At 59.6% G+C, this 115,343-nt stretch carries 95 protein-coding genes, 5 pseudogenes and 1 riboswitch (2 of these 101 running past the window's edge); of the genes and pseudogenes, 51 read left to right on the top strand and 49 right to left on the bottom strand.

The genetic code is table 11. The features are described from left to right. Positions 1-1,012: the 5' portion of an adenosylmethionine--8-amino-7-oxononanoate transaminase gene (locus JFT87_RS02650; protein WP_201198531.1), read on the bottom strand. The gene continues 395 nt to the left of window position 1, outside the view; the window shows 1,012 of its 1,407 coding nt (coding positions 1-1,012); it begins with the start codon at positions 1,010-1,012; the stop codon falls past the left edge of the window. A 223-nt stretch (positions 1,013-1,235) separates the two neighbouring features. On the opposite strand from JFT87_RS02650, the gene JFT87_RS02645 reads away from it, so the two are divergent. After that, positions 1,236-2,999, top strand: a complete 1,764-nt coding sequence (locus tag JFT87_RS02645) for a flavin monoamine oxidase family protein (RefSeq protein ID WP_201198529.1) — start codon at positions 1,236-1,238, stop codon at positions 2,997-2,999. 376 nt (positions 3,000-3,375) lie between these two features. Here JFT87_RS02645 and JFT87_RS02640 read toward each other — a convergent pair whose 3' ends face one another. Then, positions 3,376-3,873 (bottom strand): hypothetical protein, encoded by a 498-nt coding sequence (locus JFT87_RS02640; protein ID WP_201198527.1) that lies wholly within the window; start codon positions 3,871-3,873, stop codon positions 3,376-3,378. Between the two features lie 337 nt (positions 3,874-4,210). Here JFT87_RS02640 and JFT87_RS02635 point away from each other — a divergent pair, with 337 nt between their 5' ends. Both JFT87_RS02635 and JFT87_RS02630 read left to right on the top strand, forming a co-directional pair. After that, on the top strand, positions 4,211-4,762 hold the full coding sequence (locus JFT87_RS02635; RefSeq protein ID WP_201198525.1) for a cytochrome b: 552 nt from the start codon (positions 4,211-4,213) through the stop codon (positions 4,760-4,762). A 31-nt stretch (positions 4,763-4,793) separates the two neighbouring features. Further along, positions 4,794-5,387, top strand: a complete 594-nt coding sequence (locus JFT87_RS02630) for a YceI family protein (RefSeq protein ID WP_201198523.1) — start codon at positions 4,794-4,796, stop codon at positions 5,385-5,387. Positions 5,388-5,442: 55 nt separating this feature from the next. Here JFT87_RS02630 and JFT87_RS28595 read toward each other — a convergent pair whose 3' ends face one another. Then, positions 5,443-5,670 carry a LysR substrate-binding domain-containing protein gene (locus tag JFT87_RS28595; RefSeq protein ID WP_274610057.1) on the bottom strand — a complete coding sequence of 76 codons (228 nt, stop codon included), beginning with the start codon at positions 5,668-5,670 and terminating at the stop codon, positions 5,443-5,445. Beyond that, on the bottom strand, positions 5,670-6,329 hold the full coding sequence (locus JFT87_RS02625; protein ID WP_274610056.1) for a LysR family transcriptional regulator: 660 nt from the start codon (positions 6,327-6,329) through the stop codon (positions 5,670-5,672). The genes JFT87_RS28595 and JFT87_RS02625 overlap by 1 nt, the downstream gene beginning before the upstream one ends. A gap of 128 nt (positions 6,330-6,457) precedes the next feature. On the opposite strand from JFT87_RS02625, the gene JFT87_RS02620 reads away from it, so the two are divergent. Then, complete coding sequence (locus tag JFT87_RS02620) at positions 6,458-6,829, top strand: nuclear transport factor 2 family protein (RefSeq protein ID WP_201198521.1); 372 nt, start codon at positions 6,458-6,460, stop codon at positions 6,827-6,829. Between the two features lie 87 nt (positions 6,830-6,916). On the opposite strand, the gene JFT87_RS02615 is transcribed toward JFT87_RS02620, so the two are convergent. The 4 genes from JFT87_RS02615 to ahcY all read right to left on the bottom strand — a co-directional run bounded on the left by JFT87_RS02615 (position 6,917) and on the right by ahcY (position 12,451). Beyond that, the gene (locus tag JFT87_RS02615; RefSeq protein ID WP_201198519.1) at positions 6,917-8,806 is read right to left on the bottom strand and encodes a DEAD/DEAH box helicase; all 1,890 of its coding nucleotides are present in this window, start codon (positions 8,804-8,806) and stop codon (positions 6,917-6,919) included. Between the two features lie 222 nt (positions 8,807-9,028). Next, positions 9,029-9,844 carry a substrate-binding periplasmic protein gene (locus tag JFT87_RS02610; protein ID WP_201198509.1) on the bottom strand — a complete coding sequence of 272 codons (816 nt, stop codon included), beginning with the start codon at positions 9,842-9,844 and terminating at the stop codon, positions 9,029-9,031. Positions 9,845-10,036: 192 nt separating this feature from the next. Continuing rightward, a complete protein-coding gene (gene metF / locus JFT87_RS02605; protein WP_201198507.1) occupies positions 10,037-10,882 on the bottom strand; it encodes a methylenetetrahydrofolate reductase [NAD(P)H] in 846 nt (281 codons plus the stop codon). A 159-nt stretch (positions 10,883-11,041) separates the two neighbouring features. Then, on the bottom strand, positions 11,042-12,451 hold the full coding sequence (ahcY, locus tag JFT87_RS02600) for an adenosylhomocysteinase (protein ID WP_133835625.1): 1,410 nt from the start codon (positions 12,449-12,451) through the stop codon (positions 11,042-11,044). Between the two features lie 23 nt (positions 12,452-12,474). Next, a riboswitch (S-adenosyl-L-homocysteine riboswitch) is annotated at positions 12,475-12,573 on the bottom strand. A gap of 198 nt (positions 12,574-12,771) precedes the next feature. Between ahcY and JFT87_RS02595 the strand changes: the two genes are divergently transcribed. Both JFT87_RS02595 and JFT87_RS02590 read left to right on the top strand, forming a co-directional pair. Then, on the top strand, positions 12,772-13,176 hold the full coding sequence (locus JFT87_RS02595) for an acyl-CoA thioesterase (RefSeq protein ID WP_201198499.1): 405 nt from the start codon (positions 12,772-12,774) through the stop codon (positions 13,174-13,176). A gap of 181 nt (positions 13,177-13,357) precedes the next feature. Beyond that, entirely contained in the window at positions 13,358-14,239 is an 882-nt protein-coding gene (locus JFT87_RS02590; RefSeq protein ID WP_201198497.1) for a formate/nitrite transporter family protein, read from the top strand. On the opposite strand, the gene JFT87_RS02585 is transcribed toward JFT87_RS02590, so the two are convergent. Then, entirely contained in the window at positions 14,154-15,110 is a 957-nt protein-coding gene (locus JFT87_RS02585; protein WP_201198495.1) for a LysR substrate-binding domain-containing protein, read from the bottom strand. The genes JFT87_RS02590 and JFT87_RS02585 overlap by 86 nt on opposite strands. Positions 15,111-15,212: 102 nt before the next feature. Between JFT87_RS02585 and JFT87_RS02580 the strand changes: the two genes are divergently transcribed. Together JFT87_RS02580 and JFT87_RS02575 are read left to right on the top strand one after the other, a co-directional pair. Further along, entirely contained in the window at positions 15,213-15,626 is a 414-nt protein-coding gene (locus JFT87_RS02580; protein WP_201198493.1) for a VOC family protein, read from the top strand. A gap of 37 nt (positions 15,627-15,663) precedes the next feature. Further along, positions 15,664-16,946 (top strand): annotated as a pseudogene (locus tag JFT87_RS02575) (amidase). A 58-nt stretch (positions 16,947-17,004) separates the two neighbouring features. Here JFT87_RS02575 and JFT87_RS02570 read toward each other — a convergent pair. After that, positions 17,005-18,267 (bottom strand): cation:proton antiporter, encoded by a 1,263-nt coding sequence (locus JFT87_RS02570; RefSeq protein WP_201198492.1) that lies wholly within the window; start codon positions 18,265-18,267, stop codon positions 17,005-17,007. Between the two features lie 155 nt (positions 18,268-18,422). Here JFT87_RS02570 and JFT87_RS02565 point away from each other — a divergent pair, with 155 nt between their 5' ends. Together JFT87_RS02565 and JFT87_RS02560 are read left to right on the top strand one after the other, a co-directional pair. After that, complete coding sequence (locus JFT87_RS02565; RefSeq protein WP_201198491.1) at positions 18,423-19,256, top strand: EamA family transporter; 834 nt, start codon at positions 18,423-18,425, stop codon at positions 19,254-19,256. A 41-nt stretch (positions 19,257-19,297) separates the two neighbouring features. After that, positions 19,298-19,681 (top strand): MAPEG family protein, encoded by a 384-nt coding sequence (locus JFT87_RS02560; RefSeq protein ID WP_201198490.1) that lies wholly within the window; start codon positions 19,298-19,300, stop codon positions 19,679-19,681. A gap of 128 nt (positions 19,682-19,809) precedes the next feature. Here the strand turns inward: JFT87_RS02560 and mltA are convergent, their stop codons facing one another. Continuing rightward, the gene (gene mltA / locus JFT87_RS02555) at positions 19,810-20,985 is read right to left on the bottom strand and encodes a murein transglycosylase A (protein ID WP_201198489.1); all 1,176 of its coding nucleotides are present in this window, start codon (positions 20,983-20,985) and stop codon (positions 19,810-19,812) included. Positions 20,986-21,113: 128 nt separating this feature from the next. On the opposite strand from mltA, the gene JFT87_RS02550 reads away from it, so the two are divergent. Continuing rightward, a complete protein-coding gene (locus JFT87_RS02550; protein WP_201198488.1) occupies positions 21,114-21,563 on the top strand; it encodes a c-type cytochrome in 450 nt (149 codons plus the stop codon). Between the two features lie 177 nt (positions 21,564-21,740). On the opposite strand, the gene JFT87_RS02545 is transcribed toward JFT87_RS02550, so the two are convergent. From JFT87_RS02545 to JFT87_RS02530, 4 genes and pseudogenes are all read right to left on the bottom strand, one after another. Then, complete coding sequence (locus tag JFT87_RS02545; RefSeq protein ID WP_201198486.1) at positions 21,741-22,136, bottom strand: DUF1090 domain-containing protein; 396 nt, start codon at positions 22,134-22,136, stop codon at positions 21,741-21,743. A gap of 99 nt (positions 22,137-22,235) precedes the next feature. Beyond that, positions 22,236-23,902 (bottom strand): annotated as a pseudogene (gene ligB, locus JFT87_RS02540) (NAD-dependent DNA ligase LigB). 166 nt (positions 23,903-24,068) lie between these two features. After that, complete coding sequence (gene metK, locus JFT87_RS02535; protein WP_123404278.1) at positions 24,069-25,259, bottom strand: methionine adenosyltransferase; 1,191 nt, start codon at positions 25,257-25,259, stop codon at positions 24,069-24,071. 18 nt (positions 25,260-25,277) lie between these two features. Then, positions 25,278-26,273 (bottom strand): ArsR/SmtB family transcription factor, encoded by a 996-nt coding sequence (locus tag JFT87_RS02530; protein ID WP_201198484.1) that lies wholly within the window; start codon positions 26,271-26,273, stop codon positions 25,278-25,280. 260 nt (positions 26,274-26,533) lie between these two features. Here JFT87_RS02530 and tkt point away from each other — a divergent pair, with 260 nt between their 5' ends. The 8 genes and pseudogenes from tkt to JFT87_RS28750 form a co-directional block, all read left to right on the top strand. Continuing rightward, a complete protein-coding gene (gene tkt / locus JFT87_RS02525) occupies positions 26,534-28,531 on the top strand; it encodes a transketolase (RefSeq protein ID WP_201198477.1) in 1,998 nt (665 codons plus the stop codon). A 151-nt stretch (positions 28,532-28,682) separates the two neighbouring features. After that, positions 28,683-29,747: an erythrose-4-phosphate dehydrogenase gene (gene epd, locus JFT87_RS02520; RefSeq protein ID WP_201198475.1), complete on the top strand. Its 1,065-nt coding sequence runs from the start codon at positions 28,683-28,685 to the stop codon at positions 29,745-29,747. A 17-nt stretch (positions 29,748-29,764) separates the two neighbouring features. Further along, the gene (locus JFT87_RS02515) at positions 29,765-30,928 is read left to right on the top strand and encodes a phosphoglycerate kinase (protein WP_201198473.1); all 1,164 of its coding nucleotides are present in this window, start codon (positions 29,765-29,767) and stop codon (positions 30,926-30,928) included. Positions 30,929-30,962: 34 nt separating this feature from the next. After that, positions 30,963-31,184 (top strand): hypothetical protein, encoded by a 222-nt coding sequence (locus tag JFT87_RS02510; RefSeq protein WP_201198471.1) that lies wholly within the window; start codon positions 30,963-30,965, stop codon positions 31,182-31,184. A gap of 56 nt (positions 31,185-31,240) precedes the next feature. Further along, positions 31,241-31,579, top strand: coding sequence for an MliC family protein (locus JFT87_RS02505; protein WP_201198469.1), 339 nt, complete (start codon positions 31,241-31,243; stop codon positions 31,577-31,579). Positions 31,580-31,841: 262 nt separating this feature from the next. Continuing rightward, positions 31,842-32,906 (top strand): class II fructose-bisphosphate aldolase, encoded by a 1,065-nt coding sequence (gene fba / locus JFT87_RS02500; RefSeq protein WP_054044249.1) that lies wholly within the window; start codon positions 31,842-31,844, stop codon positions 32,904-32,906. Positions 32,907-33,511: 605 nt separating this feature from the next. Then, positions 33,512-33,865 (top strand): hypothetical protein, encoded by a 354-nt coding sequence (locus JFT87_RS02495; protein ID WP_201198467.1) that lies wholly within the window; start codon positions 33,512-33,514, stop codon positions 33,863-33,865. Positions 33,866-34,403: 538 nt separating this feature from the next. Further along, positions 34,404-34,517 (top strand): annotated as a pseudogene (locus JFT87_RS28750) (DUF6124 family protein); the annotation flags it as partial. Between the two features lie 186 nt (positions 34,518-34,703). On the opposite strand, the gene JFT87_RS02490 reads toward JFT87_RS28750, so the two are convergent. Further along, positions 34,704-35,372, bottom strand: a complete 669-nt coding sequence (locus JFT87_RS02490) for a polysaccharide lyase family 7 protein (protein WP_201198465.1) — start codon at positions 35,370-35,372, stop codon at positions 34,704-34,706. A 322-nt stretch (positions 35,373-35,694) separates the two neighbouring features. On the opposite strand from JFT87_RS02490, the gene JFT87_RS02485 reads away from it, so the two are divergent. From JFT87_RS02485 to JFT87_RS02475, 3 genes are read left to right on the top strand one after another with little or no spacing between them, the layout of a single operon-like run. Next, a complete protein-coding gene (locus tag JFT87_RS02485; protein WP_201198463.1) occupies positions 35,695-37,818 on the top strand; it encodes a putative bifunctional diguanylate cyclase/phosphodiesterase in 2,124 nt (707 codons plus the stop codon). Between the two features lie 45 nt (positions 37,819-37,863). Continuing rightward, on the top strand, positions 37,864-38,355 hold the full coding sequence (locus JFT87_RS02480; protein WP_201205052.1) for a M48 metallopeptidase family protein: 492 nt from the start codon (positions 37,864-37,866) through the stop codon (positions 38,353-38,355). A 24-nt stretch (positions 38,356-38,379) separates the two neighbouring features. Continuing rightward, positions 38,380-38,676, top strand: coding sequence for a winged helix-turn-helix domain-containing protein (locus JFT87_RS02475; RefSeq protein WP_123369167.1), 297 nt, complete (start codon positions 38,380-38,382; stop codon positions 38,674-38,676). A 132-nt stretch (positions 38,677-38,808) separates the two neighbouring features. Here JFT87_RS02475 and JFT87_RS02470 read toward each other — a convergent pair whose 3' ends face one another. Next, positions 38,809-39,261, bottom strand: a complete 453-nt coding sequence (locus tag JFT87_RS02470) for a GNAT family N-acetyltransferase (RefSeq protein ID WP_201198461.1) — start codon at positions 39,259-39,261, stop codon at positions 38,809-38,811. A gap of 257 nt (positions 39,262-39,518) precedes the next feature. Here JFT87_RS02470 and JFT87_RS02465 point away from each other — a divergent pair, with 257 nt between their 5' ends. Continuing rightward, positions 39,519-40,256 carry a substrate-binding periplasmic protein gene (locus JFT87_RS02465; protein ID WP_201198459.1) on the top strand — a complete coding sequence of 246 codons (738 nt, stop codon included), beginning with the start codon at positions 39,519-39,521 and terminating at the stop codon, positions 40,254-40,256. Between the two features lie 85 nt (positions 40,257-40,341). Here the strand turns inward: JFT87_RS02465 and yccS are convergent, their stop codons facing one another. The 9 genes from yccS to betI all read right to left on the bottom strand — a co-directional run bounded on the left by yccS (position 40,342) and on the right by betI (position 54,549). After that, complete coding sequence (gene yccS, locus JFT87_RS02460) at positions 40,342-42,525, bottom strand: YccS family putative transporter (protein ID WP_201198457.1); 2,184 nt, start codon at positions 42,523-42,525, stop codon at positions 40,342-40,344. Positions 42,526-42,758: 233 nt separating this feature from the next. Further along, positions 42,759-43,937, bottom strand: a complete 1,179-nt coding sequence (locus JFT87_RS02455) for an NAD(P)/FAD-dependent oxidoreductase (protein WP_201198455.1) — start codon at positions 43,935-43,937, stop codon at positions 42,759-42,761. Positions 43,938-44,096: 159 nt separating this feature from the next. Beyond that, positions 44,097-45,482, bottom strand: coding sequence for an ATP-dependent RNA helicase DbpA (gene dbpA, locus JFT87_RS02450; RefSeq protein ID WP_201198453.1), 1,386 nt, complete (start codon positions 45,480-45,482; stop codon positions 44,097-44,099). 286 nt (positions 45,483-45,768) lie between these two features. Beyond that, on the bottom strand, positions 45,769-47,196 hold the full coding sequence (gene mdtD, locus JFT87_RS02445) for a multidrug transporter subunit MdtD (protein WP_201198451.1): 1,428 nt from the start codon (positions 47,194-47,196) through the stop codon (positions 45,769-45,771). A 189-nt stretch (positions 47,197-47,385) separates the two neighbouring features. Then, complete coding sequence (locus JFT87_RS02440) at positions 47,386-48,723, bottom strand: TldD/PmbA family protein (protein WP_201198450.1); 1,338 nt, start codon at positions 48,721-48,723, stop codon at positions 47,386-47,388. Beyond that, a complete protein-coding gene (locus tag JFT87_RS02435) occupies positions 48,723-50,165 on the bottom strand; it encodes a TldD/PmbA family protein (protein WP_201198448.1) in 1,443 nt (480 codons plus the stop codon). Before JFT87_RS02435 ends, JFT87_RS02440 begins: the two co-directional genes overlap by 1 nt. Before the next feature lie 287 nt (positions 50,166-50,452). Next, positions 50,453-52,156 carry a choline dehydrogenase gene (gene betA / locus JFT87_RS02430; RefSeq protein ID WP_201198446.1) on the bottom strand — a complete coding sequence of 568 codons (1,704 nt, stop codon included), beginning with the start codon at positions 52,154-52,156 and terminating at the stop codon, positions 50,453-50,455. Positions 52,157-52,373: 217 nt separating this feature from the next. After that, the gene (gene betB, locus JFT87_RS02425) at positions 52,374-53,846 is read right to left on the bottom strand and encodes a betaine-aldehyde dehydrogenase (protein WP_201198429.1); all 1,473 of its coding nucleotides are present in this window, start codon (positions 53,844-53,846) and stop codon (positions 52,374-52,376) included. 109 nt (positions 53,847-53,955) lie between these two features. Then, positions 53,956-54,549: a transcriptional regulator BetI gene (gene betI / locus JFT87_RS02420; protein WP_201198427.1), complete on the bottom strand. Its 594-nt coding sequence runs from the start codon at positions 54,547-54,549 to the stop codon at positions 53,956-53,958. Positions 54,550-55,034: 485 nt separating this feature from the next. Here betI and JFT87_RS02415 point away from each other — a divergent pair, with 485 nt between their 5' ends. Beyond that, positions 55,035-56,984, top strand: a complete 1,950-nt coding sequence (locus tag JFT87_RS02415) for a BCCT family transporter (protein WP_322270815.1) — start codon at positions 55,035-55,037, stop codon at positions 56,982-56,984. 267 nt (positions 56,985-57,251) lie between these two features. Here JFT87_RS02415 and choV read toward each other — a convergent pair whose 3' ends face one another. From choV to JFT87_RS02400, 3 genes are all read right to left on the bottom strand, one after another. Then, positions 57,252-58,430: a choline ABC transporter ATP-binding protein gene (choV, locus tag JFT87_RS02410; RefSeq protein WP_201198423.1), complete on the bottom strand. Its 1,179-nt coding sequence runs from the start codon at positions 58,428-58,430 to the stop codon at positions 57,252-57,254. Then, positions 58,427-59,272 carry a choline ABC transporter permease subunit gene (gene choW, locus JFT87_RS02405; RefSeq protein ID WP_201198421.1) on the bottom strand — a complete coding sequence of 282 codons (846 nt, stop codon included), beginning with the start codon at positions 59,270-59,272 and terminating at the stop codon, positions 58,427-58,429. The genes choV and choW overlap by 4 nt, the downstream gene beginning before the upstream one ends. A gap of 66 nt (positions 59,273-59,338) precedes the next feature. Continuing rightward, a complete protein-coding gene (locus tag JFT87_RS02400) occupies positions 59,339-60,286 on the bottom strand; it encodes a choline ABC transporter substrate-binding protein (RefSeq protein WP_201198419.1) in 948 nt (315 codons plus the stop codon). A gap of 435 nt (positions 60,287-60,721) precedes the next feature. On the opposite strand from JFT87_RS02400, the gene JFT87_RS02395 reads away from it, so the two are divergent. Together JFT87_RS02395 and gbdR are read left to right on the top strand one after the other, a co-directional pair. After that, entirely contained in the window at positions 60,722-62,098 is a 1,377-nt protein-coding gene (locus JFT87_RS02395; RefSeq protein WP_201198417.1) for an L-serine ammonia-lyase, read from the top strand. Between the two features lie 613 nt (positions 62,099-62,711). Beyond that, positions 62,712-63,815 (top strand): choline metabolism transcriptional regulator GbdR, encoded by a 1,104-nt coding sequence (gene gbdR / locus JFT87_RS02390; RefSeq protein WP_201198415.1) that lies wholly within the window; start codon positions 62,712-62,714, stop codon positions 63,813-63,815. Here the strand turns inward: gbdR and aac(6') are convergent, their stop codons facing one another. The 6 genes from aac(6') to choX all read right to left on the bottom strand — a co-directional run bounded on the left by aac(6') (position 63,816) and on the right by choX (position 68,564). Then, complete coding sequence (gene aac(6') / locus JFT87_RS02385) at positions 63,816-64,262, bottom strand: aminoglycoside 6'-N-acetyltransferase (protein ID WP_201198406.1); 447 nt, start codon at positions 64,260-64,262, stop codon at positions 63,816-63,818. Between the two features lie 55 nt (positions 64,263-64,317). Beyond that, on the bottom strand, positions 64,318-64,578 hold the full coding sequence (locus JFT87_RS02380) for a hypothetical protein (protein ID WP_201198404.1): 261 nt from the start codon (positions 64,576-64,578) through the stop codon (positions 64,318-64,320). A gap of 254 nt (positions 64,579-64,832) precedes the next feature. After that, entirely contained in the window at positions 64,833-65,309 is a 477-nt protein-coding gene (locus JFT87_RS02375) for a thioesterase family protein (RefSeq protein ID WP_201198402.1), read from the bottom strand. A gap of 125 nt (positions 65,310-65,434) precedes the next feature. Then, positions 65,435-66,400, bottom strand: coding sequence for an L-carnitine dehydrogenase (locus tag JFT87_RS02370; protein ID WP_201198400.1), 966 nt, complete (start codon positions 66,398-66,400; stop codon positions 65,435-65,437). A gap of 212 nt (positions 66,401-66,612) precedes the next feature. Next, the gene (locus tag JFT87_RS02365) at positions 66,613-67,500 is read right to left on the bottom strand and encodes a 3-keto-5-aminohexanoate cleavage protein (protein ID WP_201198398.1); all 888 of its coding nucleotides are present in this window, start codon (positions 67,498-67,500) and stop codon (positions 66,613-66,615) included. A gap of 119 nt (positions 67,501-67,619) precedes the next feature. Next, the gene (choX, locus tag JFT87_RS02360; RefSeq protein WP_201198396.1) at positions 67,620-68,564 is read right to left on the bottom strand and encodes a choline ABC transporter substrate-binding protein; all 945 of its coding nucleotides are present in this window, start codon (positions 68,562-68,564) and stop codon (positions 67,620-67,622) included. A gap of 209 nt (positions 68,565-68,773) precedes the next feature. Between choX and JFT87_RS02355 the strand changes: the two genes are divergently transcribed. Beyond that, on the top strand, positions 68,774-69,721 hold the full coding sequence (locus tag JFT87_RS02355) for a GlxA family transcriptional regulator (protein ID WP_201198392.1): 948 nt from the start codon (positions 68,774-68,776) through the stop codon (positions 69,719-69,721). A gap of 117 nt (positions 69,722-69,838) precedes the next feature. On the opposite strand, the gene JFT87_RS02350 is transcribed toward JFT87_RS02355, so the two are convergent. From JFT87_RS02350 to JFT87_RS02340, 3 genes and pseudogenes are all read right to left on the bottom strand, one after another. Beyond that, complete coding sequence (locus tag JFT87_RS02350) at positions 69,839-70,255, bottom strand: DUF3010 family protein (protein WP_201198391.1); 417 nt, start codon at positions 70,253-70,255, stop codon at positions 69,839-69,841. A gap of 89 nt (positions 70,256-70,344) precedes the next feature. Continuing rightward, a pseudogene (locus JFT87_RS02345) lies at positions 70,345-70,518 on the bottom strand (helix-turn-helix domain-containing protein); the annotation flags it as partial. Positions 70,519-70,525: 7 nt separating this feature from the next. Next, positions 70,526-70,927 (bottom strand): lysozyme inhibitor LprI family protein, encoded by a 402-nt coding sequence (locus tag JFT87_RS02340; RefSeq protein WP_201198387.1) that lies wholly within the window; start codon positions 70,925-70,927, stop codon positions 70,526-70,528. Positions 70,928-71,158: 231 nt separating this feature from the next. On the opposite strand from JFT87_RS02340, the gene JFT87_RS02335 reads away from it, so the two are divergent. The 9 genes from JFT87_RS02335 (at position 71,159) to JFT87_RS02295 (ending at position 86,972) form a co-directional block, all read left to right on the top strand. After that, on the top strand, positions 71,159-72,136 hold the full coding sequence (locus JFT87_RS02335; RefSeq protein ID WP_201198385.1) for a dipeptidase: 978 nt from the start codon (positions 71,159-71,161) through the stop codon (positions 72,134-72,136). A 79-nt stretch (positions 72,137-72,215) separates the two neighbouring features. Further along, positions 72,216-72,746, top strand: coding sequence for a DUF5943 domain-containing protein (locus tag JFT87_RS02330; protein ID WP_201198383.1), 531 nt, complete (start codon positions 72,216-72,218; stop codon positions 72,744-72,746). A 15-nt stretch (positions 72,747-72,761) separates the two neighbouring features. Continuing rightward, complete coding sequence (dgcA, locus tag JFT87_RS02325) at positions 72,762-74,822, top strand: dimethylglycine demethylation protein DgcA (RefSeq protein ID WP_129440520.1); 2,061 nt, start codon at positions 72,762-72,764, stop codon at positions 74,820-74,822. Between the two features lie 220 nt (positions 74,823-75,042). Next, positions 75,043-76,992 carry a dimethylglycine demethylation protein DgcB gene (gene dgcB / locus JFT87_RS02320; RefSeq protein ID WP_201198381.1) on the top strand — a complete coding sequence of 650 codons (1,950 nt, stop codon included), beginning with the start codon at positions 75,043-75,045 and terminating at the stop codon, positions 76,990-76,992. Beyond that, complete coding sequence (etfA, locus tag JFT87_RS02315) at positions 76,992-78,212, top strand: electron transfer flavoprotein subunit alpha (RefSeq protein WP_201198379.1); 1,221 nt, start codon at positions 76,992-76,994, stop codon at positions 78,210-78,212. The genes dgcB and etfA overlap by 1 nt, the downstream gene beginning before the upstream one ends. Positions 78,213-78,221: 9 nt before the next feature. After that, complete coding sequence (gene etfB / locus JFT87_RS02310) at positions 78,222-78,992, top strand: electron transfer flavoprotein subunit beta (RefSeq protein ID WP_201198377.1); 771 nt, start codon at positions 78,222-78,224, stop codon at positions 78,990-78,992. A gap of 1,190 nt (positions 78,993-80,182) precedes the next feature. Beyond that, positions 80,183-83,635 carry a GMC family oxidoreductase N-terminal domain-containing protein gene (locus JFT87_RS02305; protein WP_201198375.1) on the top strand — a complete coding sequence of 1,151 codons (3,453 nt, stop codon included), beginning with the start codon at positions 80,183-80,185 and terminating at the stop codon, positions 83,633-83,635. Between the two features lie 205 nt (positions 83,636-83,840). Next, complete coding sequence (locus tag JFT87_RS02300) at positions 83,841-85,700, top strand: c-type cytochrome (protein WP_201198373.1); 1,860 nt, start codon at positions 83,841-83,843, stop codon at positions 85,698-85,700. A gap of 27 nt (positions 85,701-85,727) precedes the next feature. Continuing rightward, the gene (locus JFT87_RS02295) at positions 85,728-86,972 is read left to right on the top strand and encodes a metallophosphoesterase family protein (protein ID WP_201198371.1); all 1,245 of its coding nucleotides are present in this window, start codon (positions 85,728-85,730) and stop codon (positions 86,970-86,972) included. Positions 86,973-87,095: 123 nt separating this feature from the next. Here JFT87_RS02295 and gbcA read toward each other — a convergent pair whose 3' ends face one another. Next, entirely contained in the window at positions 87,096-88,391 is a 1,296-nt protein-coding gene (gene gbcA / locus JFT87_RS02290; protein WP_201198370.1) for a glycine-betaine demethylase subunit GbcA, read from the bottom strand. A 296-nt stretch (positions 88,392-88,687) separates the two neighbouring features. Here gbcA and gbcB point away from each other — a divergent pair, with 296 nt between their 5' ends. Then, positions 88,688-89,788: a glycine-betaine demethylase subunit GbcB gene (gene gbcB / locus JFT87_RS02285; protein ID WP_201189876.1), complete on the top strand. Its 1,101-nt coding sequence runs from the start codon at positions 88,688-88,690 to the stop codon at positions 89,786-89,788. A gap of 208 nt (positions 89,789-89,996) precedes the next feature. On the opposite strand, the gene JFT87_RS02280 is transcribed toward gbcB, so the two are convergent. Together JFT87_RS02280 and JFT87_RS02275 are read right to left on the bottom strand one after the other, a co-directional pair. After that, a complete protein-coding gene (locus JFT87_RS02280) occupies positions 89,997-90,821 on the bottom strand; it encodes an SDR family oxidoreductase (protein ID WP_201198368.1) in 825 nt (274 codons plus the stop codon). A 249-nt stretch (positions 90,822-91,070) separates the two neighbouring features. Further along, positions 91,071-92,111, bottom strand: a complete 1,041-nt coding sequence (locus JFT87_RS02275; protein ID WP_201198366.1) for a threonine aldolase family protein — start codon at positions 92,109-92,111, stop codon at positions 91,071-91,073. A 131-nt stretch (positions 92,112-92,242) separates the two neighbouring features. On the opposite strand from JFT87_RS02275, the gene JFT87_RS02270 reads away from it, so the two are divergent. From JFT87_RS02270 to fdhA, 8 genes and pseudogenes are all read left to right on the top strand, one after another. Then, positions 92,243-92,959 (top strand): TraX family protein, encoded by a 717-nt coding sequence (locus tag JFT87_RS02270; protein ID WP_201198364.1) that lies wholly within the window; start codon positions 92,243-92,245, stop codon positions 92,957-92,959. Between the two features lie 285 nt (positions 92,960-93,244). Continuing rightward, entirely contained in the window at positions 93,245-94,498 is a 1,254-nt protein-coding gene (gene glyA / locus JFT87_RS02265; protein ID WP_201198363.1) for a serine hydroxymethyltransferase, read from the top strand. A 23-nt stretch (positions 94,499-94,521) separates the two neighbouring features. Beyond that, a pseudogene (locus JFT87_RS02260) lies at positions 94,522-95,771 on the top strand (sarcosine oxidase subunit beta family protein). Positions 95,772-95,785: 14 nt separating this feature from the next. Further along, on the top strand, positions 95,786-96,115 hold the full coding sequence (locus tag JFT87_RS02255) for a sarcosine oxidase subunit delta (protein WP_201198362.1): 330 nt from the start codon (positions 95,786-95,788) through the stop codon (positions 96,113-96,115). Beyond that, on the top strand, positions 96,112-99,129 hold the full coding sequence (locus JFT87_RS02250) for a sarcosine oxidase subunit alpha (protein WP_201198361.1): 3,018 nt from the start codon (positions 96,112-96,114) through the stop codon (positions 99,127-99,129). Before JFT87_RS02255 ends, JFT87_RS02250 begins: the two co-directional genes overlap by 4 nt. 168 nt (positions 99,130-99,297) lie before the next feature. After that, complete coding sequence (locus JFT87_RS02245; RefSeq protein WP_201198360.1) at positions 99,298-99,930, top strand: sarcosine oxidase subunit gamma; 633 nt, start codon at positions 99,298-99,300, stop codon at positions 99,928-99,930. Between the two features lie 216 nt (positions 99,931-100,146). After that, entirely contained in the window at positions 100,147-101,004 is an 858-nt protein-coding gene (gene purU, locus JFT87_RS02240) for a formyltetrahydrofolate deformylase (protein ID WP_201189863.1), read from the top strand. 207 nt (positions 101,005-101,211) lie between these two features. Continuing rightward, positions 101,212-102,411: a formaldehyde dehydrogenase, glutathione-independent gene (gene fdhA, locus JFT87_RS02235; protein WP_007947729.1), complete on the top strand. Its 1,200-nt coding sequence runs from the start codon at positions 101,212-101,214 to the stop codon at positions 102,409-102,411. Between the two features lie 283 nt (positions 102,412-102,694). Here fdhA and JFT87_RS02230 read toward each other — a convergent pair whose 3' ends face one another. After that, entirely contained in the window at positions 102,695-103,369 is a 675-nt protein-coding gene (locus tag JFT87_RS02230; protein WP_201198359.1) for an anti-sigma factor, read from the bottom strand. Beyond that, positions 103,366-104,001, bottom strand: coding sequence for a sigma-70 family RNA polymerase sigma factor (locus JFT87_RS02225; protein ID WP_201198358.1), 636 nt, complete (start codon positions 103,999-104,001; stop codon positions 103,366-103,368). Before JFT87_RS02225 ends, JFT87_RS02230 begins: the two co-directional genes overlap by 4 nt. Before the next feature lie 149 nt (positions 104,002-104,150). Between JFT87_RS02225 and JFT87_RS02220 the strand changes: the two genes are divergently transcribed. Next, complete coding sequence (locus tag JFT87_RS02220) at positions 104,151-104,702, top strand: DUF2780 domain-containing protein (protein WP_201198357.1); 552 nt, start codon at positions 104,151-104,153, stop codon at positions 104,700-104,702. Position 104,703: 1 nt separating this feature from the next. On the opposite strand, the gene JFT87_RS02215 is transcribed toward JFT87_RS02220, so the two are convergent. Then, a complete protein-coding gene (locus JFT87_RS02215; RefSeq protein ID WP_201198356.1) occupies positions 104,704-105,591 on the bottom strand; it encodes an acyltransferase in 888 nt (295 codons plus the stop codon). Positions 105,592-105,871: 280 nt separating this feature from the next. Between JFT87_RS02215 and rloA2 the strand changes: the two genes are divergently transcribed. The 5 genes from rloA2 (at position 105,872) to JFT87_RS02190 (ending at position 110,294) form a co-directional block, all read left to right on the top strand. Further along, a complete protein-coding gene (rloA2, locus tag JFT87_RS02210; RefSeq protein ID WP_201198355.1) occupies positions 105,872-106,378 on the top strand; it encodes a retropepsin-like aspartic peptidase RloA2 in 507 nt (168 codons plus the stop codon). Positions 106,379-106,437: 59 nt separating this feature from the next. Further along, the gene (gene creB, locus JFT87_RS02205; RefSeq protein WP_201198353.1) at positions 106,438-107,118 is read left to right on the top strand and encodes a two-component system response regulator CreB; all 681 of its coding nucleotides are present in this window, start codon (positions 106,438-106,440) and stop codon (positions 107,116-107,118) included. Beyond that, positions 107,118-108,536, top strand: a complete 1,419-nt coding sequence (gene creC / locus JFT87_RS02200; RefSeq protein ID WP_201198351.1) for a two-component system sensor histidine kinase CreC — start codon at positions 107,118-107,120, stop codon at positions 108,534-108,536. The genes creB and creC overlap by 1 nt, the downstream gene beginning before the upstream one ends. A gap of 175 nt (positions 108,537-108,711) precedes the next feature. Beyond that, positions 108,712-110,082: a cell envelope integrity protein CreD gene (gene creD / locus JFT87_RS02195; RefSeq protein ID WP_201198349.1), complete on the top strand. Its 1,371-nt coding sequence runs from the start codon at positions 108,712-108,714 to the stop codon at positions 110,080-110,082. Beyond that, the gene (locus tag JFT87_RS02190; protein WP_201198347.1) at positions 110,079-110,294 is read left to right on the top strand and encodes a hypothetical protein; all 216 of its coding nucleotides are present in this window, start codon (positions 110,079-110,081) and stop codon (positions 110,292-110,294) included. The genes creD and JFT87_RS02190 overlap by 4 nt, the downstream gene beginning before the upstream one ends. Here JFT87_RS02190 and JFT87_RS02185 read toward each other — a convergent pair. The 5 genes from JFT87_RS02185 to JFT87_RS02165 all read right to left on the bottom strand — a co-directional run. Further along, complete coding sequence (locus tag JFT87_RS02185) at positions 110,291-110,920, bottom strand: glutathione S-transferase (RefSeq protein WP_201198345.1); 630 nt, start codon at positions 110,918-110,920, stop codon at positions 110,291-110,293. The genes JFT87_RS02190 and JFT87_RS02185 overlap by 4 nt on opposite strands. 200 nt (positions 110,921-111,120) lie before the next feature. Continuing rightward, positions 111,121-111,300, bottom strand: a complete 180-nt coding sequence (locus JFT87_RS02180) for a hypothetical protein (protein WP_201198343.1) — start codon at positions 111,298-111,300, stop codon at positions 111,121-111,123. Further along, on the bottom strand, positions 111,297-112,427 hold the full coding sequence (locus JFT87_RS02175) for a PepSY-associated TM helix domain-containing protein (RefSeq protein WP_201198342.1): 1,131 nt from the start codon (positions 112,425-112,427) through the stop codon (positions 111,297-111,299). Before JFT87_RS02175 ends, JFT87_RS02180 begins: the two co-directional genes overlap by 4 nt. A 74-nt stretch (positions 112,428-112,501) precedes the next feature. Continuing rightward, a complete protein-coding gene (locus JFT87_RS02170) occupies positions 112,502-114,940 on the bottom strand; it encodes a TonB-dependent siderophore receptor (protein WP_201198340.1) in 2,439 nt (812 codons plus the stop codon). 234 nt (positions 114,941-115,174) lie between these two features. Then, on the bottom strand, positions 115,175-115,343 hold the end of the coding sequence (locus tag JFT87_RS02165) for a FecR domain-containing protein (protein ID WP_201198338.1). It continues 806 nt past the right edge of the window; only the last 169 of its 975 coding nucleotides appear in the window; its start codon lies off the right edge, out of view; it ends in the stop codon at positions 115,175-115,177.

Below are 115,343 nucleotides of genomic sequence, written 5' to 3'. Positions count from 1 at the left end.
TATCCAGCGTCGCCAATGCCGCCGCGCACGCCAGCGGATTGCCGGTGTAGCTGTGGGAATGCAGGAAGGCGCGCAGGGTCGGGTAGTCGTCGTAGAACGCGCTGTAGACATCATCGGTGGTCAACACGGCCGCCAACGGCAGGTAGCCGCCGGTCAGGGCCTTGGACAGGCAGAGGAAGTCCGGGCGGATGCCGGCCTGTTCGCAGGCGAACATCGTCCCGGTGCGGCCGAAGCCGACGGCGATTTCGTCGTGGATCAGGTGCACACCATAGCGGTCGCAAGCCTCGCGCAGCAGTTTCAGGTACACCGGGTGGTACATGCGCATGCCGCCCGCGCCTTGAATCAACGGCTCGAGGATCACCGCGGCGACGGTGTCATGGTTCTCGGCCAGGGTCTGTTCCATGGCGGCGAACATGTTGCGCGAGTGTTCTTCCCAGCTCATGCCTTCGGGGCGCAGGTAGCAATCCGGGCTCGGCACCTTAATGGTGTCCATCAGCAGGGCTTTGTAGGTTTCGGTGAACAGCGGCACGTCGCCCACCGCCATCGCTGCCATGGTTTCGCCGTGGTAGCCGTTGGTCAGGGTGACGAAGCGCTTCTTGTTCGGCTGGCCGCGGTTGAGCCAGTAGTGAAAGCTCATTTTCAGCGCGACTTCGATGCAGGACGAACCGTTATCGGCGTAGAAGCACCGGGTCAGGCCTTCCGGGGTCATCTTCACCAGGCGCTCGGACAACTCGATCACCGGCTGATGGCTGAAACCGGCGAGGATCACGTGCTCCAGTTGATCGACCTGGTCCTTGATGCGCTGGTTGATCCGCGGGTTGGCGTGGCCGAACACGTTGACCCACCAGGAACTGACGGCGTCGAGGTAGCGTTTACCTTCGAAGTCTTCCAGCCAGATGCCTTCACCGCGCTTGATCGGGATCAGCGGCAGCTGTTCGTGGTCTTTCATCTGGGTGCAGGGGTGCCACAACACGGCCAGGTCCCGTTGCATCCACTGATTATTCAGGCCCATTTACAGTCTCCTCGAGGCGGTCCGCGGCAGGCGCGGGCAAACAATCGCGCAAGCCTATGCAATGCTTCGCGCCGGGACAACCCATTGTGTCGATTGAGCTACTTTGTAGGGGGCGGTAGACGTCGCTGGCGGCGTTTTGATGGCTAACGTATTCTTCGCGGTTCTTTGGGCCGATTGGCCCGTAAAACTGCTTTTTTCTCGTGTATTTTCCGGAGTTCGCTGAATGTCTGCTGGTTGGCTGCGCGCCTGTGCGCTGGTGATGTTGGGGCTGTTCAGCGTTTCGGCGCTGGCCAAGGATAAAACCGCGATCGTGATCGGCGGCGGGCTTTCGGGCCTGACCGCCGCTTACGAACTGCAAAATAAAGGCTGGCAGGTCACCGTGCTGGAAGCCAAGCCAAGCCTGGGCGGTCGCTCCGGCATGGCCACCAGCGAGTGGATCGGCAACGACAAGACCCAACCGGTGCTGAACAAATACGTATCGACCTTCAAGCTCGGCACCTCGCCGGCGCCTGAGTTCGTGCGCACGCCGGGCTACTTGATCGACGGCGAATACTTCACCGCTGCCGACCTGGCCACCAAGCAGCCGGCCACCGCCGAAGCGATCAAGCGCTACGAAAAGACCCTGGATGATCTGGCGAGCTCGATCACTGACCCGCTAAACCCGGCGGCCAACAGCACACTGTTCGCCCTGGACCAGATCAACGTGTCCAACTGGCTCGATCGTCTGAACCTGCCGGCTACGGCTCGTCAGTTGGTGAATCAGCAGATTCGTAGCCGTTATGACGAACCCTCGCGCCTGTCGCTGCTGTATTTCGCACAACAGAGCCGTGTGTACCGTGGCGTTTCCGACCGTGACCTACGCGCTTCGCGCCTTATCGGTGGCAGCGCGGTGTTGGCCCAGGCCTTCGTCAAACAGCTGAAAACCATCAAGACCAACTCCCCGGTTTCTTCGATCACCCAGGACAAGGACGGCGTAACCGTCAAAGTCGGCAGCGTCGGCTACCAGGCTGATTATGTTGTGCTGGCGGTGCCATTGCGCGCACTGAGCAAGATCGACATGATCCCGGCGCTGGATGCGCAGCACATGGGCGCGATCAAAGGCACCAACTACGGCTGGCGCGACCAGATCATGCTGAAGTTCAAGACGCCGGTGTGGGAAAGCAAGGCGCGGATGTCCGGCGAGATCTACAGCAACGTCGGCTTGGGCCTGTTGTGGATAGAACCGGCCCTGAAGGGCGGCGCCAACGTTGTGATCAACATTTCCGGCGACAACGCACGGGTGATGCAGGCCTTCGGCGACAAGCAGATGGCTGATCAGGTGCTGATTCGTCTGCACGCTTTTTATCCACAGGCGCGCGGTTCGTTTACCGGTTATGAAATCCGCCGCTACAGCACCGACCCGTCGACGGGTGGCGCTTACCTGGCCTTCGGTCCGGGTCAGATCAGCAAATACTGGCGCCTGTGGGAGCGTCCGCTGCAACGCGTAGCCTTTGCGGGCGAACACACCGACACCTTGTACCCGGGCACTCTGGAAGGTGCGTTGCGTACCGGTGAGCGTGCGGCCAGTCAGGTTGAAGACCTCGCGGCAGGCAAGTCGTTTGAGCCGGTGAAAGTTGTCCCGGCGGCGGTAGCGACTGCTGCGGCAGGCGCGGTAGTGGCGAAGAAAGGTAATTTCTTCACCAATCTGTTCGGTGGTTCTGACGACAAACCAGCACCGACCAAGGCACCAGAGCCGGCGCCAGCACCCGTCGCTCCAGCGCCTGCGCCAACCCCGGCACCTGCGCCAGCGCCGGTGGAAGCACCGAAGCTAGCGACCCCGGTGAAAGCTGAACCGGCGAAGAAAGCGGCAGCCAAGCCAGCGGCGAAGAAGCCGGCGGCTAAAACCGACGCGAAAAAGCCTGCGGCCAAGCCAGCAGCGAAAAAGGCTGAGCCGGCGAAGAAGCCAGCGGCCAAGCCTGCGGCAACGACCGAGACCAAGGCGCAGTAAGCCTTCGCTCCAATAAAAAACGCGGCCATATGGGCCGCGTTTTTTTTGCAATTAAACTGACAGTTTTAGCCTTTCCTGTGCACTCCCAAGGCTTACCTCTGTACAGGATGTTTCCCACAAAATAATCAGAACGAAATGATAGCGGGTACGCGACTTCGAATTTTATGCTTGGATAAATTGGAGGTGACTCGTTATGAAGATATTTACGTTAATGCTCGTGTTGATGACGCTTTACGGCTGCGCAAATGGCCGTTTCTTTCCTGGAGGCTATGGCGCGGAGCTAGCCCATAAATGCAAGATAGATCCTTATCGCGCTGATTGTTTACAACCGCCGCCTGTTCTCAAGAACTAAGCGAAGACGAAAGTGCCCGGTCTGTTAAAAGTCCCATTTGTAGACTTGCGTACCGTCCGGTAATGTTCTCAGCCATCTTTGCTTCGGCTTTGACATTCGCCCCGGGACAAACCCAAAGCGTGCCCAGCGTGGATCGCCAGTGCGCTGATCATAAATGACCAGATTTCCATCCTCCTGGATAGTCATACAAGTGTTGTACCAGAGTGACTTGTCAATGCTGTGGGTGCTTTCGGCAATCCAAAGACGGCGTCTTGACGGATCATAGAGAAAGCCGCTATTGCTGATGACGAACTGCAGAGGTTCGCGCATGCGTTTCTGCTGCAAAGTTTTACTGTAAGGTTGATGTTCATTTGCAACCCAGATCAAAGCTTCACCCTCCTTGATTACCAAATTCCCATCGGCCTGTAGAATTAAGCGGAATCGACCGTTGTCGGACTGCAAATATTGAACCGGTGACATCGTTTGATTGGCGGGTAATGTGGATGAACCACTTGCTTGAAACGGAACATATGGAAGAGCCATATTTTCACCTGATAAATGAATGATTGAAAATTGATTTGATCAGGTTCGTACAGGCAATCTGCACTACATATATATATTCGGAAAAAGTTTTCGTTTGCCAATCTGTCATGAGTGCCATGGCAGGCCCACACCTCGGGTCGCGCCGCGCCGCAGTGAAAGGATGGATTCAGCTGGCTGGGTGCCCTGCACGCCATGAAAAAATCACCTTTAATCTCTCCTTAACTCGGCTATTTCAGACTCTTGATCGTATTTCTCGATATTTCAAAGCGAAATTTTCCGCTTTAAATCGATAGATAACTCGATAGTCTTGGTTCGCAGTTCTCACAGGATTTGGGCAATGCAGCTACGTAACTCTTCTTCGCGCTATGGTTGGGTCAGCATCTTCCTGCACTGGGGCATAGCGCTGGCAGTGTTCGGTATGTTCGCCCTGGGCCTGTGGATGGTCGATCTCGGCTACTACGACCCTTGGCGCAAGGCAGGCCCGGATATCCACAAGAGCATCGGTTTGCTGCTGCTGGGTTTCATGGTGTTGCGCGTGTTGTGGCGCTTCATCAGCCCACCGCCGCCAACCTTGACCAGCTACAGCCGCATGACGCGCCTCGGCGCCAAGCTTGGCCATGGTTTTCTGTACCTCTGTTTGTTCGCTGTGATGATTGCCGGTTACCTGATTTCCACCGCAGAAGGCGTCGGGATTCCGGTGTTTGACTGGTTTGAAGTACCTGCACTGGTTTCCGGACTACCGGACCAGGCAGATACCGCCGGTGCGATTCATCTGTATCTGGCGTGGGCACTGGTAATTTTTTCCGGTCTCCATGCGTTGGCAGCATTGAAGCACCACTTTATCGACCGTGATGTGACTCTGAAACGAATGCTCGGTCGCAAGGCCTGACATTCCACTTAGCCCCCTAGGAATACAAAACATGTTGAAAAAGACTCTCGCTGCTCTGGCAATTGGTTCTGCTCTGCTGTCCGCTAACGTAATGGCTGCTGACTATGTCGTCGACAAGACGGGTCAGCATGCTTTCGTCGACTTCAAGATCAGCCACCTGGGCTACAGCTACATCACCGGTACTTTCAAGGACATCGACGGCAAGTTCAGCTTTGACGCTGCCAAGCCAGAAGACAGCAAGATCGAGTTCAACGTGAACACCGCCAGCGTTTTCACCAACAATGCTGAGCGCGACAAGCACATCTCCAGCAAAGACTTCCTGGAAGTGAGCACCTTCGCCAAGGCCACGTTCGTCTCCACCAGCGTCAAATCCACCGGCAAAAACGCCGCTGGCAAAGATACTGCTGACGTAACCGGTGACTTGACCCTGCACGGCGTGACCAAGCCAATCGTGGTCAAAGCCACTTTCCTGGGTGAAGGCAAGGATCCATGGGGCGGCTACCGTGCCGGTTTCGAAGGCACCACCAGCATCAAACGCTCTGATTTCGGCAAGATGATGGACCTGGGTCCACAGTCGGACGCGGTTGATCTGTACATTACGTTTGAAGGTGTTAAAGCGAAGTAAGTAGATTGCGCCATCAGAACGCCGACCTTCGGGTCGGCGTTTTGCTGTCTGGCGTTCAGGCAATACTGTCTTGATACTCGATGATTTGCTGGCGCAGCCACGTCAGCAAGCTCGCCAGCTGTGCCGAACGTCTGGAATGAGTTGGCCACAGCATGAAATATCGGGATGCGTGCACGGGTTCGACGTCGGTCAGCCTGACCAGTTGCCCGCGCTGGATCATGGCGTGAGCAATGGATCGGCGCGTCAGTGCAACGCCGTAGCCCAGGCGCGCGGCTTCCAGCATCAACGTTGAATCAGTGAATTCGAGTGCCGCCGGGGGCGGGTTTGCTCGACGCCTCCCGCCATCAGCCATGTCGACCAGCTTTCACTGGCGTGAAGCAGCGGGTGCTCAAGGACGGAAGCGGCGTCAGTCGGCAAGCGCCCGTGATTGAATTGAGGGGCCGCGACGACGATCAATGAATCTGACATCAGCGGTTCGCAGTGTACATCTGGCCATTTTCCATGGCCGAACCGAATGGCGGCGTCGATGATTTCGCCCTCGAAACTGGACAGCTCCATGCTGGCCACCAGTTTCAGGCGCAAGCCAGGGTGAGCGTCGAGAAATCCTTGCAGGCGCGGCAGCAACCAGAACATGCCAAAGGACGGCAGCACCGAGAGGGACAGTTGTGGGTGTCGGGTTCTGTACAGGAATTTTTCTGTGACGCCGGCGATTTCACCGAGCGATTGGCGGATCTGATAAGCGTAAACACGCCCCTCTTCGGTCAGCGTTACGCCACGACCGTTGCGCTCAGTCAGGTTGATACCCAGGTATTCCTCCAGTGAGCGTATCTGGTGGCTGACGGCGCTGTGGGTGACGTGCAGTTCGGTGGCGGCGAGGTTGACCTTGCCCAGTCTTGCGAGGGCTTCGAACGCCCGAAGGGCGGCTAACGGAGGGAGTTTCAATAGTTGAATTCCATTCACTGAACCGGGCAAAAAACGCCGCTATACGAGGGTTGTCGAGGTTGCGAATAATCCACCGCACGCCCCGGTGGGCGTTAATGACTTCGTGCCCCTTCGACTAGGATCTGTCCATGCTAATCAATGAAATCAAGGCAATGCTGGAGAACTACTTCAGCGTGTTGCAAACCCAGGATTTACAGGGCTTCGACGAAGTTTTCCACCCCGGCTGTGTCCTCTACAGTGCTCAGGACGGGGAAGTGACCGTGCGGCCCTTCGCGCAATATCGCGCCATGGTGCAAGGACGCGAATCGCCGCAAGAGCGCGGATTTGCGAGCCTGGACGAGATTCTGATGATCGATGTGATGTCGCCGGAAATGGCGATGGTTAAGGTACGTCTGCGACTGTTCGACAATATTATGGTCGACTATCTGAACGTGATGAAAGTGCAAGGCAAATGGATGATTTTCGCCAAGCTCTTCCATAAACAAGGCAGCGTGGCGTGATTGTCAGGCTGTGAGAGAGGGCAATCGAATTGACCGCTCTAAACAAAAACGCCCCGAACCAGTCGGGGCGTTTTTGTGAGGGGTCACTTAGCGATTGCGGGTCAGCAACGCTGGTTTCTCGCCGCGCGGACGGCCGGGCAGTTGATCCAGTTGCTCAGGAGTCGGGAAACGATCGGTTTTCGACTCTTTATGGATAATCTTCGGCGCCGGGCCACGCGGGTTCTGCACGGCCGGTTCCGAACGAGGTTGGTCGTCGGTACGGGCCGGGCGGCGGTTGCGGGACTCTTCGCGACGGGCCTGACCGTCACGTGGAGCGCCGTTGCGTGGGCCACTGCGCTTGGCCGGCGGTGTGCCGGTGGTTGCGCCGTCGCTGCTGCGCGGACCGCTTTGACGACCTTGTGGCTTGCCGCCGGTGCGTGGAGCACCTGCGCCGGCGCCAGCAGCGGCCGTGCCTTGTGCCGGAGCACTCGGACGACGACCACGACCCTGAGCCGGTTTGGCTTGAGGCACGTAGTCAACGCGGTTACCGAAGTTATCTACGTCATCGTCCAGGAACTCGTCCGGAGCACGATCAGCGGCGGCAGCGCGTGGTGCTGGACGCTGTTGTTCGCGAGCCGGGGTGCCTTCGCGTGGCTTGTGTTCACGGGCTGGGCGATCGCCACGGCCAGTGGCAGCAGGTTTTTCCTTGCCGCCCTTGTCCTTGCCTTTGTCTTTACGACCGCCGCCACCGCCAGTGCCGTTCGGGCCATCGCCGCGCGGGCCACGTGGGTTGCGCGGGTTACGCACATCCGGACGCTCGCGAACTTCAGGCTTTTCAGCTTCTACAGCGCTGGAGTCGAAGCCCATCAGGTTGCCGTCGGCAATCTTCTGCTTGGTCATGCGCTCGATGCTTTTCAGCAGCTTTTCTTCGTCCGGGGCAACCAGCGAGATCGCCTCGCCCGAACGACCGGCACGGCCAGTACGGCCGATACGGTGCACGTAGTCTTCGTCGACGTTCGGCAGTTCGAAGTTGACCACGTGTGGCAACTGGTCAATGTCGAGGCCACGAGCGGCGATGTCGGTCGCTACCAGGATGCGCACTTCACCGGCCTTGAAGTCGGCCAGGGCTTTGGTGCGAGCGTTCTGGCTCTTGTTACCGTGGATGGCGACGGCGCTGAGGCCGTGTTTGTCCAGGTACTCGGCCAGGCGGTTGGCGCCGTGCTTGGTGCGGGTGAAGACCAGAACCTGTTCCCAGGCGCCAGCAGTAATCAGGTGCGCCAGCAGCGAACGCTTGTGGCTGGCAGCCAGGCGGAATACGCGCTGTTCGATTCGCTCGACCGTGGTGTTCGGCGGCGTGACTTCGATGCGTTCCGGGTTGTGCAGCAACTTGCCGGCGAGGTCGGTGATGTCTTTGGAGAAGGTCGCCGAGAACAGCAGGTTCTGGCGTTTGCTCGGCAGACGGGCAAGGACCTTTTTCACGTCATGGACAAAGCCCATGTCGAGCATGCGGTCGGCTTCGTCCAGCACGAGGATTTCCACGTGGGACAAATCGACGCTGCCTTGGCCGGCGAGGTCGAGCAGGCGGCCAGGACAGGCCACCAGCACGTCAACACCGCGGGACATGGCCTGAACCTGTGGGTTCATGCCGACGCCGCCGAAGATGCAGGCGCTGACGAACTTCAGGTCACGGGCATAGACCTTGAAGCTCTCGTGTACTTGAGCCGCGAGTTCGCGGGTAGGGGTCAGGACCAGTACGCGTGGTTGGCGCGGGCCGTGACGCTGGGATTTGTCCGGGTGACCGTTAGGGAACAACCGCTCCAGAATCGGAAGGGCGAAGCCGCCGGTTTTACCAGTACCTGTCTGTGCCGCGACCATCAGGTCGCGACCTTGCAACACGGCGGGAATGGCCCGCTGTTGCACCGGAGTAGGCTCGGTATAGCCCGCTGCCTCGATGGCGCGGACTAAAGCCTCGGAGAGACCGAGGGAAGCAAAGGACATGAGTAATCCTGTTTTAGTTAGGGCTTGGCCCAATGGGAGTCTTGCCTGGCGCGAATGGCGTTTAAGAGGACGCAATCCCGTCCGGTCCTGCTGGGGCTTGAAGGCTCGTCTGGAGCGCTCGCGCGGGCTGAAAAGCTGCGCTGTAGCGGGGTCGAGATGCCTTGAACAAGTCCGAGCGTCCGGGCGTGAGCCTGGCGGGAAGGCCGGAGTATAACAGAGCAATCACTGCGCGCCGCTTTCCTGCTGCTCAACGGTTTTTGCACGGGTGGCGCTGGCGCTTGTCGTTTGCACTTCGGGGGCCGGGCTGGCGCCATAGTGAGCGCTCAGCTCAGCGTAGGCGGGTTCGCGCTTGAAGCGCTTGAGCTCGGCACCGAAACGCTGCACCAGCAAATCCATGCCGGCGTTGCGTCGTACCGCCAGGTATTGGCTCTGGTGGCTGATGACCGTGGGGTTCTCGGTGATCTGATCGCGGATGTTCAGCTCATCCAGCAAATGCTGGCCGACCCGCCTATCAGTGATCAACAGGTCGATGCGTCCGCGTATCAGTTTGCCGAAGTTGGCTTCGTGGGTCGGCGCCGGCTCGCGGGTAAACAGCGTCGAACCGCTGAAGTCCGGGCTGTAGAGATAACCCGGCGAGGTGCCGATGGTCAGGCCTTTCAGGTCGTTGAGCGTGCTGAATGGGTGAGGATGCTCATTGGAGTAGAACATCACGAACTCGACTTCCGAGAGCGGTTCGCTGGGGTAGAGCAGGGTGGCGTCGCGTTCATCGCTGTGGAAGATGTCCAGCGCGCCGTCGGCCTGGCCGGTTTCGAGCATCGACAGGCAGCGCTTCCAGGGCAGGAACTGCCATTCCACTTCGATACCCAGGCGTTTGAAGACAATGGCGGTGGTTTCGTAGTCCAGGCCCAGGGATTTGCCGTTTTCCTCATACACGTACGGTGCCCACGGTTCCGTGACAATGCGCAATTTCTCGCCCCGAGCGGCAAAGCTCAGGCAAGTGAAAAGAAGCACGGTCATGAACTGCGCGATCAAAGGCATTGCTTGAGATTACGACGAGAAACCGGAAAGAGCCAGAAACTGGCCGCAGAAGCTCTAACTCAGTGTGTTGGCGCACAATAAAAGGGCGTTGAGAGCAAAAGATCGCAGCCTTCGGCAACCCCTAGATGGGATTGCGTTCATCCTGTAGGAGCTGCCGAAGGCTGCGATCTTTTGATCTTGCTTTAACGTCTTTTAACGCGGCAACTTCAGGTTATTCCACACCGCCAGGCTCGGTTCAGCCTGGTTCAGCGTGTAGAAATGCAACCCTGGAGCGCCGCCTTGCAGCAGGCGTTCGCACATCTCGGTGATGACTTGCTCACCAAAGCCTTGAATGCTCTGGGTGTCATCGCCGTAGGCTTCCAGTTGCTTGCGGATCCAGCGCGGGATTTCCGCACCGCAGGCATCGGAGAAGCGCGCGAGTTTGCTGTAGTTGGTGATCGGCATGATCCCCGGCACGATCGGGATGTTCACACCCGCTGCCCGTACACGCTCGACGAAGTAGAAGTAGCTGTCGGCGTTGAAGAAGTACTGGGTGATCGCACTGTCGGCGCCAGCGTTGGCCTTGCGCACGAAGTTGGCGATATCGTCTTCGAAATTGCGCGCTTGCGGATGCATTTCCGGGTAAGCGGCGACTTCGATATGGAAATGATCGCCGGTCTCTTCACGAATGAATTCAACCAGGTCGTTGGCGTGGCGCAGTTCACCGCTGGCCATGCCCATGCCCGAAGGCAGGTCACCGCGCAGGGCAACGATACGGGTGATGCCGGCTGCCTTGTATTGCGTCAGCAGGCCACGCAGGTCGTCCTTGCTGTCGCCAACGCAAGACAAATGCGGCGCGGCAGGGACTTTGACTTCGCTTTCAAGCTGCAACACGGTGTTGATGGTGCGATCACGGGTCGAACCGCCAGCGCCATAGGTGCAGGAAAAGAAATCGGGGTTATAGGTCGCCAGTTGACGGGCAGTGGCGAGCAGTTTTTCATGCCCAGCATCGGTCTTGGTCGGGAAGAACTCGAAGCTGAAGCGACGATCTTGGGACATGGTCATATCCTTGGTAACAGGAACCTTCGAGGCTGCACTTTCCCATGTGGGAGCGAGCTTGCTCGCGATGGCAGAGTGTCAGGCAACATTTACATCGACTGACACGCCCTCATCGCGAGCAAGCTCGCTCCCACAGGGAGAGCGAACAATCAGCGCCTGTTAGTAGCGGTAAGCGTGCGGCTTGAACGGGCCTTCGACGGTCACGCCGATGTAGTCGGCCTGGGTCTTGGTCAGTTGAGTCACAACGCCGCCGAAACCGCGGACCATTTCCAGGGCCACTTCTTCGTCGAGCTTCTTCGGCAGTACTTCAACGGTCAGGCGCTCGGCTTTCTGGGCTGGCGACAGGTCGGCGTACTTTTGACCGAACAGGAAGATCTGAGCCAGAACCTGGTTGGCGAACGAACCGTCCATGATGCGGCTTGGGTGACCGGTGGCGTTACCCAGGTTTACCAGACGGCCTTCGGCCAGCAGGATCAGGTAGTCGTCATTCTGGGCGTCGAACGCGCCAGGACCGGTACGGTGGATCTTGTGAACCTGTGGCTTCACTTCTTCCCATGCCCAGTTCTTGCGCATGAAAGCGGTGTCGATTTCGTTGTCGAAGTGGCCGATGTTGCAGACAACTGCACGCTTCTTCAGGGCTTTGAGCATGTTCGAGTCGCAAACATTGACGTTACCAGTGGTGGTCACGATCAGGTCGATCTTGCCCAGCAGTGCTTTGTCGATGCTTGCTTCGGTGCCGTTGTTGATACCGTCGATGAACGGCGAAACCAGCTCGTAGCCGTCCATGCAGGCTTGCATGGCGCAGATCGGGTCGACTTCGGAGACTTTAACGATCATGCCTTCCTGACGCAGGGACTGAGCCGAGCCCTTGCCCACGTCACCGTAACCGATGACCAGCGCTTGCTTGCCGGACAACAGGTGGTCGGTACCGCGCTTGATCGCGTCGTTCAGGCTGTGACGGCAGCCGTACTTGTTGTCGTTCTTGCTCTTGGTCACCGAGTCGTTGACGTTGATGGCCGGGATTTTCAGCTCGCCCTTGGCCAGCATGTCCAGCAGGCGGTGAACGCCAGTGGTGGTTTCTTCGGTAACGCCGTGGACGCGGTCCAGGATTGCCGGGTACTTCTTGTGCAGCAACTCGGTCAGGTCGCCGCCGTCGTCGAGGATCATGTTGGCATCCCAAGGCGCGCCATCTTTCAGGATGGTTTGCTCAAGGCACCACTCGTACTCTTCTTCGGTCTCGCCTTTCCAGGCGTAAACCGCGATGCCGGCAGCGGCGATAGCAGCAGCGGCCTGGTCTTGAGTCGAGAAAATGTTGCAGGACGACCAGCGTACTTCGGCACCCAGGGCAACCAGGGTTTCGATCAGCACGGCAGTCTGAATGGTCATGTGGATGCAGCCGAGAATCTTGGCGCCTTTGAGCGGCTGCTCACCGGCGTATTTGCGGCGCAGACCCATCAGGGCTGGCATTTCGGATTCGGCGATGATGGTTTCGCGACGACCCCAGGCAGCCAGGGACATGTCGGCCACTTTGTAATCGGTAAAATCTGCAGGCGTGATAACAGCGCTCATGATGAGCCTCCATTCGTAATGTATGCGAATGGGCGCCGTTGTGCGTTTAGTGTCTGGCCTGGGCCAGTCAACGCCCCATCCGAGCCTGACAGGTTTGACCTGCTGCAGCGCCCCTCGGACAGGTGGCGGGAAAACGGTATCAATGAAAAGTTACCGTTTTGAAACGGGGGCGATTATAGCGGGCTAATCTCATCTTCTAAAGCGTTTCTGTTGGTCAATGTCTGAACGGTAATCGGGACCATAGACGATGCTTGATAGAGCTCTAGGTCGGGCTCTGCCATGATGGCGCCCATCATTCGGCAAGACGCTCAGGAGTGAACATGAATTTCCACACCCGCAAATGGGTAAAACCCGAAGACCTTAACCCTAACGGCACGCTGTTCGGCGGTAGTCTGTTGCGCTGGATCGACGAAGAAGCGGCGATCTACGCCATCGTCCAGCTGAGCAATCAGCGCGTGGTCACCAAGTACATTTCCGAAATCAACTTTGTCAGCGCCTCACGCCAGGGCGACATCATCGAATTGGGCATCACCGCCACCGAGTTCGGCCGCACCTCGATCACGTTGACCTGCGAAGTGCGCAACAAGATCACTCGCAAAAGCATCCTGACGGTGGAGAAGATGGTCTTCGTGAATCTGGGCGAAGACGGCTTGCCAGCGCCGCATGGCCGCACCGAGATCATGTACGTCAAAGACCAGTTCAAGGGTGATGGCATCAGCGAGTAATGCGAGCCCCGTAGGAGCGAAGCTTGCTCGCGAAGGCGTCATTTGCGTCACCCCCAAAACCGAGGTGAACCCTTCGCGGGCGAGCCTCGCTCCTACAGAAACGGTTTCGTTTCGGTGGACACTGAACAGCTCCGAACCCCGCGTGTCGTACCTAAATGACACGCCACGGTTGCGGAGCTCCATGGACACTCAAAAAGACGGCAAGACCCCGAACCTCTCGGCTGAAGAACAACACGAAGCCGACCGCAACCAGCCGCCTCGCGCGGCGGTGCTGCACGAAATCATCCGCACCCAAGGTGATCAGGAACTCGAGCGCAGTGTCGCCGCACTCTGGTGGTCAGCCCTCGCTGCCGGCCTGACCATGGGCCTGTCGCTAATGGCCGTGGGGCTGCTCAACTCCCGCCTGCCGGACGGTGACGGCTTCAAGGTGATCGCCAGTTTCGGCTACTGCGCCGGTTTCCTCGCGGTCATTCTGGCGCGCCAGCAACTGTTCACCGAAAACACCCTGACGGCGGTGCTGCCGATCATGACCAAACCCACACTAAACAATGTCGGTCGACTGCTGCGCCTCTGGAGCGTGGTGCTGTTCGGCAACCTGTGCGGTACGTTGTTGGTGGCTTACGTAATGTTGCACCTGCCGATTTTCGACTCCAAGACCGACCTGGCCTTCCTCGATATCGGTCGCAAGATCATGGAAAACAGCGCCAGCCAGATGTTTTCCAAAGGCATCATTTCCGGCTGGATGATCGCCACTATGGTCTGGATGATTCCGTCCATGGAAAGCGCCAAGATGTGGATCATCATCCTCATCACCTACCTGATGGCGCTGGGGGATTTCACCCACATCGTCGTTGGTTCGGCAGAAGTGTCGTATCTGGTGTTTGCTGGCGAGTTGCCGTGGAAGGATTTCTGGCTGGTGTTTGCCGGGCCGACACTGGCGGGCAACATCATTGGCGGCAGCTTCATCTTTGCGCTGATCAGCCATGCGCAGATCCGCAGTGAAAGCGGCTCACTGAAAGCTGCCGGCCCTGAGGAGGTTCAGGGCAAGTCGAAGGAGGATTAGCGCGGTCAGGCTGCGCGGTTGCGAGTGCCTCGCACAAAGCGCTGATCATGTTCGGCCGGTCAGTCTGTGCAGGGCTGATCAGCGCAACCTCACGATCATACCGATCGTTGCCAATCTGGCTCACAGCACATTTATGGCCCCATTGTTCAAAGCCCGACCAATAGGGCACCAGACTGACGCCAAGCCCTCCAGTCACGAGCATGGCAATGGTCTCCAGCGCATCCAGATCTACCAGCGGCGTCGGCTTCAAGCCATGGTCGGCCAGATATTCCTCGGCATGCCGTCCGCCCCAGGCATCAGGATCGTAGCGGATGTAGGGTTGGCTCTGCAGTTGCGCGGGGATGCTGGCCGAGGACTTTTCCTGCGACAGAAACACCAGCGGCTCCTTGCGTAGCGATACGGCCCGCAGGGCTTTGGGCAATTCAAATGGGGGAGCGACGAGGATCGCAGCGTCGACGTCTCCCGAGAGCAGTGCTTGATACAACGACCGCGATGTTCCCGGCACGATAACCGGCTTCAGCCCCGGCGCCCGCTCGGTCAGTGCTCGTAATGCGCCAGGTAGAAGCCCCGTCAGAACGGTGGAAATAGCGCCTATTTTCAACTGCCCGGTCAGTCCTCCCACGTCAGCATCTCCCGCCAGTAATGCCGTTTCGCGAACGATGCGTTTGGCGCGGGGCAATAGACCAAGGCAGGCCTGACTTGGCCTGGCGGCGTGCCCGACGCGCGATAGCAACTCAAAACCGAGTTGTCGTTCGAGCGCGAGAATGCGCTGGCTGACCGCAGCCGCCGTCAACCCTTCGATACGCGCGGCATGGGCGATGGAGCCAGACTCCACGACGGCGATAAGGCTTTTCAAATAGCGCGTATCCATAAGAAATACTTTCGAAGGCGGAAAGAATTACAGGCTATCTCTTTTTCATGGAAACCGCACAGTCTGCAACCGTTCGGCTGTTTCCATCATCAGGAGTGGCTTATGCAATCGATTTTTCATCTCGCTTTTCACGTCCGTGATTTGCAGCTGTCCCGGCAGTTCTATGGTGATCTGCTGGGATGCGAGGAAGGGCGCAGCACCGATACCTGGGTCGATTTCAATTTTTTCGGGCATCAATTGTCGTTGCATCTGGGCGAACCCTTTTCGGTAAGCAACACGGGGAAAGTCGGTGAGCACAACGTGCCGATGCCGCATTTTGGCGTGATACTCGAGATGTCGGACTGGGTCGTTTTAAGAGACCGGCTACTCAAAGGCCAAGTGCAATTTGTTCTGCCACCCAGCATTCGTTTTCCCGGAGAACCCGGTGAGCAGGCAACGATGTTCTTTCTCGATTCTGCCTCAAACCCTATCGAGATCAAGGGCTTCACTGATCTGCGATCAGTGTATGCAACTTGAAATGTCGACACTTTCGAAGGCAAGCCCGGGGAGCGATATGCACGATTTCGATAAAGCAGACGCCACAGCCATTTCGCAATGGGTTCGTTCGCAGGTCGTGAGCGCAGAGGCAGTGACTGAGCACTTTCTTGACTGTGTCGAAGCGCAAGAGCAGAGCATAAAAGCCTTTGTTGCGTTCGACCCTGACGAGGTGCGCAAGCAAGCGCGCCAACGGATAAACAGCAGCGCGAAAGGCCTGCTCGCAGGTGTCCCCGTGGGGGTCAAAGACATCTACGACACCGTCGATCATCCCACGCGTTTTTACTCCCCATCTATGCGCATAACCATCCTTCGCGTGACGCTCATGTCGTCGCGCTGCTGCGCGAGGCCGGCGCGTTGATCATGGGCAAGACCCACACCACCGAATTTGCCTACATGCACACCGGCCCGACCCGCAACCCGCATGATCTGGACCGCACGCCGGGCAGCTCAAGCGCCGGCTCCGCGGCCGGGATGGCGGCGGATTTCTTTGCCGTGGCGCTGGGTACCCAGACTGCCGGTTCGCTGCTCAAACCGGCCTCTTACTGCGGGTTGTTCGCCTTTAAGCCTTCGACAGGAGTGGTCTCGCTGGAAGGCGTGAAACCGCTGGCGCCGAGCTTCGACACCGTGGGCTGGTACGGTCGCTCGGTGCGGGATCTGCGACTGATGGCTCAAGTCTTGATCCCCGGTTTACCGGCGCCTGCTGCTGAGCGGCATTTATGCTCATTCGGTTTCTGCCGTACGGCGCGTTGGGATCAGGTCGACGAGGACGTCGCCAGGTCATTGCAAGCTGCCGTTGAAGAGCTGCGTCTGGCGGGGCATCAAGTGAGCGAGGTGGCGTTGCCGGACGAATTTGCCGGTGTGTTCGATGATCATCAGCTAATCAACGATTGCGAGGGCGCCCGTTCGCTGGCGAAGGAGTTGCAAGCGCATCCTGACCTGCTCAGTGAAGAATTATTGGTCATGATCGAGCGCGCTCGTCTGACGACGTGGGCACAAGAATCAGCGGCAAAGCAGCGTTTGGCGAAGTTGGCGATGGTTTTGGAAGCCATCTTCAAACCGTTTGACGCCATGCTGGGTGCGAGCTGTGGCATCGTCGCTCCGTTGGGCCTTGGCGCGACCGGACCTTCCGATTTCAGCAAGTTCTGGATGGCGTTTGGCTTGCCTCAGATCAACCTTCCTCTCGTGCGCAATGCCGCGGCGTTACCCGTTGGGCTGCAAATGATCGGAGGTTTTAGAGAAGACAGCGTGCTTTTGCACGCTGCGGAGCAGGTTGATGCCGTGTTGAGAGCTGCCGGCTGATACCTGAACCGGGCACCGTCACAGCGCGAGTGCGCCGCGACGGTGCCCGGTTCAAGGGTCAGTGTGCAGAATCGGCAGTGCCGACGCTTTGCGGAGTGGTCACCCCGCGAACGACGCGGCCAATGGTCAGGCCTTGTATCAGGATCGATGACAGCACGACGATGTAGGTGATGCTCAGCAGCAAGTCACGCTCGATACCCAGCGGCAGCGACAGTGCCAGGGCAACCGACACGCCGCCGCGCAAACCGCCCCACGTCAACACACGAATGGTGCCGCGCGGCACCGTGCGCCAACGGCGTAGCAAGAGGATTGCGGGCGCCACGGTGAGCAGGCGCGACAGCAGAATCGCCACCGCCAGCAAACCCGCCGCCGCCAAGTGCAGCCAGTTGAACGGCAGCAGCAACAGCTCCATGCCGATCAAGGCGAAGAGCAGCGCGTTGAGCATGTCATCGAGCAACTCCCAGAAGCCGTCGAGGTATTTGCGGGTCATGTCGTTCATCGCCAGATTGCGCCCGAGGTTGCCGATGATCAGACCGGCGACCACCATCGCAATCGGTGCCGAGACGTGCAACTCCGAGGCCATTGCCGAGCCGCCGATTACCAGCGCCAGGGTCAGCATCACTTCGATCTGGTGCTGCTCGATGCTTTTGATCATCAGGTAGACCAGATAACCGATCAGCCCGCCGAACAGCACGCCGCCAATCGCTTCGTGAGCAAACAGCATGGCAGTGGCACCGATGGTCGGGGTCTCCCCGAGTTGGGCGATGCCCAGCAACACGGTAAACACCACAACCGCAGTGCCGTCGTTGAACAGCGATTCGCCGACGATGGTGGTTTTCAGTGGTTTCGAGGCGTTGGCGGTTCGTAGCACGCCGAGCACCGCGATCGGGTCGGTCGGGGAAATCAGCGCACCGAACAGCAGGCAGTAGAGGAAGCTCACGTGCCAGCCGAACAGGGCAAAAATGTAATAGGCGAGACTGCCGATTACCGCGGTAGCGATCAGTACACCGAACGTTGCCAAGAGGCCGATCGGCCAACGATAGCTGCGCAGGTCGTTCAGATTTACGTGCAAGGCGCCAGCGAACAGCAGGAACGAGAGCATCCAGTTCATCAGCAGATCGCCGAAGTCGATCTGGCCGATCAGTTGCTGCACACGCTCTTCCAGGCCGGGGTAGCCGAGCAGGCTCAGGCCTTGCAGCAGCAAGGAGAACATCAGCGCGGTGACCATTACACCAATGGTTGGCGGCAGGCCGATGAAGCGAAAGTTTACGAAGGTGAGGAGGGTGGTGAGGCAGATGAAAGCGGCGACGAGTTCAAGCATCCGGGGTCCTTTGGATGAGGGGTGGAAAGACAGCGCTCCGAATCTTCGGTGCAGAGGTTGGATGGGCTGATTCGGGGTGAGGACACAATCCGTCCTCTCCGTTGGTCAGCCGCACGCATTGGTGTAGGGTCAACAAAAAAATCAAGGAGTAAGCCGTGCTTGCGACGGCGTTGGTATTGGTGGCGGCGCTGTTACACGCGGCGTGGAATACCCTGATCAAATTCAGCGCCGAACGGTTGCTGGTAGTGGCTTGCATGGACTCGGTGGCGATGCTGTTTGTCGCGGTGATGTTGCCGTTCGTGAATCTGCCACCGATAGAAATCTGGCCGTGGATTCTGGCGTCGGCAGCGTTCGAGTTGCTCTATCGCTACTTGCTGATTCAGGCCTATCGGGTCGGTGACCTGGGGCTGGTCTATCCGCTGATGCGCGGTCTGTCACCACTGGTGGTGCTGGCGTTGACGCTGATCTTTGCCGGCGAAGTGCTGACGAATCAGCAGATCTTCGGCATTTTGCTGATCCCGTTCGGCATGCTGTGCCTGCTCTGGCAGGGTGGTGGCGGTGCGCGGCTGCCGTGGTCGATGCTGCCGGTGGTGGCGTTGATCGGCCTGTGTATCGGCTGCTACACCTTCATCGATGGCCAGGCGTTACGGCGCTGGTCTCATCCGCTGGACTATTTGGTCTGGGTCACGTTGCTCAGCGCCTGGCCGTTCCCGTTGCTGGCACTGGTGCGTAAGCGACGAGCGTTCATGCTGTTCTGGCGTGAACAGTGGCGACTGGGGTTGGCGGTCGGGTTCTGTGTGTTGTTCAGCTACGCTTTGGTGCTGTGGGCGATGCAACTGGGCTCGATTGCCGAAGCGGCGGCGCTGCGTGAGATCAGTGTGATTCTGGTGGTGCTGTTCGGCATGCGGTATCTGAAAGAACCTTTCGGCCGGCCACGGCTCTTAGCTTGCGGGTTGGTACTGATCGGCATGCTGGTGATGAAGTTTTGACTGGCCCCCGAATTTCTAAAAACTGAAGAAAGGACTGCTTTATGACGGTTGCTCTGTGGTGCGTGATGATTGCGATTTTCCTGCCCTATATCTGCACGGGCGTCGCCAAGGTCGTGGGTGGCTATCGGCTGAGTGACAACCATGATCCGCGCGACTTCATGGAAAGCCTCAACGGTCTGGCCCGACGGGCGCATGCGGCGCAGTTGAATAGCTTCGAAGTGACACCGGCGTTTGCGGCGGCGGTGATCGTGGCGCATTTGGTGGGGACGGCGCAGTTGGTGACGGTCAACGTGCTGGCGGTGATGTTTATCACCAGTCGCCTGCTGTACATCATTTGCTACCTGGCGGATTGGGCGATCTTGCGGTCGCTGGTGTGGTTTGTGGGGATGGGGTTGATTGCCAGTTTCTTTTTTGTGTCGATCTGAGGCGTTTTAGCCAGAATCATCGGTGTCTGTCCTGGCCTCATCGCGAGCAGGCTCGCTCCCACATTGGAATGCATTTCCCTGTGGGAGCGAGCTTGCTCGCGATAGCTATCTAACTGCCAATAGATGGCTCAAGGTTTCACCGCATCAGCCACCTGCGGCACTTGCGGTAATGCTGCGCCTTTTGGCCACAACATCCAGATCTGCCCTTGCTGTTTCATGTCCCCGGCCAGTTGCCCGGCCGCCTCGCCTGTGCCCCAGAACAAGTCCGCGCGAACCTCGCCAGCAATCGCACCGCCGGTATCTTGAGCTGCCACCGGGCGTACCAGTGCGGTGCCGTCCGGTTTAGTGGTCGATAACCACAACAGGCTGCCCAGCGGAATCACCTTGCGATCCACCGCTGCGCTGTAACCCGCAGTCAGTGGCACGTTCAGCGAGCCACGCGGGCCTTCATTGCTGTCTGGATTACGGGTGAAAAACACGTAGCTCGGGTTGCTGCCCAGCAGTTGCGGAATACGAGACGGGTTCGCTTTAGCCCAAGTGCTGATAGCGCCCATGGTCACGTCTTCTTTCTTCAGTTCACCCTGATCCACCAGCCAGCGGCCGATCGGTCGATAGGGGTGGCCGTTCTGGTCTGCATAGGCGATGCGCAATTGGCGGCCGTCGTCGAGCTGGATACGCCCGGAACCCTGGATTTGCAGGAATTGCAGGTTCATCGGGTCGGTCAGCCAGGCAACGACCGGTGCCTTGACCCCTTTGCTCTCGATGGTGGCGGCGTCGTCATACGGCTTGAGCACGCGACCTTCGAGCCGTCCGCGCAGGCGTTTGCCCTTGAGTTCCGGGTAAATGCTGTCCAGGGACACAATGATCATGTCGTCGGGCACGCCGTACACCGGGATGTTTGCCACTTCAGTCTGGGTCAGGCTGCCGGGGTACACGGGCTCGTAATAGCCGGTGATCAGGCCGTTGGGATTGTCATTGGCGGCACGCAGGCCGTAGACCTCCAGGTTCTGCTTGAGGAAGCCACGAATGTCATCGGCGGTTTGCGGCACGGTCGCGGATGCCGCGCAGGTCGAGCCCCAGACCGGGTCGGCCTTGAGTCGGGTGCAGGCGCTGCGCCAGGAGCCGAAGCCGGCCACCAGGTCGTTGTCTGACACGGCCGGTAGCGCATCCCAAGTGGCGCTGGTGTAAGTGGCCAGCGCGTGTGTTTTCGGCTTGTTGTCGCCCCCGGTGCAGCCTGCGAGCACGGCCACCATCGGAAGGGTCCAGGCCAGGCAATGTTGCCAGGCCTTGAAACGGCTGTTCATGGAGTAATTCCTTTGACGGTTGCCTGAGTGCTCCATGCGCTCAAACAACCCTTATTGATAATAGGGCTATTGGTCTTTAACGATGACGCGAGGATACTGGCCGCCGTTCCCCGTGACCTGAAGCCACCATGACTCTTAAAAGACTTTCTGTTGTATTGCTGGCCTGCCTGACCCTGTCCGCTTGCGGCGGTGTTGACCCGAACTCGCCGTTGGGTCAGCGCAAGGCGATTTTCAAGCAAATGCTCAAGACCGGCGAAGACCTGGGTGGCATGTTGCGTGGGCGCATTCCGTTCGACGGGCCGAAATTTGCCGATGGTGCGGTGAAACTTGATTCGCTGTCCCACGAACCGTGGAAGCATTTCCCGCAGGTGCGCGAAGAAGATCACACCAGCGCCAAGGACAATGTGTGGCAGCAGCAGGCACGCTTCCAGGAAATGGCCCGCAACCTTGAAGGCGCCACCGGTGAATTGGTGGTTGCCAGCAAGGTTCAGCCTTACCAGGCGAGCAATCTTGGGCCGGCAGTGCAGAAAGTCGAAGATGCCTGTAGTGCATGCCATAAACAGTTTCGGGATCATTGATCTAGCGGTGTGTATTCCCTGTGGTGAGGGGGCTTGCCCCCGTTCGGCTGCGAAGCAGTCGTCAATTCGGCCCGCGCGGTCTATCTGATTATCCGCGTCTGCTGATTTTGGGGCCGCTTCGCGACCCAGCGGGGGCAAGCCCCCTCGCCACAAAAGCTCCCTGGCGCAGCCGGAAACTTACTTATCCAATTCGTCCAACGCATCCTGCAATTCCTTGCGGGAATCGGCGAGTTTGTCTTTGCGTTTGTTGATCTTGTCGGCATCGCCTTTTTTCATGGCCTTGTCGAGATCAGCCTGACGCGTGCTGACTTCATGCTTGGCGTCGAGCACCTTGTTTTCGCGTTCCTTCTTCAGGGAGGCGTCGGTGCAGTGGGCGGTGACTTCGCTCAGGGCGGTCTCCAGGCCGGCTTGCTGATCGGCATTGCCGCGGCTTTTGGCCTGTTCGATCTGGTTGACGATGCCCTGTTTCTTGGCCGCGCAGCCGGTCAGTTCCGGGATTTCTTCAGCAGCCATCAGTGGAGCGGCCAGCACGCTGCAAAGGGTCAACAGGGCGAGCGGTGAAAGAAATTTCATAAAAGCTCCATGCGAAGAGGCAATCGGGTCGATGTGGCAATGGGCTGTTTGAGCGCAGCGCCACCATTGGGTTCCCAGGCTGACAGGCATTGTTGGTCGCTAAAAACCGTCAATCCCCGCAATGCGTAACGTTTCACTCAAGGCCAGGACCTGCGGATCGCGGAAAAACGCGCTCAATTTCGCTGCACGTCCCGGGCCGATGCCTGCCTCGGCCTGCCATTGTTCGTTGCTGCGTTGCGCCAGTGCCTGCCATGAATCGGCGAGCTGTGCCTGGCCCGTCGGTGGCAAGCCCAGGGCTTTGAGCCAGCGAGCGAAGGGCTGTTGCCGTGCACTTTCAAAACTGTTTAGAAGACGAGCACTGCTGCGTTCGCCGAAGCCGGCAATGTTAGCAAGCTCTTGAGCATCGAGGGTCAACCAATCCAGCAGGCTGTTGAGGCGGCCTGTTTCGAGAAGTTTCTCCCAGGTGCCGGGACCGACATGGGGCAGGGCCAGCCCCTGCTTGCCGCTGAGCCAGGTAAGCCGCGCGAGGAATTGACTCTCGCACCCTGGCGTCGGCTGCCAGCAACTCAGCGCGTGAAAGTCGTCTGCCCGGGGGATGTTGAGGTCTGTGCGTTCGGTGGCACGCAGCACCACACTGTCGAGCCGTGGAATGGTCAGGCCGGCGAGGCTGATTGCCACTTGATCACCGGGGCGAATATCCAGGTCTTGCCAGCGCTTGAAGGAGCCGGCGCTGACCCGTTTGATCTCACGGTCATCGAGCATGACGGATTTGAGCTCGAGTACTGGCGTGATGCGCCCGGTTCGACCGACTTTGAAGTTGACCCTGCGTACTTCAGCCAGCGCCTGGGCAAACGGATACTTCCAGGCAATCGCCCAATACGGCGCGCGAGCCTGCCAGCGCTCGGCAGGTGGACGCTGACTCTGACGCAACACCACGCCGTCTGTGGCGAAGTGCAGGGGGAGCGATACCAGTGATCACGCCATTTCTGTGCGGCAGCGAAGTCGGTGACGGGATGGCTGTAGGGTTCAATTGTGGCGAAACCCAGTTTTGTCAGCGCGGCGATTCGCTCGGGCAATTGCGCTGGGCCTTGGGGCCAGTCCCAAACGAACAGTCCAATCCCGGAGGCTTGCTCTGCATCCAACGATTTTCTCCCCATCAGGCCGGCGACGATGGCGCGAGCGTTAACGCTGCCGGATCGGGCTTGCACGTGCTCGCTCAGGTGCCAGTAGAGTTCGCCCTGCACCAGCAGATCCAGCGGTTGTGTCAGGCGTTGAGGGATGGCGTCGATCTTGCGCGCCGAAGCCGTCCAGTCCTGACCACTCACCCCATCCCCGCGACTGATTGCCTGCTGCAAAACGCCCTTGCGATAAATCAGCGTCACCGCGACGCCATCGATTTTGGGTTGTATCCAGACATCCTTGCGCTCGCGTAGCCAGGTTTCCACGGCCTCGGCTTTGTGAATTTTATCCAGACCGGTGTGGGCGATGGGGTGCGCGATTGAGCCTGAAGCTGTACGCAAAGGATCGGTTGGCGAGGACAGTTTGAAACACGCTCGCCATTCGTTCAGTTGCGCAAGGGATTGGTCGTAGAGTTCATCGGCAATCAGCGAGCGGCCTTCGCGGTGGTAGGCGTTGTCCCATTGGTTGATCTGGTTTTGCAGGGCGGTGATTTCGCGCTGGGCTTGGGTGGGCGTCCAGTCCGGGCATTGAGACGCGTAGCCAGTCAGGCATAGGAGGTGCAGCAAAACAAACAAAAACCAATGCATCGTGAGCGTCCTTGCTCATGGGGGTTTTTGAAGGTTAGTCAGGATTTTGAGCGAGGTCGGGCGGGTGTTTTTCGGGGTGTTTCAACGGCGGCGATCTGTTGATCTTCAAAGCAAAAAAGCCCCGCACGGCGAACCGTGCGGGGCTTTTGGTACCGCCAGGAAAGTCTTACAGGCCGGCAGCCAGACGCAAATCGTCGGCGCGGTCGGTTTTTTCCCAGGTGAAGGTTGTGAAAGTATCTTCGCCAACAGTCTTGGTTTGCGGAGTGCGACCGAAGTGGCCGTACGCTGCAGTTTCCTGGTACATCGGGTGCAGCAGGTCGAGCATGGTGGTGATTGCGTATGGACGCAGGTCGAACACTTCGCGAACCAGTTTGACGATTTTGTCGTCGCTGATTTTGCCGGTGCCGAAGGTGTTCAACGAGATCGACGTAGGCTGAGCAACACCGATTGCGTAGGAAACCTGAATCTCGCAACGCTCTGCCAGGCCGGCCGCAACGATGTTCTTGGCCACGTAACGACCGGCGTAGGCCGCCGAACGGTCAACCTTCGATGGATCTTTACCGGAGAACGCGCCGCCGCCGTGGCGAGCCATGCCGCCGTAGCTGTCGACGATGATCTTGCGACCGGTCAGACCGCAGTCGCCAACCGGGCCACCGATGATGAACTGGCCAGTCGGGTTGATGTGGAACTGGGTGTCCTTGGACAGCAATTCGGCAGGCAGCACGTGCTTGACGATCAGCTCCATCACGCCTTCGCGCAGGTCTTTGTACGACACTTCAGGGTTGTGCTGGGTCGACAGAACAACCGCGTCGATACCGACAACCTTGCCGCCTTCGTAACGGCAAGTCACTTGCGACTTGGCGTCCGGGCGCAGCCAAGGCAGCAGGCCGGATTTACGGGCTTCGGCCTGGCGCTGAACCAGCTGGTGCGAGAAAGTGATCGGTGCTGGCATCAGCACGTCGGTTTCGTTGCTGGCGTAGCCGAACATCAGGCCCTGGTCGCCGGCACCCTGATCTTCAGGCTTGGCACGGTCAACACCCTGGTTGATGTCAGGGGACTGCTTGCCGATGATGTTCATCACGCCGCAGGTCGCGCCGTCGAAGCCGACGTCGGAGCTGTTGTAGCCGATATCGAGAATCACGTTACGGACGATGTCTTCCAGGTCGACCCAGGCCGACGTGGTGACTTCACCTGCGATGATGGCAACGCCGGTTTTGACCATGGTTTCGCACGCAACGCGGGCGAACTTGTCTTCAGCAATGATGGCGTCCAGCACTGCATCGGAAATCTGGTCGGCGATTTTATCCGGATGCCCTTCAGACACGGACTCGGAGGTGAAGAGGGAGTATTCGCTCATCTCGATGTTTTCCTGAATTTACCGATGGTGAGTGTCGCCAGCCGGTCGCTGAAAATGGCGGACCTGGATCTGGAAACCATTGCGTAAGCCTACATAGAGGCTTTCCCCGGGAACGAGTCCCGCAGCGGTGGCCCAACGGGCCAAATCGTCCTGTTCAAACCCCAACCACAGATCACCGCAGGCCTCCCTGGCCCAACTCTGGTTGTGGCTACATAACTCTGTCACTAACAGGCTACCGCCTGGTTGCAGCAAACCGGCCATGTGCTTTAGTGCTTCGGCCGGTGCTGCGAAATGGTGAAGCACCATGTTCAGTACAACGCAATCGGCGGTAAGGCTTACACCGTTCAGTGCATCGGCCAATTGCAGGCTGACATTAGTCAGCGTTTCACGTTCGCAGACCTGGCGCGCCAGTTCGAGCATCGCCGCGCTGTTGTCCAGCGCGGTCACCTGGGTGAAGCGGCGCGCCAGTTCCGGCAGAAAACCGCCGTCGCCAGGGCCAACTTCAATGGCGGTGGCGCCTTCACTGAAACTCAGCTTGTCGAGCAACGCCACCACGCTTTCGCGGTACTGTGGCAGGCCGGCGATCAAGTCTTGCTGGGCGCGAAACTTCTCCGCTACCCGTGAGAAAAAGTCCTGGCTGGCCGCCGCCCGTTGCCCATGGACCTGACCGATCCGCGACTGCACATCGGCCGGCAGGGTCAGGTTATCCACTTCTTCCAGCAAGGCTGCGTGCAGCTTGCCGCCCAGCAGGTCGGTGTGGGGCAGGGCGCGACGGTAGAAAATCGCGTTGCCTTCACGGCGGGTCGCCACCAGTTCAGCCTGGGCCAACACCTTGAGGTGGTGACTCATGCCGGATTGCCCCATGCCGAAGATCTGCGCCAGCTCCAGCACGCCAAACGAATCGTTGGCCAGCGCGCGCAATACATTCAGCCGCAGAGGATCGCCGCCAGCCTTGCACAGGGCCGCCAGCTCATCGCAATCGTCATGTTGAATGGAAGGCACACGTAAATTCATAAGGCCAGCAGTCTAGTGACGGTCAGAAAACCCTGCAAGAGCAATATCAAAAAGTTTTGATATTGCTCGATAGATGGCACTTCTCGGGCAAAGGGGCCTCCTACAAAACGTGTGCGGAAAGGTTTCACCAGGCGAATGCGACTTTATCCACCGGAAAAACACCTCCAGATGACTATCTGTCATTGCCCCAAGGCGGGTGGGTGAGGGAAAATGCTCGCCTTTTTTCCGTTTCAATTTATTCAAACCCCAGGAGATCAGCGATGCCAAGCCGTCGTGAGCGTGCCAACGCCATTCGTGCCCTCAGCATGGATGCCGTGCAAAAAGCCAACAGCGGCCATCCCGGTGCCCCTATGGGTATGGCGGATATCGCCGAAGTACTTTGGCGTGACTACCTGAAGCACAACCCGAGCAATCCATCGTTCGCTGACCGTGACCGCTTCGTGATGTCCAACGGTCATGGTTCGATGCTGGTTTACTCGTTGCTGCACCTGACCGGCTACGACCTGTCGATCGATGACCTGAAAAACTTCCGCCAACTGCACAGCCGTACCCCGGGCCACCCGGAATTCGGCTACACCCCGGGCGTTGAAACCACCACCGGTCCACTGGGCCAAGGCCTGGCCAACGGCGTAGGTTTTGCCCTGGCAGAAAAAGTCATGGCGGCGCAGTTCAACCGTCCTGGCCACAACATCGTTGATCACCACACCTACGTGTTCCTGGGTGATGGCTGCATGATGGAAGGTATTTCCCACGAAGTCGGTTCCCTGGCCGGTACGTTGGGCCTGGGTAAACTGATTGCTTTCTACGATGACAACGGCATCTCCATCGACGGCGAAGTCGAAGGCTGGTTCACCGATGACACGCCGAAACGTTTCGAAGCCTACAACTGGCAGGTGATCCGCAACGTCGACGGTCACGACCCGGAAGAGATCAAGACTGCGATCGAAACCGCTCGTAAAAGCGCTCAGCCAACGCTGATCTGCTGCAAGACCACCATCGGCTTCGGTTCGCCGAACAAGCAAGGTAAAGAAGACTGCCACGGCGCCCCGTTGGGTGACGCGGAAATCGCTCTGACCCGCAAGGCGCTGAACTGGAACTACGCACCGTTCGAAATCCCGGCTGACATTTATGCCGAGTGGGACGCCAAGGAAGCTGGTCGCGCGACTGAAGCCGAGTGGGATCAGCGTTTCGCTGCTTACTCCGCTGCTTTCCCTGAGCTGGCCAACGAACTGGTTCGTCGTCTGAGCGGCGAACTGCCGGCTGACTTCGCTGAAAAAGCGTCTGCTTACATCGCTGAAGTCGCGGCCAAAGGCGAAACCATCGCCAGCCGTAAAGCCAGCCAGAACGCACTGAATGCCTACGGCCCGCTGTTGCCTGAACTGCTGGGCGGCTCCGCTGACCTGGCCGGTTCCAACCTGACCCTGTGGAAAGGTTGCAAAGGTGTCTCGGCTGAAGACGCCAGCGGCAACTACATGTACTACGGCGTTCGCGAGTTCGGCATGAGCGCGATCATGAACGGCGTGTCCCTGCACGGCGGTCTTGTGCCTTACGGCGCAACGTTCCTGATGTTCATGGAATACGCGCGCAACGCGGTACGCATGGCCTCGCTGATGAAGAAACGCGTGGTGTTCGTCTACACCCACGACTCCATCGGTCTGGGCGAAGACGGCCCGACTCACCAGCCAGTCGAGCAACTGACCAGCCTGCGCAGCACCCCGAACCTCGACACCTGGCGTCCAGCCGATGCCGTTGAATCGGCGGTTTGCTGGAAACTGGCTCTGGAACGCAAGGACGGCCCTTCGGCGCTGATCTTCTCGCGTCAGAACCTGCAGCACCAAACCCGTGATGCCGGCCAGATCGCCGACATCGCCCGTGGCGGTTATGTGTTGAAGGACTGTGCAGGCGAGCCTGAGCTGATCCTGATCTCCACCGGTTCCGAAGTGGGCCTGACGGTTCAGGCTTACGACAAGCTGACCGAGCAAGGTCGCAAGGTGCGGGTTGTTTCGATGCCGTGCACCAGCGTGTTCGATGCTCAGGATGCAGGCTACAAGCAAGCAGTCCTGCCGTTGCAAGTCAGCGCCCGTATCGCCATCGAAGCCGCTCACGCGGACTACTGGTACAAATACGTGGGCCTGGAAGGTCGCGTGATCGGCATGACCACCTACGGCGAGTCGGCGCCTGCGCCAGCCTTGTTCGAAGAGTTCGGCTTCACCCTGGAAAACATCCTGGGTCAGGCTGAAGAGCTGCTGGAAGACTAAGTCCGACAGTTGTGTTGTCCGGGCTGACGCCATCGCGAGCAGGCTCGCTCCCACATTGGAATACATTTCCCTGTGGGAGCGAGCTTGCTCGCGATGGCGTTGGTCCAATCACCACAACACTGACGGATTCACCACGGTAATCGAGAACCCCATGCCTCAACCGCGTCCTTACAAAGTTGCACTCAACGGCTACGGCCGGATTGGTCGTTGCGTCTTGCGTGCGTTGTTTGAGCGAGGCTCGACGGCTGGGTTTGAAATTGTCGCGATCAACGATCTGGCTGACATGGCCAGCATCGAATACCTGACACGCTTCGACTCTACTCACGGGCGTTTCCCCGGTGAAGTGCGGGTTGAGGGCGATTGTCTGCATATTCAAGGCAACTGCGTGAAGGTCCTGCGCAGTGCTATCCCCGAAGGCATCGATTGGGCGTCCCTGGGCGTCGATCTGGTGCTGGAGTGCTCCGGCGCTTACCACACCCGTGAAGACGGCCAGCGTTTCCTTGACGCCGGCGCCCCACGCGTGCTGTTTTCCCAGCCGATGGCCAGCGAAGCAGATGTCGACGCCACCATCGTCTACGGCGTGAACCAGGATTGCCTGACCGGCGACGAACTGCTGGTGTCCAACGCGTCCTGTACTACCAACTGCGGCGTGCCGCTGTTGCGCCTGCTGGATCAGGCCATTGGCCTGGAATACGTGTCGATCACCACCATCCACTCGGCGATGAACGATCAGCCGGTGATCGACGCCTATCACCACGAAGACCTGCGCCGGACCCGTTCGGCGTTCCAGTCGGTGATCCCGGTGTCCACTGGTCTGGCGCGCGGCATCGAACGCCTGCTGCCGGAACTTGCCGGGCGAATTCAGGCCAAAGCCGTACGGGTGCCGACGGTGAACGTGTCTTGCCTCGACATAACGATGCAGACCGTGAGCGACACCGATGCCACCGAGGTCAACCGGATTCTGCGTGAGGCCGCCACCAGCGGCCCGCTCAAAGGCCTGCTGGCCTACACCGAGTTGCCTCACGCCAGTTGTGATTTCAACCATGACCCACATTCGGCCATCGTCGATGCCAGTCAGACCCGTGTTTCCGGCCCACGGCTGGTGAACATCCTGGCCTGGTTCGACAACGAATGGGGGTTTGCCAACCGAATGCTGGACGTTGCAGAACACTATCTGCAAACAGCTACTTCAAAACCAGCTACTTCAAAACAGTAACTCAGGAATTGCGACCCATGACCGTGTTGAAGATGACCGACCTCGATCTGCAAGGTAAGCGCGTACTGATCCGCGAAGACCTCAACGTCCCAATCAAGGACGGTGTTGTCACCAGCGATGCGCGTATCCTGGCTTCGCTGCCGACCATCAAGCTGGCCCTGGAAAAAGGCGCGGCCGTGATGGTCTGTTCGCACCTTGGCCGTCCGACTGAAGGCGAGTTCTCGGCCGAGAACAGCCTCAAGCCAGTCGCCGACTACCTGAGCAAGGCCCTGGGCCGCGAAGTGCCGCTGGTGTCCGACTACCTGGGCGGCGTTGACGTGAAGGCCGGCGACATCGTGCTGTTCGAAAACGTACGCTTCAACAAAGGCGAGAAAAAGAACGCTGACGAACTGGCCCAGCAATACGCCGCCCTGTGCGACGTGTTCGTGATGGACGCCTTCGGCACCGCTCACCGTGCCGAGGGTTCGACCCACGGCGTGGCCAAGTTCGCCAAAGTCGCTGCTGCTGGTCCGTTGCTGGCCGCTGAACTGGACGCACTGGGCAAAGCCCTCGGCGCCCCGGCCCAGCCAATGGCAGCGATCGTTGCCGGTTCCAAGGTCTCGACCAAACTCGACGTGCTCAATAGCTTGAGCCAGATCTGCAACCAGTTGATCGTTGGCGGCGGCATTGCCAACACCTTCCTGGCTGCTGCCGGTCACCCGGTGGGCAAGTCGCTGTACGAGCCTGATTTACTGGACACCGCCCGAGCCATCGCTGCCAAAGTCAGCGTGCCGCTGCCAGTGGACGTTGTGGTTGCCAAGGAATTCGCTGAAAGCGCGACTGCGACCGTCAAGCTGATCGCTGACGTAGCCGCCGACGATATGATCCTGGACATCGGCCCACAGACCGCGGCGAATTTCGCTGAGCTGCTGAAGTCGTCCAAGACCATTTTGTGGAACGGCCCGGTGGGCGTATTCGAATTCGACCAGTTCGGTAACGGCACCAAAGTCCTGGCCCACGCCATCGCGGAAAGCTCGGCGTTCTCCATCGCGGGCGGCGGCGACACCCTGGCTGCCATCGATAAATATGGCGTTGCCGATCAGATCTCCTACATTTCTACCGGTGGTGGCGCCTTCCTCGAATTCGTCGAAGGCAAGGTTCTGCCAGCCGTTGAAGTCCTGGAAAGCCGGGCCAAGGCCTGAGGCCACCCAAATGACCAGGCAAAGGAGTGTTTACATGGTCAGGACGCTAGCGCTGTTGATCGTCGCAGGTTCCCTGGCGGCTTGCGGGAGTAACCCGAAAGCCACGCCGGAACCCGCGCCGTCTGCGTCGGATAAAGGTTGCTACCAGGCCGACTGGCAGGCAGAAACCAACCCGGTGCTCAACAAGCGCTCCGGGCCGGATGGCCTGGACAAATACGAGACACAGACTCCCGCCAAGGAACGTGGCTGCCCTTGACGGGTCTGACTCTTTACTCAAGGCCGGCGGCGTGCGCCGTCGGTCGAGGAACACGGATGAAAGGTTTTATCGCCGTCATGGCGTTGGCGTTGCTGGCAGGTTGCTCAAGTTTGAATTTGAACCTGTTCAACGCGTCGGCGTCTGCGGACAACTGGACCACCTGGACCTGCGACAGCCAGGCCAAAGTGCTCTGGCGCTACACTGACGACAGCCGCAAGGAAGTCGACGTGCGCCTCGGCGGAGCCGATCAGGTCTACCGCTTGAAGCTTGAGCCGGGCGCCGAAGGGTCGCTTTACAGCAATGACATGCTGGCGTTTCACGTAAAAGGTGAGGAAGGCCTGGTGTACTGGGTCGCCACCAACGATTTGATTGGCCGCGGTTGTAAAGCGCAGTAAGACGATTGATTTGATTCACGGAGAACCCAATGTGGGAGCGGGCTTGCTCGCGAAGGCGGCGGGTCAGCTTGCATCAATGTTGAATGTTGAACCGCATTCGCGAGCAAGCCCGCTCCCGCAAAGGTTCTGTGTAGGTTCTCAAGATTTTTGCAACACCGAATGAGCGGACCGGACCAACCCCCGATCTGCAATAACTTGAATAGCCGCCGCCGCTACGGCAGGCTGGCATGATTAACGACCCAAACCGGGAGAGACACACACAATGGCACTTATCAGCATGCGCCAGATGCTGGACCACGCAGCCGAGTTCGGCTACGGCGTTCCAGCCTTCAACGTCAACAACCTTGAACAGATGCGCGCCATCATGGAAGCCGCTGACAAGACTGACTCCCCGGTGATCGTCCAGGCTTCGGCCGGTGCCCGCAAATACGCAGGCGCCCCGTTCCTGCGTCACCTGATCCTGGCGGCAATCGAAGAATTCCCGCACATCCCGGTGTGCATGCACCAGGACCACGGCACCAGCCCTGACGTCTGCCAGCGCTCCATCCAACTGGGCTTCAGCTCGGTGATGATGGACGGTTCCCTGGGCGAAGACGGCAAGACCCCGACCGACTACGACTACAACATCCGCGTCACCCAACAAACCGTGGCCATGGCTCACGCCTGCGGCGTTTCGGTAGAAGGCGAGCTGGGCTGCCTGGGTTCGCTGGAAACCGGCATGGCCGGTGAAGAAGACGGCATCGGCGCCGAAGGCGTTCTGGATCACAGCCAAATGCTGACCGACCCGGAAGAAGCCGCTGACTTCGTCAAACGCACCCAAGTCGACGCCCTGGCCATCGCCATCGGCACCAGCCACGGCGCCTACAAGTTCACCAAGCCGCCTACCGGCGACGTGCTGGCCATCGACCGCATCAAAGAAATCCACAAACGCATCCCGAACACCCACCTGGTGATGCACGGTTCGTCTTCCGTGCCACAAGACTGGCTGGCGATCATCAACCAGTACGGCGGCGACATCAAAGAAACCTACGGCGTCCCGGTTGAAGAAATCGTCGAAGGCATCAAGCACGGCGTGCGCAAGGTCAACATCGACACCGACCTGCGTTTGGCATCCACCGGTGCGATGCGTCGCCTGATGGCCACCAACCCGAGCGAGTTTGATCCGCGTAAGTTCTTCGGCGCGACTGTGACGGCGATGCGTGATGTGTGTATCGCGCGTTATGAAGCGTTTGGTACGGCGGGTAATGCTTCGAAGATCAAGCCGATCTCGTTGGAAGCGATGTATCAGCGGTATTTGAAGGGTGAGTTGAACGCTAAGGTTAACTAAGCCTGATCGTTAAACAGCGTTGATAAGAAACCCGCCGAGAGGCGGGTTTTTTACTGGGATAAATAATTCTGTCGCCTTTAGCGCGGTTTGCGGCTTGGACCCCCACCAGGCTCTCTTGACCCATGGAGGCCGGTCAGGCCTACTTTGGCCGAAATCACGGGGTAGCTCGACTTTGTCGTGTAATAGTTAATCTCCTTAAAGCCTCCATCGGAAAGCTTGATACTAAGGGTGCCTAGCTGTTTTTCAATGGATGCGATCTCTCCCGCTTACGTTGTACCATCCTCGAGTTCGAAGTTGACTGACTCACCTATACTAAGCTCAGATATTTCTTTAATGGTCATTTCAAGTACTCCCTTACAAGTTAATGAGGCGTTTCCACTGTTCCAGTTTTTCCGGTTGCGTGGAGAAGAATATATGGTGTGTCTTGTTTGGGTAGCTGTAATAAAATGACAGTTTTTAATGACGTTTGGCGATACCTGTTATCGTAAATGGGCGACTCATCTCTTCAAGGAGTGAGCGTGCTCGGGATGGCGGTGGAACAGCCAGTTCAGATGTTGGATGTTGATTCGTAATCGCGAGCAGGCTCACTCCTACAATTGGATCGGATGTGGTCTGCAAAAAATGCGGTCGGCTTTCAGGCCATCAACAGTGGCAAGATTGACGTGCTTGGCGTACGTCAGTTGATGGCGCTAAGGGGCTGGGAAGCCCTTTTCGTCTGCTGTGAGCACAGAAGCAAACGCCCTGAACAAGTCGGGGCGTTTGCTGGAACTACCATCAATGCGTTTTCACGCAGGCTGGTCAGGCGGTTTTTTATTGTTTTACTCCTCTATTTTATTATTTTGGAGCCAAGCGAAATAGTCCTTTTCAAATTGCTGGTTGCTATATATGGAACCGTCTCGATTTGTGTACTCACCGTTTACGATTTTGCAAAGGATATTGCAGGCTTCTTCTTGTTCTGAATCGGGGGTTCCACCAGGCGGGATGTGAAAGCGCTGCCCGGGGTTGCTGTTACGATTTGAATAAATATAAACGGCCCTAGAAAAATTAACTTATTTGCGAGGTTCGCCTGGTTTTTCCGAAGTGGCTGATTCGAATATGCTTAGAGGGTCAAATCCGTTATCGGTTGCGACCTTCTTAAGCATTAACTTGTTTCCTAGAAAACTTCCGGATATATAATTTTTTGTTGACATGCTTATTTTCCTTGTTGATGTTTAGTGAAAGAAGACTTTCCTGCTAACAAGGGATGACCTTACGTCAGATGCTGCATGTCGTATCCTGTAATAAATGACAGTTTTTATAATGTTTCGCTATGTCTAGGTTGGCGAAGTGATCAGATGAATATAAATGTACGAGACTCAAGATTGCAGAGGAGTAAAGGACTTGTTTAATTCAAAGGCTGCGATTTTTGTATAAAAGGCAAGTTGTGCTGCCTGCGTTCAACGAAACAGGTATTTTTCGATGTGCTCGGTTATTTGATCGATTCAGCCTCCACCCATCGCGTCGCAGCGGCATACGATTCTGGCGATTCAGCAGATCATCATGCTGGCCGAACTCGCGATAAACCGCGTTCTTGGTAATGCGGAAATGGCGCAGTCTGTGGCGCACAGCTGAACCCCTGTAGGAGTGAGCCTGCTCGCGATGGCGGTGAATCAGATCATAAATATTGAATGACACACCGCTATCGCGAGCAGGCTCACTCCTACAATTGGATCGAGTGCGGTCTGCAAGATATGAGTTCTCTGTGAGGTCGTCATCGTTTGCAAGCCAACTCCCACAGGGTTCGGAGTATGGGCAACTTTACTTGTCGTGATCAATATCCAGCTTGCTGAATGTCACTTTCCCGCCTTCGCTGGTGTACCCGGTGTTGTCCTGCACATAGACCCCAGCCTTGAAGTACAGCGGCTTGTCGCGCCATGTCGCGCTGATGTCGGTGTCCCACTGATAACCCGCGGCACTGATGCCCAACTGACCGCCAGGGCTCAGGTGAATGAGGTAGTTAAACTCCTGATCCAGCTTCACGCCGCTAGCGATGGTGATGACCCGACCCTCGCCGTCATCAGGGTGCATGCGCACTTTGGCGACGATGTTGCCGGTCTGTGTGCTGGTCTTGAACTGGTACTCAAGCTTGATCAAGGGTTTCTGGCTTTCATAGGCGTGGATCTGGCCAATGACGATCTTGCCGGAACTCGGCACCTGATTGACCACAAGGGTGGCACGCAGCGAATTATCGGCTTCCGGGTAGAGCCAGTTACGCAGGGTGCCGTTGCTGTAGGTTTCGCGAAGTTCGGTGCGGGGGTATTTTGCGTTTTCGGTTTTGGAGCCTGTGACCGGTGACCAGAAAAACAGGGTGCCGGTATTGGAATGGAAGTATTGGTCCTTGAAACCGTCCACCAGTTTGGCTGTTTCAACGGTGTACGGCGGATTGCCGACAGGAACACTAAGGTTCCATGTTGCGAGATCGATCATAGACAAAGTTTCCACAAATTCATGCTGCACACCCGTGCCAATAGCTCTAGTACGGGGCTTGGAGGGGTGCCTTTATAAGCGTAGTCGGTAACTTTGTTAATGCCCATTTGGCAGATGATTGGCGTCAATATCCTGTCAAAACGCCATCTTTCCCGGTTTCAGGGGGCTGTAGAGCCGACCGTTAGTCGGCTTATGGACGCTTTGGTTAAATGATGGCGCGATGACACCTACTGCTTTTGCGCATCCGGGTCTAGAGTGAAGACTCAGTATTTGTCCGGTTTTCACGAGAAACCGGCCTGTCGCCCCGAACAAGAGAAGCAGCATGGAATGCGCGCAACCCACGCCAGGTGAAGGCAACTCTGTCCTTTTGATTGTTGATGATTACCCTGAAAACCTGATCAGCATGCGCGCGTTGTTGCAGCGCCAGGACTGGCAGGTCATGACCGCCGCCTCGGGCTTCGAGGCACTCAGTTTGCTCCTTGAACACGAAGTCGACCTGGTGCTGCTGGATGTGCAGATGCCGGGCATGGACGGCTTTGAAGTCGCGCGGTTGATGCGTGGCAGTCAGCGCACTCGCCTTACACCAATCATTTTCCTCACCGCCAACGAACAGTCCCAGGACGCCGTGATCAAGGGTTATGCCAGTGGTGCGGTGGATTACCTGTTCAAACCCTTCGACCCGCAAATCCTCAAGCCCAAGGTCCAGGCGTTGCTTGAGCATCAGCGCAACCGTCGGGCGTTGCAGCGCTTGAGCCATGATCTGGAAGTGGCTCGTGCCTTTAACGCCTCGGTGCTGGACAACGCCGCCGAAGGCATTCTGGTGGTGGGCGAGGACGGCCTCATTCGCTTTGCCAACCCGGCGATGTCGCGGCTGCTCAATGCCACGGTCAAGGATTTGCAGGGCCGGGAGTTTCTGGATTTTCTGCAAAAGCCGCATATTCCGATCTGGTCCGATTCCGACCTGTATATCGGCTACAAACGCGGTGAAACCCTGCGCCTGCACGACGCGCTGCTGCGCACGGCGCCGGGCCAGCAAGTACCGGTGGCGTTGTCCTGTGCGCCATTGCCCTCCGAGCAGCACGCGATGGTGGTAACGGTGCTGGACATGTCGGTGGTGCGGCACCTGCATCAGCAACTGGAGTTCCAGGCCGTCACCGATCCGCTGACCGGGCTGCTCAATCGGCGGGGCTTTTACCAGACCGTGGAAAACCTGCTGCTGCGCGGCGAACGTTCCGATAGCGCCTGGGTGTTGCTGTACCTCGACCTTGACGGTTTCAAACGGGTCAATGATTCCCTTGGTCACGATGCCGGTGATCGGGTGTTGCGCTGGGTGTCCGAGCAGTTGAAGTCTTGCCTGCGGCCCTTCGATATTCTGGCGCGCATGGGCGGCGATGAGTTCACGGCGCTGCTGGATCTGGAGTTCCCCGAACAAGCGGCGAAGATTGCCGAGAAGCTGATCGAGCGAGTGTCGATCTGTCAGCAGATCGAAGGGTTGGACATCGCCCTCGGCGCCAGCATCGGCATTGCCACGTACCCGGATTGCGGTTCGAATCTCGACGGTCTGTTGCGGGCGTCCGACATCGCGATGTACGAAGCCAAACGCGCCGGGCGTCAGCAATATCGCTTCTACGATCACGAAATGAATGGCCGGGCGCGCTCGCGTTTGATGCTTGAAGAAAGCGTGCGCACGGCCATTGAAAACCGTGATTTCAACTTGGTATATCAACCGCAAGTGGCAATCAATGGTGGACAGATTCGCGGCTTCGAGGCGTTGCTGCGCTGGCAGCATCCGAGTGTCGGCGATGTTCCACCGGGGTTGTTTTTGCCATTACTGGAAGAGGCGCGGTTGATCAGTCGACTGGGCAGCTGGATCTATCACCGCAGCGCCAAGCAGCGCAAAGCCTGGGAAACCTTGTTTGCCGAGGATCTGGTGGTAGGGGTGAGTTTGAGCAGTACGCAGTTCGGTATGCCTAACCTGGTCACAGAGTTACGCCAAGTGCTGGAGCGCCATGGCTTGCAGCCGCGCCAGATGGAGGTTGAGGTCACCGAGGAGGCGTTGACGATCAACCCGGATGAAACCCGCAAGCAGCTGCGTTTACTGCACAACCTCGGCGTGAGGGTAGCGCTGGACGACTTCGGCTCGGGGCCATGTTCGCTCTCCCATCTACGGGATCTGGAACTGGACACCCTCAAGCTCGACCGCCATCTGATTGCCCGGTTGCCAGAGTCGTCACGGGACGCGTCGCTGGTGCGCACGGTTATCGATCTGTGCAAGGAGTACGGTCTGCTGGTGATCGCCGAAGGGGTGGAAACGGTTGCGCAATATGAGTGGCTGCAGGCCAATGGCTGCGAGTACGTGCAGGGATTCCTGGTGGCGCGGCCGCTGACGGCCGAAGACGCGGGTGAGTTTGTGCAGCCCTTCGACTGGAGCGCGCTACCCAGCTGAATTCGCTACACTGGCGACCTTTTCGTGATTCGTGTTGCCTGCCCAATGACCGCGTTGAAATACCTCCAGGCCTACCCCGCAGCGTTGCAGGACCAGGTGCGCCAGCTGATCGCTGAAGGTCGGCTGAGCGACTACCTGAGCCAGCGTTACCCGCAGAAACACGGCGTGCAAAGCGACAAGGCGTTGTACACCTATGCCCTGGACCTGAAGCAGGAATACCTGCGTAACGCCCCGGCCATCGACAAGGTGTTATTCGATAACCGCCTGGACCTGACCCATCGCGCCCTCGGCCTGCACACCACGATATCCCGGGTGCAGGGCGGCAAGCTCAAGGCCAAGAAAGAGATTCGCGTTGCTTCGCTGTTCAAGGAAGCGCCGTCGGAGTTTTTGAAAATGATCGTGGTGCATGAACTCGCGCATTTCAAAGAGTCGGATCACAACAAGGCGTTCTACAAGCTGTGCGAACACATGTTGCCGGGGTATCACCAGGTCGAGTTTGATTTGCGGGTTTATCTGACTTGGCGGGATATGCAATAAAAGATCAAGATCAGGAGCATATGGATGGATGTCAGCAAGACCAAAAGCAGCTTCTACCGCCGGCTATACGTGGCGTACCTGATCGACAGCGGATTGGCCAGCAGTGTCCCGGCATTGACCGAAGTGACCGGCATGCCTCGGCGCACAGCCCAGGACACCATCGCGGCGCTGGCGGATCTGGATATTGTGTGTGAGTTCGAGCAGGAAGACGGCGCGCGTAACCATGCGGGGCGTTATCGGATTCGTGAGTGGGGAGCGATTGATCGGGGTTGGATTGAGCGCAATTTGCGGCAGATTAAAGCGGTGTTGGAATATCCCTGAGATTTCGTGGCGCCTGTTCTGACGCCTTCGCGGGCAAGCCTCGCTCCTACGGTATGTGCGCAAATCATGCGAGCAACCGAAATTCTGTAGGAGCGAGCGGTGCGGCGATCCGACTTGCCCGCGAAGAGGCCCTCAGGAACGACGCATCCCGATGTGCGGAATGCCATCCTCGACATACTCCTCTCCCGCCACCACAAACCCGTACCGCCCGTAATACCCCTGCAAATGCGCCTGGGCCGAGAGATAGATCGGCACCTCAGGCCAGCGCTTTTCAGCCTGCTTTAATGCCTGGTCCATCATTTCATGCCCCAGCCCCTGGCCACGACTTTCTGGCGCGGTCACCACCCGACCGATCACCACATCGCCACCCTGCAGCTCCGGGTCGAGCAAACGCAGATACGCCACCAGCCGTTCGCCATCCCACCCCATCAAATGGCAGGTGTCGCCTTCCAGATCCTGGCCATCGACATCCTGGTAGACACACTGCTGCTCGACGACGAATACCTCGGCACGCAGTTTCAAAAGGGCATACAGCTGTTCTTTACCCAGATCGCTGTGATGTTTGCAGACCCACTCAATTGTCATCTTCACATTCCTTGAACAACGTCCCTCAGATACTAAGCGCCCTGACGAAAGATGTCTTGATGGCAGAGCAATCTGTGACAAAGGCCAAAATGCCATCATTCATTTCGTGCGGTGTTGTCTTCTTTGTGTAATCTGCAAGTAAGCGCTGTGCAGTGGCTTCAATGAGCTAAGGTTTAGTACCGGCAAGTCGGTAACGAAGTCTTGGAGTTTTGGCTGAAAAACACGTCGGGCAGCCCGCCCGCTAAGGATTTTCTAGCATGCCGCGATTGCATCGAGCTTTTGCTTTGATTGGATTGCTGTTGCTGACTCAGTACGCGGCAGCGGAAAAGCTGCGTCTGGTGGCCGATGCCTGGCCGCCCTTTACCGATGCCACGCTGGTCAATGGTGGGTTGGCCACGGACATCGTCAGTACCGCGCTGGCCCGGGCCGGCTATGCCAGCGATTTCGAGCAGGTGCCCTGGGCGCGAGCCTTGCTGGGGGTGGGCGAGGGTCGTTACGACGTGCTGGTCAACGCCTGGTACAACGACGAGCGCACCAAGCTTGGCCAGTTTTCCGATGAGTACTTGCTCAACCGCGTGCGCTTCATCAAGCGCAAAGACGCGCCGATCGAATACAACAACCTTCAGCAACTGCACACCTACCCGATCGCGGTGGTGCGGGGTTACGCCTACTCATCGGAATTCGATGAGGATGCAGCGTTGCAGAAAGTCCCTGTACATAACTTCGCCATGGCCGTGCGCATGCTCGCGGCCGACCGGGTCAAGCTGACCCTGGAAGATGAGTACGTCGCCCGCTACTACCTGGCGCGTGAATCGGCCAAGGTGCGTAACTCGGTCGAATTTTTACCCAAGCCGCTGAGTGAAAACAGCCTGCATATTCTGGTCAGCCTGAAGAACCCGGAGCATGAGCAAATTGTGGCGGGTTTTGATCGGGAGATTGCGGCGATGAAGGCGGATGGGAGTTATGAGCGGTTGATGAAGCAGCATGGGATGTGAGGGGGCAGCGGCAAGCTTCAAGCTTCAGGCTGCAAGTTGATTGGCGGTGTGGCTGGCCTCATCGCGAGCCCAGTCACCGCAAGGCTTAACCCTCGCTCGTATCCTTGATCAAATGCGCCGCCAACGTCCGCAACGGCCCCAACTGCCGGCAGATCAACGCCAACTGCGTTTGCACCAAGCGCTGACCTTCATCAATCTCATCCGGCATCTGCTCCAGCGTATTAGCCAGCGCTTCTTCCTCATCGCTCTGAATCGCAATCGGCAGTTTGCTCGCCAGCCCTTGGGCGATCTCATCGATGCTCGCTGCCAGGCTCACCCCGGCGCCGTCGATCAACTGCTCACGGACATCCGGCGGCAGTTGGGTCTCGCGGTGCGCGCCCAGGCCTGACAAGTAGCTCAGCAACGTGTGGGACAACACCAGAAAACGGAAACCGACATCCGCTTCCTTCCGGAAATGCCCCGGCTCCATGAGCATGTTCGCCAGCGTGGTCGACAGCGCTGCGTCGGCGTTGTGCGCGTTGCGTCGGGCCAGGCGATAGGCCAAGTCATCGCTTTTACCGGCGGCGTATTGCTGCATGATCTGGCGTAGGTAAATGCTGTTGCAGGTCAGGGTGTTGGCCAGCACTTTATTCAGGCGTCGGCCCTGCCAGTCCGGCAGGAACAGGAACACCGCCAGCCCGGCGATCAGGCTGCCGAGCAAGGTATCGAACAGTCGCGGCAGGAACAGCCCGTAACCGTCGCCCACCTGGTTGAAGCAGAACAGCACCATCAAGGTGATCGCTGCGGTCGCCAGGGTGTAGCGGGTGGTGCGGTTGATAAAGAACACCACCCCGGCAGCGATGGCGAAGCACGACTGGATCAACGGGCTCGGGAACAGGTCGAACAACGCCCAGGCCAGGGTCAGGCCGATGGCGGTGCCGATGATCCGCTGGCCGAGTTTGCGGCGGGTTGCGCCGTAGTTCGGCTGACAGACAAACAGCGTGGTGAGGATGATCCAGTAACCTTGGGATGGGTGGATCAAATGCACCATGCCATAGCCGATGCTCAAGGCCAGGGGCAAGCGCAGGGCGTGGCGGAACAGCAACGAGGTCGGCGTCAGCTGTGTGCGCAAACGAATCCACACATCCTTGAGGTTGCGCGGCGAACGGTCGAGCAGGCTGCTGTCGGTGGCGTCGGCGAGGGCGTCGGGGTTGCTGGCGTCACTGAGCAAGCGGTCGAGGGTGCCGAGGTTGGCGGCGAGTGCGCGCAATGAGCGCAGCAAACCGCGCCAGGCCGGGTTGCTCTGGATGCGCAGGTGCTCGAGGGAGGCGTGCAGGTCGCTCAGGGCTTCGGCGAAACTGGCGTCATAAACAAAGGGCTGACGCATCTGGATCGATTCGGCCAGCGCCCGGCAGGCTTTGCCTTGCTGGCGCAGCAGACGCTGGCAGCGGAACATCACGTCGCTGTGGAAGAACGCGTCGGCCAGGGCGTTGTAAGGGTAGTGCGAAGAACTGGCGCGCTCGTGGATGTCTTGAGCAAGGAAGTACAGCTTGAGGTAACGGCTGACTTTCGAGCCCGGCCGACCGTTGCCGACCCGGTGCAGGATGATTTCCTTGGCGACGTTCAGCGCAGCGACCACTCGACCGTTTTGCTGCGCCAGTTCCAGGCGTCGTGCTTCCACGTCCATCTGCCGGATCGGTTCGAACAGCGACGATTTAAGCTTCAGGTAAAAACCCAATTCCCGGAACAACCGCGCCAGGCTCTGCTGCACCGGTTGGTTGGAAAACATCGCCTGCCACAACACCGAGAGCAAACCGTACCAGGCTGCGCCGGCCACCAACAGCACCGGCTCGTGCCAGAAATCAGTCACTGCGCCGCCGCGCTGATCCACACCGATCATGGTGTAGACCGACAGAATCAGCGTCGCCGAGGCAATTGCGCCATAGCGTTCGCCGAGGGCGCCGAGCATGGTCAGGCCGAAGGCGGCAAGCGCCAGGGCGATGATAAATATGATGGGGTAGGGGAAGAGCAATTCGACCGAGAACGCGGCGATGCTGAAACACACCAGCGTTACGGCCAGCGCGTTGAGGCGGCCCTGCCAACTGTCGTCGGTTTCGGCCAGGGCGCTGGCGATGATGCCCAGGAACAACGGGATCAACAGCCCCATTTCATCCTGATACCAACAAACGGCCATGCTGCCGGTCAGGGCGATGAACACCCGCACGCTGTAGCTGAATTTATCCAGCGCCCAGAGACGACGCAGAGACTGACTAAAAGGGGTCGATGACATGAAGTGCGAGGGCCTTCCGAGGCGATGACGCTAAATTGAGCCAGTAATGACGCCGACGCAATGGCGCCGATCACATCTGACAGCAATATTTGTTCCCTGCATTGTTTGTTGTCTGTCCGGGCGTCTTCGCGGGCAAGCCTCGCTCCTACAAGTTTTGCGTCGTATATAAAACTACGGCAAGCCTCGAACCTGTAGGAGCGAGGCTTGCCCGCGAAGAACGATAACGCGATAAATCAGACGAATTGTGCAGCCGCGTAACCCGAAGCCCAGGCCCACTGGAAGTTGAAACCGCCCAGATGCCCGGTGACGTCCAGCACTTCGCCGATGAAGTACAGGCCGGGGCTTTTCAGCGATTCCATGGTCTTGGACGACACCTCATTGGTATCGACCCCGCCCAAGGTCACTTCGGCAGTACGGTAGCCTTCGGTGCCGGCCGGCACCACTTTCCAGCTCGCCAGTTTTTCGGCGATGTCGGCAATTTCCGCATGGGTGTATTGCTTCATCGGTTTGGAAACGAACCAGTTGTCCGCCAGCAGGTTGGCCATCTTCTTGGTGAAGATTTCCCCCAGCAGGGTTTTCAATTCGCTATTCGGGCGTTCGGCCTGTTGCTGTTGCAGCCAGGTCGGCACGTCGTGGTCCGGCATCAGGTTGATTTCTACCGTGTCGCCGGATTCCCAGAACGAAGAAATCTGCAAAATCGCCGGGCCGCTAAGGCCACGATGAGTGAACAGGATGTTCTCGCGAAAGCTCTGCTCGTTGCAGCTCACCAGGCAATCCACCGAAGTCCCCGACAGCTCCGTGCACAGTTCCTTGAGCTGATCGGTGATGGTGAACGGCACCAGGCCAGCGCGGGTCGGCAGCAAGTCGTGGCCGAACTGCTTGGCCACTTGATAGCCGAAACCGGTCGCGCCCAGGGTCGGGATCGACAGGCCGCCAGTGGCAATCACCAGCGATTCGCAGGTCAGTTGACCGAGCGTGGTGTCCAGCAGATAACCGCTTTCGAGTTTCTCGATGCTCTGGATCGAGGTGTCCAGGTGCAGGCTGACGCCGACCTGATCGCACTCGTTGAGCAGCATTTCGAGGATGTCGCTGGATTTGTTATCGCAGAACAACTGGCCGAGTTTTTTCTCGTGGTACGGCACGCCGTGTTTGGCGACCATGCCGATGAAATCCCACTGGGTGTAGCGCGCCAGTGCGGATTTGCAGAAGTGTTCGTTCTGCGAGAGAAAATTGCTCGGTTCGGTGTACATGTTGGTGAAATTGCAGCGGCCACCGCCCGACATCAGGATTTTCTTGCCGGCCTTGTTAGCGTGGTCGAGCAACATCACCTTGCGCCCGCGCCCGGCGGCGGTCAGCGCACACATTAACCCTGCGGCGCCAGCGCCAATGATCACGACTTCGGTAGAGCGCAAAACGGTGTCCTCACACAAAATTCAGATTCACCGACAAACCAATGTGGGAGCGGGCTTGCTCGCGAAGCGGCCGGCACATTCAACATGGATGTTGTTTGTCAGTCCGCCTTCGCGAGCAAGCCCGCTCCCACATTTGATCTCTGTCAGCCAGACGATCCCTTACAAGATACGCACGCGCAACGAACGGCCCTTGATCTTGCCGTCGTTCAAACGCTGCAAGGCTTGCTTGGCGATCCCGCGTTCCACAGCCACATACGCCTGGAAGTCGAAGATCGCAATCTTGCCCACCTGAGCGCCCGGAATACCCGCGTCGCCCGTCAGTGCGCCGAGAATGTCACCCGGGCGAACCTTGTCTTTACGGCCAGCGCCGATGCACAACGTGCTCATCACCGGCAGCAGCGGACCGCCACCCTGGGAGGTGAGGTTGTCGATCTGATCCCAGTTCAACGGCGACTGTTGCAGCTTCTCGATGGCTTGCGCGCGGATGGCTTCGGACGGCGCCACCAGGCTGATCGCAATGCCTTTCTCACCGGCGCGGCCAGTACGGCCAACACGGTGGATGTGGATTTCCGAGTCACGGGCCAGTTCGACGTTGATCACCATGTCCAGCGCATCGATGTCCAGACCACGGGCGGCTACGTCGGTGGCAACCAGTACCGAAGTACTGCGGTTGGAGAACATCGCCAACACCTGGTCGCGGTCACGCTGTTCCAGATCGCCATGCAGGCCGACGGCGGAAATGCCTTTGGAGGTCAGGTGATCAACGGTTTCCTGAACCTGCTGCTTGGTGTAGCAGAACGCCACGCAAGACGCCGGGCGGAAGTGACCGAGCACTTTGGTCACGGCGCTCATGCGCTCGTCCGGGGATATTTCGTAGAAACGCTGTTCGATCTGCGTGTCGTCGTGGAACGCTTCGGCTTTGACGATCTGCGGGTTGCGCATGAACTTCGCGGCCAATTGCTTGATGCCCGACGGGTAGGTGGCCGAGAACAACAGGGTCTGGCGACGCTCCGGGGTCTGGGCAATGATTTCTTCGATGGAGTCGTAGAAACCCATGTCGAGCATGCGGTCGGCTTCGTCGAGGATCAGGGTGTTCAGGCCGTGCAGCACCAGCGAACCTTTGCGCAAGTGCTGCTGGATGCGGCCCGGGGTGCCGACGATGATGTGCGCGCCGTGCTCCAGCGAGCCGATCTGCGGGCCGAAGGACACGCCGCCGCACAATGTCAGGATCTTGATGTTGTCTTCGGCGCGGGCCAGACGACGGAGCTCCTTGGCAACCTGGTCAGCCAACTCGCGAGTCGGGCAGATGACCAGCGCCTGGCAACCGAAGAAGCGCGGATTGATCGGGTTCAGCAGACCGATACCGAAGGCAGCGGTCTTGCCGCTGCCGGTCTTGGCTTGCGCGATCAGGTCCATCCCCTTGAGGATCACCGGCAAGCTTTGCGCCTGGATCGGCGTCATCTGGGCATAACCGAGGGAGTCGAGGTTAGCCAGCATGGCGGCGGACAGCGGCAAAGTATTAAAAGCGGTGGCGATGGTGGTCACGGGACTGGCCTGCAAAACAAAATGTCGCGCAGTGTATCAGTCCCGTGCCACTTTCCTCGAAAGTTCTGGACGAACAGCGAGTGAATTTGAGCCTAGGCTTTCCTGACTACAAATAAACCTGTGGCGAGGGGATTTATCTGTGGCGAGGGGATTTATCCCCGTTGGGGTGCGCAGCACCCCTATACCCGCCACCTCGGTACATCAGACCCATCGCATTCAACCTTTTGGGGCTGCTGCGCAACCCAACGGGGATAAATCCCCTCGCCACAAAAGCCACCATGGCAAATTAAGGTTCGATGTGTTCTTCCGGACGTTTGGCACGCCGTCCGTCTTCCTTTGAGAGTTGCGAGAAGATCGTCGCGGCCAGCATCGCCATGATGCCGACGGTCACAAAGGTCAATTGGAACGCGCCCAGTACGGTGTCCACACCATCATTTCCGACCTCTGCCGTGAAGCCGCCCAGCAGCGCACCCGCGCAAGCCACGCCAAGGCCCAGGGACAACTGCGCGACCACCGACAGCAAACTGTTGCCGCTGCTGGCGCTGGCATCGTCGAGGTCGATCAGGGTGACGGTGTTCATCGCGGTGAACTGCAGGGAGTTGATCGCGCCGAGAATGGACAGCATCGCCAGCAGCAACCAGTACGGTGTCTGTTCGCTGACCAGGCCCATGGCGGCCAGCATAATCCCCAGAAACAGCGTGTTGCCGGTGAGCACAATGCGGTAACCCAGACGTTCGATGATCGGCCGCGCTACCCACTTGGCCAGCATTGCCGCTGCTGACAGCGGCAGCATGCTCATCCCGGCCTGTGACGGTGAATAGCCCAGTGCCACTTGCAGCAGCAACGGCACCAGAAACGGCAATGCACCACCGCCGAGTCGGGCGAACAGGTTACCGAGGATGCCGACAGCGAAGGTCCGGGTCTTGAACAGTGATGGCGAGAACAACGGATTGTCGATGCGCCCGGCGCGCAGCCAGTACGCCGCGAGACACGCCATGCCGGCCACCAGCAACAACATCACTCGCAAGTGCGGCAGGTGCAGTTCACCGAGGCCTTCCATGGCGATGGTGATCAGCACCATCGAGGCACCGAACAGCAGGAAGCCGACGCCGTCGAAACGGGTGCGCTCGGTGCCGCGCAGGTCCGGGATGAATTTCCACACCGCGTAGCAGCCGATCAGCCCCACGGGCAGGTTGACCAAAAAGATCCAGTGCCACGACAGGTATTGCACCATCCAGCCGCCGGTGGTTGGCCCCATCAATGGGCCGAGCAGTCCGGGAATGGTGATGAAGCCCATGATCCGCACGAGCTCCGAGCGCGGGTAAGCCCGCAGCACCACCAGCCTGCCCACCGGCAGCATCAAGGCGCCGCCCAGGCCTTGAATGACCCGCGAACCGATCAGCATCGTCAGGTTGGGCGACAGGGCGCAGAGCAGTGAGCCGAGGCTGAACAACAGGATCGCGCCGAAGAAGATTTTCTTGGTGCCGAAGCGGTCGGCGATCCAGCCCGAGGCGGGGATCAGCAAGGCAACGGTGAGCATGTAGGCAATGATCACGCCTTGCATGCGCAGCGGGTTTTCCGCGAGGTCCAGGGCCATGGCCGGCAGGGCCGTGTTGAGGATCGTCCCGTCAAGGGACTGCATGAAGAAGGCAATGGCCACGACCCACGGCAACCAGCGGGCGGTGACAGGGTCGAGGGGCGGGCGGTTGGGCATGGGACCTCTGGAGGGTGGCTAATCCGAATTCTTGTCCAAAAATGAAACCCCGTGGCGAGGGGATTTATCCCCGCTGGAGTGCGCAGCAGTCCCGTTTTTTGGGGCCGCTGCGCGACCCAGCGGGGATAAATCCCCTCGCCACAGTTTCTATTCCAACAGTTGATTCCCGGTGTGCCGGGGATCTTTGTTTTACAGCGTTAAAGTGAGTCGGCTGACGAGCGCACCCGGCAATACCGCCGAGGCTGTCGCCCGCTGACTGTAAGTACTCGCCGACAGCAGCAACTCGCGCTCTTGGGTCAACGCTTCCAGCTGCGAACCGAGCAGGCTGTAGGCGCTGTCATCAAAACGCATGGTGCTGACCGGGGCCTGAATCTCGCCGTTCTCGACCCAGAAGGTCGCAAACCGGGTCATGCCGGTCAGCCGCGCCGCCGGTTGATCCGAGTAGTTCAGGTACCAGAGGTTGCTGATGTACAACCCTGTGCCCAGTTGCTTGAGAATCTCGGCTTCAGGCAACGTGCCAGCCGCCATGTTTAACGCGCTCGGCATTTCACCACCACCGGCACCGTTGGCCGTCAGGCCATACTCAGCCGCACTGCGTGAGCTGACCATTTGCGCGCCGGCCTTGCCTTCGACGATCAAGCCCAGATCGCTACGCGGATAACCTTCGCCGGAAAACGCCGGACTCAGGGAGCCGCTAACCTTTTCATCCAGCGAGACCAGCGTGCTGAACGATTGGTCGCCGGCGTAGAGCTTCTGCAACGGACTGCCTTTACTGGCAATCGACTGCGCCGAGAAACCGCCCCAGCCGAGCATGCCCATGATTTCTTCCACAGCCGCTGGCGCCAGGTAAGCTCGGTACTGACCCGGTGCCAAGGTGCGCAGCGGCCGACCGAGAAACGCCAATTGCTCGCGCGCCTGCTGGAAGCGCTTGGCAAAGCCTTCGCTGTTCCAGTCGTGCCCGGCGTAACTGGCCTTCACTGCCTGGCCGTTTTCATGGAACAGGCTGAAATCGAAGTTGAAGCTGTTGGCCTGATGCCAGCCGAACGCGCCCGAAGAACTGGCGAAACCGCGACTGATCGGCCCGGCGGCATAGAAACCCACCAGATCCAGCCCTTCGGCAGCCTGGGTGATTTCAGCCACGACCTGCTCGGTGTCCGGCAGCGGATGGTCCTGCACGTTTTTGCTCTGCCAGCCGTTGTGGTTGAGCATCAGATACGGGTCCGGCGGCAGCAGCGGCAGGGTTTCGCGCAGCTGTTGCAGACCTTCTGCCAGACGCTGAACATCGGTTTCAGCATCACCGGAGAGCGTAATGTTCAGGTCGGCGTGGCGACCTTCGTTGATCAGTTTGAAACCGACACTCGCCTGCTGCACCTGCCCGGCCTGACGGACCTTGGCATGGTTGAAGCGCACGAAGGCCGAGGACTCGGCGGCGTAGCTGAGAGTGAATAGCTCTGGCTCGCGAATCGCGTCACGCAACCAGTGGACCAAGGCCTTGAATGCATCGGCCTGATTTTTTGAAGTCGTCATCAGGCATCTCCCCCAAACACATCAACATTGCTGAACACGCAGGCCGGCGACGCATGGCCGACGCGGATCACCTGGTTTGGCTCGCCCTTGCCGCAGTTCGGCGTGCCCAGGACTTTGACGGTGTTGGCGTCGCCGACGGCGCTGAGGTTCTTCCAGAAGTGTGCGGAAATCGCCCGGTAATTCGGGTTCTTGACCACGCCTTTAAGCTCGCCGTTCTCGATCAACTGACCCCACTCGCAACCGAACTGGAACTTGTTGCGCGCATCGTCGATGGACCAGGAACGGTTGGTGCTCATCAAAATGCCGTTTTCGATATTGCCGATCAGCTTCTCCAACGGTTGATCGCCGGGCTCGATATTCAGGTTGGCCATGCGATCGATCGGCGCACGGTTCCAGCTGCAGGCGCGACTGTTGGCGACACCGTCCATGTCGGCACGGAATTGCGACAGCGCGCCGCCCAATGGACGCAGCAGCAGGCCTTCTTTGATCAGAAATTGCTTGCTCGCAGCGCTGCCGTCATCGTCATGACCGTAGCTGGCAAGCTGCTCGGGAATGTCCGGGTCGAAGGTTACGTTGAGCAGTTTGGAGCCGTATTGCAGGCTGCCGAAGTCTTCTGCCTTGACGAAACTGGTGCCGGCGTAATTGCGCTCGTCGCCGAGGATACGGTCCAGTTCCAGCGGGTGGCCGATGGATTCGTGGATCTGCAGCATCATCTGGTCCGGCATCAACAGCAGGTCGCGCGGGCCTTGTGGCGTGTTCGGCGCCAACAGCAATTGCAGCGCTTGATCGGCGATTTTCGGGCCGGCGCCGACCAGGCCGCAGCGGCTGACCACATCAAAACCGCCCTGTTGACCGAAGTTCTCGCGGCCCAAGGTGCGAGTCTGGCTATCGCTGCCGTCGTAGGCGGTGACTTCCAGGCTCGGGTAGACGAAACGCTGGGCCTGGCGCAATTCGGCGCCGGCGCTGCTGAGGTAGATTTGCTCGACGTTGGTGATGCCGATGCTGACCTGCCAGTTCACCAGTCGCTCGTCCTTCGGCACGGCAGCGGATTCGGCGCCGAGTAGCTGGTAGCAGTCGCTCAGGGACGGGAAGGGCTGGTCGAAGTTCGGCGAAAAGTAGTCGGCGCGGTCGCTGGAGAGCACTTGGGTGCTCAGGTCGAGCAAGGCGTGGGGCTTGAGTCGACGGGCTTGTTGCTCGGCCTTCTCCAGCGCAGCTTGCAGGCCTTGTTGCGAGAGGTCGTTGGTCGCGGCGTAGGCTTCGACGCCGTTGACTCGAACGGTCAGCATCGCGCCTTCGTCACGGCTCAGGCTCGGCGGCTCGGCGACGTTCTTGCGCACCGAGAGGTATTGGCCGGACTCGCGTACATAACGCAGCGAAAAGAATTCAGCGCCCGTGCGCAACGCAGCAAAACGCTGCTTGAGCTGGGGGTGGAAATCGAACATTCGAGAACCTCCTTGGTAGGGAGAAGCGGCGTATCGGTGTGGCGAGGGGGAGTGAAACGTTTGCGTGGCGCTAGATTAGGCCTGCGTGGGGGGTAGGATCAAGCTTGAAACGGTGTAGGAAAGGTTTACCCGAGGTGGGTCAGGAGAAGATGTGCTGTCTGGTCGGGCCCCTTCGCGAGCAAGCCCGCTCCCACATTGGATCATCTGTGTTCACAAATGCTGTGTTCACTGGAGATCCAATGTGGGAGCGGGCTTGCTCGCGAAGGCTGCGCCGCGGTGTAACGGTCTTACTGGGCAGTAGGGCTCACATCCCGCAGCGGCTTGCCACGCACCGGTGCATCACCGGCCACGAAGTAAGCAGCCTTGCTACGCGGCAACGGCTGACGACCACGGATCTTGTCGGCGATTTTCTCGGCGATCATGATCGTTGGTGCGTTCAGGTTGCCGGTAGTGATGATCGGCATGATCGAGGCATCGACCACCCGCAGGCTCTGCATGCCGTGTACGCGACCTTCAGCGTCAACCACAGCCATTTCGTCGGTGCCCATTTTGCAGGAGCAGGACGGGTGGAACGCGGTCTCGGCGTGTTCGCGGATGAACTGGTCGAGCTGCTCATCGGTTTGCACGTCGATGCCCGGGCTGATTTCGCGGCCACGGTAGGCGTCCAGTGCAGGCTGCTGCATGATTTCACGGGTCAGGCGGATGCCATCGCGGAACTCCTGCCAGTCTTGCTCGGTGGCCATGTAGTTGAACAGGATGCTTGGGTACTCGCGCGGATCCTTGGACTTGGCCTGGATACGACCGCGACTCGGCGAACGCATGGAACCCATGTGTGCCTGGAAGCCGTGCTCTTTCACACCGTTGCTGCCGTTGTAGTTAATCGCGACCGGCAGGAAGTGGTACTGGATGTTCGGCCAATCGAATTCTTCGCGGGTACGGATGAAACCGCCGGCTTCGAACTGGTTGCTGGCGCCGATACCGGTACCGTTGAACAGCCACTCGGCACCTATGGCTGGCTGGTTGTACCAGAGCAGCGACGGGTACAGCGAGACCGGTTGGGTGCAAGCGTATTGCAGGTACAGCTCAAGGTGATCCTGCAGGTTTTCGCCGACGCCTGGCAGATCGTGGACCACCGGGATGTCGAGCTTGTTCAGCAGTTCGGCCGGGCCGACGCCGGAGCGTTGCAGAATCTGCGGCGAAGCGATGGCGCCGGAGCACAGCAGCACTTCTTTGCGGGCCTTGGCTTCAACGCGCTCTTCAGCGGCGCCGATCAAGTAACGCACGCCGACTGCACGCTTGCCTTCAAACAGAATCTTGTCGGTCAGGGCGTGGGTAACGATGGTCAGGGTCGAACGCTTCTTGGCTGTGTCCAGGTAACCGCGAGCGGTGCTGGCGCGACGGCCGTTCGGCGTCACGGTACGGTCCATCGGGCCGAAGCCTTCCTGCTGGTAACCGTTCAGGTCTTCGGTGCGCGGGTAACCGGCTTGCACGCCTGCTTCAACCATCGCGTGGAACAGCGGGTTGTTGCCGGCCTTTGGCGTGGTCACGCTGACCGGACCTTCGCCACCGTGGTAGTCGTTCGGGCCGATGTCGCGGGTTTCAGCCTTGCGGAAATACGGCAGGCAGTTCAGGTAGTCCCAGTCTTCCAGGCCTGGCAGTTTCGACCAGTTGTCGTAGTCCATCGCGTTGCCGCGGATGTAGCACATGCCGTTGATCAGCGAGGAACCGCCGAGGCCTTTGCCGCGACCGCATTCCATCCGGCGACCATCCATGTGTGGCTCTGGATCGGTTTCATAGGCCCAGTTGTAGCGACGGCCTTGCAGCGGGAACGCCAAAGCGGCCGGCATTTGCGTGCGGAAGTCGAAACGGTAGTCCGGGCCGCCCGCTTCGAGCAGCAGGACGGTGACGCCTTCGTCTTCAGTCAAACGGGTCGCCAGGGTGTTACCGGCCGAGCCGGCACCGATGATGATGTAATCGTATTCTTGGGACATTAAATGCACCCTCTTTGAAAGTGGTCAGGTCGCGGGTGGCCGAGCTGCCACTTAACTTGTGGCGAGGGAGCTTGCTCCCGCTCGGCTGCGCAGCAGTCGCAAAATCAGCGACCGCTTTCTATCTGAAGACATGCGGTGTCTGGGATGGGGCCGCTTCGCAGCCCAACGGGGGTAAACCCCCTCGCCACAATGGCGTTCACTCCAGACTTCGCGTGGATCAGAAAACCGAGGCGTAATCGCCCAGTTCGACCTGTACCGATTTGATGCGTGTGAAGTTGTTCAGCGAGCTGATGCCGTTCTCACGGCCAACACCCGATTGCTTGTAGCCGCCGACCGGCATCTTGGCGTCGGACTCGCCCCAGGCGTTGATCCAGCAGATACCGGCTTCCAGTTGATGAATCACGCGGTGAGCGCGGTTCAGGTCTTTGGTGACGATGCCGGCCGCCAGGCCGAAGTCGGTGTCGTTGGCACGACGGATCACTTCTTCTTCGGTGTCGTAGGTCAGGATGGCCATGACCGGGCCGAAGATTTCTTCGCGCACGATGGTCATCTCGTCGGTGCAGTCGGTGAACACGGTCGGTGCCACGAATGCACCTTTGGCAAAGTCGCCGTCTGTCAGGCGGGTGCCGCCGCACAGCACGCGAGCGCCTTCTTCCTTACCTTTGGCGATGTAGCCCAACACGCTTTCCATGTGGGCGAAGCTGACCAGCGGGCCGAAGTTGGTGTTTTCGTCTTCCGGGTTGCCGATGCGGATGCGCGCAACGCGCTCGGCGATCTTGGCTTCGAAAGCAGCTTTCAGGTGAGTCGGTACGAACACGCGAGTGCCGTTGGTGCAGACCTGGCCGGAGCTGTAGAAGTTGGCCATCATCGCGGTGTCGGCGGCGCGATCGAGGTCGGCGTCGTCGAAAATGATCAGCGGGGATTTGCCGCCCAGTTCCATGGTCACGTCTTTGAGTGACGAGGCCGAAGCGCTGGCCATAACCTTCTTGCCGGTATCGGTGCCGCCGGTGAAGGAGATTTTTTCGATGCGTGGGTGTTCGGTCAACCAGGTGCCGACTTCACGGCCGCTGCCGGTCAGGACGTTGAACACGCCAGCCGGAACGCCGGCTTCGGTGTAGATCTCGGCCAGTTTCAGGGTGGTCAGCGAGGTGACTTCGCTTGGCTTGAAGATCATCGCGTTACCGGCCGCCAGGGCTGGAGCCGATTTCCACAGAGCAATCTGGATCGGATAGTTCCACGCGCCGATACCGGCCACGACGCCCAGTGGCTCGCGACGGGTGTAGACGAACGAAGTGGTGCGCAGCGGGATCTGCTCGCCTTCGATGGCCGGAACCAGACCTGCGTAGTACTCCAGCACATCAGCGCCGGTAACGATGTCGACGTACTTGGTTTCGGAGAACGACTTGCCGGTGTCCAACGTTTCCAGCGCGGCCAGTTCATCGTTGCGCTCGCGCAGGATATCAACGGCACGACGCAGGATGCGCGAACGCTCCATGGCGGTCATGGCAGCCCAGATTTTCTGGCCCTTTTCAGCGCTGACCACAGCGCGTTCGACGTCTTCTTTCGTCGCACGCTGTACGGTTGCGAGGACTTCACCGTTAGCCGGGTTAATGGCTTCGAAGGTGGCGTCGCTGCTGGCGTCGGAGTAACCGCCATCGATGTAGAGTTTTTGCAGTTCGAAACGGGCCATAGTGTCCTCGCAAGTGCATAAGTGGTTGGCGTAGGCCACTGGGGTGATGCCATTAGGTTGTGGCAACACCGATCAGCAGCAGTTCAGGGGTTGAGCGTTTATGTGTGCTCTAACTCACCTGCTTGGCCAATTGGAAATCCATGTATTCGTAAGCGATCTGTTGCGCCTGCTCGGTGTCGAAAGCGTCTCCCGACAGCGCGCCGCGCAACCACAAGCCATCAATGAGGGCTGCCAGGCCACGGGCGGCACTGCGCGCTTGATCAAGCGGCAATACACGGCGGAACTGGCAGCACAGGTTGGAATACAGACGGTGATCGTTGATCCGCTGCAACCTGTGCAATGACGGCTGGTGCATGCTGGTGGCCCAAAAGGCCAACCAGGTTTTCATTGCCGGGCCATTGACCTGGCTGGCGTCGAAGTTGCCTTCGATAATCACCTGCAGATGGGCCCGTGGGCTGTCATCTGCCAGCGCCTGGCGGCGCGCGGTGACGCTCTCGCTGAGGACGCTCATCAGATACCGCATCGTGGCGGCGATCAGGCCATTCTTGTCCTGAAAATAGTGACTGATGATGCCATTCGAGACACCGGCCAAACGGGCGATCAGCGCAATGCTGGCGTCCCCCATTCCGACCTGATCGACAGCCTGTAATGTGGCTTCGATCAATTGCTGACGGCGGATGGGTTGCATACCGACCTTGGGCATCTTGCACATCTCCTTAGGCCTTCCGACGGACGAAAAACGTCTATCGGATTGAAGGCCAGTCTATTTTGTTTTGATTGAACGTTCAATCAACAAAGAATAAGATCTGCGACAATTCGTCGCTGCCTACAGGTTTTTCCTACGTGTAGCTGGCGGAAAAACGACATCTGAAAACGCTCGAAACCTGTATGGGGCATGGCGCGGTTCGCGATTCGATGGACGTGTTGAAAGGGCAAGACGCTCAGGGCCAGGTTTCGGATGAACGTCCGCACACCTTCGGCCACGAAAGCGATTCGCAGCGCCATTTCGGCAGGTTCGGGCTTTTTTCGGGCTGTCTTTATATCACCCGCCGGTCGGCTGCCAACTAACCGATTGGTCGGGTAACGCGTTGCCTTGTGTTCTTCTCCCGCACTGCCCGGAGCATCTGTGCCATGAGTTCTGCCTCTCTTATAAAGACCCCACCCGAGAAGGTGACGGTCAACGGTTGGGTGTTCTACACCTCTACCGCGTTGATCCTGTTGTTGACCGCCATTCTGATCATTGCCCCGCAAGAGGCCGGCAGATTGCTCGGCATCGCCCAAGCCTGGTTGTCCCGCAGCTTCGGCTGGTACTACATGGTGGTGATCGCCGCTTACCTGGTGTTTGTGGTCGGCCTGGCGTTTTCGTCTTACGGCAAACTCAAACTGGGCAGCAAGGACGACACCCCGGACTTCAGCTACGGCGCCTGGGCGGGGATGCTGTTCTCCTCGGGTATCGGCATCTCGCTGCTGTACTTCGGTGCGTCCGAGCCGCTGGACCACTACTTCAACCCGCCGGAAGGCGTGGCCGCCAGCAACATGGCTGCCCGTCAGGCAGTGCAACTGACATTCCTGCACTGGGGCCTGCACGGCTGGGCGATCTACGCATTGGTCGGTCTGGCCGTTGCTTACTTTGCTTACCGTCATAACCAGCCGCTGGCGTTGCGTTCGGCGCTGTATCCGCTGGTGGGCGAGCGTTGGGTCAAAGGCGCGGCTGGTCATGCGGTGGACGGCTTCGGCATGTTCGTAACCCTGCTGGGGCTGGTGACGAACCTGGGGATTGGTTCGCTGCAAGTGTCGTCGGGCCTTGAAAATCTGTTCGGCATGGAACACAGCAACACCAACCTGTTGATCGTGATCATCGTGATGAGCACCGTGGCGACCATTGCTGCCGTGTCCGGTGTGGAAAACGGCATCCGTCGTCTGTCCAACCTGAACATCGTGCTGTTCAGCGGTCTGCTGATTTTCGTGCTGCTGTTCGGCCCCACGCTGCACCTGCTCAACGGCTTCGTGCAGAACATCGGTGACTACCTGAACGGTATCGTGCTGAAAACCTTCGATCTCTATGTGTACGAAGGCAGCGCCGACAAGACCGAACGCTGGATGGGCCTGTGGACCCTGTTCTACTGGGCCTGGTGGATTTCCTGGGCCCCATTTGTCGGCATGTTTATCGCGCGTATTTCCCGTGGTCGCACGGTGCGTGAACTGGTTGCTGGTGTGCTGCTGATCCCGCTGGGTTTCACCCTGGCGTGGTTGTCGATCTTCGGTAACTCGGCCTTGGACCTGGTGATGAACCATGGGGCGGTGGAGCTCGGGAAGACGGCACTCGAACAGCCGTCCATGGCGATCTACCAATTGCTTGAGCATTACCCGGCCTCGAAAATCGTCATCGGCGTGTCGATTTTTGTTGGTTTCGTGTTGTTCCTGACCCCGGCGGATTCCGGCGCGGTGATGATGGCCAACCTTTCCTGCAAGGGCGGCAACGTTGATGAAGATGCCCCGCACTGGCTGCGGATCTTCTGGTCGGCGGTGATTACCCTGGTGACCATCGGCCTGTTGTTCGCCGGTAACTTCGAAGCCATGCAAACCATGGTGGTGCTGGCCGGTCTGCCGTTCTCGGTGGTGCTGGTGTTCTTTATGTTCGGCTTGCACAAGGCGATGCGCCAGGACGTGCAGATCGAGCAGGAGCAAGCGGAGTTGGCCGCGCGCGGTCGTCGTGGTTTCAGTGAGCGTTTGACTCAGCTGGACCTGCAACCGAACCAGTCGATCGTTCAGCGTTTCATGGACAAGCAAGTCAGCCCGGCGCTGGAAGATGCCGCGGTGCAATTGCGTGCTCAGGGCCTGGACGTGCAAACGTTGCTGGGCAAGTCCAAGCGTTGCATGGGCCTGCGGATCGAGATGGAAGAGGGCAACCCTTTTGTCTACGAAGTCAGCCTGGACGGTTACTTGGCAGCAGCGAGCGAGACGGTGCCGGCGCATAGTGCCGATGAACCGCGTGCACGTTACTACCGCGCCGAGGTGTACCTGCACAACGGCAGCCAGGACTACGACTTGATGGGCTTCGCTCAGGATCAGATCACCCGTGACGTGCTCGATCAGTTTGAAAGCCATCGGCAGCTCCTTGGCCGTGTCTATAGCTGAGACTTGAGGTCTGCGGTGCAGGGAATGCACCGCGGCTCTATTGTGGCGAGGGGGCTTGTCGGAACGCCGCATCACCCCGTTCGGCTGCGAAGCAGTCGTAAATCCGGATAATGCGGTGTATCTGAACGACCGTATTATCTGGCTATGGGGCCGCTGCGCGACCCAACGGGGGCAAGCCCCCTCGCCACAGTGGTCCGTGTTTACAGCCAAATATCTGTACTAACAAAAACGCCGCGATCCTCTCGCGGCGTTTTTGTGTCTGTTGCCTTAGCCCAGGTTCTTGCCGAGCAGCGCGTGGTACAGCTCGCTGTCGCCCAGAATCCCCACCACTTTGTTGTTGTCGTGCAGCACCAGTTTGTTGCCGGTCTGGTAACGAATCTGCAGCGCATCACGCATGCCGATGTTGGAGTCCACCAGCGTTGGCCGACGACCCAAGGCTTCAACCGCTTGCCCCGGCGCCCAGTTCTGCAGGTCCAGGCTGGCACCGTTCTGGCGTGCGCCCTTGATGGTGTTGCCTTCGGCCAGGTCCAGCCACGAATCGCCGCCCGGATCGAGGCACACCGAACCGTTGATGCGTTTGCAGTTGTCGAGGGTGCGCATCAGGCTGCGACCGCACAGCACGTTCAACGGGTTGGTGTGGGCCACGAAGGTCCGCACGTAATCGTCCGCAGGGTTCAGCACGATTTCTTCCGGCACGCTGTACTGCACGATGCGGCCGTCTTTCATGATGGCGATACGGCTGCCGAGTTTCAGCGCTTCATCAAGGTCGTGGCTGACGAAAACGATGGTCTTGTTGAGCTTGCTTTGCAGTTCCAGCAATTCGTCTTGCAGGCCTTGGCGGATCAGCGGGTCGAGGGCCGAGAACGGTTCGTCCATGAGCAGAATATCGGCGTCCATCGCCAGTGCACGGGCCAGGCCGACACGTTGCTGCATACCGCCGGAGAGCTCGTCGGGCTTCTTGTTGCGCCACTGGGTCAGGCCCACCAGCTCAAGCTTGTCGTCCACCAATTTACGCCGTTCTTTCTCAGGACGACCCTGCATTTCCAGACCGAAACTGATGTTCTCGCGCACCGTCAGCCAAGGCATCAGGGCGAACTTCTGGAACACCATCGCGATGCGCTTGGTGCGCATCATTTTCAGTTCTGCCGGGGTACAGGAAGCGATATCGATCTGCTTGCCTTCGTGCTCGACGAACAACTTGCCACGGCTAACGGTGTTGAGACCGTTGATGCAACGCAGCAGGCTGGATTTGCCGGAGCCGGACAGGCCCATCAGCACGCAGATTTCGCCTTTTTCGATGTCCAGGCTGGCTTTTTCAACACCGACGATCTGGCCGGTTTTTTTCAGGATCTGGTCGCGGGTCATGCCCTGATCGAGGAGCTTGAGCGCCTCGCGCGGGTCTTTGGAGAAGACGACGTCGACGTCTTCGAAGCGAATAATGCTCATGCGTCACCCCCTACTTTAGCGTCGGGTTGTTTGCAGATACGGTCGAGCATGATCGCCAGCAGTACGATTGCCAACCCGGCTTCGAAGCCCAGGGCGATATCGGCGGTGTTCAGTGCGTTGACCACGGGTTTGCCCAGGCCATCGGCGCCCACCAGTGCCGCGATCACCACCATCGACAACGACAGCATGATGCACTGGGTGATACCGGCCGCAATGCTTGGCATCGCGTGGGGCAGTTCGATACGAGAGAGCAGTTGACGGCGCGAGCAGCCAAAGGCTTTGCCGGCGTCCATCAGTTCTGCGGGAACATCACGGATACCCAGGTAGGTCAGGCGGATAGGCGCGGCAATCGCGAACACTACCGTCGAGATCAGACCCGGGACCACGCCCAGCCCGAAGAGGGTCAGGGTCGGAATGAGGTACACGAAGGTCGGCACGGTCTGCATCAGATCGAGCACCGGACGCATCAGTGTGTAGAACATCGGTTTGTGCGCGGCGACGATGCCCAACGGCACGCCGATGATCACGCAGACGAAGGTGGCAAACAGCACCTGGGCCAGGGTTTCCATGGTTTCCTGCCAGTACCCCAGATTGAGGATCAGCAGAAAGGAGAGGATGACGAAAACGGTCAGTCCCCACTTTCGTTGAATGAAGTGGGCCAGTAGTGCGATGAGGCCGATCAATGCAAACGGGTTGAACCAGGTCAACGCGAACGTCACGCCGTGGATCATCGTTTCCAGTGTCACGGCGATCGCGTCGAATGTGCTGGCGCCGTGTTGCGTCAACCATTCAACGAAGCTCGCGATGTACTGGCCTAAGGGGATTTTCTGATCAATCAGCATGGTAGTGAACGTCCGCATGCAAGGAAATAAACAGCCCGGGCGAGCGAACTCGCCCGGCGTAAGCGATTACTGCGCGAGCTTGGCTTTCACGGCCTCCAGGCCTGGTTTACCGTCAATGGTGGTCACGCCAGCGAGCCAGGTATCAAGCACCTTTGGATTCTTTTTCAGCCAGGCCTTGGCAGCTGCGTCAGGCTTCATCTTGTCGTCCAGGATGTTGCCCATCAGCGAGCTTTCCATGTCCACGGTAAATTCCAGGTTCTTCAGCAGAGTGCCGACGTTGCTGCATTCCTGGACGTAGCCCTTGCGGGTGTTAGTGGCCACCGTGGCCGCACCGAAGTCCGGGCCAAAGAAGTCATCGCCACCGGTCAGGTATTGAATCTTGAAGCGCTTGTTCATCGGGTGCGGTGCCCAGCCGAGGAAGACCACGGCGGTATCGCGTTTCTGGGCGCGGTCGACCTGCGACAGCATCCCCGCTTCGCTGGACTCGACGACTTTGAAGCCAGCGTCTTTGAGGCCGAAGGCGTTCTTGTCGATCATGGTCTGGATCAGGCGGTTACCGTCGTTACCCGGTTCGATGCCGTAGATCTTGCCGTCGAGTTCTTTCTTGAATTTGGCGATGTCGGCGAAGTCATGCAGCCCTTTGTCGTACAGCGCCTGCGGCACGGCGAGGGTGTACTTGGCGCCGACGAGGTTGGTGCGAACGACGTCAACGCTACCGGCATCGCGGTAGGCCTTGATGTCGTTTTCCATGGTCGGCATCCAGTTACCGAGGAACACGTCCATGTTCTTGCCGTCGGCCAGGGACTTGTAGGTCACGGGCACGGAAATCATGGTGGTCTTGGTTTTGTAACCCAGGGCGTCGAGTACAACGCTGGTGGTTGCGGTGGTGGCGGTGATGTCGGTCCAGCCGACATCAGAGAAGTTTACGGTGCTGCATTGAGCGGGTTCTGCGGCTTGAGCCAGTAACGGCAGACTCAGCATGGCGGCCAACAACAACGACGGGGAACCTTTCATGGGTGGACTCCTTTGTGTTTTTTTTGGCAGTGTTCCGATTGGACCACCGCACTTATGGGTTGCGGTTGGATGGCGTTTTGGAGACAGCTCTACCACGGCGCCTTGCAATCGAGTCGATACGATCATGTACCAGTGAAAATCTGACGCCTACAGGGTGCGTCGTAACCAGTACAGGGATGGTCGCATCCAGTGTCAGTGACGTCGTTTACAGCTTTTTTAAGCCCTGTTTGCCCCTCTGAACCGCAAAAAAACGGCGAAAGCGCTACGTAAAAGACACGCGGCGTTGGTGGACATGAGTGCGTCGGTGTGAGACGTCGAACGACATGACAAAAGCCTGATGATGCGGCCATCTCGGCGGATTGCAGCTTGAGCGTAGCAGCTCCGTCACTGGGCGCTTTTGCGTCCGGAGTTGGCACATCCAGGAGTTCGGCAGTAATGGCTATCAGCGTTTTCGACCTGTTCAAAATCGGCATTGGCCCTTCCAGTTCGCACACCGTCGGGCCTATGCGGGCAGCGGCGTTGTTCGTGCAAGGTTTGCGTGAGCAGGGTCTTTTGGAACAAGTAAGACGCGTCGAAGTTCAGCTTTACGGTTCGTTGTCGGCCACCGGCATCGGTCACGGCAGCGATAACGCCGTGATCATGGGCCTGATGGGCGAGTGGCCGGACGCGATCGACCCGTCGCAAATCGGTATCCGCATCGAGAGCCTGCGCGAAACCCACACCTTGTTGCTCGACGGACGCTTGTCAGTGCCATTCATTTGGGCTCGGGACATGCGCCTGATCGACGAGAACCTGCCGTTTCACCCGAATGCCATGACTTTAATTGTAGAAGGCGATCACGGTGAACTGCACCGTGACACCTACTATTCGATTGGCGGCGGTTTTGTCGTCGATGAGGCGCAAGCCTCCAGCGGTGTGGTGGACCTGGATCGCACCGTGTTGCCCTACGACTTTTCCAGTGCAGTAGAGCTGCTTGAGCTCTGCCAGAAGCACAATCTGCGCGTGGCCGAGTTGATGATGGCCAACGAGAAGGTCTGGCGCAGCGAAGAGGAAATCCGCAGCGGCCTGATGAAACTCTGGCGCGCCATGCAGGATTGCGTCGATCAGGGCCTCAAGCACGAAGGCATCTTGCCCGGCGGATTGAATGTGCGTCGGCGGGCGGCCAAGTTGCATCGCAGCCTGCAAGAGCTGGGTAAGCCTAACGTGATCGGCTCGACGTTGAGCGCGATGGAATGGGTCAACCTGTTCGCCCTGGCGGTCAACGAAGAGAACGCGGCCGGCGGGCGTATGGTCACGGCGCCGACCAATGGCGCGGCGGGGATCATTCCGGCGGTGTTGCACTACTTTATGAAGTTCAGCGAGGTGGTGACCGAGGCCAACGTCGTCGACTATTTCCTCAGTGCCGCCGCGGTGGGGATTCTCTGCAAAAAGAACGCATCGATCTCTGGGGCCGAAGTCGGGTGCCAGGGTGAAGTCGGCTCGGCGTGCGCCATGGCGGCGGCCGGGTTGGCGGAGATTCTTGGCGCTACGCCTGAGCAGTTGTGCAACGCGGCGGAAATCGGTCTGGAACACAACCTTGGCCTGACCTGCGACCCGGTCGGCGGTCTGGTGCAAGTGCCATGCATCGAGCGCAATGCGATTGCCGCAGTGAAAGCGATCAACGCGGCGCAGATGGCGTTGCGTGGTGATGGTCAGCACTTTATCTCGCTGGATCGGGTGATCCGCACCATGCGCGATACTGGTGCCGACATGCATGACAAATATAAAGAGACATCGCGCGGTGGGTTGGCGGTTAGTGCGGTGGAGTGTTGAGGCCACTTGGTTCACTGGTGAAATGATTTTCTGTGGCGAGGGAGCTTGCTCCCGCTCGACTGCGCAGCAGCCGCAAAGCCAGCCAGCGCGGTTCATCTGAAAGAACTGGGTTGCAGGTTTCAGGGCCGCTTCGCGCCCCAGCGGGAGCAAGCTCCCTCGCCACAGAAATCCCTGTTGCCAGAGAAGACCAGTCAAAACTGCGCGCTAAGTGAACACCCGCTCCAAAACGCGCCACCTTTTAGCGCGTCGTAATCAGACAAGCCACTTTCCCCGGATCCGGGATCCATGTTGGCCATTACCGCCTGTCACCTGTGCTTGCGGTGACACTCTTCTCCAGCACGTCGCAGCCCCTGTTCCCACAAGTGCTACCGATTTGCTCACAGCCTGCGGCGCAGCGCATTTGCTCGCGTTGATGGCACTTATAACCCCCATTCTGCGCACGGCTTATATAGACACGCCGCGACGTCGTTTTCAGGAGTTATTGAATGACCATTCAACTTTAGGCATGGCAATTGCTCTGTCATTACAAAGCCCGTCTCCCACGCGAGAACGATGGCAATAACAAGAGCCTCCGCCTGAGGCCATCACCCGCTTTGTGTGAGGAGATACCGCGATGACGACGTTCAACTCCGGGGCTCAACCCCAGAACCGTGCGCCTCAATCCATCGGCTTTTTGCTGCTGGACAATTTCACGCTGATTTCTCTGGCCTCCGCAGTAGAACCCCTGCGCATGGCCAACCAATTGTCCGGCCGCGAGCTGTATCGCTGGACCACACTCACCGTCGACGGCGGCCAGGTCTGGGCCAGTGACGGTCTGCAGATCACCCCCGATTGCTCCATGCACAAAGCGCCGGCCCTGGACACCATCATCGTCTGTGGCGGTATCGGCATTCAGCGCACCGTGACCCGCGAACACGTGTCGTGGCTGCAAAGCCAGGCCCGTCAGTCCCGTCGCCTCGGCGCGGTCTGCACCGGCAGTTGGGCCTTGGCCTGCGCCGGTCTGCTGGACGGCTTCGATTGCAGCGTGCACTGGGAATGCCTGGCCTCGATGCAGGAAGCTTTCCCGCGCGTGGCCATGAGCACCCGGTTGTTCACCCTCGACCGTAACCGCTTCACCAGCTCCGGTGGCACCGCGCCGCTGGACATGATGCTGCACCTGATCAGCCGTGATCACGGTCGTGAGTTGTCGGCTGCGATCTCGGAGATGTTCGTCTACGAGCGCATCCGCAACGAGCAGGATCACCAACGCGTGCCGCTCAAGCACATGCTCGGCACCAACCAGCCGAAGTTGCAGGAAATCGTTGCGCTGATGGAAGCCAACCTGGAAGAGCCGATCGACCTCGACGAACTGGCGGTGTACGTCGCCGTTTCTCGCCGTCAGCTGGAGCGGCTGTTCCAGAAATACCTGCACTGCTCGCCGTCGCGCTACTACCTGAAACTGCGCTTGATCCGTGCCCGGCAGTTGCTCAAGCAAACGCCGATGTCGATCATCGAAGTGGCGTCGGTGTGCGGGTTTGTTTCCACGCCGCACTTCTCCAAGTGCTACCGCGAATACTTCGGCATTCCGCCGCGTGACGAGCGCGTAGGGTCGAACACCACGCAACAGGTGGCGATGATGCCGTTGCCGCAAGCGCTGGTGCTGTCGCCGTTGTCCGGGCCGTTGTCGGCGTTGAGTCAGGCGCGTAATGAGTCGACCTTCGCCAGCGTGCGTCTGTAGTCAGAGCGAACGCTTGAAGAACACCACACGCTCGGTTTCCTCGAAGCCGAGCGCCTTGTGGGTGCCCTGACTCGGCAGGTTATCGACGTCGGTGTCAGAGGCCATTTCCACGCAGCCCTGGTCCCGTCCCCATTGTGCTACTTGTTCAATCAGCCGGGCGGCAACGCCTTGACGGCGTTGTTGCGGCGCCACGTAAAGACCTTCGAGAAACACCACCGGCGAACTATCCGTACCATTCACGTAATCGCGGCGTAATGACGCCTCGGCCAAGCCGATCGGCTGCTCCTGAGCGTCATAAGCGATGAAGTTGATATAGCGTTGCGGCTCGCGCATCTGTGCGTCGATTTCGCCCCGATGCTCCTGCTCCGAAGTATGCGGCCAGAGTGCCTGGCGCAAAGGCAGCCAGCCCGCTTGTTCGGCGGTTTGGCAGGGTTGGATACGAAACATCGGTGCTCGCTTGTGGTGGTCGATAAGGCCACCACTTTAGCAAAGCTCCGAAGGCTCAGGCGCGGGTCTGTTGGTACTGCGCCAACGCCGGCAGCAATTGCTTGTCGATCGCCTGGCGCACGGCCGGCAGGATGGTCGCGCTGCTGGTGTACATTTGCTTGACCATGGTGCGCAGCGTCATCGCCCGCTCATCGTTCAAACCTCGCACTGCACACTCGCATGCCTGCTCCGCTGTTGCGCCGCTCGGCACTTGAAATCCTAACGACTTCAGTTGGCCCAGCAGGTCTTCCTGGTCAATCAAATCGGCGTACATCATGACGCAATCCTTCTTCAGGGAACGGTGTCGTGGCTCGATTCTGGTAGGGGCACGGGGTGTCGGCAAGGACGATTTGTCGCAATGGCCGCAATACCTATGAACAGGTCGTTTTCGGCTAACTCGCCGGGGCAGGGAGTAGGCACACTGGATTCAGCTGGCTTCACGAAGGTTTGGTCACCCTCGCGCAACAGCTCCTCAACAGTACCCTCTGCCCCGATCCTGTGACGGCTTGATCGGGGCTTTTTTACCTGCGTTTATCGCGGTGGCGGCAACGCGATCACTCGGCCAATGTAGTCAGGGGTTGGCAGATCGGTTTGCTCGGCGACGATGGCTTGCAGTTTGCTCAAGGTTTCTGCGCTGAACGGTGCGGAGCGCGGCCCGGCGAGATCGACGTGCAGCAGCATTTGTTCGTTGCCGGCCAGTTCCTTGTCACCGCCTACCAAGTGGAGGCTGTGGTAGAGGTGCAGGCGTTTTTGGTCGTGAGCGATGATCTGGGTGTGCACTTCGACGTCGGCGTCGAGCTTCACTTCGTGCAGGTAATTGAGGTGCAGTTCGAGGGTGAACAGCGAATGACCGCTGGCTTCGCGGTTGTTGCTGTCCATCCCCAGGCGATCCATCAGCGCGTCGGTGGCGTAGCTGAAGATCAGCAGGTAGAAGGCGTCGCGCAAGTGGCCGTTGTAGTCGACCCAGTCGGGGATGATGCGGGTTTGGTAGGTGGTGAGGGTGGGCATGGTGTCTGGTCCAACATAAGTGGTGTCTGGGCCGCCGTCTTCGCGAGCAGGCTCGCTCCCACAGGAGATTGCATTCCAAATGTGGGAGCGGGCTTGCTCGCGAAGGGGCCAGGCCTGCTGACTGGTTACTCGCTGAAGGCCATTCCATGCTTCTCTTTGGTGGTCTTCACCGCCTCCAGCACCGCCAGCAGGCAATCATCACGATAGCGCTCCAGTGCCGAAATGCTGTGCGTACCCAACTGATCACTGGTCCCATCCACCACATCATCAATTAACTTGTCCGTCAGCTCCGGCGCCGGCAGATACGTCCACGGCAACTGCAACGCCGGCCCGAACTGCGCCATGAAGTGCCGCATCCCGGCATCGCCGCCCGCCAAGGTGTAGGTCAAAAACGTCCCCATAAACGACCAGCGCAACCCGGCGCCAAAGCGAATCGCATCGTCGATTTCACCGGTGGTCGCCACACCGTCGTTGACCAGGTGCAGCGCCTCACGCCACAGCGCTTCGAGTAAACGGTCGGCGATAAAACCCGGCACTTCCTTGCGTACATGCAGCGGGCGCATGCCCAAGGATTCATAGACTTTGATCGCCGCTTGAATGGCGTCTGGCGCGGTGTTTTTGCCACCGACCACTTCCACCAACGGCAGCAGATAAACCGGGTTAAACGGATGCCCGACCACGCAACGTTCCGGGTGGGTCGAACCTTCGTAGAACTCGCTCGGTAAAAGCCCCGAGGTGCTGGAGCCGATCAGTGCGTTGGGCTTGGCCGCCGCGCTGATTTTGCCGTGCAATTCGAGTTTCAGTTCCAGGCGTTCAGGGGCACTCTCCTGGATGAAATCCGCGTCGCGCACGCACTCTTCAATCGTCGCGACAAAGCGCAGCCGATCCTGTGATGCACCCGGTGCCAGGCCTTGTTTTTCCAGAGCGCCCCAGGCATTGGCGACACGCTTGCGCAGCGCGGCTTCGGCACCGGGCGCCGGGTCCCACGCCACCACGTCGAGGCCGTGGGCGAGGGCGCGGGAGACCCAACCGCTGCCGATGACACCGCTGCCCAGCGCGGCGAAGGTTTTGATTTCGGTGATAAAGCTCATGGCGACTTCCTAAAGAGATTCAGTGAACCCCTGTGGGGCGGACTTTTGTGGCGAGGGGGCTTGCCCCGTTCGGCTGCGAAGCAGTCGTAAACCATCGCATGCGGTATGCCTGACACACCGCGGTTGCAGGTTTTAGGGCCGCTTCGCGACCCAACGGGGGCAAGCCCCCTCGCCACGCAAGCCCGCTCCCACAGGTGAGGTGTGTGGGGGGGTTAACCGCGCTTGGTCAGGCCCATTTTTGCCCGGCCTTCCGCTGGGGTCAGGACACGAGCGCCGAGGCGGCTGAGGATTTCGCTGGCGCGTTCGACCAGTTGGCCGTTAGTCGCCAGCACGCCTTTGTCCAGCCACAGGTTGTCTTCCAGCCCGACCCGTACGTTGCCGCCGAGCAGCACCGCTTGTGCGGCCATCGGCATTTGCATGCGACCGATGCCAAACCCGGCCCAGACTGCGTCGGCCGGCAAGTTGTCGACCATGGCTTTCATGGTGGTGGTGTCGGCCGGCGCGCCCCACGGGATGCCCAGGCACAGCTGGAACAGCGGGTTATCGAGCAAGCCTTCCTTGATCATCTGCTTGGCGAACCACAGGTGACCGGTGTCGAAGATTTCCAGCTCGGCTTTCACGCCAAGCTCTTGAATGCGTTTGGCGCCAGCGCGCAGCTGGGCCGGGGTGGAGACGTAAATGGTGTCGCCATCGCCGAAGTTCAGGGTGCCGCAATCGAGGGTGCAGATTTCCGGCAGCAGTGCTTCAACGTGGGCCAGACGGGTCAACGGGCCGACCAGGTCAGTGTTCGGGCCGAACTCCATCGGATTTTCGCCCGCGCCGATTTCCAGGTCGCCGCCCATGCCGGCGGTGAGGTTGACGATGATGTCGACGTCCGCCTCGCGGATCCGCTCCATCACTTCGCGGTACAGCGCCACGTCACGGCTGAACTTGCCGGTTTCGGGATCACGAACGTGGCAGTGGACCACGGTGGCGCCAGCCTTGGCGGCTTCCACGGCGGCGGCCGCGATTTGTTTCGGGGTGACCGGCACGTGTGGGCTTCTGGCGGTCGTGTCGCCAGCACCGGTGAGTGCGCAGGTGATGATGACGTCGTGGTTCATTAGGCGAGTTCCTTGCAGGCGTGATGTGTCTGTCCGCAGCCCTTTTCGGGGCTGCGAAGCTTCGTCCAGTTCCCTCTCCTCGGGGAGAGGGTCAGGGTGAGGGGCTGTTCAATCGGGGGTTATTTGCTGGTCAACTGGAGGTTTTCAGCGGCCGGTTTGCCGTCGAATGTGGTGACACCGGCAAGCCAGCGCTGCTTGTCTTGCGGGTGATCTTGCAGCCATTGCTTGGCTGATGCGAAGGCGTCCTTGTGATCCAGCAGCGGCTGCATCATCCGGCTCTCATCGGCGGCGGTGAACGTCAGGTTGTTCAGCAAACGGCTGACGTTCGGGCATTGTTCGGCGTATTTCGGTGCGGTGACGGTCCAGACCGTGGCCATGCCTTCGTTCGGGCCCAGGGCGTCGTCGCTGCCGGTGAGGTAGGTCATTTTCACGTTGACGTTCATCGGGTGCGGCGCCCAGCCGAAGAACACCACGGCTTCGTTGCGGCGCACAGCGCGATCCACCGCCGCGAGCATGCCGGCCTCACTGGACTCGACCAGCTGGAATTTGCCGAGGCCAAACTGGTTCTTGGCGATCATTGCCTTGATCTGGGTGTTGGCGCCCGAGCCTGGCTCGATGCCGTAGATCTTGCCGCCCAGTTCTTTTTCGAACTTGGCGATGTCGGCGAAGGTTTTCAGGCCTTTGTCGGCGAGGTAAGTCGGTACGGCGAGGGTCGCGCGGGCGTCTTTCAGGCTCGGCGCTTCCAGCACTTTGACCTGCTTGCCATCAACGAACGGGGTGATGGTCTGGGTCATCAGCGGGTTCCAGTAGCCCAGGAACATGTCCAGGCGCTGGTCGCGGATCCCAGCGAAGATGATTTGCTGGGACGCGCTGGTTTGTTTGGTGTTGTAGCCGAGGCCATCGAGCAATACCTGGGTCATGGCGCTGGTGGCGATCACGTCGGTCCAGTTCACTACGCCCATGCGCACGTTCTGGCACGCAGCAGGTTCGGCCGCCATGACACTGGCGCTCAATAAAGCGGTACCGCTGAGTGCAAGAACACAGCTGCTGATCAGTCGTTTCATGGTGGGTTCCTCGGCAGGTCGTTTTTGTGGGTCCCGGTGTCTTCGTGCGCCGGTGATGCCAAGTTACGCAGCTAAGCCCCCATGAAAGCGCACTGCGGCGACCAGCTCTTGCACTGCAGCGACCTGACCTCTTGAATGCCGTGGACAACTGGCGTATCAACGTCCACACGCTTCCCGCCCTCTCGTTACCTGCCAGTCGAGTGCGCTCCATGTCCCAGGATTTCTACTTCATGTTGATGCCGGGTTTCTCGGCCATCGGTTTTATCTCGGCAATTGAGCCGCTACGGGTCGCCAATCGCTTTCGTGGCGAGCTGTATCGCTGGCATGTATTGAGTGCCGATGGCGGCGCGGTGTTGGCCAGCAACGGCATGTCGGTCAACGCCGACGCGGCGCTGGAGCCGCTGAAGAAAGGCGCGACGCTGTTGGTGATCGCCGGTTTCGAACCGCTGAAATTCGCTACCCCGGCGCTGGAGCACTGGCTGCGCCGGCTGGACAACGAAGGCGTGACCCTCGGCGCCATCGACACCGGCAGCTTCGTCCTTGCCGAAGCTGGCTTGCTCGACGGCCATCGCCTGACCCTGCACTGGGAAGCCATCGACGCGTTCAAGGAATCTTATCCACAGCTCAGCGTCACCCAGGAACTGTTCGAGATCGATCGCCGCCGCATCACCTCGGCGGGCGGCACCGCGTCCATCGACCTGATGCTCGACCTCATCGGCCAGGCCCACGGCCCGGAACTGGCGATCCAGGTCAGCGAACAATTCGTGCTCGGCCGCATCCGCCCACGCAAAGACCACCAGCGCATGGAAGTCGCCACGCGTTATGGCATCAGCAACAAGAAGCTTGTGCATGTGATTGGAGAGATGGAGCAACACAGCGAACCGCCGCTGAGCACGCTGGATTTGGCGGAGTCAATAAAGGTGACCCGGCGCCAACTGGAACGCCTGTTTCGCCTGCACCTGAACGATACGCCGAGCAACTTTTATCTGCGGCTACGGCTGGAGAAGGCCCGGCAGTTGTTGCGCCAGACGGATATGAGCGTGCTGGAAGTGAGCATCGCGTGCGGGTTTGAATCGCCGTCGTATTTCACCCGCAGTTATCGGGCGAGGTTTGAGCGGTGCCCGCGGGAGGATCGCAGGCAAAGCCAAAAGGCCTGAGCGAAACCGTACCTGTAGGAGCGAGGCTTGCCCGCGAAGAGGCCGGTACATTCAACATCACTGTCACCTGACACACCGCCTTCGCGGGCAAGCCTCGCTCCTACAGGTCGTATAGCTTCATTTCTTCATCAGCGCCGAGCACGCCGCTTTATAAGCCTCATGCTGATACTTGTTCAGCGTCCCTGGCAGTTCGAAGTTGTGCTTTTTCGCCTGAGCATTGATCGTCTGCGGCGACAACAGCGTCACCTCGCAATTCTCCAGCAACTGAAAAACACCTTCGATCTTGAACGTCGTCGGCCCACCGGCAAACTCACCCTTCTTACTGCGCTTCTTGATCGCAATCCGATCAATGGCATTCTCACGCACAAACGAGGCGACCTGAGCGGCGAAGACTTTGACGTTGGCGGCCTCGTCGTCATCGTCCAAAGCAATTTTCTTGGTGGCCAGGGCGACGTGGCTCAGCGCCTGACCGTCGAGGGAGGCCACGGCGATGATCGCTTCGCTGCCTTTGATTTCGATGCCGCAGATTTTCATTTGAATCCCTTAACTGGCTGATGGCGTGCAGCTTACAGCTCAAGCTGATCGGCGTTGATGCCAAATGCGGATGCAATCTTCTCGCGGGTTTACTTGCGGGGCTTCGAAACGCTTTCTAGCTCGGCAAAGGCCGATTGCGAAACGCCCATGCGTTCGGCAACTTCATCCTGAGTAAGGTTCAGGTATTCACGCCAAGCCTGAACCGGGAGCGCGCCGTCGGTGATACGGATGACTACTTCGTGGGGGATCATATTGTTTTCCATTACAGCCTCACTCCTGCGAAATCGACTCCAAAAACTCCGACCGTTCATCACTCATCCGTGCCACGCAATCATTCTGCGCAATCGTGAACGCCTTGCTACCACTCGTCGCCGGAAACGCTTCCACCGCGCAATCCGCATCCCGAGTCTTCAACCATTGCTGCTGGGCAACCTTGAGTTTTTCGGTGATATCACCCAACTGCGCCTTGTTTTTGCCATAAACCGACTGCAAGCGCTCGTTCAGCCCCTGGAAGTTGTCCTTGAGCAGTTGTTCGGCGGTGGTTCTGCTGTAGGCCGAGCACTCCAGGGTCTGGACGTCGTTTTCGACGGCATCGCAGGGGTTGTTGTCGGACTCTTCAGCCGCCTGTACGCCGGTCGCTATCAGTGCCAAAGCCAGGAAGATCGATTTCATTGCGTCGCCCTAAATCCAGTAAGCATCCAGTAATGCGCCGAATTCTGGCCCAAGCGGACGGCATTGAACAGCCGGGTGATGAGACTCGATAACGACCCTTTGTCGCAGATTGACGCTTTCGGCAAACCCCCTGTCGTTTTTGCACCCGGCTGCCCCGGTCCTCAGGCATATGCTGGCCCCAAAGCGCCGGCACACGATTCGGCGCATGAATCGCTAATAGGGGACTGCCTGATGAGCCCAGCCGAATTGCACGCCGACAGCATCGTTATCGACGGGCTGATTATCGCCAAGTGGAACCGCGAACTGTTCGAAGACATGCGCAAGGGCGGTTTGACCGCAGCCAACTGCACTGTGTCGGTGTGGGAAGGCTTCCAGGCCACTATCAATAACATCGCCGCGAGCCAGAAGCTGATCCGCGAGAACAGCGATCTGGTGATCCCGGTGAAAACCACCGCTGACATCCGTAAAGCCAAGGAGCAGGGCAAGACCGGGATCATTTTCGGTTTCCAGAACGCCCATGCCTTTGAAGACCAACTCGGCTATGTCGAGATCTTCAAGCAGCTCGGCGTTGGCGTGGTGCAGATGTGCTACAACACCCAGAACCTCGTCGGCACCGGTTGCTACGAGCGTGATGGTGGGTTGTCGGGCTTCGGTCGCGAGATCGTCGCCGAGATGAACCGCGTCGGCATCATGTGCGACCTGTCCCACGTGGGTTCCAAGACTTCCGAAGAAGTCATCCTCGAATCCAAAAAGCCAGTCTGCTACTCCCACTGCCTGCCGTCGGGTCTTAAAGAGCACCCGCGCAACAAGTCCGATGAAGAACTGAAGTTCATTGCTGACCACGGCGGTTTTGTCGGCGTGACCATGTTCGCGCCGTTCCTCGCCAAGGGCATCGATTCGACCATCGACGACTACGCCGAAGCCATCGAATACACCATGAACATCGTCGGCGAAGACGCCATCGGCATCGGCACCGACTTCACCCAGGGTCATGGCCAGGATTTTTTCGAAATGCTGACCCACGACAAGGGCTACGCCCGCCGTCTGACCAGCTTCGGCAAGATCATCAACCCGCTGGGCATCCGCACCGTCGGCGAGTTCCCGAACCTGACCGAGACGCTGCTCAAGCGCGGCCACTCCGAGCGCGTGGTCCGCAAGATCATGGGCGAGAACTGGGTCAACGTCCTCAAAGACGTCTGGGGCGAATAAGCCGCCGCATCTGAAGAATCCTTTCCCCCGGCCGTCCGCGCCGGGGGCAACACCACGAATTTTCTGGAGTTAAGTTTCCATGGCCAAGATCGCCCCGCAATTGCCAATCGAAGTCGACAGCGAAACCGGTGTCTGGACCTCCGACGCCCTGCCAATGCTGTACGTACCGCGTCACTTCTTCGTCAACAACCACATGGGCATCGAGGAAGTGCTGGGCAGCGACGCCTACGCCGAAATTCTCTACAAGGCCGGCTACAAATCCGCCTGGCACTGGTGTGAAAAAGAAGCTGAATGCCACGGTCTGGAAGGCGTCGCGGTGTTCGAACACTACATGAAACGCCTGTCGCAACGCGGCTGGGGCCTGTTCAAGATCCAGGACATCGACCTCGACAAAGGCACCGCCAGCGTCAAGCTTGAACACTCGGCGTTCGTCTACGTGTACGGCAAGGTCGGCCGCAAGGTCGACTACATGTTCACTGGTTGGTTTGCCGGTGCCATGGACCAGATTCTGCAAGCCCGCGGCAGCAGCATCCGCACCGTTGCCGAGCAAGTCTACGGTGGCTCCGAAGAAGGCCACGACGACGGTTTGTTCACCGTCAAGCCGTTGTAAGTCGAGGACCCCGCCATGGCTTTCGAAGCAATGTTCCAGCCGATCCAGATCGGCAAACTGACCATCCGTAACCGCGTGCTCAGCACCGCGCACGCCGAGGTTTATGCCACCGACGGCGGCATGACCACCGACCGGTACGTCAAGTATTACGAAGAGAAAGCCAAGGGCGGGATCGGCCTGGCGATTTGCGGCGGTTCCTCCAGCGTGGCCATCGACAGCCCGCAAGGCTGGTGGAAATCGGTCAACCTGGCCGATGACCGGATTATCCCGCACTTCCAGAATCTGGCCGATGCCATGCACAAGCATGGCGCCAAGATCATGATCCAGATTACCCACATGGGCCGACGCTCGCGTTGGGACGGCGAGCATTGGCCAACGCTGCTGTCGCCATCGGGCATCCGTGAACCGGTGCACCGCGCGACCTGCAAAACCATCGAGCCGGAAGAAATCTGGCGGGTGATCGGCAACTACGCCACCGCGGCTGGCCGCGCCAAGGCCGGTGGCCTGGACGGCGTTGAACTGTCGGCGGTGCACCAGCACATGATCGACCAGTTCTGGAGCCCGCGCGTCAACAAACGTACCGACGAATGGGGCGGCAGCTTCGAGAACCGCATGCGTTTCGGCCTGGAAGTCCTGAAGGCTGTTCGCAAGGAAGTCGGCCCGGATTTCTGTGTCGGCATCCGTCTGTGCGGTGACGAGTTCCACCCGGACGGCTTGTCCCACGAGGACATGAAGCAGATCGCCAAGTACTACGACGACACTGGCATGATCGACTTCATCGGCGTGGTCGGTTCGGGTTGCGACACCCACAACACCCTGGCCAACGTTATCCCGAACATGAGTTATCCACCGGAGCCATTCCTGCATTTGGCGGCCGGTATCAAGGAAGTGGTGAAGGCTCCGGTGCTGCACGCGCAGAACATCAAGGACCCGAACCAGGCAACGCGGATTCTGGAGGGCGGCTACGTCGACATGGTCGGCATGACCCGCGCCCACATCGCTGACCCGCACCTGATCGCCAAGATCAAAATGGGCCAGGTCGACCAGATCAAACAATGCGTCGGTGCCAACTATTGCATCGACCGTCAGTACCAGGGCCTGGACGTACTGTGCATCCAGAACGCCGCGACCTCCCGTGAATACATGGGCGTGCCGCACATCATCGAGAAATCGACCGGTGTGAAACGCAAAGTCGTGGTGGTCGGTGCCGGTCCTGCCGGGATGGAAGCGGCTCGCGTGTCGGCCGAACGTGGCCACGACGTGACCCTGTTCGAAAAGAAAGAATTCATCGGCGGGCAGATCACCACTGCTTCGAAAGCCCCGCAACGGGACCAGATTGCCGGTATCACTCGCTGGTTCCAGCTTGAGCTGGCGCGGCTGAAAGTCGACCTGCGCCTGGGCGTGGCCGCCGATGCGGCGACCATTCTCGACCTGCGTCCGGACGTGGTGGTGCTCGCGGTTGGCGGCCATCCATTCCTGGAGCAGAACGAACACTGGGGCGCGGCGGAAGGCCTGGTGGTCAGCAGTTGGGACATCCTTGACGGCAAAGTAGCGCCGGGCAAGAACGTGCTGGTCTACGACACCATTTGCGAATTCACCGGGATGTCCACTGCCGACTTCCTCGCCGACAAGGGCAGCCAGGTCGAGATCGTCACCGACGACATCAAACCGGGCGTGGCGATTGGCGGCACATCGTTCCCGACGTACTACCGCAGCATGTACCCCAAAGAAGTGATCATGACCGGCGACATGATGCTGGAGAAGGTCTACCGCGAAGGCGACAAGTTGGTGGCGGTGCTGGAAAACGAATACACCGGCGCCAAAGAGGAGCGGGTGGTGGACCAGGTCGTCGTCGAAAACGGCGTGCGTCCGGACGAAGAAATCTATTACGCGCTGAAGGAAGCGTCGCGCAACAAAGGCCAGATGGACATCGAAGCCTTGTTCGCGATCAAGCCGCAGCCATCGCTGAGCCAGGCGGGTGACGGCTACTTGCTGTTCCGCATCGGCGACTGCGTGGCCCAGCGCAACACCCACGCGGCGATCTACGACGCCCTGCGGTTGTGCAAGGATTTCTAAGCGCATCACCACCATCACTGTGGCGAGGGGGCTTGCCCCCGTTGGGCTGCGAAGCGGCCCCAAAATCAGCCAATGCGGTCTGTCAGTAAGAACGCGTTGGCCGGTTTACGACTGCTTCGCAGCCGAACGGGGGCAAGCCCCCTCGCCACAGGTAGGTGCCAGGCCTTCATCGGCACGCACATGAACCCGTGCAAGACCCCGAGGTCTTTGGGAGCTCCACATGTTGAACACCCTTCTTCCAATCCTGCTGTTCGCTGCCCTGGGCCTGGGTGTCCTGGGCGCGTTGCGGCGGGTGGCTATGTGGCGCCGGGGCCGGGCTTCGAAAGTCGACCTGATCGGCGGCCTGCTGGCCATGCCCAAGCGCTACATGGTCGACTTGCACCACGTGGTCGCGCGGGACAAATACATCGCCAACACCCACGTGGCCACGGCCGGTGGTGCGGTGGCGTCCATCGTGCTGGCAATTCTGGTGCACGGTTTTGGCCTGCATAACCGCTTCCTCGGCTATGCACTGTTGCTGATGACGGCGGTGATGTTCGTCGGTGCGATTTTCATGTTCCTGCGCCGTCGCCACCCACCGGCCCGCCTGTCCAAAGGGCCATGGATGCGTTTGCCCAAAAGCCTGTTGGCATTCTCCGCGAGCTTCTTCCTGTTGACCCTGCCGGTCGCCGGCATCCTCCCGGAAAACTTCGGCGGTTGGCTGTTGGCGGCAATCCTCGGTGTCGGCGTGCTCTGGGGCGTCTCGGAATTGTTCTTCGGCATGACCTGGGGCGGACCGATGAAGCACGCCTTCGCTGGTGCCCTGCACCTGGCCTGGCACCGTCGCGCTGAACGCTTTAATGGTGGCCGTTCCACCGGTTTGAAACCGCTGGACCTGAGCGACCCGACCGCGCCGCTGGGCGTGGAAAAACCCAAGGATTTCACCTGGAACCAACTGCTCGGTTTCGACGCCTGCGTACAGTGCGGTAAATGCGAAGCAGCGTGCCCGGCGTTCGCCGCCGGCCAGCCGCTGAACCCGAAAAAACTAATTCAAGACATGGTCGTCGGCTTGGCCGGCGGCACCGACGCCAAGTTCGCTGGCAGCCCCTATCCCGGCAAAGCCATCGGTGAACACGCCGGTAACCCGCATCAACCGATCGTTAACGGTCTGGTGGACGCCGAAACCCTCTGGTCCTGCACCACGTGCCGCGCCTGCGTCGAGGAATGCCCGATGATGATCGAGCACGTCGACGCCATCGTCGACATGCGCCGCCATCTGACGCTGGAAAAAGGCGCCACGCCAAACAAGGGCGCCGAAGTCCTGGAAAACCTGATCGCCACTGACAACCCTGGCGGCTTCGCCCCGGGCGGGCGGATGAACTGGGCGGCGGACTTGAACCTCAACCTGCTCAGCGAGAAGAAGTCGGTCGACGTGCTGTTCTGGGTCGGCGACGGTGCCTTCGACATGCGCAACCAGCGCACTTTGCGCGCCTTCGTCAAAGTGCTGAAAGCGGCCAAGGTCGACTTCGCGGTGCTCGGTCTTGAAGAACGCGACAGCGGTGACGTGGCCCGACGCCTGGGCGACGAAGCGACCTTCCAGTTGTTGGCCAAACGCAACATCCAGACCCTGGCGAAATACAGCTTCAACCGCATCGTCACCTGCGACCCGCACAGCTTCCACGTGCTGAAAAACGAGTACGGCGCCTTCGACGGCAACTACCTCGTGCAGCACCACAGCACCTACATGGCCGAAATCATCGACGCTGGCGCCCTGAACCTCGGCCAGCACAAAGGCACCAGCGTGACTTATCACGACCCGTGCTACCTCGGTCGCTACAACGGTGAATACGAGGCGCCGCGTGAAGTGCTGCGCGCCCTCGGGATTGAAGTGAAGGAAATGCAACGCTCCGGTTTCCGCTCGCGCTGCTGCGGTGGGGGTGGCGGTGCGCCGATCACCGACATTCCGGGCAAGCAACGGATCCCCGACATGCGCATGGACGACATTCGTGAAACCGGCGCCGAACTGGTAGCTGTGGGTTGCCCACAATGCACCGCGATGCTCGAAGGCGTGGTCGAACCGCGTCCGCTGATCAAGGACATCGCCGAACTGGTGGCCGATGCATTGCTCGAAGACGCCGCACCGAGCAAGCCGAGCACCCCGGCCAAACGTGAACCTGCGGAGGCCCACTGATGAGCGACATTATCCGCCGCGACCCCCGCGCCGAATGGATTGCCCGTAACCGTTTGCACCCGCTGCACGCGGCGATGCAACCGGCGCAACACAGCTGGATGGGCCCGAACGGCGTCATCCGCAAGAATCTGCATGGCATTGGTTTTATCGGGCCTAACGGCATCAAGCGCATCGACCGCAGCGGCGCACAGCAGGGCGGGGCGACCAAACGTTCGGCCGCCGTTGAAGTGCAACTGCCGCTGCATCAAGTGCCTGCACCAGCGTTTTACATCTGCGTGGTGCCGGACATGGTCGGCGGTCGCTTGAGCAGCCACGACCGCGACTTGCTCGGCCTCGCTCATCAGTTGGCCGGCAAGGACGCCGCCGTGCTGGCCGTGGTTTTCGGCGAACACAAAGAAAACGCCTTCGCCACCGCAGGCGTCGATCGCTTGCTGGTGCTCGATGGCGATGAATTCAGCGGTTATGCACCGGAACAACGGGTCCAGGGCCTGCGGGCTGTGGATAACCAGTTCAACCCGCGTCACTGGTTGCTGCCGGACAGCCGCAGCGGTGGTGGCGAACTCGGTCGACGCTTTGCCGCGGCACTGGGCGAACGCCCGGCCACGCGGGTCTGGCAGGTCAAGGACCAGGAATGCATCGGCCGCGCCGGTGCGGGCCTGCAAGACCTTGCGCGCCCGGTAGCACGCTTGATTCTGGCCGCTATTGAATGCGCCGAACCTGTCAGCGAAACCCGTCACGAAGCCTTGCCGGTGGAGTTATCCACAGCCGTGGTTCGTAGCCTGTCACGTATCGAAGATTTGGGCGCGGTGGCGGTGGACCCGGCAGCGATTCCAATGGCCGAAGCTGAGTTCATTTTCTCTGGCGGCAACGGGGTCAAGGACTGGGGACTTTTCCACAGGACAGCCGAAGCATTGGGCGCTACCGAAGGCGCATCGCGGGTGGCGGTGGACGATGGGTTCATGGCCCGCGACCGTCAGGTCGGTGCGTCGGGCACCTGGGTCACCGCGCGGGTTTATGTGGCCGTGGGGATTTCCGGGGCGATTCAGCACCTGCAAGGCATCGGTGCCTGCGACAAGGTGGTGGCGATCAACCTCGATCCTGGCTGCGACATGATCAAACGGGCCGACCTGTCGGTGATCGGCGAGAGCGCCGAGATTCTTCAAGCCTTGATCGATGCGATAGCGGCTTATCGCAACGACGCCAAGCGCGATGCGGCTTAAGGAAACGCTATGAACACGAAGATTATCAGCCTGGTGTCCATCGGCGCCCACCCGACCTCCGGCCGGCCACGCCGCGCCGAACAGGACGCGCGCGCCGTGGAACTGGGCCTGCAACTGGCTGGGGATAACCTGCAAGTGCTGCATGCCGGCGACGTCGCGGAACCTGCATTGCGTGCCTATTTGGGCATGGGCCTGGAACAACTGCATGTTCTGGAACAGCCGGAAGGCGCCGACGCGCTGCCGGCGTTGACTGCTTATCTTCGCGATGCCGGGGCGCAGGTCGTGCTGACCGGCAGCCAGGCTGAAACCGGTGAGGGCTCGGGCATGTTGCCGTTCCTGCTGGCTGAAAGCCTCGGCTGGCCGCTGGTGGTGGGATTGGCTCAGGTCGAATCCATCGACGGTAATTCGGCCCTGGTGTTGCAAGCGTTGCCACGTGGTCAACGCCGTCGCTTGAAAGTACGGCTGCCGTTTCTGGCGACTGTGGATAACGCAGCGCCGAAGCCTCGGCAAAGCGCTTACGGCCCAGCCCGGCGTGGGGTGTTGCAGGCTGAAGACGTCGAAGTCATCGACGATGAACTGCTGGCGGTCGCAACCCTGCAACCGGCCAAACCACGGCCTAAACGCCTGAAAGTGATCAAGGCCAAAAGCGGCGCAGACCGCATGAAAGCCGCGACGGCCAAGGCCAGCGGTGGGGGCGGGCAGGTGCTTAAAGGCGTCACTGCGCAAGCCGGGGCCGAAGCAATTCTGAAGTTGTTGATTGAAGAAGGCGTCGTCCGCTGAAGAGCCCCTCACCCTAGCCCTCTCCCAGGGGAGAGGGGACTGACTGAGTTGTATGGGCTAATTACATCGACCTGCGATTGCGCGGTGACCTTGGTTTGGCCAAGCCTGAAATCACTGTGTTCGTTCAGGTCGGTGGAGCTTGAATAGGCGATTCGGTCGGCTCCCCTTCCCTCGGGAGAGGGCTGGGCGGGCGGCGTTCCGATGAGGGTGGGCGGTTTACCCACAATCCCTGTTAGTCCTTCTGTGGATAACATGTTCGCCCCTCGCTACACCCCACGCCAATCAAGCCCCGCAACCCTTCGTACAAAAAACAACCAGCCTAACCCGTGGTTTTTTCGAGCTTTTTCCCGAGGATAACTTTGCCCGCGCGCCAATACTTGCCCCCAATCTCTGTTGGCGCTTCTGTGGATAAGATGTTCGCTGTCCGCTGCAGGCCATATAAACCGGGGTTGTGACGCGTCTGATTAAAAAACAACCAAATCACTGTTTTACGCCGACAAACCGCCTGTAAACCCCGATTTATCAAGCCTTAGGCAGGTTTTCCACAGAGCCGTCAAAGTTGCCCCCAAAGTCTGTTGGCGCTTCTGTGGATAAGGTGTTCGCCATCCTCTGCAGCCCATATAAAACGTGGCTTGTAGGGTGTAGATCAAAAAACAACCAATTGCCATCCAGAGCCCTGCTTCTGGATAAGTCACGGTTTTTCTTCACTAATTTTCAAGCGTATTCCCAGTAAATCCATACTTGTCCCCATTTGCTGTGGGTGGAGGTGTGGATAACTTGTTCGCTAAACCCTACAAGCCACGCCCCGCATAGGCCTGAACGTAATAGATCAGATTTCATACAGGTCTAAGGCTCTTCCTTGACTTCAATCTGCCGCCTGTCTTCACTAACCAGTTACCAAGGACAACCGTTACTTATCCACATCTGGTTCAGGGAGAACGCGTGATGGATAGCCAGCCACACCACCTGCACCCCACTCCCTGCACGGCCTGCGTCCCGGTTCCTGCGACTTCGCTGCGTAAGCGCATCCATCGCCGAGCGGCCAATCAGCGTGCCCGTCTATAGCGCTTGACCCCTCCAACGCCACAGCTTTGCTGTCGCTGAGTTCGCTCAGTGGCCAGGTGTCCGTTCGCCCATTGATAGCAGGCAACCGCAGAGTTGCCCCATCAGCCTGAGAGAGGAAAAAACCCATGACCCGGATCGCAACGCCCATCAGCGACATCAAGGAACACTACGACGTGATCGTCATCGGCTCCGGCTATGGCGGCGGGATCGCGGCTTCGCGCCTGTCCCGGGCCGGTAAGCGGGTGTGCCTGCTGGAGCGCGGTCGGGAAATGCAGCCCGGCGAGTACCCCAACACCATGATCGCGGCCACCGAGGAGTTGCAGGTGCATGACCCGGACGGCCACATCGGCTCGCGTACCGGGTTGTTCGACCTGCACGTCAATGCCCAGCAGAACGTGGTGGTCGGTTGTGGCTTGGGCGGCACCTCGCTGATCAACGCCAACGTCGCCCTGGAACCGGAACCCGGTGTGTTCGACGATCCGCGCTGGCCGCTGGCGGTGCGCGAACATCGCGACACCTTGCTCAAGGATGGCTACGCCCGGGCCCGGGAAATGCTCAAGCCCATGCCGTATCCCAGCACCTCGCCGGTATTGCCCAAACTCGAAGCCAACAAAAAATCGGCGGATTACCTCAAGCAAGGCGCGCACTTTTACCGGCCGCCGATCAACGTGACCTTCGACAAGCTGCCGAACAACCTCAACCACGTCGGCGTCGAGCAACTGCCTTGCAACCACTGCGGCGACTGCGTCTCGGGCTGTAACAACAAGGCCAAGAACACCACGCTGATGAACTATCTGCCAGACGCCTCGAACCACGGCGCGGAGATTTTCTGCCAGGCCGAAGTGCGGCACCTGGAGCGCGACGGCGATGGCTGGATCGTGCACTTCCAATACCTGGACAGCGGTCGCGAGACGTTCTCGGCGCCGACGCTGTTCGTCAAAGCCGACATCGTGGTGGTGTCCGCCGGGACCCTGGGTTCCACCGAAATCCTCCTGCGTTCCCGGGACAAAGGCCTGTCGACCTCCAACCAGCTCGGCGAAAACATGAGCGGCAACGGCGACATCCTCGGCTTCGGCCATAACTGCGAACAGCCGATCAACGGCATTGGTTTCGGCGCGCATCCGGCCAAGGAGCTGCACCCGGTCGGCCCGTGCATCACCTCGGTCATCGACATGCGCACCGAAGGCGACTGGCGCAGCCGCATGGTCATCGAAGAAGGCTCGATCCCCGGCGCCCTCGGCCGGCCGATGGTACCGAGCATGGCCGGGTTCGCCGAGCTGATCGGCGTGGCGACCGACGACAGCTTCACCGGCAAGATGAAATACAAGGAGCGCGAAGCCGAAAGTTTCCTCCGTGGGCCGTATTACGGCGCGCTGCACAACATGCAGACCTACCTGATCATGAGCCACGATGACGGCAAGGGCCGGATGGTGCTCGACAGCAAGGATCAGTTGCGCATCGATTGGCCCGGTGTTGGCGAGCAGGAAAACGTCAAACTCGGCAATGAGCGCCTACACCTGAGCACCAAGGCGTTGGGCGGGGTTTGGGTCGAGAATCCGATCTGGACCGAGTTGCTCAAACACAGCATCGTTTCGGTCCACCCGTTGGGCGGTTGCGTGATGGGCGAGGATGCGGGGCAGGGCGTGGTCAACCACAAGGGCCAGGTGTTCAGCGGTGTCAGCGGCACTGACGTGTATGCCAGTTTGTACGTGACCGACGGCGCAGTGATTCCGACATCCCTGGCGGTCAATCCGCTGCTGACCATCTCGGCAGTAAGCGAGCGCAACATGGGCCTGCTGGCGGCTGATCGTGGCTGGCAGATCGATTACACGTTGCCTTCAGCGCCGCGCAAACAAGTCGCACCGCCGACCCTCGGCGTGCAGTTCACCGAAACCATGAAGGGCTACTTCTCCAAGGACTTCACCCAGCCTCAAAGCACCGACCTGCCGTTGTATGAAGCAGCAGCCACTCGCGGCGAATCGGAAAACTCGCCCATCGAGTTCACCCTGACCATCACCGCCAACGACCTCAACCACATGATCAAGGAACCGGAACACGCCGCCACCCTGGTCGGCACGCTGGATGCGCCGGGCCTGTCGCCGCAGCCGCTGACTGCCAGCAATGGCGTGTTCAACCTGTTCGAGCAATACGAAGAACAGGTCGGCGTGCGCCACATGAAATACGACATGAAGCTGACCGCCGAGGACGGCCAGGACTATTTCTTCAGCGCCTTCAAAACCGTGCCGGAAGACAACGGCGTGCTGAACATCTGGCACGACACCAGCACGCTGTACGTCACGCTGTATCGCGGGCCGGACAAGACCGGTGCAGTGATCGGTTCCGGGGTGATGCATATTCACCCGACCGATTTCGCCAAGCAAATGACCACCATGAAGGTGCTCAACGCCCGCAACGAGCGCGAGCGCATTGAAGGCCTGGCACGCTTCGGCAAGTTCTTCGCCGGGATTCTCTGGGAGAGTTATGGCGGCGTGTTTGCCGGCGACATCTACTTCAACCCCGACGCACCACCGCGGCTGAAACGACCGCTGGATGCGCCAACTCCGAGCGTGCATTTCTTCCCGACCGAGGACAACGTCGAACTGCGCCTGACCCGTTATCAGGGTGGCACCAAAGGCCCGGTGATGCTGGTGCACGGGCTGGGTGTGGGCTCGAATATTTTCTCCACCGACACCATCCAGACCAACCTGCTGGAGTACCTGTGCAAGCACGAGTACGACGTCTGGTTGCTGGATTTGCGGGTGAGCATCCTGCTGCCGGCGAGCAAGAAGGAATGGAATGGCGACCAGATCGCCGAGTACGACTTCAAGGCTGCCATCGGCCAGATTCAGCAGGCGACCAGGGCCGCCGACGTGCAGTGCGTGGTGCATTGCTACGGCGCGACGACCTTCTTCATGTCGCTGCTGGCCGGGCTGCAAGGTGTGCGGTCAGTGGTTTGCTCGCAGATAGCCGCCGATACCGTCGTGGCCACGGCCACCGGGCTCAAGGCCGGTTTGCACTTGCCGGGGATGCTCGATGCCATCGGGGTCAAATCCCTTACCGCCTACGCCGACAACAAGGAGAACTGGTTCAACAAACTCTACGACAAAGCCCTCAACGGCTACGCCCGGATCGAGGCCCAGGGCTACTGCACCAACCCGGTGTGCCACCGCATCACCTTCATGTACGCGTCGTTGTACCGCCACGACACCCTCAATGAAACCTTGCACGACAACCTGCACGAGCTGTTTGGCGAGTCGAACATGCAGACCTTCGAGCACCTGGCGCTGATCGTGCGCAAAGGTCATCTGGTGAACTTCAAGGGTGAAGACGTCTACATGTCGCACTTCGACCGGTTGAGCATGCCGATCTGCTTTATCAGCGGGGCGGACAACCAGTGCTACCTGCCGGAGAGCACGCTCAGGACCTATGAGCGGGTGTGTAAGGTCCACGGGCCGGAACGCTATAGCCGGCAGGTGGTGCCGGGTTATGGCCATATCGACTGCATGTTCGGCAAGGACGCGGTGGTCGATGTGTACCCGATCATCCTGCAACACCTGGAGAAGACCGCCCTCGGCTAACGCAAATCCCCTGTGGAGAGGGAGCTTTTGTGGCGAGGGGGCTTGCCCCCGTTGGGTCGCGAAGCGGCCCCAAACCGGTGTATGCGGTCCATCAGGAGAAACCGCATTCGCAGGTTTTACGACTGCTTCGCAGCCGAACGGGGGCAAGCCCCCTCGCCACAGGTGTGTTACCTCGGGTTTTGGTGACAACAAGGAAATGGATGATATGGACACTTACATCCGCTGGTTTCAACGCTTCATCTGGCTAGGCATCGTGATGAATATGTTCTTCGCGTTGCCGGCCCTGTTCGCCCCGGCGCTGCTGACATCGATGCTCGGCCTGGCGCCGCAACTCTCCGATCCCTGGCTGGAAAACGCTGGCATGTTGCTGGTCGGCATCAGCGTGTTCTACATGCCGTCGGGCTTCAACGCGCCGCGCTTCGTGGTGCATTCCTGGTTGTGCGTGCTGACGCGGCTGATCGCCGTGGCGTTCTGGATTTACCTGATCAACACGAGCAACCAGGCCACGGTATTTGTGCCGATGCTGATGGGGGATTTGAGCTTCTTTCTGATCCTCGGGATTCTGCTGTACCTCGGCACATCGCCGGCCAATCGACCGCTGGCGCTGCTCTGCGACGGCTGGCGGGAATGGCGCGCGGGCTGGGCACGGCGTTGGCAAAGTCATGGGTTCAAAGTCGGCACGCTGATCGTGGTGCTGCTGCTCGGATTCATCGGCTACGAAACCTGGTACCAGATGCTGCGAGTGGTGCCAGCGCAGAAATACGCCTCCGACGAAGATCACTACAAATACGCCGCCATCGGCCTCGGCATCGAAGCGCGAATCCCGTATTACCTGTTCGCCGTGCTGCCGCAGATGTGCCCGGAGAAACTGCCGAAACCCGGCAGCTACGAAGTCTTCGGCTTCCTCTACGAAAACGGCAAGGACCTGCCCATCGGCATGGCCAAGCGGCAGATCGGCTACCCGACGGTCGAGCCGAACTGCGCCTTGTGCCACACCGGTTCCTACCGGGCGAATGCCAGCGACGTCGCCACAACAGTGGCCACCGCACCGGCCAACACCCTGCAACTGCAAGCGTTCCAGTGGTTCGCCTACGATTGCGCCAGTGATCCGAAATTCACCACCGATGCGGTGATGACGGCGATCAATAGCAAGTTCCAGCTCGGTTTTTTCGAACGGTTGTACAACCGCTACCTGATCATCCCGATGGCCAAGAGCGCGTTGCTCAAACAGAAACAGGCCTACGCCTGGCAAAAACTGCGGCCACCCCAAGGACCGGGGCGTACCGACACCTTCAACCCGACGAAAATGGTGGTGTTCGGCTTCCCGGATGACTCGACCATCGGCACCGTCGACTTGCCGCAAGTCTGGAACCAGAAACCCCGGGAGTCGCTGTACCTGCACTGGGACGGCAACAACAACGACATCCACGAGCGTAACTACGCAGCGGCCATGGCCGTGGGTGCGACGCCGGAATCGGTACTGCCCGAAAGCTTCAACCGCGTGACCAACTGGCTGCTCGGTACCAAGCCACCGGCGTGGCCGTGGGCGCTGGATCAGGCCAAGGTCGCCCAAGGCAAACCGATCTGGGACAAAAACTGCGCCAGTTGCCATGAATTCGGCCGCACCGACACCGGCCAGGTCACCACCAGCATCGATGAACTGGGCACCGATCCTCATCGACTGGACTCGTTCACCACCGGTTTAGTCGACGCCTTCCACGGCTTCAAGAAACCGCCGTTCGACTTCAACGCCTACCGCAAGACCCAGAGCTACAGCAACACCCCCACCGACGGCATCTGGATGCGCGCGCCTTACCTGCACAACGGCTCGGTGCCGACGCTGTGGGATTTGCTGCAACCGCCGGAACAGCGGCCGCAGGTGTTCTTCACCGGTTCCGACGTCTACGACCAACAGAAGGTTGGCTTCGTCACCACGGGTCAAACACCGGGCGGTTTCAAATTCGACACTCGACTTGAAGGCAATCACAACAGCGGCCACCTGTATGGCACGCAACTGTCGGACGTCGATAAACGGGCGCTCATCGAATTCATGAAAACCCTGTGATCCCACTACGGATGGAGGAATGCCAACATGTCACTAGTCGCTCATTGGGAACATGAGTACGACAAGGTCAAGGTTCGCCTGCACGGGTTGTATACACGGCTGGACATGGCCTGGAAAAAACTCATCAGCGACATCGAGCCCGAAGAGTTCGAGGCCATTGTCACGCTGCTGCAACGCGGTCACGATCAGGCGCAATACGTGCTCAAACACGGCGAACTGCCGGACGATGAACCGAGCGTGCCGTGGGAGTTGTCCCACGGTTTGTCGATCCTGCACATCGGCAATGCCACGCCGTTGCCGCAATCGACCGACGAGTTGCAAACCCAAGTGCTCAAGGACGGCAGCTTGCTCGGTTGTCGAAAATGGGAGCTGCTGGACCTGCTGTGGAGCGAGGCGCTGCTGAAGTGGATTGAAAACCTGCGCCATCACGCACCGTTCGCCACCACCCCGGCGCTGATGAAAATGGACAGCGACGTGACCCTGGCGATTGCCGGCGACTGGGGCACCGGGCCGTTCGATACCCACGCTCCGGCGGTGGCAGTGGCCAATCAAATGCAGCTCGCCCAGGCTGATTTCACCATTCACTTGGGGGACGTGTACTACGCCGGCTCGCACTCTCAGGAAGATGTCGATATGGTCGGCTGGCCGATGGGCAAGCACGGTTCGTTCACGCTCAATTCCAACCACGAGATGTACAGCGGCGCCCACGGTTACTTCAAGGAACTGGCCAAGCGTTTTCCGACGCAGCAGGGCACCAGCTATTTCGCGCTGTACAACGACGACTGGCTGGTGATCGGCCTCGACAGCGCGTATGCCTCGGATGCGATGAACCTGTACATGGACGGCACGCTGAACAAGGAACAGATCGCCTGGATGAAAGAGCTGCCCCAGCGCAAAAAGATCATGGTGCTCAGTCATCATCAGGGCTTCGATATTTCCGGGCACAACAAAACCGCGCTGTATCAACCGGTGTGTGATGCGCTGGGACGGGAGCCGGATTACTGGTATTGGGGGCATTTGCACAACGGCATTTGCTATGCGGCCCAGGGCGGGTTGCATGCACGCTGCGCCGGGCATGGGGCGATTCCATACGGCAATGCCAGCGAGCTGGACGGGCATTCGCGGGTGCTGTGGTCGGAAACCCAAAATGCGCAGGATGAAGCGTACCCGGATCGGGTATTGAACGGTTACGTGAAGGTACGGCTGGTGGGGGAGAACATCGAAGAGACGTTTATTGGTGAGGATGGGTCGGTGCGGTGGTCTTCAAAATGATTGGGTGAATGTGAAACCGCTTTCGCGAGCAAGCCCGCTCCCACATTGGATCTGTGTCGTGCACAACATCTGTGAACAACACGGTCAACTGTGGGAGCGGGCTTGCTCGCGAAGCTTTTGATGTTAGCCCTGAACCGGCACACCTTTGAGGTAAGGCGCAGGCTCAGCCCCAAGGTTGTTCAGCAGGCGCTCGCTGTACCAATCCACAAAGTTCACCACGCCAAACTCATAGGTCTTGGAGTAAGGCCCAGGCTGGTAAGCGGTGGAGTTGATCCCGCGCTGGTTCTCTTCGGCCAGGCGACGGTCCTGATCGTTGGTGGCATCCCAGACCTGGCGCATGCGCTCCACGTCGTAGTCCACGCCTTCGACGGCGTCCTTGTGCACGACCCACTTGGTGGTGACCATGGTTTCCTGGGCGCTGATCGGCCACACGGTGAACACGATGATGTGGTCGCCCATGCAGTGGTTCCACGAGTGCGGCAGGTGCAGGATGCGCATCGAACCGAGGTCCGGGTTTTTGATCCGGCCCATGAGTTTGGCGCAGCCCTGTTTGCCGTCCATGGTCATCGACACGGTGCCCTTGAGCAGCGGCATGCGCACGATACGGTTACGCAGGCCGAAGCTGGCGTGAGCGTAAGGAATCTTCTCGGCTTCCCAGGCAGCGGCGGAAGCAGCGACGTGGTCCTTGAAGCCCTGGTCGGCGCGCGGGTCGGTGACGTCGTCCCATTCCAGCAGGGTTTTCAGCAGTTCCGGGTGCGACGCGTTGCAGTGGTAGCACTCGCGGTTGTTTTCCAGCACCAGTTTCCAGTTGGCCTTTTCCATCAAGGTGGTGGTAATCGCCACCTTGGTGTTCTCCATGTCGTACGGTTCCATGTAATGGTTCAGCGTCTGCAGGAAGTCATCAATTGCAGGAGGGTTCTCCGACAAGCTGATGAAGATGTAGCCGCCAGCAGTCTTCACATTTACAGGTTTGAGGCCGTACTGCTTCATGTCGAAGTCGGCGCCCATTTCGGTGCCGGCGAACAGCAGGCGACCGTCCAGCTCGTAGGTCCACTGGTGGTAATGGCAGACCAGTTTGGCGACTTTGCCTTTTTCACTGGTGCACAGACGCGAGCCGCGGTGGCGGCAGACGTTGTGGAACGCATGCACCACGCCTTCGGCGCCGCGAATCACGATGATCGGGTTCTTGCCGACTTGCAGGGTCAGGTAGTTGCCCTTGGTCGGGATTTCGCAGGTCATGCCGGCGATCAGCCACTCTTTCTGGAAGATCTCCTGCATATCGATATCAAACAGCCGCTCGTCAGAGTAAAACGGCTGCGGCAGCGAGTAAGTGCGCTCGCGCTCTTGCAGCATTTGCGCAGTGGCCTTGCGTGCGGGTTCCAGCGGATCGCCCAGGCTGATTTTTGCGGTGACGTCCATCGATTTGATCCTCAAGGCCATTCTGTGTGGCCGGCGAAAAGTGGCTAATCAGGTTTGCTACGCAAGGTGTAAAGCATGGTGTAAAGAATGTGTCTTGGTATGGAGCGAGTGTGGGGCCGGCGCACACCAGAACCTTATCCATGGGCGACATGGCCCAATCTGTTCCCGACGCGCAACCCCCGGTAATTGGGGGCTGGTCGCGATAAGTATGTGAATGTCGCAGATAGGTAAATGGGTGGCTCGCGCTATACGCAGAATCGCCAACATAAGGCCGACCATCGGCGGTGGAGAACAGCATGTCCAACAGCTTCCTGAATCCGGTAACCACCCAGACCTGGGCCAATGGTCGACACATCGTCCGTTGCGTCAAAGTCATCCAGGAAACCTGGGACGTGCGCACCTTCTGTTTTATGGCTGATCAGCCAATCCTGTTCTTCTTCAAGCCGGGGCAGTTTGTCACCCTGGAGTTGGAAATCGACGGCGTGCCGATCATGCGCTCCTACACCATTTCCAGCTCACCGTCGGTGCCGTACAGCTTTTCGGTGACGATCAAGCGTGTGCCGGGGGGCAAGGTCTCCAACTGGCTGCACGACACCCTGCATGAAGGCCAGGAGCTGGCGGTGCACGGGCCGGTCGGGCTGTTCAACGCCATGGACTTCACCGCGCCGAAGGTTTTGTACCTCAGCGGCGGCGTTGGTATTACGCCAGTCATGTCGATGGCGCGCTGGTTCTACGACACCAACGGCAACGTCGACATGGTGTTTATCCACAGCGCCCGCTCACCGAAAGACATCATCTACCACCGCGAGCTGGAACACATGGCGTCGCGGATCGACAACTTCAGCCTGCACCTGATCTGCGAGAAGCATGGTCTGGGCGAACCGTGGGCTGGTTATCGCGGTTACCTGAACCACAAGATGCTCGAACTGATGGCCCCGGACTTCCTGGAACGCGAAGTCTTCTGCTGCGGCCCGACGCCGTACATGAACGCGGTCAAGCGCATGCTCGAAGCGGTCGGCTTCGACATGAGCCGTTATCACGAGGAATCCTTCGGTGCGACGCCACCGGAAGCCCGTGCCGATGCGGTGGAACAAGCCGAAATCGCCGCCGACGCACCAGACATCGACGTGGCGGACCTGCATCAAGTGGAATTCACTGCATCCGGCAAGAGCATTCGCGTGGCCCCGGGTGAGACTGTGCATGCGGCGGCGGCCAAGCTTGGCCTGCTGATTCCGAAGGCGTGCGGGATGGGGATTTGCGGCACGTGCAAGGTGATGAAGCTGGGCGGCGAGGTCGAAATGGATCACAACGGCGGGATTACCGAGGAAGACGAGGCCGAAGGGTTTATTTTGTCGTGCTGCAGCGTGCCGAAGGGCGATGTGCGGATTGAGTTCTGAGTGGGGCGAATTTTTGCGTACGGCTTACCCCTCACCCCAGCCCTCTCCCGAGGGAGAGGGGGCCGACCGAGGTGTCTGGCGCTCTACGTCGACCTGGAGGACCCTATCGATTATGGATTCGGCAAAGTAGTTTCAGGTCGGCGTATTCATTAAGCATCCCCAAATCAGTCCCCTCTCCCTGTGGGAGAGGGTTAGGGTGAGGGGCTTTTCAGTCAACGAACAAATCCGGCATTAGTGCCGCGTCGCTTTCTCGATCAAAGCGATATTGACCGAACTCCGTCACACCGCTTTCCCGCAAAACCTCTTCATCGATCAGCAACCGCCCGGTAATGCTGCGACCGCTGCTGCTCAGAATCGCGTAAGCAGCATCCGCCATGATCGCTGGCGTTCGTGCGTGTTTGAAGGATTCCCGCGAACCGAGCTGAAATTCGATGGCAGCGGTGGCGATCATGGTCTGCGGCCACAGCGAGTTGACGCTGATGCCGTAACTGGCGAATTCCTCACTCATGCCCAGGGTCAGCATGCTCATGCCGTACTTGGTCACGGTGTAAGGGCTGTATTGCGCGAACCATTTGCTCGCCAGGTTCAACGGTGGCGAAATGCTGAGGATGTGGCCGCCGCTTTTCTTCAAGTAGGGCAAGGCAGCCTGGCTGCACAGCAACACAGCGCGGGTATTGATCTGGTGCATCAAGTCGAAGCGCTTAAGCTCGACGTGCTGAACACCCGTCAACTTGATCGCCCCGGCATTGTTGATCAGTGCATCAATCCCGCCGAAATGCTCATTGGCCCGGGCCAGCGCCTCACGCACCGCCACTTCATCGCGCACATCCACCTGTAACGCCAACGCCTTGCCACCCGCCGCCTCGACTTCCTTGGCCACGCTGAAAATCGTGCCCGGCAACTTGGGATGCGGCTCGGCGCTCTTGGCGGCAATCACAATATTGGCCCCATCCCGCGCGGCCCTCAGTGCGATCTCGCGACCAATGCCCCGGCTGGCGCCGGTGATGAACAGGGTTTTGCCTTGTAAGGACATGCGTGCGCTCCTGATTATTATTGTCTGAGCAGATGGAACGGCTCGCCAGACAATGTAGACGAAGTCTTCAGGTGTACGCGGTCACTGTGGCGAGGGAGCTTGCTCCCGCTGGGCTGCGAAGCGGCCCCAACTACTGAGAATGCGGTCTGTCAGGCAGACCGCATTGGCTGGTTTTACGACGGCTGCGCCGCCGAGCGGGACGGTGCGACGTTTCGACAAGCTCCCTCGCCACAGGGGGGCGGGTTGCTCTTAGCGGGACATGACTTCGCGGATATCCGCCGCCAATTCCCGCACGCGCTCTTCTTCGGTGTCCCACGAGCACATGAAGCGTGCGCCGCCGTTGCCGATGAAGGTGTAGAAGCGCCAGCCCTTGGCGGTCAGTGCGGCGATGGCCGGCTCTGAGAGTTGCAGGAACACGCCGTTGGCTTGTACCGGGAACATCAGTTCCACGCCTGGGATGTCGCTGACCAGTTCCGCCAGCAGTTGCGCGCAATGGTTGGCGTGTTTGGCGTATTTGAGCCAGGCGTCGTTTTCCAGGATGCCGACCCACGGGGCGGACAGGAAGCGCATTTTCGAAGCCAGTTGCCCGGCCTGTTTGCAGCGGTAGTCGAAGTCTTCAGCCAGTTTGTGGTTGAAGAACAGAATCGCCTCTCCCACCGCCATGCCGTTTTTCGTGCCGCCGAAGCACAGTACGTCGACGCCGGCCTTCCAGGTCAGGTCGGCCGGGGAGCAGCCGAGGAATGCGCAGGCGTTGGAGAATCGTGCGCCGTCCATGTGCAGGTTCAGGCCGAGCTCTTTGCAGGTGGCGCTGATGGCGCGGATTTCTTCCGGGGTGTAGACGCTGCCGACTTCAGTGGCTTGGGTCAGGGTCACGACGCGGGGTTTGGGGTAGTGAATGTCCTGGCGCTTGAGCGCGACTTCGCGGATCGATTCCGGGGTCAGCTTGCCGTTTTCGGTGCGTGCGACCAGCAGTTTGGAACCGTTGGAAAAGAATTCCGGCGCGCCGCATTCGTCGGTTTCGACGTGGGCGGTTTCCGAGCAGATCACGCTGTGGTAACTCTGGCACAGCGACGACAGGGCCAGCGAGTTGGCTGCGGTGCCGTTGAAGGCGAAGAACACTTCGCAGTCGGTTTCAAACAGTTTGCGGAAATCGTCGGATGCGCGGGCGGTCCACTCGTCGTCGCCGTAAGCGCGTTGGTGGCCGTGGTTGGCCTGTTCCATGGCCGCCCAGGCTTCAGGGCAGATACCGGAATAGTTGTCGCTGGCAAATTGTTGGCTCTTATCGGTCATGGCCTGATTCCGTGTTCAAAACCCCTATGGTGAAGGGTTTTGTGGTCAATGATGGTGCGCACTTTACCGAAGATCGTCCGGAGAGCACACGCGATGATGCTGTCAGAAAATTACACAATTGACGGGCAATTATGCACATGACGCAACGGGACGGCGCGCTGGATCTGCTCAAGTGGCTGGCGCTGCTGAGCATGGTGCTCGATCACCTGCGATATGTCGGTTACTCCCTCGATTTTCTGTATGTGCCGGGCAGGCTGGCGTTTCCCTGGTTCTGTCTGGCGATGGCGGCGAATCTGGCGCGCATGCGTGCGGTAACGACTGACGGTCAGTGGCGCTATCTGGGTTGGTTGATGCTGTTTAGTGCGATTAGTGAAATTCCCTATCGGTTGTTCATTCCTGATCCCGACACGTTGAACGTGCTGCCGACGTTGGCGCTGGGCCTGTTGGTGGCGCGGGGCTGGCAAAGTCCGACGCTTCAATCGCGACTGCTGGCGGTCGCTTGCGTGTTGCTCGCGGTGCTGTTCCCGGAGCGACTGATGTTCGGTTTCTTCGGCGTGCTGTTGCCGTTGACGATGCTGCTGGTGATCCGCCGGCCGTGGTATTTCAGCCTGTTGCCGGGGTTGGTGTGTCTGGCGGCGAATCAGTGGCAGGTGCTATATGAGGCGGCGCAGTTGGGCAACAGTGTGGCGATCTTCGGGATCGCCGCTTGTCTGATCGCGCCACTGGCCGGCGTACTTCTGTTGCGTCACGCCGGGCGCCTCAAGCCGCCGCCGATGCGCCGCTGGGCGTATGCGCTCTATCCCGTGCATTTCCTCCTGTTGCTACTTATCCGTCAGGTCGCCGCATAACCCTGTGGGAGCTGGCTTGCCAGCGATAGCGGTAGGACAGCCGCCATCAATGCCAGATGTGCCACCGCCATCGCTGGCAAGCCAGCTCCCAAAGGGTTCTCCAGTGTTTTCGAGATTGAGTCTGGCGAAGGCATTTCCTGCCATGTCGTAAACGCACCTTTGCGTGGCGTCCATAGGCATTTGACCTGTCTGCGCCGGTCATACCATCGCATCCAAAGGGCACTGCCGAAAGGTACGTGCCTCACCGAGACGAAAGGCGCACAAGCCGCCGCTGGGAGAGACGCGATGTTCAGCAAGCAAGACCAGATCAAGGGCTACGACGATGCACTGCTGGCGGCGATGAATGCCGAGGAGCAACGCCAGGAAGATCACATCGAACTGATCGCGTCAGAGAACTACACCAGCAAACGCGTCATGGAAGCGCAAGGCAGTGGCCTGACCAACAAATACGCCGAAGGTTATCCGGGCAAGCGCTACTACGGTGGCTGCGAGCACGTCGACAAGGTTGAAGCCCTGGCCATCGAGCGCGCCAAGCAACTGTTCGGCGCCGATTACGCCAACGTCCAGCCGCACTCCGGCAGCCAGGCCAACGCAGCGGTTTATCTGGCGCTGTTGCAGGCAGGCGACACCGTGCTGGGCATGAGCCTGGCCCACGGCGGTCACCTGACCCACGGCGCCAAAGTGAGTTTTTCCGGCAAGCTCTACAACGCCGTGCAGTACGGCATCGACACCGCGACCGGGCTGATTGATTACGACGAAGTCGAGCGTCTGGCCGTCGAGCACAAGCCGAAAATGATCATCGCCGGGTTCTCGGCCTATTCGAAGACTCTGGACTTCCCGCGCTTCCGTCAGATCGCTGACAAGGTTGGCGCGTACTTCTTCGTCGACATGGCTCACGTCGCCGGTCTGGTCGCTGCCGGCCTGTACCCGAACCCGCTGCCGTACGCCGATGTGGTCACCACCACCACCCACAAAACCCTGCGCGGTCCACGTGGTGGCCTGATCCTGGCCAAGGCCAACGAAGAACTGGAAAAGAAATTCAACTCCGCTGTGTTCCCTGGTGGTCAGGGCGGCCCGCTGATGCACGTGATCGCCGGTAAGGCGGTGTGCTTCAAGGAAGCTTTGGAGCCTGGTTTCAAGGCTTACCAACAACAAGTGATCGACAACGCCCAGGCCATGGCCGGCGTGTTTATCAAACGCGGCTACGATGTAGTGTCCGGCGGCACTGACAACCACCTGTTCCTGGTCAGCCTGATTCGTCAGGGCCTCACCGGTAAAGAAGCGGACGCTGCCCTCGGTCGCGCCCACATCACCGTGAACAAGAACGCTGTGCCGAACGATCCACAGTCGCCGTTCGTGACCTCGGGCCTGCGCATTGGCACCCCGGCGGTGACCACTCGCGGCTTCAAGGTTACCCAGTGCGTGACGCTGGCCGGCTGGATCTGCGACATCCTCGACAACCTCGGCGATGCCGATGTCGAGGCGAATGTCGCGCAGCAAGTGGCAGCCCTGTGCGCGGACTTCCCGGTTTATCGCTGAGCGCGGTTTTGGAGTAAATGACTATGCAACGCTATTCGGGCTTCGGCCTCTTCAAACACTCCCTCAGCCATCACGAAAACTGGCAGAAAATGTGGCGCACGCCGACCCCTAAAAAGGTCTATGACGTGGTCATCGTCGGCGGTGGCGGGCATGGTCTGGCGACCGCCTACTACCTCGCCAAGGAGCACGGCATCACCAACGTGGCCGTGGTCGAGAAAGGCTGGCTGGGCGGCGGTAATACCGCGCGCAACACACCATTGTTCGCTCCAACTACCTGTGGGACGAGTCGGCGCACCTGTACGAACACGCGATGAAACTGTGGGAAGGCCTGTCCCAGGACCTGAACTACAACGTGATGTTCTCCCAGCGTGGCGTTTACAACCTGTGCCACACCCTGCAAGACATTCGTGATTCCGAGCGTCGGGTCAGCGCCAACCGCCTCAACGGCGTCGATGGCGAACTGCTCGATGCCAAGCAAGTGGCCGACGAGATTCCGTACCTCGACTGCTCCAGGAACACCCGCTACCCGGTGCTGGGCGCAACTGTTCAGCGCCGTGGCGGCGTGGCTCGTCACGATGCCGTGGCCTGGGGCTTTGCCCGTGCCGCCGACGCCTTGGGCGTGGACTTGATCCAGCAGACCGAAGTGATCGGTTTCCGCAAGGAAAACGGCGTGTGCATCGGTGTTGAAACCAACAAGGGCTTCATCGGCGCCAAGCGCGTCGGCGTAGTGACCGCCGGTAACTCCGGGCACATGGCCAAACTTGCCGGTTTCCGCCTGCCGATCGAATCCCACCCGCTGCAAGCGCTGGTGTCCGAGCCGATCAAGCCGATTATCGACAGCGTGATCATGTCCAACGCCGTGCACGGTTATATCAGCCAGTCCGACAAGGGCGACCTGGTGATCGGCGCCGGCATCGACGGCTACAACGGTTACGGCCAGCGCGGTTCGTACCCGGTGATCGAGCACACCATCCAGGCCATCGTCGAGATGTTCCCGGTGCTGTCCCGCGTACGTATGAACCGTCAGTGGGGCGGCATCGTCGACACCACCCCGGATGCATGCCCGATCATCTCGAAAACCCCGGTACCGAACATGTTCTTCAACTGCGGTTGGGGCACCGGCGGCTTCAAGGCAACACCTGGCTCGGGCAACGTATTTGCCGCGAGCCTGGCCAAGGGTGAAATGCACCCATTGGCTGCACCTTTCTCCATCGACCGTTTCCACAACGGTGCGTTGATCGATGAACACGGCGCTGCTGCGGTTGCCCACTAACAGGAGAAATCCCCATGTTGCATATCTTCTGTCCTCACTGCGGCGAACTGCGCTCCGAAGAGGAATTCCACGCATCCGGTCAGGCGCACATCCCGCGTCCACTGGATCCGACTACCTGCACCGACGAGGAGTGGGGCGACTACATGTTCTTCCGCGATAACCCTCGCGGTCTGCACCACGAACTGTGGATTCACGCCGCCGGTTGCCGTCAGTACTTCAACGCGACCCGCGACACCGTGACCTACGAGATTCTCGAAACCTACAAGATCGGCACCAAGCCACAATTCACCGACAAGACCGACAGCCCGAAAGCGGCCGCCACGGCTCTGGGAGAGAAGGTATGAGCCAGATCAATCGCCTGTCCAACGGCGGACGGATCGACCGCAACAAAGTGCTGAGCTTCACCTTCAACGGCCAGGTCTACAAAGGCTTTGAAGGCGATTCCCTGGCTGCAGCCTTGCTGGCCAACGGTGTCGACATCATCGGTCGCAGCTTCAAGTATTCCCGGCCACGCGGCATCTTCGCCGCCGGTGCCGAAGAGCCGAACGCGGTGCTGCAGATCGGCGCCACCGAAGCTACGCAAATCCCGAACGTGCGCGCCACGCAACAAGCGCTGTACCAAGGTTTGGTCGCCACCAGCACCAACGGCTGGCCGAGCGTGAACAACGACATGATGGGGATTCTCGGCAAGGTCGGCGGCAAGCTGATGCCGCCGGGCTTCTACTACAAAACCTTCATGTACCCGCAATCGTTCTGGATGACTTACGAGAAGTACATTCGTAAGGCTGCCGGTCTTGGCCGCTCGCCGACCGAGAACGATCCGGACACCTACGACTACATGAACCAGCACTGTGACGTGCTGATCGTCGGCGCCGGCCCTGCTGGCCTGGCCGCTGCATTGGCCGCTGCGCGCAGCGGTGCTCGTGTAATCCTGGCCGATGAGCAGGAAGAGTTCGGCGGCAGCCTGCTCGATTCCCGCGAAAGCCTCGACGGCAAAGCGGCGACCGAATGGGTTGCCAGCGTCATCGCGGAACTGAAGAACACCCCGGACGTGCTGCTGTTGCCGCGCGCCACCGTCAACGGTTACCACGACCATAACTTCCTGACCATTCACGAGCGCCTCACCGATCACCTCGGCGACCGCGCTCCGATTGGCCAGGTCCGTCAGCGTATTCACCGGGTTCGCGCCAAACGCGTAGTACTGGCGACCGGCGCTTGCGAGCGTCCACTGGTTTACGGCAACAACGACGTGCCGGGCAACATGCTCGCCGGCGCTGTGTCGACTTACGTTCGTCGTTACGGCGTGGCACCGGGCAAGAAACTGGTGCTGTCGACCAACAACGACCACGCCTACCGCGTTGCATTGGATTGGCTCGACGCCAGCCTGCAAGTGGTGGCCATCGCCGATGCCCGCAGCAACCCGCGCGGTGCGTTGGTTGAAGAGGCACGCGCCAAAGGCATCCGCATCCTGACCGGCAGCGCCGTGATCGAAGCCCGTGGCAGCAAGCACGTTACCGCGGCTCGCGTGGCGGCGATTGATGTCAAAGCCCACGCTGTGACCAGTCCTGGCGAATGGCTGGATTGCGATCTGGTTGCCACCTCCGGTGGTTACAGCCCGGTGGTCCACTTGGCTTCGCACCTGGGCGGCAAACCGACCTGGCGTGAAGACATCCTCGGTTTCGTACCGGGCGAAGCACCGCAGAAACGCGTGTGCGTCGGTGGCATCAACGGTGTCTATGGTCTCGGCGATTCCCTGGCCGATGGTTTTGAAGGGGGCGCTCGCGCTGCCAGCGAAGCCGGTTTCAGTGTGGTCGAGGGCGTACTGCCCAAAGCCCTGACTCGTCATGAAGAGCCGACTCTGGCGCTGTTCCAGGTGCCGCACGAAAAAGCGACCGCACGGGCGCCGAAGCAATTCGTCGACCTGCAAAACGACGTCACCGCCGCCGCTATCGAACTGGCGACCCGCGAAGGTTTCGAGTCGGTCGAGCACGTCAAACGCTACACCGCGCTGGGCTTCGGCACCGATCAGGGCAAGCTCGGCAACGTCAACGGTCTGGCCATCGCCGCCCGCTCGCTGAACGTGACCATCCCGCAAATGGGCACCACGATGTTCCGCCCGAACTACACGCCGGTGACCTTCGGCGCTGTAGCCGGCCGTCACTGTGGGCACATCTTCGAACCAGTACGTTTCACCGCGCTGCATCACTGGCACGTAAAAAACGGTGCTGAATTCGAAGACGTCGGTCAGTGGAAACGTCCGTGGTACTTCCCGAAAAACGGTGAAGACCTGCACGCCGCGATCAAGCGCGAATGCAAAGCCGTGCGCGACAGCGTCGGCCTGCTGGACGCGTCGACCCTCGGCAAGATCGACATTCAAGGCCCGGATGCGCGGGAGTTCCTGAACCGCATCTACACCAACGCCTGGACCAAGCTCGACGTGGGCAAAGCCCGCTACGGCCTGATGTGCAAAGAAGACGGCATGGTGTTCGACGACGGCGTAACCGCATGTCTCGCCGACAACCATTTCGTGATGACCACCACCACCGGCGGCGCTGCACGCGTGCTGCAATGGCTGGAAATCTACCAACAGACTGAATGGCCAGACCTGAAGGTGTACTTCACTTCCGTGACGGATCACTGGGCAACCATGACCCTGTCCGGGCCGAACAGCCGCAAGCTGCTCAGCGAAGTTACCGACATTGATCTGAGCAACGAAGCGTTCCCGTTCATGACCTGGAAAGAAGGCCTGGTGGGCGGTGTGCCGGCGCGGGTGTTCCGGATTTCGTTTACCGGTGAGCTGTCGTACGAAGTCAACGTGCAAGCCGACTACGCCATGGGCGTGCTCGAGAAAATCGTCGCGGCTGGCAAGCAGTACAACCTGACTCCGTACGGCACTGAAACCATGCACGTACTGCGGGCGGAGAAGGGTTTCATCATCGTCGGCCAGGACACTGACGGCTCGATGACCCCTGACGACCTGAACATGGGTTGGTGTGTCGGTCGCACCAAACCGTTCTCGTGGATCGGCCAGCGTGGCATGAACCGCGAAGACTGCGTGCGTGATCAACGTAAACAGTTGGTGGGCCTGAAGCCGATCGATCCGACCAAGTGGCTGCCGGAAGGGGCGCAACTGGTGTTCAACACCAAGCAAACCATCCCGATGACCATGGTTGGTCACGTGACCTCCAGCTACGCGCACAACTCCCTCGGCTATTCGTTTGCCATGGGTGTGGTGAAGGGCGGCTTGAAGCGCATCGGTGAGCGGGTGTTCGCACCGCTGGCCGACGGTAGCGTGATCGAGGCGGAGATTGTTTCTTCGGTGTTCTTCGATCCGAAGGGTGATCGCCAGAACATCTAATGGCCTCGAGTCCTGTGGGCGGGCGGTTGCACCGAGTCGTCTGAGCGATTCGCGAGCAAGCCCGCTCCCACAGGGGAACGCGGTCAAATGTGGGAGCGGGCTTGCTCGCGAAGGCGTCAGTCCAGCCACCACAGGGGCCGGAACCAACAGAATTGATAAAGGTGCTTTATGACCGCAGCCAATGTTTACCAACAACGCCCAACCACCGGGGCCAAGGCCGAGTCGTCGCTGCATCATGCCGACCTCGCCAGCCTGGTGGGTAAGGGCCGCAAAAACGCCGGCGTGATCGTGCGTGAGAAAAAACTCCTCGGCCACCTGACCATCCGAGGCGATGGCCACGATGCCGCGTTCAGCGCTGGCGTGCACAAGGCCCTGGGCATCGAATTGCCCGGCGCCCTGACCGTCATCGTCAAAGGCGAATCCAGCCTGCAATGGATGGGGCCGGATGAATGGCTGCTGATCGTGCCGAGCGGTGAAGAATTCGCCGCCGAGCAAAAACTCCGTGAAGCGCTGGGCGACCTGCACATCCAGATCGTCAACGTCAGCGGCGGCCAGCAGATCCTCGAACTGAGCGGCCCGAATGTGCGCCAGGTGCTGATGAAATCCACCAGCTACGACGTGCACCCCAACAGCTTCCCGGTGGGCAAGGCTGTTGGCACCGTGTTTGCCAAGTCGCAACTGGTGATCCGCCACACCGCCGAAGACACCTGGGAACTGCTGATTCGTCGCAGCTTCTCGGATTACTGGTGGTTGTGGTTGCAGGATGCGGCCGCTGAATACGGGCTTAGCGTTCAGGCCTGAAGATCAAAAGCCACCCCCTCACCCCAGCCCTCTCCCCCAGGGGGAGAGGGGGAAAGGGAGCCGATATCGGGTGTTTTTGTGATCTATATTCACCCGCGATATTTCAGGTCGGCGTAGCTCGAAACAACACCTCGGTCAGTCCCCTCTCCCTCTGGGAGAGGGCTAGGGTGAGGGAAAAACCTGACACCCCGCACAAAGAACAGGAGTCACCGCACTATGAGCCGCGCCCCAGACACATGGATTCTGACCGCCGACTGCCCAAGCGTCCTCGGCACCGTGGATGCGGTGACCCGCTTTCTGTTCGAGCAGGGCTGCTACGTCACCGAGCATCATTCCTTTGATGACCGACTCTCGGGCCGTTTCTTCATTCGCGTGGAATTCCGCCAGCCCGACGGCTTCGACGAACTCGCCTTCCGCGCCGGCCTGGCAGAGCGTGGCCAGGCCTTCGGCATGATCTTCGAACTCACCGCGCCGAACTATCGGCCAAAAGTGGTGATCATGGTCTCCAAGGCCGATCACTGCCTCAACGATTTGCTCTACCGCCAGCGCATCGGCCAGTTGTCGATGGACGTGGCCGCCGTGGTCTCCAACCACCCGGACCTCAAACCGTTGGCCGACTGGCACCAGATTCCGTACTACCACTTCCCGCTCGACCCGAACGACAAACCGTCGCAAGAGCGTCAGGTGTGGCAGGTGATCGAAGAGTCCGGCGCCGAACTGGTGATCCTTGCCCGTTACATGCAGGTCCTGTCGCCGGAACTGTGCCGCAAACTCGACGGCAAGGCGATCAACATTCACCACTCCCTGCTGCCGGGTTTCAAGGGCGCCAAGCCGTATCACCAGGCCTACAACAAAGGCGTGAAACTGGTCGGCGCGACGGCGCACTACATCAACAACGACCTGGACGAAGGCCCGATCATCGCCCAAGGCGTGGAAGCGGTGGACCACAGCCATTACCCGGAAGATTTGATCGCCAAGGGGCGGGATATCGAAGGCCTGACCCTGGCCCGAGCGGTTGGTTATCACATTGAACGACGAGTGTTTTTGAACGCCAATCGCACGGTCGTTCTTTAGGACGCCTTCGCGAGCAAGCCCGCTCCCACAGGGGATTTGTGTCTGCCCACAAATCTCGGGTACACCGCAAAACCAATGTGGGAGCGGGCTTGCTCGCGAAGAGGCCATAACAAACAACAAAAGACACAAGCACTAACCCGAGCAATCAACGCGCCGCCGCTCCATGGCGACGCGACCGCTACATAAAAACAACAGCGAGGTGAAAGCATGTCTGGCAATCGTGGTGTGGTGTATCTCGGCAATGGCAAGGTCGAAATACAGAAAATCGACTATCCGAAAATGCAGGACCCGCGCGGCAGGAAGATTAATCACGCTGTCATCCTGCGTGTGGTGTCCACCAACATCTGTGGTTCCGATCAGCACATGGTGCGCGGTCGTACCACGGCTCAAACCGGCCTGGTGCTGGGGCATGAAATCACTGGTGAAGTGATTGAGAAGGGCAGCGACGTCGAAAACCTGCAAATCGGCGACCTGGTGTCCGTACCGTTCAACGTCGCTTGCGGGCGCTGCCGTTCCTGCAAAGAGATGCACACCGGTGTTTGCTTGAGCGTTAACCCGGCCCGTCCCGGCGGTGCTTACGGTTATGTCGACATGGGTGACTGGACCGGCGGCCAGGCTGAATACGCGATGGTGCCGTACGCTGACTTCAACCTGCTGAAACTTCCGGATCGCGATCGCGCGATGGAAAAAATCCGCGACCTGACTTGCCTCTCCGACATCCTGCCGACCGGTTACCACGGCGCCGTGACGGCTGGCGTTGGTCCAGGCAGCACCGTGTACATCGCCGGTGCCGGCCCGGTCGGTCTGGCGGCTGCCGCTTCGGCTCGCCTGCTGGGCGCGGCGGTGGTGATCATCGGTGACGTCAACACCGTACGCCTGGCGCATGCCAAGGCTCAGGGTTTCGAAATCGCTGACCTGTCCCTCGACACTCCGCTGCACGAACAAATCGCTGCATTGCTGGGCGAGCCAGAAGTGGATTGCGCCGTCGACGCCGTAGGCTTCGAAGCGCGCGGTCACGGTCATGACGGCGTGAAACACGAGGCACCGGCTACCGTGCTCAACTCGCTGATGGGCGTGGTTCGCGTGGCGGGCAAAATCGGTATTCCGGGCCTGTACGTGACTGAAGATCCGGGTGCTGTGGACGCTGCCGCGAAAATGGGCAGCCTGAGCATTCGCTTTGGTCTGGGCTGGGCCAAATCCCACAGCTTCCACACCGGCCAGACGCCTGTGATGAAGTACAACCGCCAACTGATGCAGGCAATCATGTGGGACCGTATCCACATTGCCGACATCGTTGGCGTGGAAGTCATCAGCCTGGATGACGCACCACGTGGCTACGGCGAGTTCGATGCCGGCGTACCGAAGAAGTTTGTGATCGATCCGCACAAGCTGTTCAGCGCGGCGTAAGGCTTCACGCAATGCAAAACGGCGACCCTCGGGTCGCCGTTTTTTATTGCAAGGCAAGGTCAAAAGCGACCCTCACCCCAGCCCTCCCGAAACGTCGGACCGCCCGGAGGGAGAGGGGGCCGACCGAGAGATGCTCACAATTTACGCCGACCTGAAAATACCGCTGTGAATCCATAATCGACTCGGTGTAGCAGGTCGATGAATGGTGCCAGACACCTCGGTCAGTCCCCTCTCCCTCCGGGCGGTCCGACGTTTCGGGAGGGCTAGGGTGAGGGGTTTTGCTTCAGAGTGCCGCCAACGCCCCCTGATACAACACCGGCCCCGTCGGTTGCCCGGTCGGCGAACCACCCTTCGGCTCCAGGCTCACCGCCAACGCAATCGGCTTGCCGATCAGCGCCTTCTGCGCCTCGCTCAGCTCAACCTTGCCCTTGCCGCCCGCCGGAATCACCCCCAGGGAAATCGGCTTGCCGTTCGCCGGTATCGCCCACAGTTCCAGGCTGCGTCCCGGATCAACTGCCGCCAACGTCAACGGCTCAACTTGCAGGTAATTCTCGTGCGCTTGTACCTTGAGCGCCGGTTGCGCATCGGCCGTCAGCAACGTGGCGTGGTAGCGGGCGTCGTCACGGTTGTACAGCGAACCAAGGAACACCAGCACTACGATTGAGCAGGCTGCCGCCGTGACCCGCATCCAGTTCCAGAACGAACGCTTCTCTGGCACGTGCAGTTCTTGCGGATCGATGCGTGCGGTGATGCCTTGCCACACGCGATCCGGCACCGGTTGTTCAGGTAATGCTTCGGTCAGGCTGGTGAGGCTGTCCTGCCAGTTCGCCAGTTCCGCACGCAGAGCGGCGTCCTCCAGCAACAACTGTTCAAAACGCCGGCGAGCCGCAGCAGGCATCAAGCCGATGGCGTAATCGGCGGCAAGGGCGCGGCGCAAGGTCGGGGTTTGATAGTTCATGATTCCAGGCACCTGCGCAGGCGCTCCATACCGCGGCGGATCCAGGATTTGACCGAGCCCAGCGGCGCGGCCAGGTGTTCGGCCAGTTCAGCGCAGGACAGCCCCTGAAAATAGGCGACGGTGATCGATTGGCGCTGCATGCCTTCGAGGCTTTCCAGGCACTGGTTCAGGGCCTTGGCTTCGCGGGCGCGGTTTAACAATTCATGGGCCGAAGGGCTTTCATCCTCCAGGGCCTGTTCTTCAAGATCGGTCAGCGGCCGGTCGCGGTGTTTGCGCAATTGGTCGATGGCTTGATTGCGGGTGATGTTGATCATCCAGGTCAGCGGTGCCGACAGGTGCGATTCATAGCGCGAGGCGTTGTTCCAGATCCGTACGAAGCTTTCCTGCAGCACCTCTTCGGCCAGGTCATGCCGACCCATGAAACGCAGGGCGACACCGTGCAAGCGCGGGCCGACGCTGCGGTAAAGCGTCTCGAACGCGCGGCGGTCACCCAATGAACACTGGGCCAGAAGCTGCCTGAGCTGATCGGTGTCGGCGATGGAAATAACGGTTCTCCGGGCAAAGGTCGGGCGACGAGGGCGATTCTCGGGCTGATCACAGGCTAGTTCAGCGACAGCAGTTGTGCCATTCATCGCGGGATTTCCAGGGTTTCACGATTCATATACGTGGCTATGCTGAAAATGGATGCGCAGGTTTGGAACATGCCGGCGGATGCCCGGTCAAACCGGCAGTTTCGCCGCCCGTTCAACGGGTGGTTTTCACAGCGCAAGAGGTTGTCTCGATGAAGATTTCACGCGGTTTTGCACTGGCTTCGCTCATGACCCTGGCCGCCAGCCCGGTCTTCGCAGCATTCAGCCTGGACGATGTGACCAAAGCGGCTTCGAGCATGCAGGGCGGCGATGCGGCCACTAATGCCGCGCCGACCTCGCAAACAGCGGGCCTGCTCGGTGCGCTGACTTCGCAACTGAACGTCACCCCGCAACAAGCCGTCGGCGGCACCGGGGCAATGCTGGGGCTGGCGAAGAATCAACTGAGCTCCACCGATTACTCGCAACTGGCCAAAGACGTGCCGGGGTTGGACAAACTGTCCGGCGGCGGTCAGATGGGGGCGTTGGCCGGGATGCTCGGTTCGTCCGGTAAATCGGCCGGTCTGGAAAATGCCTTGGGCAATGTAAAAAGCACCAGCGACATGAACAGCGCGTTTGGCGCCCTGGGCATGGACAGCGGGATGGTCGGCAAATTTGCCCCGGTGATCCTCCAGTACCTCGGTGGCCAAGGCGTTGGCGGTCCACTGCTGAAAAGCCTGGGCGGGATCTGGGGCGCTGGCAGCTGATTCAGCGGCTCTCGGCGCGCAACGCGTCGATGCGCTGATCCTTTTCGATCCAGAGCTGGTTGACCCAGTTCTGGATCGTTTCGCGAAACACCGGATCGTTTTCGTAATCCCCCTGCCACAACGCCGGGTCCAGTTCGCGGGTCTGGATATCGATGATGACCTTCGGCACATTGCCGCTGATCAAATCCCAAAACCCCGGAATCCGTTGCTGCGGATACACCATCGTCACATCCAGAATGGCGTCCAGCTGTTCGCCCATCGCCGCCAGTACAAACGCCACACCGCCGGCCTTCGGCTTGAGCAGATGCCTGAACGGTGATTGCTGCTGAGCGCTTTTTGCCGCGGTAAACCGTGTGCCTTCCAGATAATTCACCACCGTTACCGGCTGGCGTTTGTACAGCTCGCACGCGGCTTTGGTGATCTCCAGATCCTTGCCGGCCAGTTCAGGGTTCTTCGCCAGAAACGCCTTGGTGTAGCGCTTCATGAACGGATAATCCAGCGCCCACCAGGCCAGGCCCAGGAACGGCACCCAGATCAATTCTCTCTTGAGGAAGAATTTGAAGAACGGCGTGCGCCGGTTCAGGGTCTGGATCAGCGCTGGGATGTCGACCCAGGATTGGTGGTTGCTGATCACCAGATAAGACGTATCGCCACGCAGGTCATCGCCACCGCGAATGTCCCATTGGGTTGGGATGCACAGCCGGAAGATCAGCTTGTCGATTTCGGCCCAGGTTTCGGCGATCCACATCACCGACCATGAGGCGTAGTCGCGATAACGGCCGGGCAGGACCAGTTTGAGCAGGGCAAACACCATCAGCGGGCCGAACAGGACCAGGGTGTTGAGTAACAGCAGCAGGGTAACGAAACAGCCGGTGAGCAGGCGGCGCATAAGTAACTCTTGGACGAATTTTGGCGCGTCATGATAAGCAGCTTCGGGCGGCAGGCCAAATCGGGGGTGACGAATGTTTCACCTTTGGCTGGGTATGCTGGTGCCAGATATTGTGTTGAATGTGCTGGCCTCATCGCTGGCAAGCCAGCTCCCACAGGAGAACGCATTCAAAATGTGGGAGCGAGCCTGCTCGCGAAGGGGGCCCAGCGGCGAACGAATTGCTTGCCGAGTGTCTAAAATCCCACGTCTGCCGCCCTCATTTTCCAAGGAAGCCCATTACGTGAAATCCCTCCTTGCACTGCTGACCCTCGTGGCCCTGCCGGTCATGGCCGCCGAGCCGACCCTGTACGGGCGTTACGAATACATCGCGCTGCCGGAAATCGGCGGTGAAGTCCTCAAGGCCAAGATGGACACCGGCGCCCTGACCGCGTCGCTGTCGGCCAAGGACATCGAAACCTTCACCCGTGATGGCGAAGACTGGGTGCGCTTCCGTCTCGGCACCAAGGACGCGAGCAACAAGGTCTACGAGCACAAGATCGCGCGGATCAGCAAGATCAAGACCCGCGCCGAAGAAGACGAAGACGACAAGGACGTGAGCGCCCCGACCAAGCGTCCGGTGGTTGATCTGGAATTGTGCCTGGGCAACGTCAAACGCACGGTCGAGGTTAATCTCACCGACCGCAGCAGCTTCAACTATCCGTTGCTGATCGGCGCCAAGGCCTTGCGCGAGTTTGGCGCTGCGGTGAACCCGGCACGTCGCTTTACCGCGGATAAACCTGACTGCTGATTGACGGGATGTGAGGCTTGGGCCACCGTTGCGCAACTTAACTGCCGTGCTCGGACGCCATGCCTCATATCCTGATTGTCGAAGACGAAGCGGCCATTGCCGACACGTTGATTTTTGCGTTGCAGGGTGAAGGCTTCACCACGACCTGGGTGAGCCTCGGCGAGGCCGCGCTTGAGCATCAACGCCAGACCCCGGCCGATCTGATCATTCTCGACATCGGCCTGCCGGACATCAGCGGCTTCGAGACTTGTAAGCAATTGCGCCGCTTCAGCGAGGTTCCGGTGATCTTCCTCAGCGCCCGCGACGGCGAAATCGACCGGGTGGTGGGCCTGGAGATTGGCGCCGACGATTACGTGGTCAAGCCGTTCAGCCCGCGAGAAGTGGCGGCGCGGGTCCGGGCGATTCTAAAGCGCATGGCACCCCGTGCCGTGGCCGAAGTTTCACCGGTGCTGTTTCGCGTCGACAGCGAACGGGTGCAGATTAGCTATCGCGGCGAGCCCCTGAGCCTGACCCGCCACGAATTCCGTCTGCTGCAATGCCTGCTGGAACAACCCGAACGGGTGTTCAGCCGCGAGCTATTGCTCGACGCCCTGGGTGTGCCGGCCGATGCCGGTTACGAGCGCAGCATCGACAGCCATATCAAAAGCGTGCGCGCCAAGCTGCGGCTGGTGCGAGCCGACGCCGAACCGATCCAGACCCATCGCGGCCTCGGCTACAGCTACAGTCCGGGGCACAGCTGATGGCGCTGGGCATCCGGATCTTTCTGGTCTATGTGCTGTTTATCGGCCTGACCGGTTACTTCGTGCTCAACACCGTGATGCAGGAAATCCGCCCCGGTGTGCGCCAGACCACCGAAGAAACCCTGGTAGACACGGCCAACCTGATGGCCGAGATCCTGCGCGATGACTTCAAGGCCGGCACTCTCAACCAGAATCACTGGCCAGAACTGCTCAACGCCTATGGCGAGCGGCAGCCGAAGGCAAGCATCTCGGGCCTGACAAAGAATCAGGTCAACAACCGCATCTACGTCACGGATGCCAAAGGCATCGTGGTGCTGGATTCCAGCGGTGTAGCGGTGGGCCAGGATTACTCGCGCTGGAACGATGTTTACCTGACCCTGCGCGGCGAATACGGTGCGCGCTCGACCCGCAGCGATCCCGACGACCCGAGTTCCTCGGTTATGCACGTAGGCGCGCCGATTCGTGACAACGGCCAGATCATCGGCGTGGTCACCGTGGCCAAGCCCAACAGTTCGCTGCAACCCTACGTCGACCGCACTGAACGGCGATTGGTCTATTACGGCGCCGGGCTGATCGGCCTCGGTCTGCTGTTTGGCGCGCTGCTGTCGTGGTGGCTGAGCGCGGCGCTGCGACGGTTGACTGCTTATGCCCAGGCGGTCAGTGAAGGTCGACGGGTCGAGGTGCCGCATTATCGCGGCGGCGAACTGGAGCAACTGGCGACAGCCGTGGAGCAGATGCGCACGCAACTCGAAGGCAAGGCCTACGTCGAGCGCTACGTGCACACCCTGACCCATGAATTGAAAAGCCCATTGGCGGCGATTCGCGGCGCGGCGGAGTTGCTTCAGGGCGAGATGCCGTTGGCCCAGCAGCAGCGTTTTGTCAGCAACATCGACAGCGAAAGTGCGCGGATGCAACAGTTGATCGAGCGGTTGCTGAACCTGGCTCAGGTCGAGCAGCGTCAAGGGTTGGAAGAACGAGTTGAAGTGCCGTTGGCGGCGTTAGTGGAAGAACTGCTGGACGCTCAGGCTGCGCGGATTGAAGGCAAACAATTGTGTGTTGAACAGAGGATTGCCGAGGATCTGGTTTTGATCGGTGAGCCGTTCCTGTTACGTCAGGCGTTGGGCAACTTGCTGGAGAACGCGCTGGATTTCACGCCGGCGCAGGGTGTTTTGCGATTCAGTGCCGAGCGGGTTGGTGAGCAGGTTGAGTTCAGGTTGTTCAACCAGGCTCAGGCGATTCCCGACTATGCGTTGCCACGCTTGAGTGAGCGGTTTTACTCGCTGCCGCGGCCGGACAGTGGGCGCAAAAGTACTGGGTTGGGGCTTAACTTCGTTGAAGAGGTGGTTAAGTTGCATGGTGGTTCGATGCGAGTTCGCAATGTCGAAAGCGGTGTTGAAGTGATGTTGCGCCTGCCTTGAAACCGAGGTGCGGCCTTCGCGAGCAAGCCCGCTCCCACAGTTGGAATGCAGTCCCCTGTGGGAGCGGGCTTGCTCGCGAAGGGGTCAGTGAAGTCTCCACACAATCTCCACATTCCCCGCACATTCCCCTCATACAGCACCACCAGACTCTGCCCATCCAAACAGGGAGAGTCCCATGAACCGCAACCTGACCATAAAACTCGGGGCGATTGCCCTAATGATTCTGTTATTGATGATTCCGTTGCTGATGATCAACGGCGTGATCCAGGACCGTCAGCAACTGCGCGACGGTGTGCTCGAAGACATCGCCCGCAGTTCCAGCTACAGCCAGCAGTTGAGCGGGCCGCTGATGGTGGTGCCGTATCGCAAAGTGGTGCGCACCTGGAAACTCAACGAGAAAACCAACGAGCGTTACCAGGAAGTCGGTGAAGAACGCGGTCGTCTGTACTTCCTCCCGGAACACTTCGAACTGGATGGCCAGGTTCAGACCGAGCTGCGTTCCCGGGGCATTTATGAAGCGCGGCTGTTCCATGCCGACAACCGCATCAGCGGCCATTTCACGATCCCTGAACAACTGGGCATCAAGGAAGACTTCGCCGACTATCAGTTCGACCAGCCGTTTCTGGCTGTGGGCATCAGCGACATCCGCGGCATCGAAAATGCTCTGAAACTGGAACTCGATGGTCAGCGCCTGGACTTCGTACCTGGCAGCCAGGTCGGCTTCTTGGGGGAGGGCGTGCACGTGATGCTGCCGGCGTTGAATACCAGACAAGCCACGGAACTGGCCTTCGGTTTCGACCTGCGTTTGCAAGGCACCGGTCAGTTGCAAGTGCTGCCGGTGGGCAAGACCAGCAAAGTAGCGTTGGCCGCCAACTGGCCGCACCCCAGCTTTATCGGCAACTACCTGCCGGCCCAGCGTGAAGTCACCGATCAGGGCTTCACCGCGAATTGGCAGACCACGTTTTTCTCCACCAACCTGCAAGAAGCCTTGAACAGTTGTGTCTCCGGCGCTGGCTGTGACGCGTTCAACGGTCGCAGCTTCGGCGTGAGCTTCATCGACCCGGTGGACCAGTACCTCAAAAGCGATCGGGCGATCAAATATGCGCTGCTGTTCATTGTCCTGACCTTCGCCGGTTTCTTCCTGTTCGAAGTGATGAAAAGCCTGGCGGTGCACCCGGTGCAATATGCGTTGGTGGGCGTGGCCCTGGCGTTTTTCTACCTGTTGTTGCTGTCGTTGTCCGAGCACATCGGTTTTGCCTTGGCGTATGTGTTGTCGGCGAGCGGATGTGTGTTGTTGATCGGGTTCTATGTCTGCCACGTACTGCGCAGCGTGCGTCACGGCTTGAGTTTTTCGGCGGGGTTGGCGGCGTTGTACGGTTTGCTTTATGGCTTGTTGAGTGCCGAGGATTACGCGCTGTTGATGGGCTCGTTGTTGCTGTTCGGGTTGCTGGGTGTGTTCATGGTGCTGACCCGCAAGCTGGACTGGTACGGGATTGGGCAGAAGTCGGCCAAGCCGTTGGCGTTTGATATTGGAGCGGTGGAATGAGCCGGTCGTTGGGGTTGCGTGAGGATCAGCGGGAAGGGGAGGTGTTGGCGACGCTTATCTTTGGGTTGTTTCCGTTAGATCCGGTGTGGTGCATTCGCGAGCAAGCCCGCTCCCACAGGATTGATGTTGAAACAGAGTTCTCTGCCACACCCAAAATCAATGTGGGAGCGAGCCTGCTCGCGAAGAGGACGGAACAGGCGCCGCAGATTTAAGGCTTGGGCAGGGTCGCGATCATGGACGGTCGCTGGCTCACTTCAAAGAACCAGTTGGCCAGTTGCGGGTTGGCGTCGCGCCAGCCCAGATCCGGGAAGCGCAGGTCGAGATAGCCGAGCGCACAGGCCACGCTGATCGCGGCGACGTCGAAATGGCTGGTCAGCTCGGCGATGGCGTCAGTCTCCAGCACGGCCAAAGCGCGGCGAATCTTGTCGCGCTGAGCGTCGAGCCATTCGTCCCAGTGTTTCTCCGGCGCTCGCAAGACCAGTTCGTAACGCACCATCACCGAGGCGTCCATGATCCCGTCAGCCATCGAGGCCAGGGTCAGACGGCGCCAGCGGGCCGCACCTTCGCGGGGGATCAGCGGATTGCCGACATGCTGCTGGTCGAGGTATTCGAGAATGACGCGGCTGTCATGGATGACATTGCCATCGGCCAGGCGCAGTGCCGGGATCTTGCCCAGCGGGTTGTCGGCGTTGAGTTCAGCGCTGGGGCTGACCGGGCTGAGCACGCAGTCTTGCAACGCGACACGATCCTGCTGGCCGGTCTCGTGCAGCAACACCATCACTTTGCGTACGAACGGAGAAAGCGTGTTGTGGTACAGGGTCATGCTGGGGACGGACATTGGCAAACCTCGGTGATCGTCGAAGAGCAGGAGGTTAGCCTAGCCATAACCACTGTGGCTGGCGAGGGGGTTTTTGTTGTTCGTGAGGGCGCCTTCGCGGGCAAGCCTTGCTCCTACGGACGGTGCGTTGCGTGGGAATGACGCGATTCCCGTAGGAGCAAGGCTTGCCCGCGAAGAGGTCCCGCCTGACAACACAAAAATCAGCGGCGCTGCAGCAATCCCTTGATCGCCAAAAACGCCGGCACGCCCAGCCCGACCCAGCTCAGCGCATCCCAGATCCCGTCCCCCAGCAACGCCGCAAACAACCCCGCCGCACTCAGCAACGCAATCACCAGCGGTGTGCTGAAGACCTTCCAGAAATTCGACTGACGCGGCTTCATGCAGAGGCCTCCGCCGCTTCCAGCACGGGCTTGGCCGCCTTGCGCCGTACCACCCACAGATACACGCCACTGCCGAGCACGATGATGGTCAGCACATCAAGCGTGGCCCAGAGAATCTTCATCGGCATGCCGCCGTAGTCCCCGAAGTGCAACGGCTGCGACATGCCCATGGCGTCCATGTACCACGGCCGTTCGGCAACGGCAGTGACCTTCAGGGTGGAGGCGTCGATCAATACCGGCGTCAGCAGATGCGAGGTCAGGTGCGTGCCGCCCTTCATGAACACCGAGTAATGGTGTTCGCTGGAAAATCGCGTGCCGGGGAAGGCGATGAAGTCCGGCTTCATGCCGGGTGCGACTTCGCCAGCGATGTCGAGTAAACGCGTGGCCGGGGCCAGGTGCGTCAGCGGCGGCGCATCGCGATAGGGCGCGATCAGGGTGTTCAAAGCGTCGTTGCGCCAGGCGGCAATCAGCAGGTCAGCGCAGGCACTGATCACCCCGGTGACGCCCACCACCAATGCCCAGGTCAACGTCACCACACCGATCAGGTTATGCAAATCGAGCCAGCGCAGCCTTGTCGATTTGTCCTGGCGCACGGTGCCGAACGTCAGCCGACGCATGAACGGCAAATACAGCACCGTCCCGGACACGATCGCCACGACAAACAGCAAACCCATGAACGCCAGTAGCAACTTGCCTGGCAAGCCGGCGAACATATCGACGTGCAGACGCAGGATGAACAGCATCAAACCGCCGTTGGCCGACGGGGTTTCCAGTGCCTCCCCGGTGCGCGCATCGAGCATGAACGTGTGTGAAGAGTTCGGCTCGGTGCCGGCGGTTTTCGCCATGATTGTCAGCACGGCATTTGGCTCATCGTCGTCGAAGCCGAAGTACTGCACGACTTCATCGGGACGATGTTTTTCCGCCGCCTCCACCAGTTGCGCCAGATTGAGCCGCGGCGTGTCGGCCGGCATCTCGCGCACCTCGGGTGCATCGCCGAGCAAGTGCTCGATCTCGTGATGGAAAATCAGTGGCAGACCAGTCAATGCCAGCATCAGCAAAAACACGGTGCAGACCAGGCTGGTCCAGGTGTGGATGAATGACCAGCGACGAATTGTTTTACTTTTCATTTCATGACCTTCATGAACGCCAAAGCCGTCCACGAGGGACGGCCTGGTGACAGAGCCCGTTTCAGCTCAGTCGCTTACCACTTGTAAGTGGCGCTGGCGACGACGCTGCGCTGGTCGCCGTAGTAGCAGTAGTAACCGTCGCAGGTGGAAATGTAGTCCTTGTCGAACAGGTTGGTCGCGTTGAGTGCCAGCGACGCGCCCTTGAGGCTGTTGTCCAGACGGCCGAGATCGTAATGCACCGCTGCGTCGAACACGGTGTAGGCGTCCGCCTTGCCCAGCCAGGTGTTGGCCTTGTCGCCGTAGGTGTTGCCGGTGTAACGCACGCCGCCGCCAATGCCGAAACCGTCAAGCACGCCGGTGTGCCAGGTGTAGTCGGTCCACAGCGAGGCTTGCTGGTTGGGCATCAGTTGCAGACGGTTGCCCTTGTCGATGCCTTTCTGCACTTCGGACTTGGCCAAGGTGTAAGCGGCGATGACTTTCAGGTTATCGGTGACGTCCGAGACCGCTTCCAGCTCCAGACCTTTGACTTTCACTTCACCCGCCTGGCTGGTGATGGTCACGTTGTTGACGATGCTGTTGACCGAGACGTTCTTCTGGGTCAGGTCATACACCGCAGCGCTGAGCAGGGTTTTGCTGCCCGGTGGCTGGTACTTGATGCCCAGCTCCCACTGTTTGCCTTCGGTTGGCTTGAGCGAACCGGTAGAGGTGGCATCGGCGCCGGTGGTCGGCTGGAAGGATTCGGCGTACGACAGGTACGGTACGAAACCGGAGTCGAAGACATAGCTGATCGCCGCGTTGCCGCTGAAGTTCTTGTCGCGCTGGGTGTTGGTGGCATCGCCCTTGTTGATGAACTGCGTGCTGGTGTGTACCCAGTCTTCACGGCCGCCGAGGGTCAGGCGCCATTGGTCGAGGGCCATTTGATCCTGCACGTACAGACCGGTCTGGTAGGTTTTCTGATCGTAATCGTAAAACGCGCTGGAGCGCGGTGGACGAACGATCGTCTGGCCGTAGATCGGGTTGTTCACATTGATGCTCGGCGCGGTGCCGAAGATCGAGGTGTAGTTGGTATTGCTTCGCTGGTGATCGAGACCCAGCAGCAAGGTGTGGCGGATATCACCCGTGGCGAAGTCGGCCTGGAAGTTGTTGTCTACGGCAAACTGGCTGATGTCCTCATCAACGTTGGTCGTGCCGCGACCGACATTGCCCTGATCGTCAACGGTGAAACCGGCGAACGACGGGTTGTAGCTGTTGACGGTGACCGTCTGGAAGGCCAGGTCGGACTTGGTGTAACGCAGGTTCTGCTTGAACTGCCACACATCATTCAGACGGTGTTCGAAGGCGTAGCCGAGCGCGTAGTAGGTACGGTCGTAGTAATCGTAGTCAGGATCGCCAAGGTTTTTGTGATGGGAAATCTTGCCGAACGGCATGTCGATCTTGGTGCCCTGAATCGGATAGAACTGGCTGGTGACACCGGTATCGTCACGGGTGAACTGCGTGAGCAAGGTCAGCCTGGTGTCGTCGTCGATGTTCCAGGTCAGGCTCGGCGCAATGTTGTAGCGCTTGTTTTCGATGTGGTCGATCTGCGTGTCGCTGTCGCGCACGACGCCGCTGATGCCATACAGAAACTGGCCGGCCTCATCGATCTTGCCGGTGCTGGCGAAGTTGACCTGGCGATGGTTGTCGCTGCCGTACTGCAATTGGATTTCGCTGCTGGCTTCGGCGCTTGGGCGACGGCTGACCATGTCGAGCAGACCGCCCGGTGGGGTCTGGCCGTACACCGACGAAGCCGGGCCGCGCAGCAGGGCGAGGCGGTCGAGGTTCCAGGTCTCCGGTTTTGGATTGGCGTACACGCCTTTTGGCAGTGGCAGGCCGTCGAGGAACTGGGTCGGCTCGAAACCGCGTACACGCAACCAGTCCGTGCGGGTGTCGCTGCCGTAGCTGCTGGCGGTGATGCCCGGCATGTAGCGCACGGCATCGTCGAGGCTGTGCACGCTGCGGTCGTCCATTTGCTGGCGCGTGGCAACCGAGATCGAGCGTGGCGCTTCGACCAGCGCGGTGTCGGTCTTGGTGCCGGCGGCGGTGCGGGTGGCGGTGTAGCCGTCGACCGGGCCCCAGGCGCTTTCAGTGTTTTCCACGCCGATGACAGAAGTTTCCGGCAGGTCGAGCACGCCTTCCGGCACGGCAACCAGGGTGTAAGTGCCGGTGCTGCTCAGTTCCAGTTGCAGACCGGTGCCACGCAGAGCCGCACGCAGGGCGCCAGCCGCGTCGTACTGTCCGCTGACCGGTGCCGACGTCTTGCCTGCCGCCAGCGAAGGATTCAGCGACAGCGCGATGCCGCCCTGACTGGCGATCTGGTTCAGGGTGGTCGACAGCGGTGCGGCCGGCAGGTTGTAGGCGCGCACGCTGGACGCTTGTTCAGCGGCGAGCAACGGGCTGCTGATCAACGGCGTGCTGAAAGCGATGGCGACGGCCAGCAGACTGGGGCGCAACAAGGTGTCTAGCGAACGGGACATACGGCGGCTCCTGAATGTAAATATTTCTCAATTGCCTGTGTGCCGGATGAAACTCGAAAAGTGATAGGGCTGGATGAAAATAATTTCGATTAACTGAAAATGGAGACTGTCGGGGGCCTCATCGCTGGCAAGCCAGCTCCCACAGGTTTCAGTGCGGTTCACAAAATTCATGCTCAGTTCAGACCCCTGTGGGAGCTGGCTCGCCAGCGATGGCGGCCGCTCAGCCAGCAGAGATCATTCAGGCTTGGAATCAGCCTTTGCGACGGTCACCCAATACTGCGTGTGCTGCTCAATCTGTACCGGTAGGGTCGGCAGCAGGGCGCTCAAGGCCTTGTCGGTGTCATGCAGCGGGAAGCTGCCGGTAATGCGCAGGTCGGCGACTTCCGGCGTCACGCCCAAGTGC

It is taken from the genome of Pseudomonas sp. TH15 (genome assembly GCF_016651105.1).
Taxonomy (GTDB): Bacteria; Pseudomonadota; Gammaproteobacteria; order Pseudomonadales; family Pseudomonadaceae; genus Aquipseudomonas.
Note: the sequence above shows the minus strand (reverse complement) of the source record. Positions and strands in the feature narration are given on the sequence as shown.

Bases quoted from the DNA above. Each gene is read 5' to 3' on its own strand.
- creB (WP_201198353.1), top strand. From the start codon at position 106,438: ATGCCTCATATCCTGATTGTCGAAGACGAAGCGGCCATTGCCGACACG.
- JFT87_RS02440 (WP_201198450.1), bottom strand. From the start codon at position 48,723: ATGACGACTTCAAAAAATCAGGCCGATGCATTCAAGGCCTTGGTCCAC.
- JFT87_RS02615 (WP_201198519.1), bottom strand. From the start codon at position 8,806: ATGTCCTTTGCTTCCCTCGGTCTCTCCGAGGCTTTAGTCCGCGCCATC.
- JFT87_RS02490 (WP_201198465.1), bottom strand. From the start codon at position 35,372: ATGATCGATCTCGCAACATGGAACCTTAGTGTTCCTGTCGGCAATCCG.
- JFT87_RS02475 (WP_123369167.1), top strand. From the start codon at position 38,380: ATGGATGTCAGCAAGACCAAAAGCAGCTTCTACCGCCGGCTATACGTG.
- JFT87_RS02350 (WP_201198391.1), bottom strand. From the start codon at position 70,255: ATGAAAATCTGCGGCATCGAAATCAAAGGCAGCGAAGCGATCATCGCC.
- JFT87_RS02185 (WP_201198345.1), bottom strand. From the start codon at position 110,920: ATGTCCGTCCCCAGCATGACCCTGTACCACAACACGCTTTCTCCGTTC.
- JFT87_RS02550 (WP_201198488.1), top strand. From the start codon at position 21,114: ATGACTCTTAAAAGACTTTCTGTTGTATTGCTGGCCTGCCTGACCCTG.
- JFT87_RS02305 (WP_201198375.1), top strand. From the start codon at position 80,183: ATGACCCGGATCGCAACGCCCATCAGCGACATCAAGGAACACTACGAC.
- JFT87_RS02570 (WP_201198492.1), bottom strand. From the start codon at position 18,267: ATGCTTGAACTCGTCGCCGCTTTCATCTGCCTCACCACCCTCCTCACC.
- JFT87_RS02335 (WP_201198385.1), top strand. From the start codon at position 71,159: ATGAGCCCAGCCGAATTGCACGCCGACAGCATCGTTATCGACGGGCTG.
- JFT87_RS02220 (WP_201198357.1), top strand. From the start codon at position 104,151: ATGAAGATTTCACGCGGTTTTGCACTGGCTTCGCTCATGACCCTGGCC.
- glyA (WP_201198363.1), top strand. From the start codon at position 93,245: ATGTTCAGCAAGCAAGACCAGATCAAGGGCTACGACGATGCACTGCTG.
- JFT87_RS02610 (WP_201198509.1), bottom strand. From the start codon at position 9,844: ATGCCTTTGATCGCGCAGTTCATGACCGTGCTTCTTTTCACTTGCCTG.
- JFT87_RS02395 (WP_201198417.1), top strand. From the start codon at position 60,722: ATGGCTATCAGCGTTTTCGACCTGTTCAAAATCGGCATTGGCCCTTCC.
- JFT87_RS02590 (WP_201198497.1), top strand. From the start codon at position 13,358: ATGGACACTCAAAAAGACGGCAAGACCCCGAACCTCTCGGCTGAAGAA.
- choX (WP_201198396.1), bottom strand. From the start codon at position 68,564: ATGAAACGACTGATCAGCAGCTGTGTTCTTGCACTCAGCGGTACCGCT.
- JFT87_RS02250 (WP_201198361.1), top strand. From the start codon at position 96,112: ATGAGCCAGATCAATCGCCTGTCCAACGGCGGACGGATCGACCGCAAC.
- gbcB (WP_201189876.1), top strand. From the start codon at position 88,688: ATGTCCAACAGCTTCCTGAATCCGGTAACCACCCAGACCTGGGCCAAT.
- purU (WP_201189863.1), top strand. From the start codon at position 100,147: ATGAGCCGCGCCCCAGACACATGGATTCTGACCGCCGACTGCCCAAGC.
- JFT87_RS28595 (WP_274610057.1), bottom strand. From the start codon at position 5,670: ATGCTGGAAGCCGCGCGCCTGGGCTACGGCGTTGCACTGACGCGCCGA.
- mltA (WP_201198489.1), bottom strand. From the start codon at position 20,985: ATGAACAGCCGTTTCAAGGCCTGGCAACATTGCCTGGCCTGGACCCTT.
- JFT87_RS02270 (WP_201198364.1), top strand. From the start codon at position 92,243: ATGCACATGACGCAACGGGACGGCGCGCTGGATCTGCTCAAGTGGCTG.
- JFT87_RS02505 (WP_201198469.1), top strand. From the start codon at position 31,241: ATGAAAGGTTTTATCGCCGTCATGGCGTTGGCGTTGCTGGCAGGTTGC.
- tkt (WP_201198477.1), top strand. From the start codon at position 26,534: ATGCCAAGCCGTCGTGAGCGTGCCAACGCCATTCGTGCCCTCAGCATG.
- JFT87_RS02375 (WP_201198402.1), bottom strand. From the start codon at position 65,309: ATGCCCACCCTCACCACCTACCAAACCCGCATCATCCCCGACTGGGTC.
- JFT87_RS02635 (WP_201198525.1), top strand. From the start codon at position 4,211: ATGCAGCTACGTAACTCTTCTTCGCGCTATGGTTGGGTCAGCATCTTC.
- gbcA (WP_201198370.1), bottom strand. From the start codon at position 88,391: ATGGACGTCACCGCAAAAATCAGCCTGGGCGATCCGCTGGAACCCGCA.
- JFT87_RS02245 (WP_201198360.1), top strand. From the start codon at position 99,298: ATGACCGCAGCCAATGTTTACCAACAACGCCCAACCACCGGGGCCAAG.
- JFT87_RS02355 (WP_201198392.1), top strand. From the start codon at position 68,774: ATGTCCCAGGATTTCTACTTCATGTTGATGCCGGGTTTCTCGGCCATC.
- creC (WP_201198351.1), top strand. From the start codon at position 107,118: ATGGCGCTGGGCATCCGGATCTTTCTGGTCTATGTGCTGTTTATCGGC.
- JFT87_RS02645 (WP_201198529.1), top strand. From the start codon at position 1,236: ATGTCTGCTGGTTGGCTGCGCGCCTGTGCGCTGGTGATGTTGGGGCTG.
- fdhA (WP_007947729.1), top strand. From the start codon at position 101,212: ATGTCTGGCAATCGTGGTGTGGTGTATCTCGGCAATGGCAAGGTCGAA.
- JFT87_RS02380 (WP_201198404.1), bottom strand. From the start codon at position 64,578: ATGATGTACGCCGATTTGATTGACCAGGAAGACCTGCTGGGCCAACTG.
- JFT87_RS02515 (WP_201198473.1), top strand. From the start codon at position 29,765: ATGACCGTGTTGAAGATGACCGACCTCGATCTGCAAGGTAAGCGCGTA.
- JFT87_RS02530 (WP_201198484.1), bottom strand. From the start codon at position 26,273: ATGAATTTACGTGTGCCTTCCATTCAACATGACGATTGCGATGAGCTG.
- JFT87_RS02400 (WP_201198419.1), bottom strand. From the start codon at position 60,286: ATGAAAGGTTCCCCGTCGTTGTTGTTGGCCGCCATGCTGAGTCTGCCG.
- JFT87_RS02230 (WP_201198359.1), bottom strand. From the start codon at position 103,369: ATGAACTATCAAACCCCGACCTTGCGCCGCGCCCTTGCCGCCGATTAC.
- epd (WP_201198475.1), top strand. From the start codon at position 28,683: ATGCCTCAACCGCGTCCTTACAAAGTTGCACTCAACGGCTACGGCCGG.
- metK (WP_123404278.1), bottom strand. From the start codon at position 25,259: ATGAGCGAATACTCCCTCTTCACCTCCGAGTCCGTGTCTGAAGGGCAT.
- betA (WP_201198446.1), bottom strand. From the start codon at position 52,156: ATGTCCCAAGAATACGATTACATCATCATCGGTGCCGGCTCGGCCGGT.
- JFT87_RS02215 (WP_201198356.1), bottom strand. From the start codon at position 105,591: ATGCGCCGCCTGCTCACCGGCTGTTTCGTTACCCTGCTGCTGTTACTC.
- JFT87_RS02640 (WP_201198527.1), bottom strand. From the start codon at position 3,873: ATGGCTCTTCCATATGTTCCGTTTCAAGCAAGTGGTTCATCCACATTA.
- JFT87_RS02255 (WP_201198362.1), top strand. From the start codon at position 95,786: ATGTTGCATATCTTCTGTCCTCACTGCGGCGAACTGCGCTCCGAAGAG.
- JFT87_RS02365 (WP_201198398.1), bottom strand. From the start codon at position 67,500: ATGAACCACGACGTCATCATCACCTGCGCACTCACCGGTGCTGGCGAC.
- etfA (WP_201198379.1), top strand. From the start codon at position 76,992: ATGAGCGACATTATCCGCCGCGACCCCCGCGCCGAATGGATTGCCCGT.
- JFT87_RS02465 (WP_201198459.1), top strand. From the start codon at position 39,519: ATGCCGCGATTGCATCGAGCTTTTGCTTTGATTGGATTGCTGTTGCTG.
- JFT87_RS02370 (WP_201198400.1), bottom strand. From the start codon at position 66,400: ATGAGCTTTATCACCGAAATCAAAACCTTCGCCGCGCTGGGCAGCGGT.
- JFT87_RS02275 (WP_201198366.1), bottom strand. From the start codon at position 92,111: ATGACCGATAAGAGCCAACAATTTGCCAGCGACAACTATTCCGGTATC.
- betI (WP_201198427.1), bottom strand. From the start codon at position 54,549: ATGCCCAAGGTCGGTATGCAACCCATCCGCCGTCAGCAATTGATCGAA.
- JFT87_RS02620 (WP_201198521.1), top strand. From the start codon at position 6,458: ATGCTAATCAATGAAATCAAGGCAATGCTGGAGAACTACTTCAGCGTG.
- JFT87_RS02510 (WP_201198471.1), top strand. From the start codon at position 30,963: ATGGTCAGGACGCTAGCGCTGTTGATCGTCGCAGGTTCCCTGGCGGCT.
- JFT87_RS02470 (WP_201198461.1), bottom strand. From the start codon at position 39,261: ATGACAATTGAGTGGGTCTGCAAACATCACAGCGATCTGGGTAAAGAA.
- gbdR (WP_201198415.1), top strand. From the start codon at position 62,712: ATGACGACGTTCAACTCCGGGGCTCAACCCCAGAACCGTGCGCCTCAA.
- JFT87_RS02485 (WP_201198463.1), top strand. From the start codon at position 35,695: ATGGAATGCGCGCAACCCACGCCAGGTGAAGGCAACTCTGTCCTTTTG.
- JFT87_RS02180 (WP_201198343.1), bottom strand. From the start codon at position 111,300: ATGAAGCCGCGTCAGTCGAATTTCTGGAAGGTCTTCAGCACACCGCTG.
- JFT87_RS02175 (WP_201198342.1), bottom strand. From the start codon at position 112,427: ATGAAAAGTAAAACAATTCGTCGCTGGTCATTCATCCACACCTGGACC.
- JFT87_RS02340 (WP_201198387.1), bottom strand. From the start codon at position 70,927: ATGAAATCGATCTTCCTGGCTTTGGCACTGATAGCGACCGGCGTACAG.
- JFT87_RS02595 (WP_201198499.1), top strand. From the start codon at position 12,772: ATGAATTTCCACACCCGCAAATGGGTAAAACCCGAAGACCTTAACCCT.
- JFT87_RS02585 (WP_201198495.1), bottom strand. From the start codon at position 15,110: ATGGATACGCGCTATTTGAAAAGCCTTATCGCCGTCGTGGAGTCTGGC.
- JFT87_RS02580 (WP_201198493.1), top strand. From the start codon at position 15,213: ATGCAATCGATTTTTCATCTCGCTTTTCACGTCCGTGATTTGCAGCTG.
- yccS (WP_201198457.1), bottom strand. From the start codon at position 42,525: ATGTCATCGACCCCTTTTAGTCAGTCTCTGCGTCGTCTCTGGGCGCTG.
- metF (WP_201198507.1), bottom strand. From the start codon at position 10,882: ATGTCCCAAGATCGTCGCTTCAGCTTCGAGTTCTTCCCGACCAAGACC.
- JFT87_RS02545 (WP_201198486.1), bottom strand. From the start codon at position 22,136: ATGAAATTTCTTTCACCGCTCGCCCTGTTGACCCTTTGCAGCGTGCTG.
- fba (WP_054044249.1), top strand. From the start codon at position 31,842: ATGGCACTTATCAGCATGCGCCAGATGCTGGACCACGCAGCCGAGTTC.
- dgcA (WP_129440520.1), top strand. From the start codon at position 72,762: ATGGCTTTCGAAGCAATGTTCCAGCCGATCCAGATCGGCAAACTGACC.
- JFT87_RS02495 (WP_201198467.1), top strand. From the start codon at position 33,512: ATGTGGTCTGCAAAAAATGCGGTCGGCTTTCAGGCCATCAACAGTGGC.
- choV (WP_201198423.1), bottom strand. From the start codon at position 58,430: ATGAGCATTATTCGCTTCGAAGACGTCGACGTCGTCTTCTCCAAAGAC.
- dgcB (WP_201198381.1), top strand. From the start codon at position 75,043: ATGTTGAACACCCTTCTTCCAATCCTGCTGTTCGCTGCCCTGGGCCTG.
- JFT87_RS02280 (WP_201198368.1), bottom strand. From the start codon at position 90,821: ATGTCCTTACAAGGCAAAACCCTGTTCATCACCGGCGCCAGCCGGGGC.
- JFT87_RS02295 (WP_201198371.1), top strand. From the start codon at position 85,728: ATGTCACTAGTCGCTCATTGGGAACATGAGTACGACAAGGTCAAGGTT.
- JFT87_RS02225 (WP_201198358.1), bottom strand. From the start codon at position 104,001: ATGAATGGCACAACTGCTGTCGCTGAACTAGCCTGTGATCAGCCCGAG.
- ahcY (WP_133835625.1), bottom strand. From the start codon at position 12,451: ATGAGCGCTGTTATCACGCCTGCAGATTTTACCGATTACAAAGTGGCC.
- betB (WP_201198429.1), bottom strand. From the start codon at position 53,846: ATGGCCCGTTTCGAACTGCAAAAACTCTACATCGATGGCGGTTACTCC.
- JFT87_RS02300 (WP_201198373.1), top strand. From the start codon at position 83,841: ATGGACACTTACATCCGCTGGTTTCAACGCTTCATCTGGCTAGGCATC.
- choW (WP_201198421.1), bottom strand. From the start codon at position 59,272: ATGCTGATTGATCAGAAAATCCCCTTAGGCCAGTACATCGCGAGCTTC.
- JFT87_RS02435 (WP_201198448.1), bottom strand. From the start codon at position 50,165: ATGTTCGATTTCCACCCCCAGCTCAAGCAGCGTTTTGCTGCGTTGCGC.
- JFT87_RS02630 (WP_201198523.1), top strand. From the start codon at position 4,794: ATGTTGAAAAAGACTCTCGCTGCTCTGGCAATTGGTTCTGCTCTGCTG.
- JFT87_RS02560 (WP_201198490.1), top strand. From the start codon at position 19,298: ATGACGGTTGCTCTGTGGTGCGTGATGATTGCGATTTTCCTGCCCTAT.
- JFT87_RS02330 (WP_201198383.1), top strand. From the start codon at position 72,216: ATGGCCAAGATCGCCCCGCAATTGCCAATCGAAGTCGACAGCGAAACC.
- JFT87_RS02170 (WP_201198340.1), bottom strand. From the start codon at position 114,940: ATGTCCCGTTCGCTAGACACCTTGTTGCGCCCCAGTCTGCTGGCCGTC.
- JFT87_RS02480 (WP_201205052.1), top strand. From the start codon at position 37,864: ATGACCGCGTTGAAATACCTCCAGGCCTACCCCGCAGCGTTGCAGGAC.
- etfB (WP_201198377.1), top strand. From the start codon at position 78,222: ATGAACACGAAGATTATCAGCCTGGTGTCCATCGGCGCCCACCCGACC.
- JFT87_RS02190 (WP_201198347.1), top strand. From the start codon at position 110,079: ATGAGCCGGTCGTTGGGGTTGCGTGAGGATCAGCGGGAAGGGGAGGTG.
- creD (WP_201198349.1), top strand. From the start codon at position 108,712: ATGAACCGCAACCTGACCATAAAACTCGGGGCGATTGCCCTAATGATT.
- mdtD (WP_201198451.1), bottom strand. From the start codon at position 47,196: ATGCCCAACCGCCCGCCCCTCGACCCTGTCACCGCCCGCTGGTTGCCG.